At 52.6% G+C, this 112,251-nt stretch carries 122 protein-coding genes, 1 pseudogene, 1 riboswitch and 1 other annotated feature (2 of these 125 cut by a window edge); of the genes and pseudogenes, 55 read left to right on the forward strand and 68 right to left on the reverse strand.

All coding sequences use genetic code 11. From position 1 onward, the window contains the following. Nucleotides 1-200 carry the start of a response regulator transcription factor gene (locus KNP74_RS08695; RefSeq protein ID WP_214764046.1) on the reverse strand. It extends 493 nt beyond the left edge of the window, so 200 of the gene's 693 nt are visible here — the first part of the coding sequence; it begins with the start codon at nt 198-200; its stop codon lies off the left edge, out of view. Nucleotides 201-323: 123 nt separating this feature from the next. On the opposite strand from KNP74_RS08695, the gene KNP74_RS08700 reads away from it, so the two are divergent. Together KNP74_RS08700 and KNP74_RS08705 are read left to right on the forward strand one after the other, a co-directional pair. Then, the gene (locus tag KNP74_RS08700) at nt 324-1,145 is read left to right on the forward strand and encodes a Cof-type HAD-IIB family hydrolase (RefSeq protein WP_034780799.1); all 822 of its coding nucleotides are present in this window, start codon (nt 324-326) and stop codon (nt 1,143-1,145) included. Between the two features lie 36 nt (nt 1,146-1,181). Next, nucleotides 1,182-2,171 carry an alpha/beta hydrolase gene (locus KNP74_RS08705; protein ID WP_214764047.1) on the forward strand — a complete coding sequence of 330 codons (990 nt, stop codon included), beginning with the start codon at nt 1,182-1,184 and terminating at the stop codon, nt 2,169-2,171. A 40-nt stretch (nt 2,172-2,211) separates the two neighbouring features. Here KNP74_RS08705 and KNP74_RS08710 read toward each other — a convergent pair whose 3' ends face one another. The 4 genes from KNP74_RS08710 to KNP74_RS08725 form a co-directional block, all read right to left on the reverse strand. Further along, nucleotides 2,212-3,774 (reverse strand): aromatic amino acid hydroxylase, encoded by a 1,563-nt coding sequence (locus KNP74_RS08710; protein WP_214764048.1) that lies wholly within the window; start codon nt 3,772-3,774, stop codon nt 2,212-2,214. 53 nt (nt 3,775-3,827) lie between these two features. Next, nucleotides 3,828-4,024 (reverse strand) — a binding site (T-box leader). Between the two features lie 122 nt (nt 4,025-4,146). Further along, a complete protein-coding gene (locus KNP74_RS08715; RefSeq protein ID WP_214764050.1) occupies nt 4,147-4,824 on the reverse strand; it encodes a uracil-DNA glycosylase in 678 nt (225 codons plus the stop codon). Nucleotides 4,825-4,905: 81 nt separating this feature from the next. Next, a complete protein-coding gene (locus tag KNP74_RS08720; protein WP_214718468.1) occupies nt 4,906-5,541 on the reverse strand; it encodes an FMN-dependent NADH-azoreductase in 636 nt (211 codons plus the stop codon). A gap of 122 nt (nt 5,542-5,663) precedes the next feature. Beyond that, nucleotides 5,664-6,095: a MarR family winged helix-turn-helix transcriptional regulator gene (locus KNP74_RS08725; RefSeq protein ID WP_214764051.1), complete on the reverse strand. Its 432-nt coding sequence runs from the start codon at nt 6,093-6,095 to the stop codon at nt 5,664-5,666. Nucleotides 6,096-6,254: 159 nt separating this feature from the next. Between KNP74_RS08725 and KNP74_RS08730 the strand changes: the two genes are divergently transcribed. From KNP74_RS08730 to KNP74_RS08740, 3 genes are all read left to right on the forward strand, one after another. Next, on the forward strand, nt 6,255-6,629 hold the full coding sequence (locus tag KNP74_RS08730) for a hypothetical protein (protein ID WP_138860066.1): 375 nt from the start codon (nt 6,255-6,257) through the stop codon (nt 6,627-6,629). A 92-nt stretch (nt 6,630-6,721) separates the two neighbouring features. Beyond that, complete coding sequence (locus KNP74_RS08735; protein ID WP_138860067.1) at nt 6,722-7,609, forward strand: diacylglycerol/lipid kinase family protein; 888 nt, start codon at nt 6,722-6,724, stop codon at nt 7,607-7,609. Between the two features lie 56 nt (nt 7,610-7,665). Further along, complete coding sequence (locus KNP74_RS08740; RefSeq protein WP_214710676.1) at nt 7,666-8,190, forward strand: GNAT family N-acetyltransferase; 525 nt, start codon at nt 7,666-7,668, stop codon at nt 8,188-8,190. 34 nt (nt 8,191-8,224) lie between these two features. Here KNP74_RS08740 and cbpA read toward each other — a convergent pair whose 3' ends face one another. Continuing rightward, complete coding sequence (cbpA, locus tag KNP74_RS08745; RefSeq protein ID WP_214764052.1) at nt 8,225-8,860, reverse strand: cyclic di-AMP binding protein CbpA; 636 nt, start codon at nt 8,858-8,860, stop codon at nt 8,225-8,227. Between the two features lie 187 nt (nt 8,861-9,047). Between cbpA and pdxK the strand changes: the two genes are divergently transcribed. The 3 genes from pdxK to bshB2 are packed head-to-tail and all read left to right on the forward strand — an operon-like array spanning nt 9,048 to nt 10,947. Beyond that, the gene (pdxK, locus tag KNP74_RS08750; protein WP_138860070.1) at nt 9,048-9,872 is read left to right on the forward strand and encodes a pyridoxine/pyridoxal/pyridoxamine kinase; all 825 of its coding nucleotides are present in this window, start codon (nt 9,048-9,050) and stop codon (nt 9,870-9,872) included. A 53-nt stretch (nt 9,873-9,925) separates the two neighbouring features. Next, a complete protein-coding gene (locus tag KNP74_RS08755; RefSeq protein WP_034780768.1) occupies nt 9,926-10,297 on the forward strand; it encodes a YojF family protein in 372 nt (123 codons plus the stop codon). Then, entirely contained in the window at nt 10,294-10,947 is a 654-nt protein-coding gene (gene bshB2, locus KNP74_RS08760; RefSeq protein WP_034780767.1) for a bacillithiol biosynthesis deacetylase BshB2, read from the forward strand. The genes KNP74_RS08755 and bshB2 overlap by 4 nt, the downstream gene beginning before the upstream one ends. A 165-nt stretch (nt 10,948-11,112) precedes the next feature. On the opposite strand, the gene KNP74_RS08765 is transcribed toward bshB2, so the two are convergent. From KNP74_RS08765 to nhaC, 5 genes are all read right to left on the reverse strand, one after another. Next, nucleotides 11,113-11,946 carry an undecaprenyl-diphosphate phosphatase gene (locus KNP74_RS08765; protein ID WP_214764053.1) on the reverse strand — a complete coding sequence of 278 codons (834 nt, stop codon included), beginning with the start codon at nt 11,944-11,946 and terminating at the stop codon, nt 11,113-11,115. Between the two features lie 89 nt (nt 11,947-12,035). Then, nucleotides 12,036-13,157: an MFS transporter gene (locus KNP74_RS08770; protein ID WP_214764054.1), complete on the reverse strand. Its 1,122-nt coding sequence runs from the start codon at nt 13,155-13,157 to the stop codon at nt 12,036-12,038. Between the two features lie 128 nt (nt 13,158-13,285). Continuing rightward, nucleotides 13,286-13,798 carry a type 1 glutamine amidotransferase domain-containing protein gene (locus KNP74_RS08775; RefSeq protein WP_034780765.1) on the reverse strand — a complete coding sequence of 171 codons (513 nt, stop codon included), beginning with the start codon at nt 13,796-13,798 and terminating at the stop codon, nt 13,286-13,288. A 69-nt stretch (nt 13,799-13,867) separates the two neighbouring features. Then, entirely contained in the window at nt 13,868-14,458 is a 591-nt protein-coding gene (locus KNP74_RS08780; RefSeq protein ID WP_138860072.1) for a DNA-3-methyladenine glycosylase, read from the reverse strand. A gap of 80 nt (nt 14,459-14,538) precedes the next feature. After that, the gene (nhaC, locus tag KNP74_RS08785) at nt 14,539-15,915 is read right to left on the reverse strand and encodes a Na+/H+ antiporter NhaC (RefSeq protein ID WP_214764055.1); all 1,377 of its coding nucleotides are present in this window, start codon (nt 15,913-15,915) and stop codon (nt 14,539-14,541) included. Nucleotides 15,916-16,123: 208 nt separating this feature from the next. Between nhaC and queC the strand changes: the two genes are divergently transcribed. Genes queC through queF form a run of 4 tightly spaced genes read left to right on the forward strand, consistent with a single transcriptional unit; the run spans nt 16,124 to nt 18,415 of the window. After that, the gene (gene queC, locus KNP74_RS08790) at nt 16,124-16,768 is read left to right on the forward strand and encodes a 7-cyano-7-deazaguanine synthase QueC (RefSeq protein ID WP_034780758.1); all 645 of its coding nucleotides are present in this window, start codon (nt 16,124-16,126) and stop codon (nt 16,766-16,768) included. Beyond that, nucleotides 16,765-17,220, forward strand: coding sequence for a 6-carboxytetrahydropterin synthase QueD (queD, locus tag KNP74_RS08795; RefSeq protein ID WP_214764056.1), 456 nt, complete (start codon nt 16,765-16,767; stop codon nt 17,218-17,220). The genes queC and queD overlap by 4 nt, the downstream gene beginning before the upstream one ends. Beyond that, on the forward strand, nt 17,220-17,915 hold the full coding sequence (queE, locus tag KNP74_RS08800) for a 7-carboxy-7-deazaguanine synthase QueE (RefSeq protein WP_240731270.1): 696 nt from the start codon (nt 17,220-17,222) through the stop codon (nt 17,913-17,915). The genes queD and queE overlap by 1 nt, the downstream gene beginning before the upstream one ends. A gap of 11 nt (nt 17,916-17,926) precedes the next feature. Then, nucleotides 17,927-18,415 carry a preQ(1) synthase gene (gene queF / locus KNP74_RS08805; protein ID WP_021068099.1) on the forward strand — a complete coding sequence of 163 codons (489 nt, stop codon included), beginning with the start codon at nt 17,927-17,929 and terminating at the stop codon, nt 18,413-18,415. A gap of 28 nt (nt 18,416-18,443) precedes the next feature. On the opposite strand, the gene KNP74_RS08810 is transcribed toward queF, so the two are convergent. Next, nucleotides 18,444-19,100 (reverse strand): TVP38/TMEM64 family protein, encoded by a 657-nt coding sequence (locus KNP74_RS08810; protein WP_214764058.1) that lies wholly within the window; start codon nt 19,098-19,100, stop codon nt 18,444-18,446. Nucleotides 19,101-19,215: 115 nt separating this feature from the next. Here KNP74_RS08810 and KNP74_RS08815 point away from each other — a divergent pair, with 115 nt between their 5' ends. Then, a complete protein-coding gene (locus tag KNP74_RS08815; RefSeq protein ID WP_138860077.1) occupies nt 19,216-19,725 on the forward strand; it encodes a hypothetical protein in 510 nt (169 codons plus the stop codon). 32 nt (nt 19,726-19,757) lie between these two features. Here KNP74_RS08815 and KNP74_RS08820 read toward each other — a convergent pair whose 3' ends face one another. The 3 genes from KNP74_RS08820 to KNP74_RS08830 all read right to left on the reverse strand — a co-directional run bounded on the left by KNP74_RS08820 (nt 19,758) and on the right by KNP74_RS08830 (nt 21,615). Continuing rightward, on the reverse strand, nt 19,758-20,246 hold the full coding sequence (locus tag KNP74_RS08820) for a hypothetical protein (RefSeq protein WP_214764059.1): 489 nt from the start codon (nt 20,244-20,246) through the stop codon (nt 19,758-19,760). A 90-nt stretch (nt 20,247-20,336) separates the two neighbouring features. Continuing rightward, nucleotides 20,337-20,792, reverse strand: a complete 456-nt coding sequence (locus tag KNP74_RS08825) for a GNAT family N-acetyltransferase (protein ID WP_021068095.1) — start codon at nt 20,790-20,792, stop codon at nt 20,337-20,339. 58 nt (nt 20,793-20,850) lie between these two features. Further along, a complete protein-coding gene (locus KNP74_RS08830) occupies nt 20,851-21,615 on the reverse strand; it encodes a TrmH family RNA methyltransferase (protein ID WP_114164885.1) in 765 nt (254 codons plus the stop codon). A gap of 221 nt (nt 21,616-21,836) precedes the next feature. Here KNP74_RS08830 and KNP74_RS08835 point away from each other — a divergent pair, with 221 nt between their 5' ends. The 3 genes from KNP74_RS08835 (at nt 21,837) to KNP74_RS08845 (ending at nt 25,607) form a co-directional block, all read left to right on the forward strand. Continuing rightward, entirely contained in the window at nt 21,837-23,465 is a 1,629-nt protein-coding gene (locus tag KNP74_RS08835; RefSeq protein ID WP_214764061.1) for a PTS transporter subunit IIBC, read from the forward strand. 52 nt (nt 23,466-23,517) lie between these two features. Next, nucleotides 23,518-24,309, forward strand: coding sequence for an endonuclease/exonuclease/phosphatase family protein (locus tag KNP74_RS08840; protein ID WP_214764062.1), 792 nt, complete (start codon nt 23,518-23,520; stop codon nt 24,307-24,309). Nucleotides 24,310-24,425: 116 nt separating this feature from the next. Next, a complete protein-coding gene (locus KNP74_RS08845; RefSeq protein ID WP_251129617.1) occupies nt 24,426-25,607 on the forward strand; it encodes an MFS transporter in 1,182 nt (393 codons plus the stop codon). Nucleotides 25,608-25,641: 34 nt separating this feature from the next. Here KNP74_RS08845 and KNP74_RS14940 read toward each other — a convergent pair whose 3' ends face one another. Further along, a complete protein-coding gene (locus KNP74_RS14940) occupies nt 25,642-26,103 on the reverse strand; it encodes an alpha/beta hydrolase (RefSeq protein ID WP_256441356.1) in 462 nt (153 codons plus the stop codon). A 9-nt stretch (nt 26,104-26,112) separates the two neighbouring features. Continuing rightward, a complete protein-coding gene (locus tag KNP74_RS14945) occupies nt 26,113-26,346 on the reverse strand; it encodes a hypothetical protein (protein WP_251130134.1) in 234 nt (77 codons plus the stop codon). A 75-nt stretch (nt 26,347-26,421) separates the two neighbouring features. Here KNP74_RS14945 and KNP74_RS08855 point away from each other — a divergent pair, with 75 nt between their 5' ends. Next, entirely contained in the window at nt 26,422-27,687 is a 1,266-nt protein-coding gene (locus KNP74_RS08855) for a purine/pyrimidine permease (RefSeq protein WP_214764063.1), read from the forward strand. Between the two features lie 20 nt (nt 27,688-27,707). Here KNP74_RS08855 and KNP74_RS08860 read toward each other — a convergent pair whose 3' ends face one another. Genes KNP74_RS08860 through KNP74_RS08875 form a run of 4 tightly spaced genes read right to left on the reverse strand, consistent with a single transcriptional unit; the run spans nt 27,708 to nt 30,661 of the window. After that, nucleotides 27,708-28,100, reverse strand: a complete 393-nt coding sequence (locus KNP74_RS08860; protein WP_214764064.1) for an RDD family protein — start codon at nt 28,098-28,100, stop codon at nt 27,708-27,710. Then, entirely contained in the window at nt 28,097-28,744 is a 648-nt protein-coding gene (locus KNP74_RS08865) for an NAD(P)H-binding protein (protein ID WP_021068087.1), read from the reverse strand. Before KNP74_RS08865 ends, KNP74_RS08860 begins: the two co-directional genes overlap by 4 nt. 34 nt (nt 28,745-28,778) lie before the next feature. After that, nucleotides 28,779-30,083, reverse strand: a complete 1,305-nt coding sequence (locus KNP74_RS08870; RefSeq protein ID WP_214764065.1) for a nucleobase:cation symporter-2 family protein — start codon at nt 30,081-30,083, stop codon at nt 28,779-28,781. Continuing rightward, nucleotides 30,080-30,661, reverse strand: a complete 582-nt coding sequence (locus KNP74_RS08875; protein ID WP_034780728.1) for a xanthine phosphoribosyltransferase — start codon at nt 30,659-30,661, stop codon at nt 30,080-30,082. The genes KNP74_RS08870 and KNP74_RS08875 overlap by 4 nt, the downstream gene beginning before the upstream one ends. A 77-nt stretch (nt 30,662-30,738) precedes the next feature. Then, nucleotides 30,739-30,840: riboswitch (purine riboswitch) on the reverse strand. 131 nt (nt 30,841-30,971) lie between these two features. Here KNP74_RS08875 and KNP74_RS08880 point away from each other — a divergent pair. From KNP74_RS08880 to KNP74_RS08890, 3 genes are read left to right on the forward strand one after another with little or no spacing between them, the layout of a single operon-like run. Beyond that, entirely contained in the window at nt 30,972-31,580 is a 609-nt protein-coding gene (locus KNP74_RS08880) for an NAD(P)-dependent oxidoreductase (RefSeq protein WP_214764066.1), read from the forward strand. A gap of 60 nt (nt 31,581-31,640) precedes the next feature. Further along, nucleotides 31,641-33,194: an ABC-F family ATP-binding cassette domain-containing protein gene (locus KNP74_RS08885; protein WP_021068083.1), complete on the forward strand. Its 1,554-nt coding sequence runs from the start codon at nt 31,641-31,643 to the stop codon at nt 33,192-33,194. Nucleotides 33,195-33,215: 21 nt separating this feature from the next. Continuing rightward, on the forward strand, nt 33,216-34,340 hold the full coding sequence (locus KNP74_RS08890) for a DUF418 domain-containing protein (protein ID WP_138860089.1): 1,125 nt from the start codon (nt 33,216-33,218) through the stop codon (nt 34,338-34,340). Nucleotides 34,341-34,391: 51 nt separating this feature from the next. On the opposite strand, the gene KNP74_RS08895 is transcribed toward KNP74_RS08890, so the two are convergent. The 5 genes from KNP74_RS08895 to KNP74_RS08915 all read right to left on the reverse strand — a co-directional run bounded on the left by KNP74_RS08895 (nt 34,392) and on the right by KNP74_RS08915 (nt 37,203). Continuing rightward, nucleotides 34,392-35,321: a manganese-dependent inorganic pyrophosphatase gene (locus KNP74_RS08895; protein WP_214764068.1), complete on the reverse strand. Its 930-nt coding sequence runs from the start codon at nt 35,319-35,321 to the stop codon at nt 34,392-34,394. A 96-nt stretch (nt 35,322-35,417) separates the two neighbouring features. Further along, nucleotides 35,418-35,555 carry a hypothetical protein gene (locus tag KNP74_RS08900; RefSeq protein WP_214715087.1) on the reverse strand — a complete coding sequence of 46 codons (138 nt, stop codon included), beginning with the start codon at nt 35,553-35,555 and terminating at the stop codon, nt 35,418-35,420. Nucleotides 35,556-35,649: 94 nt separating this feature from the next. Then, nucleotides 35,650-35,931: a HesB/YadR/YfhF family protein gene (locus KNP74_RS08905; protein ID WP_214764070.1), complete on the reverse strand. Its 282-nt coding sequence runs from the start codon at nt 35,929-35,931 to the stop codon at nt 35,650-35,652. 67 nt (nt 35,932-35,998) lie between these two features. Continuing rightward, a complete protein-coding gene (locus KNP74_RS08910; RefSeq protein ID WP_214764071.1) occupies nt 35,999-36,958 on the reverse strand; it encodes a LacI family DNA-binding transcriptional regulator in 960 nt (319 codons plus the stop codon). Nucleotides 36,959-36,969: 11 nt separating this feature from the next. Next, nucleotides 36,970-37,203, reverse strand: coding sequence for a hypothetical protein (locus tag KNP74_RS08915; protein WP_214764072.1), 234 nt, complete (start codon nt 37,201-37,203; stop codon nt 36,970-36,972). 236 nt (nt 37,204-37,439) lie between these two features. On the opposite strand from KNP74_RS08915, the gene KNP74_RS08920 reads away from it, so the two are divergent. From KNP74_RS08920 to KNP74_RS08935, 4 genes are all read left to right on the forward strand, one after another. Then, nucleotides 37,440-38,729, forward strand: coding sequence for an NCS2 family permease (locus KNP74_RS08920; protein ID WP_214710179.1), 1,290 nt, complete (start codon nt 37,440-37,442; stop codon nt 38,727-38,729). Between the two features lie 238 nt (nt 38,730-38,967). Continuing rightward, the gene (locus KNP74_RS08925; protein WP_214764171.1) at nt 38,968-39,705 is read left to right on the forward strand and encodes a (Fe-S)-binding protein; all 738 of its coding nucleotides are present in this window, start codon (nt 38,968-38,970) and stop codon (nt 39,703-39,705) included. Between the two features lie 2 nt (nt 39,706-39,707). Next, nucleotides 39,708-41,111 (forward strand): LutB/LldF family L-lactate oxidation iron-sulfur protein, encoded by a 1,404-nt coding sequence (locus tag KNP74_RS08930; RefSeq protein ID WP_034780929.1) that lies wholly within the window; start codon nt 39,708-39,710, stop codon nt 41,109-41,111. After that, the gene (locus KNP74_RS08935) at nt 41,108-41,803 is read left to right on the forward strand and encodes a LutC/YkgG family protein (protein WP_138860096.1); all 696 of its coding nucleotides are present in this window, start codon (nt 41,108-41,110) and stop codon (nt 41,801-41,803) included. Before KNP74_RS08930 ends, KNP74_RS08935 begins: the two co-directional genes overlap by 4 nt. Before the next feature lie 58 nt (nt 41,804-41,861). Here the strand turns inward: KNP74_RS08935 and KNP74_RS08940 are convergent, their stop codons facing one another. Then, entirely contained in the window at nt 41,862-42,887 is a 1,026-nt protein-coding gene (locus tag KNP74_RS08940) for a DUF4097 family beta strand repeat-containing protein (protein ID WP_214764073.1), read from the reverse strand. Then, nucleotides 42,884-43,204: a PadR family transcriptional regulator gene (locus KNP74_RS08945; protein ID WP_034780699.1), complete on the reverse strand. Its 321-nt coding sequence runs from the start codon at nt 43,202-43,204 to the stop codon at nt 42,884-42,886. Before KNP74_RS08945 ends, KNP74_RS08940 begins: the two co-directional genes overlap by 4 nt. A gap of 191 nt (nt 43,205-43,395) precedes the next feature. Here KNP74_RS08945 and KNP74_RS08950 point away from each other — a divergent pair, with 191 nt between their 5' ends. Beyond that, a complete protein-coding gene (locus KNP74_RS08950; RefSeq protein ID WP_138860098.1) occupies nt 43,396-45,351 on the forward strand; it encodes a HAMP domain-containing sensor histidine kinase in 1,956 nt (651 codons plus the stop codon). Nucleotides 45,352-45,392: 41 nt separating this feature from the next. Here the strand turns inward: KNP74_RS08950 and KNP74_RS08955 are convergent, their stop codons facing one another. Continuing rightward, nucleotides 45,393-46,190: a glucose 1-dehydrogenase gene (locus tag KNP74_RS08955; RefSeq protein WP_034780694.1), complete on the reverse strand. Its 798-nt coding sequence runs from the start codon at nt 46,188-46,190 to the stop codon at nt 45,393-45,395. 203 nt (nt 46,191-46,393) lie between these two features. Here KNP74_RS08955 and KNP74_RS08960 point away from each other — a divergent pair, with 203 nt between their 5' ends. Together KNP74_RS08960 and KNP74_RS08965 are read left to right on the forward strand one after the other, a co-directional pair. Next, nucleotides 46,394-47,704 carry a hemolysin family protein gene (locus KNP74_RS08960; protein WP_052090261.1) on the forward strand — a complete coding sequence of 437 codons (1,311 nt, stop codon included), beginning with the start codon at nt 46,394-46,396 and terminating at the stop codon, nt 47,702-47,704. A gap of 192 nt (nt 47,705-47,896) precedes the next feature. Continuing rightward, a complete protein-coding gene (locus tag KNP74_RS08965) occupies nt 47,897-48,889 on the forward strand; it encodes a 5'-3' exonuclease (RefSeq protein WP_214764074.1) in 993 nt (330 codons plus the stop codon). Between the two features lie 14 nt (nt 48,890-48,903). Here the strand turns inward: KNP74_RS08965 and KNP74_RS08970 are convergent, their stop codons facing one another. Further along, nucleotides 48,904-49,704: a VOC family protein gene (locus KNP74_RS08970; protein WP_214764075.1), complete on the reverse strand. Its 801-nt coding sequence runs from the start codon at nt 49,702-49,704 to the stop codon at nt 48,904-48,906. A 106-nt stretch (nt 49,705-49,810) separates the two neighbouring features. On the opposite strand from KNP74_RS08970, the gene KNP74_RS08975 reads away from it, so the two are divergent. Further along, nucleotides 49,811-50,137, forward strand: a complete 327-nt coding sequence (locus KNP74_RS08975) for a winged helix-turn-helix transcriptional regulator (protein ID WP_034780682.1) — start codon at nt 49,811-49,813, stop codon at nt 50,135-50,137. A gap of 64 nt (nt 50,138-50,201) precedes the next feature. Beyond that, complete coding sequence (locus KNP74_RS08980; RefSeq protein ID WP_214764076.1) at nt 50,202-51,209, forward strand: S66 family peptidase; 1,008 nt, start codon at nt 50,202-50,204, stop codon at nt 51,207-51,209. 4 nt (nt 51,210-51,213) lie between these two features. Here the strand turns inward: KNP74_RS08980 and KNP74_RS08985 are convergent, their stop codons facing one another. Beyond that, nucleotides 51,214-52,404, reverse strand: coding sequence for a helix-turn-helix domain-containing protein (locus tag KNP74_RS08985; RefSeq protein ID WP_029596300.1), 1,191 nt, complete (start codon nt 52,402-52,404; stop codon nt 51,214-51,216). A gap of 110 nt (nt 52,405-52,514) precedes the next feature. Here KNP74_RS08985 and KNP74_RS08990 point away from each other — a divergent pair, with 110 nt between their 5' ends. Beyond that, the gene (locus tag KNP74_RS08990) at nt 52,515-53,861 is read left to right on the forward strand and encodes an MFS transporter (RefSeq protein WP_214764077.1); all 1,347 of its coding nucleotides are present in this window, start codon (nt 52,515-52,517) and stop codon (nt 53,859-53,861) included. On the opposite strand, the gene KNP74_RS08995 is transcribed toward KNP74_RS08990, so the two are convergent. The 4 genes from KNP74_RS08995 to KNP74_RS09010 all read right to left on the reverse strand — a co-directional run bounded on the left by KNP74_RS08995 (nt 53,794) and on the right by KNP74_RS09010 (nt 55,609). After that, on the reverse strand, nt 53,794-54,090 hold the full coding sequence (locus KNP74_RS08995; RefSeq protein ID WP_029596302.1) for a DUF3817 domain-containing protein: 297 nt from the start codon (nt 54,088-54,090) through the stop codon (nt 53,794-53,796). The genes KNP74_RS08990 and KNP74_RS08995 overlap by 68 nt on opposite strands. Before the next feature lie 82 nt (nt 54,091-54,172). Beyond that, on the reverse strand, nt 54,173-54,676 hold the full coding sequence (locus KNP74_RS09000; RefSeq protein ID WP_029596303.1) for a DoxX family protein: 504 nt from the start codon (nt 54,674-54,676) through the stop codon (nt 54,173-54,175). Nucleotides 54,677-54,868: 192 nt separating this feature from the next. Next, nucleotides 54,869-55,282 (reverse strand): pyridoxamine 5'-phosphate oxidase family protein, encoded by a 414-nt coding sequence (locus KNP74_RS09005; RefSeq protein ID WP_214764078.1) that lies wholly within the window; start codon nt 55,280-55,282, stop codon nt 54,869-54,871. Nucleotides 55,283-55,408: 126 nt separating this feature from the next. Continuing rightward, nucleotides 55,409-55,609 carry a cold-shock protein gene (locus tag KNP74_RS09010; RefSeq protein WP_016507985.1) on the reverse strand — a complete coding sequence of 67 codons (201 nt, stop codon included), beginning with the start codon at nt 55,607-55,609 and terminating at the stop codon, nt 55,409-55,411. A 267-nt stretch (nt 55,610-55,876) separates the two neighbouring features. Between KNP74_RS09010 and KNP74_RS09015 the strand changes: the two genes are divergently transcribed. Beyond that, entirely contained in the window at nt 55,877-57,475 is a 1,599-nt protein-coding gene (locus KNP74_RS09015) for a glycoside hydrolase family 55 protein (RefSeq protein WP_214764079.1), read from the forward strand. On the opposite strand, the gene KNP74_RS09020 is transcribed toward KNP74_RS09015, so the two are convergent. Both KNP74_RS09020 and KNP74_RS09025 read right to left on the reverse strand, forming a co-directional pair. Further along, nucleotides 57,439-57,945 carry a flavodoxin domain-containing protein gene (locus KNP74_RS09020; RefSeq protein ID WP_214709715.1) on the reverse strand — a complete coding sequence of 169 codons (507 nt, stop codon included), beginning with the start codon at nt 57,943-57,945 and terminating at the stop codon, nt 57,439-57,441. The two genes, KNP74_RS09015 and KNP74_RS09020, sit on opposite strands and share 37 nt — an antisense overlap. 104 nt (nt 57,946-58,049) lie before the next feature. Further along, nucleotides 58,050-59,699 (reverse strand): glycoside hydrolase family 13 protein, encoded by a 1,650-nt coding sequence (locus KNP74_RS09025; protein ID WP_214764080.1) that lies wholly within the window; start codon nt 59,697-59,699, stop codon nt 58,050-58,052. 114 nt (nt 59,700-59,813) lie between these two features. Here KNP74_RS09025 and KNP74_RS09030 point away from each other — a divergent pair, with 114 nt between their 5' ends. The 4 genes from KNP74_RS09030 to KNP74_RS09045 all read left to right on the forward strand — a co-directional run bounded on the left by KNP74_RS09030 (nt 59,814) and on the right by KNP74_RS09045 (nt 63,485). Next, nucleotides 59,814-60,593 carry a helix-turn-helix domain-containing protein gene (locus KNP74_RS09030; RefSeq protein ID WP_214764081.1) on the forward strand — a complete coding sequence of 260 codons (780 nt, stop codon included), beginning with the start codon at nt 59,814-59,816 and terminating at the stop codon, nt 60,591-60,593. Between the two features lie 97 nt (nt 60,594-60,690). Next, nucleotides 60,691-62,016 carry a globin family protein gene (locus tag KNP74_RS09035; protein WP_251130135.1) on the forward strand — a complete coding sequence of 442 codons (1,326 nt, stop codon included), beginning with the start codon at nt 60,691-60,693 and terminating at the stop codon, nt 62,014-62,016. A gap of 20 nt (nt 62,017-62,036) precedes the next feature. Continuing rightward, on the forward strand, nt 62,037-62,933 hold the full coding sequence (locus KNP74_RS09040) for a class F sortase (protein ID WP_214764083.1): 897 nt from the start codon (nt 62,037-62,039) through the stop codon (nt 62,931-62,933). 105 nt (nt 62,934-63,038) lie between these two features. After that, the gene (locus KNP74_RS09045) at nt 63,039-63,485 is read left to right on the forward strand and encodes a hypothetical protein (protein ID WP_214764084.1); all 447 of its coding nucleotides are present in this window, start codon (nt 63,039-63,041) and stop codon (nt 63,483-63,485) included. A gap of 50 nt (nt 63,486-63,535) precedes the next feature. On the opposite strand, the gene KNP74_RS09050 is transcribed toward KNP74_RS09045, so the two are convergent. The 3 genes from KNP74_RS09050 to KNP74_RS09060 all read right to left on the reverse strand — a co-directional run bounded on the left by KNP74_RS09050 (nt 63,536) and on the right by KNP74_RS09060 (nt 67,088). Continuing rightward, on the reverse strand, nt 63,536-64,243 hold the full coding sequence (locus KNP74_RS09050) for an ABC transporter ATP-binding protein (protein WP_138860111.1): 708 nt from the start codon (nt 64,241-64,243) through the stop codon (nt 63,536-63,538). Beyond that, complete coding sequence (locus KNP74_RS09055; RefSeq protein WP_138860112.1) at nt 64,243-65,880, reverse strand: ABC transporter permease; 1,638 nt, start codon at nt 65,878-65,880, stop codon at nt 64,243-64,245. Before KNP74_RS09055 ends, KNP74_RS09050 begins: the two co-directional genes overlap by 1 nt. A 137-nt stretch (nt 65,881-66,017) precedes the next feature. Further along, a complete protein-coding gene (locus KNP74_RS09060) occupies nt 66,018-67,088 on the reverse strand; it encodes a Fe(3+) ABC transporter substrate-binding protein (RefSeq protein WP_138860113.1) in 1,071 nt (356 codons plus the stop codon). Between the two features lie 228 nt (nt 67,089-67,316). On the opposite strand from KNP74_RS09060, the gene KNP74_RS09065 reads away from it, so the two are divergent. The 7 genes from KNP74_RS09065 to KNP74_RS09095 all read left to right on the forward strand — a co-directional run bounded on the left by KNP74_RS09065 (nt 67,317) and on the right by KNP74_RS09095 (nt 74,900). Further along, on the forward strand, nt 67,317-67,889 hold the full coding sequence (locus KNP74_RS09065; RefSeq protein WP_138860114.1) for a TetR/AcrR family transcriptional regulator: 573 nt from the start codon (nt 67,317-67,319) through the stop codon (nt 67,887-67,889). Nucleotides 67,890-67,913: 24 nt separating this feature from the next. Beyond that, nucleotides 67,914-71,057 (forward strand): efflux RND transporter permease subunit, encoded by a 3,144-nt coding sequence (locus KNP74_RS09070; RefSeq protein WP_214764085.1) that lies wholly within the window; start codon nt 67,914-67,916, stop codon nt 71,055-71,057. Between the two features lie 202 nt (nt 71,058-71,259). Next, a complete protein-coding gene (locus KNP74_RS09075; protein WP_034780640.1) occupies nt 71,260-71,616 on the forward strand; it encodes a CidA/LrgA family protein in 357 nt (118 codons plus the stop codon). After that, nucleotides 71,613-72,287, forward strand: coding sequence for an LrgB family protein (locus tag KNP74_RS09080; protein ID WP_138860118.1), 675 nt, complete (start codon nt 71,613-71,615; stop codon nt 72,285-72,287). The genes KNP74_RS09075 and KNP74_RS09080 overlap by 4 nt, the downstream gene beginning before the upstream one ends. A 147-nt stretch (nt 72,288-72,434) precedes the next feature. After that, on the forward strand, nt 72,435-73,673 hold the full coding sequence (gene pepT / locus KNP74_RS09085; RefSeq protein WP_138860119.1) for a peptidase T: 1,239 nt from the start codon (nt 72,435-72,437) through the stop codon (nt 73,671-73,673). Between the two features lie 55 nt (nt 73,674-73,728). Continuing rightward, on the forward strand, nt 73,729-74,175 hold the full coding sequence (locus tag KNP74_RS09090) for an OsmC family protein (protein ID WP_114164930.1): 447 nt from the start codon (nt 73,729-73,731) through the stop codon (nt 74,173-74,175). A 2-nt stretch (nt 74,176-74,177) separates the two neighbouring features. Beyond that, entirely contained in the window at nt 74,178-74,900 is a 723-nt protein-coding gene (locus KNP74_RS09095) for a DNA/RNA nuclease SfsA (RefSeq protein WP_214710715.1), read from the forward strand. Between the two features lie 23 nt (nt 74,901-74,923). On the opposite strand, the gene KNP74_RS09100 is transcribed toward KNP74_RS09095, so the two are convergent. Then, complete coding sequence (locus tag KNP74_RS09100) at nt 74,924-75,535, reverse strand: stage II sporulation protein M (protein WP_214764086.1); 612 nt, start codon at nt 75,533-75,535, stop codon at nt 74,924-74,926. A gap of 132 nt (nt 75,536-75,667) precedes the next feature. Here KNP74_RS09100 and KNP74_RS09105 point away from each other — a divergent pair, with 132 nt between their 5' ends. Further along, nucleotides 75,668-77,293: an ABC-F family ATP-binding cassette domain-containing protein gene (locus tag KNP74_RS09105; protein WP_034780623.1), complete on the forward strand. Its 1,626-nt coding sequence runs from the start codon at nt 75,668-75,670 to the stop codon at nt 77,291-77,293. Nucleotides 77,294-77,327: 34 nt separating this feature from the next. Here the strand turns inward: KNP74_RS09105 and KNP74_RS09110 are convergent, their stop codons facing one another. Further along, nucleotides 77,328-78,083, reverse strand: a complete 756-nt coding sequence (locus tag KNP74_RS09110) for a FixH family protein (RefSeq protein WP_214764087.1) — start codon at nt 78,081-78,083, stop codon at nt 77,328-77,330. 278 nt (nt 78,084-78,361) lie between these two features. Between KNP74_RS09110 and KNP74_RS09115 the strand changes: the two genes are divergently transcribed. Continuing rightward, nucleotides 78,362-79,555, forward strand: a complete 1,194-nt coding sequence (locus KNP74_RS09115; protein ID WP_214764088.1) for a LysM peptidoglycan-binding domain-containing protein — start codon at nt 78,362-78,364, stop codon at nt 79,553-79,555. A gap of 37 nt (nt 79,556-79,592) precedes the next feature. On the opposite strand, the gene KNP74_RS15130 is transcribed toward KNP74_RS09115, so the two are convergent. The 7 genes and pseudogenes from KNP74_RS15130 to KNP74_RS09145 form a co-directional block, all read right to left on the reverse strand. Then, complete coding sequence (locus KNP74_RS15130; protein ID WP_427376848.1) at nt 79,593-79,733, reverse strand: hypothetical protein; 141 nt, start codon at nt 79,731-79,733, stop codon at nt 79,593-79,595. A 73-nt stretch (nt 79,734-79,806) separates the two neighbouring features. Then, nucleotides 79,807-80,469, reverse strand: coding sequence for a ThiF family adenylyltransferase (locus KNP74_RS09120; protein WP_427376849.1), 663 nt, complete (start codon nt 80,467-80,469; stop codon nt 79,807-79,809). Next, nucleotides 80,466-80,741, reverse strand: a pseudogene (locus KNP74_RS09125) (cyclic pyranopterin monophosphate synthase MoaC); the annotation flags it as partial. The gene KNP74_RS09120 and the pseudogene KNP74_RS09125, both read right to left, overlap by 4 nt. 101 nt (nt 80,742-80,842) lie before the next feature. After that, nucleotides 80,843-81,550: an iron-sulfur cluster repair di-iron protein gene (gene ric, locus KNP74_RS09130; RefSeq protein ID WP_029596325.1), complete on the reverse strand. Its 708-nt coding sequence runs from the start codon at nt 81,548-81,550 to the stop codon at nt 80,843-80,845. Nucleotides 81,551-81,697: 147 nt separating this feature from the next. Then, entirely contained in the window at nt 81,698-82,978 is a 1,281-nt protein-coding gene (gene aceA, locus KNP74_RS09135) for an isocitrate lyase (RefSeq protein WP_371815320.1), read from the reverse strand. 66 nt (nt 82,979-83,044) lie between these two features. Further along, nucleotides 83,045-83,341 carry a hypothetical protein gene (locus tag KNP74_RS09140; protein ID WP_029596327.1) on the reverse strand — a complete coding sequence of 99 codons (297 nt, stop codon included), beginning with the start codon at nt 83,339-83,341 and terminating at the stop codon, nt 83,045-83,047. Beyond that, nucleotides 83,338-85,530, reverse strand: coding sequence for a malate synthase G (locus KNP74_RS09145; protein WP_251130136.1), 2,193 nt, complete (start codon nt 85,528-85,530; stop codon nt 83,338-83,340). The genes KNP74_RS09140 and KNP74_RS09145 overlap by 4 nt, the downstream gene beginning before the upstream one ends. Before the next feature lie 184 nt (nt 85,531-85,714). Between KNP74_RS09145 and KNP74_RS09150 the strand changes: the two genes are divergently transcribed. Both KNP74_RS09150 and KNP74_RS09155 read left to right on the forward strand, forming a co-directional pair. Further along, on the forward strand, nt 85,715-86,161 hold the full coding sequence (locus tag KNP74_RS09150) for a MarR family winged helix-turn-helix transcriptional regulator (RefSeq protein ID WP_029596329.1): 447 nt from the start codon (nt 85,715-85,717) through the stop codon (nt 86,159-86,161). After that, complete coding sequence (locus KNP74_RS09155) at nt 86,158-86,793, forward strand: nitroreductase family protein (protein ID WP_034780571.1); 636 nt, start codon at nt 86,158-86,160, stop codon at nt 86,791-86,793. Before KNP74_RS09150 ends, KNP74_RS09155 begins: the two co-directional genes overlap by 4 nt. Before the next feature lie 35 nt (nt 86,794-86,828). Here the strand turns inward: KNP74_RS09155 and KNP74_RS09160 are convergent, their stop codons facing one another. From KNP74_RS09160 to KNP74_RS09175, 4 genes are read right to left on the reverse strand one after another with little or no spacing between them, the layout of a single operon-like run. Continuing rightward, nucleotides 86,829-87,491, reverse strand: coding sequence for an NAD(P)H-dependent oxidoreductase (locus tag KNP74_RS09160; protein ID WP_138860127.1), 663 nt, complete (start codon nt 87,489-87,491; stop codon nt 86,829-86,831). A 17-nt stretch (nt 87,492-87,508) separates the two neighbouring features. Then, the gene (locus KNP74_RS09165; protein WP_029596332.1) at nt 87,509-88,120 is read right to left on the reverse strand and encodes a class I SAM-dependent methyltransferase; all 612 of its coding nucleotides are present in this window, start codon (nt 88,118-88,120) and stop codon (nt 87,509-87,511) included. Continuing rightward, on the reverse strand, nt 88,117-89,124 hold the full coding sequence (locus tag KNP74_RS09170) for an ABC transporter permease (protein WP_214764092.1): 1,008 nt from the start codon (nt 89,122-89,124) through the stop codon (nt 88,117-88,119). Before KNP74_RS09170 ends, KNP74_RS09165 begins: the two co-directional genes overlap by 4 nt. Beyond that, nucleotides 89,121-89,795 (reverse strand): ABC transporter ATP-binding protein, encoded by a 675-nt coding sequence (locus tag KNP74_RS09175; protein ID WP_214764093.1) that lies wholly within the window; start codon nt 89,793-89,795, stop codon nt 89,121-89,123. Before KNP74_RS09175 ends, KNP74_RS09170 begins: the two co-directional genes overlap by 4 nt. Nucleotides 89,796-89,907: 112 nt before the next feature. On the opposite strand from KNP74_RS09175, the gene KNP74_RS09180 reads away from it, so the two are divergent. Then, complete coding sequence (locus KNP74_RS09180; RefSeq protein WP_214764094.1) at nt 89,908-90,780, forward strand: ROK family protein; 873 nt, start codon at nt 89,908-89,910, stop codon at nt 90,778-90,780. Between the two features lie 39 nt (nt 90,781-90,819). On the opposite strand, the gene KNP74_RS09185 is transcribed toward KNP74_RS09180, so the two are convergent. Together KNP74_RS09185 and KNP74_RS09190 are read right to left on the reverse strand one after the other, a co-directional pair. After that, nucleotides 90,820-91,314 (reverse strand): hypothetical protein, encoded by a 495-nt coding sequence (locus KNP74_RS09185; RefSeq protein WP_214764095.1) that lies wholly within the window; start codon nt 91,312-91,314, stop codon nt 90,820-90,822. Continuing rightward, nucleotides 91,311-92,828, reverse strand: coding sequence for a sensor domain-containing diguanylate cyclase (locus KNP74_RS09190; RefSeq protein ID WP_214764096.1), 1,518 nt, complete (start codon nt 92,826-92,828; stop codon nt 91,311-91,313). The genes KNP74_RS09185 and KNP74_RS09190 overlap by 4 nt, the downstream gene beginning before the upstream one ends. Before the next feature lie 238 nt (nt 92,829-93,066). Between KNP74_RS09190 and KNP74_RS09195 the strand changes: the two genes are divergently transcribed. Next, on the forward strand, nt 93,067-93,501 hold the full coding sequence (locus tag KNP74_RS09195) for a DUF6188 family protein (protein ID WP_214718616.1): 435 nt from the start codon (nt 93,067-93,069) through the stop codon (nt 93,499-93,501). A 132-nt stretch (nt 93,502-93,633) separates the two neighbouring features. On the opposite strand, the gene KNP74_RS09200 is transcribed toward KNP74_RS09195, so the two are convergent. From KNP74_RS09200 to KNP74_RS09210, 3 genes are read right to left on the reverse strand one after another with little or no spacing between them, the layout of a single operon-like run. Then, nucleotides 93,634-94,377 carry an AAA family ATPase gene (locus tag KNP74_RS09200; RefSeq protein WP_131471691.1) on the reverse strand — a complete coding sequence of 248 codons (744 nt, stop codon included), beginning with the start codon at nt 94,375-94,377 and terminating at the stop codon, nt 93,634-93,636. Continuing rightward, nucleotides 94,368-95,645 carry a sensor histidine kinase gene (locus KNP74_RS09205; protein ID WP_214764097.1) on the reverse strand — a complete coding sequence of 426 codons (1,278 nt, stop codon included), beginning with the start codon at nt 95,643-95,645 and terminating at the stop codon, nt 94,368-94,370. The genes KNP74_RS09200 and KNP74_RS09205 overlap by 10 nt, the downstream gene beginning before the upstream one ends. Further along, complete coding sequence (locus KNP74_RS09210) at nt 95,642-96,292, reverse strand: response regulator transcription factor (protein WP_214764099.1); 651 nt, start codon at nt 96,290-96,292, stop codon at nt 95,642-95,644. The genes KNP74_RS09205 and KNP74_RS09210 overlap by 4 nt, the downstream gene beginning before the upstream one ends. Before the next feature lie 142 nt (nt 96,293-96,434). On the opposite strand from KNP74_RS09210, the gene KNP74_RS09215 reads away from it, so the two are divergent. Next, nucleotides 96,435-97,004, forward strand: coding sequence for a hypothetical protein (locus KNP74_RS09215; RefSeq protein ID WP_138860136.1), 570 nt, complete (start codon nt 96,435-96,437; stop codon nt 97,002-97,004). Nucleotides 97,005-97,032: 28 nt separating this feature from the next. Here KNP74_RS09215 and KNP74_RS09220 read toward each other — a convergent pair whose 3' ends face one another. Further along, nucleotides 97,033-97,740, reverse strand: coding sequence for a hypothetical protein (locus KNP74_RS09220; protein ID WP_214764100.1), 708 nt, complete (start codon nt 97,738-97,740; stop codon nt 97,033-97,035). A 90-nt stretch (nt 97,741-97,830) separates the two neighbouring features. After that, nucleotides 97,831-99,741, reverse strand: a complete 1,911-nt coding sequence (locus KNP74_RS09225; protein ID WP_214764101.1) for an endonuclease MutS2 — start codon at nt 99,739-99,741, stop codon at nt 97,831-97,833. A 479-nt stretch (nt 99,742-100,220) separates the two neighbouring features. Between KNP74_RS09225 and KNP74_RS09230 the strand changes: the two genes are divergently transcribed. Genes KNP74_RS09230 through nagE form a run of 3 tightly spaced genes read left to right on the forward strand, consistent with a single transcriptional unit; the run spans nt 100,221 to nt 103,043 of the window. Continuing rightward, nucleotides 100,221-100,691, forward strand: coding sequence for a PTS sugar transporter subunit IIA (locus KNP74_RS09230; protein ID WP_256441351.1), 471 nt, complete (start codon nt 100,221-100,223; stop codon nt 100,689-100,691). Between the two features lie 19 nt (nt 100,692-100,710). Beyond that, nucleotides 100,711-101,559 carry a PRD domain-containing protein gene (locus tag KNP74_RS09235; protein WP_214764103.1) on the forward strand — a complete coding sequence of 283 codons (849 nt, stop codon included), beginning with the start codon at nt 100,711-100,713 and terminating at the stop codon, nt 101,557-101,559. Then, complete coding sequence (gene nagE / locus KNP74_RS09240) at nt 101,556-103,043, forward strand: N-acetylglucosamine-specific PTS transporter subunit IIBC (protein WP_114164981.1); 1,488 nt, start codon at nt 101,556-101,558, stop codon at nt 103,041-103,043. Before KNP74_RS09235 ends, nagE begins: the two co-directional genes overlap by 4 nt. A 291-nt stretch (nt 103,044-103,334) precedes the next feature. Here nagE and htpX read toward each other — a convergent pair whose 3' ends face one another. Both htpX and KNP74_RS09250 read right to left on the reverse strand, forming a co-directional pair. Continuing rightward, nucleotides 103,335-104,216: a zinc metalloprotease HtpX gene (gene htpX / locus KNP74_RS09245; protein ID WP_167491887.1), complete on the reverse strand. Its 882-nt coding sequence runs from the start codon at nt 104,214-104,216 to the stop codon at nt 103,335-103,337. Nucleotides 104,217-104,237: 21 nt separating this feature from the next. Beyond that, nucleotides 104,238-104,786 carry a LemA family protein gene (locus KNP74_RS09250; protein ID WP_034780526.1) on the reverse strand — a complete coding sequence of 183 codons (549 nt, stop codon included), beginning with the start codon at nt 104,784-104,786 and terminating at the stop codon, nt 104,238-104,240. A gap of 138 nt (nt 104,787-104,924) precedes the next feature. Between KNP74_RS09250 and KNP74_RS09255 the strand changes: the two genes are divergently transcribed. Further along, the gene (locus tag KNP74_RS09255; protein ID WP_138860142.1) at nt 104,925-105,377 is read left to right on the forward strand and encodes an NUDIX hydrolase; all 453 of its coding nucleotides are present in this window, start codon (nt 104,925-104,927) and stop codon (nt 105,375-105,377) included. After that, entirely contained in the window at nt 105,368-106,552 is a 1,185-nt protein-coding gene (locus KNP74_RS09260; protein ID WP_214764104.1) for a M20 metallopeptidase family protein, read from the forward strand. Before KNP74_RS09255 ends, KNP74_RS09260 begins: the two co-directional genes overlap by 10 nt. Nucleotides 106,553-106,562: 10 nt before the next feature. Here the strand turns inward: KNP74_RS09260 and KNP74_RS09265 are convergent, their stop codons facing one another. The 5 genes from KNP74_RS09265 to KNP74_RS09285 all read right to left on the reverse strand — a co-directional run bounded on the left by KNP74_RS09265 (nt 106,563) and on the right by KNP74_RS09285 (nt 110,342). Next, entirely contained in the window at nt 106,563-107,864 is a 1,302-nt protein-coding gene (locus KNP74_RS09265; protein ID WP_371816328.1) for a hemolysin family protein, read from the reverse strand. A gap of 112 nt (nt 107,865-107,976) precedes the next feature. Beyond that, nucleotides 107,977-108,453 carry a DMT family transporter gene (locus tag KNP74_RS09270; RefSeq protein ID WP_214764107.1) on the reverse strand — a complete coding sequence of 159 codons (477 nt, stop codon included), beginning with the start codon at nt 108,451-108,453 and terminating at the stop codon, nt 107,977-107,979. An 11-nt stretch (nt 108,454-108,464) separates the two neighbouring features. Next, nucleotides 108,465-109,136, reverse strand: coding sequence for a Crp/Fnr family transcriptional regulator (locus tag KNP74_RS09275; protein WP_084592951.1), 672 nt, complete (start codon nt 109,134-109,136; stop codon nt 108,465-108,467). A gap of 11 nt (nt 109,137-109,147) precedes the next feature. Continuing rightward, nucleotides 109,148-109,573 (reverse strand): DMT family transporter, encoded by a 426-nt coding sequence (locus KNP74_RS09280; RefSeq protein WP_214764108.1) that lies wholly within the window; start codon nt 109,571-109,573, stop codon nt 109,148-109,150. 109 nt (nt 109,574-109,682) lie between these two features. Then, nucleotides 109,683-110,342 carry a type 1 glutamine amidotransferase domain-containing protein gene (locus KNP74_RS09285; RefSeq protein WP_214764109.1) on the reverse strand — a complete coding sequence of 220 codons (660 nt, stop codon included), beginning with the start codon at nt 110,340-110,342 and terminating at the stop codon, nt 109,683-109,685. A gap of 373 nt (nt 110,343-110,715) precedes the next feature. Between KNP74_RS09285 and KNP74_RS09290 the strand changes: the two genes are divergently transcribed. Then, complete coding sequence (locus KNP74_RS09290) at nt 110,716-111,822, forward strand: glycerol dehydrogenase (protein ID WP_214764110.1); 1,107 nt, start codon at nt 110,716-110,718, stop codon at nt 111,820-111,822. A gap of 17 nt (nt 111,823-111,839) precedes the next feature. Here KNP74_RS09290 and KNP74_RS09295 read toward each other — a convergent pair whose 3' ends face one another. Next, nucleotides 111,840-112,251: the 3' portion of a hypothetical protein gene (locus tag KNP74_RS09295; RefSeq protein WP_214764111.1), read on the reverse strand. 59 nt of this gene lie beyond the right edge of the window; only the last 412 of its 471 coding nucleotides appear in the window; its start codon lies off the right edge, out of view; it ends in the stop codon at nt 111,840-111,842.

Raw genomic sequence — 112,251 nt, forward strand, 5'->3', positions numbered from 1 at the left:
ATGGCCGCACATGCCTCAAAACCGTCCATCTCTGGCATCATCACATCCAATAACACGACATCGAACGGTTCACGATCAAACGCCGTGACCGCCTCGCGTCCGTTTGTCACCTCAAAGACGTCGAATCCGGCCCGCTTTAAATTAACGATGATAAAGCTGCGAATCGCATGCTCATCTTCGGCTACTAATATTCGATTCATCATTCCACCTCTTCTGAAATTCACTACTTCTTAATAGTTACGTTTTTGCGACAAGGTTGTCAATTGACCTCAAATCGTATTAGGATGGAGTCATTAGATTCTGAAGGAGGACTCCTTACCATTATGAGTTACAAGATGATTGTTTTAGATATGGACGATACGCTCCTCACGAGCGATCACACGATTTCCGCCAAGACGAAAGCTGCCTTGCTGGATGTACAAGAACGCGGACATAAAGTCGTGCTCGCGAGCGGTCGCCCGACATACGCGATGTGGGATGCCGCCCGAGAGCTCGAGCTCGCCAAATACGGTAGCTATATTCTCTCATTTAACGGTGCCTCAATCATCAACTGTGAGACAAATGAAGAAATCTTCTCAAGTACATTGCTTCCAGAGACGGTCGCCCATCTCCATGATATCAGTGTCCGGGAAGAAATCGCGATTCATACGTACATCGGTAACGAAATCGTAACCGATCAACCGAACCCGTATACCGATATCGAAGGTGAATTGACAGGGATGCCGGTCATCCATGTCGACGACTTCAAAGAAGCGGTCACGACGCCTGTCGTCAAGTGTCTCATGCTCGGTGATGGCGACACGCTTGCCCCGATTGAAACGAAACTGCAAGTCGAACTTGAAGGCAAACTCGCCGTCGCCCGTTCGAAACCGTTCTTCCTCGAATTTACGGAAGCGGGTGTGACGAAAGGGACGAGCCTCGCCTTCTTAGCGGAGCACGTCGGCATCGAGCAAGCCCACGTCATCGCTTGCGGAGACGGGAACAACGACTTGACGATGATTGAATGGGCCGGGCTTGGGGTCGCAATGGGTAACGCCAACACAACGGTCAAAGGCAAAGCCGACTTCATCACGAAATCAAACAATGAAGACGGGATCGCCCACGTTATCGAAACGTTCATGGGAACTGTCCTCGTCGATCGATAAACGGACAACTCAGGTTGAATTCAAGGAGGAATTACGATGAATAAAGGATTGAAACGGGCGGGACTCGGACTCGTCGGCACGGCTGTCGCCGGTGCCGCCTATGTATTCTTGTCCCCGAAACCGACCTCACGCCTCGTCAAAACCTCATTTGCCGGCGGGAACGAAGTGGCCATTAAAGGGTTCGAGGAAGTCGTACAAAAAACGTCGGTTCGTAAAGACATCGACTATCATTCGGCTTACGAGAACGGAACGTTCGACTTGATTCGCTACGAAGGTGAGAAGCAGATTGTCCCAACCATCTTTTGGGTGCACGGCGGTTCATTCGTCGGTGGCGATAAGGCCGACGTCTTCAAGTATGCGACGTCGATCGCAAGCAACGGCTACAACGTCGTCAGCGTCAATTATGCGCTCGCTCCAGACGTCACGTACCCCGTCCCGCTCCAACAACTTGAAGAGGCATACACGTATATCGCTGAAAACAATGACCGCTTTCGGCTCGATCTCGACCGCGTCTTCTTTGCGGGCGATTCGAACGGGGCCCAACTTGTGGCCCAATTCGTCGGAATCCAATTGAACGATGGCTACGCACCGTCTGCCGAAGTGAAGCAAATCGTCCCGAAATCGTCGATTCTCGGCACGGTTCTCATGTCGGGTCCGTACGATTTGAAACGGAGCATCGTCGAGTCATCGAAGACGGTCACCCGCTTCTTGTTCAAACGGATTGGTTGGGCTTACTTCGGAACATACAATTGGGAAGACTTGCCGGTCGTCGCGGAAGCGTCGCCGCTCGTGAATATCCCGGCCACATTCGTTCCGACGTTTATCACCGATGGCAACACCGGTTCGTTCGAAACGCAAGCGAAAGAATTTGCGACGATCCTCTCAGGTCGTGCGGACGTCACGAGCGTCTTTTATGACCGAAACGAGCACACACTCGGCCACGACTACCATTTTGAAATGGATAAGCCAGCCGCCAGTGCCACGTATCGCCGTTTAATCACGTTCTTGCGTGAAACGACGCGTTAACAAATAATCCCCGCCCATCATTGGGCGGGGATTATTTTTGTCAGTTGAGCAATGCGAGCGCGCGGCCAATCAACTCATGCCGCGACGGTGACGTCTCACGTAACGCGTGCAACCGTTCCGTCAACGCCTGTCGAAGCGCATCGGACTCGACGAGCTCCAAACATTCGATGTGGAGCAACCAAGCATCGGGATGATCGGCAAGAATCGTCGGCACGAGCTCATCAATCGACTCGCCTTGCTCCCGCATATTGCGAATTCGATTGAACATCGGGTCATCGTTCGTCCAAACACGGGCGTCACGTTCGATGCGGACCGGCTTCTCCAAGATGACGAGTTCTTCAATCTCGGTGCCTGGGAAGATCGATGGGAGCGTGTCTTGTCTCACTTCGAGTGTCTCCAGTTTAATCTGTCGTCCTTCGATGGTGACGACGACGTCTTCGAACTGTAACGCTTCCGTCGTCTCGCTGACGAGGCGTCCGTCCAGTCGAATCCCTGCCGTCGCCAATACGTCTTGAAGCGGTCCGTCGAGAACGAGTACGCCGTGGTTCTGTAAGTTCGTCAATTGACCGTGATTGACGTTCACACAGTCGTCCCACTGGACGAGCGCATGGGCTCCGGAGCGTGTCACGTGACGAATCACACCGACACGGTCCGTCCCGTCTTCAAGCCGGACAGTCGATTGACTGCCCGACGCGAGCGCTTTCTCGAGCGAGGCGATTCCACCTTGGTTGACCGCCATCCGTGACTCGAGTTCGTCTAGCGCGTCCTTCAACGCTTCAAAGTCCAGGATGACGAACAACTCGCGTTGCATATTCGTCACGTCCTGTTTCGTTTCGAGTGCGTGCTCTAAATTGAACGGATGTTTCGTGACGGCGTCAGTCAAACAATGACGGCTCTCCCCGACCGATGATAACAGTCCCGCCCCGTAGATGAGCGGGTTGTCCACCTCACCGATGAGACCAAACTCGACCGTCCACCAAAAGATGCGGGCGACTTGTTGTGCTTCAGAGAAGCCGATCACTTGGGCTTTGGCCGCATGAACAGCCGCTTCGGCTGCCGCGATCTCCTCGTCCGTCGAGTTCGCATTCTCCTTCACGACGGTCAATCGTTTCAGTGCTGCAAACGAGGCATGTTCTTCTCGATTCATGAATGCCCTCGCCCCGAGCTGACCGAACCGCTTCACAATCTGTGAAAATTCAGGATCCATTAACATCGGCGCATGGCCGGCCGCCTCGTGGATGATATCTGGTGCCGGACTGTACAAAATATTCTCGACTTTACGAATATCGGTCGCGACCGGCAACATCCCGTTGCCTTGGAAATCAAAGAAAGCGACGCCTGGGATGAGTCCATCGACCGCGACCGTCGACCAACCGGCCGCTCGCATCTCTTCGGTCATCTTTTCAACGTCAGGGAGACGCTCTGGCCCCATGCCCGTCTTTTTCAACCCTTCGATGTAGAACGGGTGGGCCTTCCCTTCAAGCGTGTGCAAGTTCAATCGCAAGACGAAGCGCCAGACAGCATGATCGGTCGGCGTGTACTCGTCGTAGAACTGTGGCGAAATATGAGGGGCCAAATGGCGTGGAATGATTTGTGTGAGCATGATGTTTCCTCCTTTGATTGACTGAACGTAAAAAAATCCCTATCGATTCACTCGATAGGGACGACGATGCCGCGGTACCACCCTGATTACTAGACGGACGTCTAGTCACTCTACTCCGATAACGGGGGACCGCTCAACACGTGAGAGCTCGCGAACTGTAATTCGATTCATCCTATGGGCGTGTTCACAGCACCACACGCTCTCTGGGCCAGGGAAGATGTCTCTACTTCGGTTCGGTCATCGCTTTTATGCTGTTATACAGTTATGCTTCTATGCACATGTGCTTTTAAGCGCTAAAGTATCTTATTGGTAGTAACGATAACAGACCGTTTGAATGTCGTCAACAAAAAAACAGTCCGCATGTGCAGACTGTCATAAACACCAATCGATTTCAGATTGTCCCCACTCGCTCAACTTCGCATTCACTTGCGAGAACGGCTTCGATCCGAAAAAGCCGCGATGCGACGAGAGCGGGCTCGGGTGGACCGAGGTCAAGACGGCGTGTTGCGGGCCAATCCATTTCTGTTTTTTCTTCGCGTCGTTCCCCCATAGGATGAACACGAGCGGCTCTTCCCGCTCTCCGAGTCGCTCGATGATGGAATCAGTGAACTGCTCCCATCCCTTCCCGCGATGTGACCCGGCCTTGCCTGCTTCGACCGTGAGCGCGGTGTTGAGCAACAGTACGCCTTGTCGGGCCCATTTCTCCAAATTGCCGCTAGTCGGGACCTTACAGCCGATATCGTCCTGCAATTCTTTAAAGATATTACGGAGTGACGGTGGAAGGCGGACGCCGTCTTGGACCGAGAAACTGAGTCCATGCGCTTGGTTCGGTCCGTGATAGGGATCTTGCCCGAGGATGACACATTTGACGTCCTTGAACTTCGTATAGACGAACGCGTTCCAAATATCTTCTCGCTCCGGATAGACGGTCGATGTCTCGTACGCTTCATCGACGAACGCTTTCAAGTTAGTAAAATAAGGCTCGGCCATCTCGGATGCGATGATGTCGCTCCAATCCCCAAGCAGGCGATTTGATAACTGTTCTCCCATGTGTTTCTCCCCTTTCCGTCTTATCATACCCGAATCGATGGCACACAAAAAGACGAGCCCGATTGGACTCGCCCTTGATCTTTATACTGTGACTGCGCCTGCGACTTCTTTCGCAAGTGCTTCGGCTTTCGCTTTTGCGTCAGCAACGATTTCTTCGATTTTGTCTGGGTATTGGTTCATGCCTTCAACTGGAAGTGTCGTCACTTCTGTCACGCCTACGAATGCGAGTGCTTGACGAAGGTATGCGTCTGCGAAGTTGAGGTCCGTACCCGTGTAGATACCACCAGTACCTTGGATGTGGATTGCTTGTTTGTTCTCGAGAAGACCGACTGGACCTTGCTCTGTGTAACGGAATGTTTTACCAGCCGTCAAGACGCTGTCGAGGAACATCTTCATGCGTGCTGGGAAGAAGAAGTTCCACATTGGCGTCGCGAACACATACATGTCAGCTTCCATGAACTTCTCGAGCATACCGTTCATTGTTGCGACTTTAGCCGCTTCGACATCAGTGAGTGCTTCGCCTGAAGCGAATTTGCCCCATGCGCTGAGGACGTCGCCGTCGATTTCTTGAACATCGACATCGTAAAGTTCAATCGCTTCGACTTCAAGTGCCGGGTTCTCGTTCGTGAGTGTCGTCATGAACGTTTCTGCGACTTGTTTGCTGTATGACAATTCAGTTGGTTTCGGGTTAGCCGATACGTATAATACCTTTTTCATAAATGGTTTCCTCCATAAGCATAATCTCTATTTTTGTAACAACAGTTAGAACTATATCATCTGTATATCTCACAGTCAATTAGTTTAACTTCAAGATAAATGATAAAAAAAACAGGCAGGCGTCATTTGCCTGCCGCGTTATAACCGACTCGCTTCAATAAATCGATTAACTGTTCCGTCTCTTGGTCGCTAAGTGGACCGTAGATGTCTTTAAAAATCTCGATATGCTCTGGATAGACGACGTCCATCAAGCGCTTGCCTTCTTCTGTCAACGAGGCGTATGTGACGCGCCGGTCAGACGGGCAAGCCACACGCTCGATTAAGCCACGTTTTTCAAGCTTATCGATCACGTACGTGACACTGCCGCTCGTAATCAAAATTTGGTCCCCGATTTGCTGGAGCGGGGTATCCCCTCGTTTATACAAGACCGATAAAACACCGAACTCTGTTGAATTCAATTGGTGGCGTCGTAAATCGTCCTTCACACGGTCACTGATCGCGTCCATCGCTCGTACCAAGACGATCCATGCCTTCAATTCGAGTGATTCAATCATGTCGGTTTCACCTCAATTCGTTCATCATTTACTTTTAGTATAGCAGGACATGAGCAGTATACGGTCGGAAAAACGCTTCGTCAAGAAACTTCTTCATTGTCGCTCCTGTCGGAAACGTATAGAATGGAATTATTGCGATTTTTAGAAAGGATGGACGGTATGCGCGAGTATTATGAAATTTCATTGACGATTAAAGAAGCTTATTTGGGAACGGTCATCGAGTTGTTGAACCGGGAAGGGATTGCCCCAGACTATGCGCTCGAAAAAGAAGGCGCGGTCTTTTTACTGTTCAACCACTTGCCATGGCCGAACGTCACACGGGAACCCCATGCGGTCGAACGTTTCTTATTGACATTGTCACGCGAGGACTATTTGTTCGTCAAAACAAAACGCAAGTCTCCCGTCCCTGACCATGAACCGGTCGCTTGCATGGGTGCGTTCGACTCACCGTTCCATGAACATTTGAAGATTGAACTCGCCGTCGACGAATCGGATGCGAGCCACCTTGATATGTCGGCGTTCCGCCATTACTGAACAACACGTCTGTGTTGTTTTTTTATGACTAGACCGACGCAGGGACGGGAATACATGACAATATCTGAATGTGAAAAGGGGAATGTGCTTTGATGGATACAGTCATGTTAATCGTCAACCCGTCATCTGGGAAAGAGTTAGGGAAAGAACACGCCGCGGCTGCGGAGGACGTGTTACGCGAGCGTTACGGCAACGTCGATGTCCGCTTCACGGAGAAGGCTGACGATGCCACCCATTTCGCGAAAGAAGCGGCCTCGAAACAATATAAAGCCGTCATCGCGATGGGCGGTGACGGGACACTGAACGAGGCCGTCACCGGTCTCGCCGAAGCCGACCATCGTCCCGATTTCGGCATCATCCCGCTCGGTACCGTCAACGACCTCGCCCGCGCGCTCGGTGTCCCGAGCGATCCCGAAGATGCCATCGAGGCGCTCAAGACGGCGCAACCGACACCGATGGATATCGGTAAATACGAGAACGGCTATTTCATGAATGTCATCGCGATCGGGCTCATCGCCGAGGCCGTCGACGAGGTCAGTGTCGAGGAGAAAACGAAATGGGGCCCGTTCGCCTACTTGATCGAAGGCATCAAAGCGTTCCGCGAACATAGTCCGTATGCGCTGTCGGTCCAAGCCGATGAGCACACGTTCGACGGAGACGCCTATTTGGTCGTCATCGCCCTCACGAACTCGGTCGGCGGGTTTGAGAACTTTGAACCGGACGCTGAGTTGAACGATGGCTTGCTTCATGTCTACTTATTTGAAAACCTCGGCTTCAAAGACGCGGTCCAACTCGCACCGGCCCTCTTCACCGGCAAGTTGAAAGAAACGGACAGCGTCACGTCGTTCACGACGAAACGCGTGCATGTCGACTCACCAGAATCGCTTCCGGTCAATGCTGACGGCGACACGGGCGGGCAGCTGCCGCTCACGTTCGAGGTGCTGCCAAGCCATCTCAACGTCTTGAAGCCGACTCAATAAAACGCGGACTTTTTCAGTTCGAGGGCGAATGCGTCTACCTGAAAGGAGGAGATTCGATGCCCATCTCGCTCGTCCCATTGCAGGAAGCGTCCGACGCCATCGTCGCGACATTCAATCGCTGGAATAACGACCCCGCCATCGTCCATTTGATTCGTCCCGTCCGCTCGGAGGAAGAACTCGCCGCCGAACATCACATGACGGTCGAGGACTTGACGGACCGCCTCCGGACCCATGACATCTTCCTCATCTACGCAGATGACGTGCTTGTCGGTGAGGTGAATATCATCTATGATGCCCCGCATCTGTACGACAACGAACGCGGAAGCGCCTGGCTCGGACTCGTGATTGGAGAGCCGACCGGTCGCGGGAGAGGTGTCGGCACAACGGCCCTGACCCTGTTAGAAGAACGATTGCGTGCACAAAATGTGCCTCGCATCGAGCTCGGTGTGTTTGGATTCAATGAAGCGGCTCATCACCTTTATCGAAAGGTCGGCTACACGGAAATTGCCCGCATCGAGGCGTTCACTTATTGGAACGGTCGATTTTGGCCAGATATCCGGATGGAAAAACGATTGGACTGAATAAGGCCTTCCTCGCATCGAGGAAGGCCTTTCGTCAGTTATTTAAATTCTCGACTTCGACGACGCGGAACCCTTTTTGTTCGAGTTTCGCGACGATTTTGTCTTTCTTCGGCTCGTCGCAATCAGGCGGCAACGTGATCAATACCCGGCGCAAGACTTTACTCTTGGCATCAAGCGTCATGAGACTGGCAATCGATGAGTATTTGCTGATGATTTTCGTAATCTTCTCAAGCGCCCCCGCTTGCTCACTGAGTGCGATTGTGACAACATAACTCCCCGTGTCACGACTCCATGCCTCTTCGAGCATACCGAGCATCTTCCCGTGCGGCAAAATCCCGTAGAATTCGTTGCTCTCATCTTTCAAGACCGCGATATACGGTAATTCTTTGATCGAGAAGAACACTTTGAAGAAACCGTCCGATTCATGGACGTACTTTTGCGTGTTCTTGATGAGCTCCATGACGTTGTCGTCTAGGCTCGCCCCACTCATCCCGTGGCGATAAATATGCATCTTATAGATATTACCGCGGAAAAACGTTCCCGTCTCATCGAGCACAGGGACACAGCGGTAGCCTGTCTTTTCGAGCGTTTCGAGCGCCTCGCGTAATGTCGCCTTTTCACTGATTGTGACGACATCTTTCTTCGGAATGCATAAGCTATGCACTAACATGCGGTTTTCCTCCTAGCCAATTGAAAGTGGTCTACACCCTATTCATTACTATTCCCCAAATATGATTGAAATCCTGCCATCAATTTTCGAAACTTATTCCGGCGCGAAAACGACCTCGGAATTTGTCGTAGCGTCAAAAAGTCGTTATAGTGAAACTATCCAAACAGACAAAGGGGATTGAACGACTATGACAATGAAAAAAGCGTTAACGATTGCTGGCTCGGATACGAGCGGCGGTGCAGGCATCCAGGCTGATTTGAAGACGATGGAAGAGCTCGGTGTTTACGGGATGACCGCACTCACGGTCATCGTGGCTCAAGACCCGCATAACGCGTGGCACCACGAAGTATTCCCGATCGACACGACGTTGATTGAGAAACAAATCGATACGGTCCTCGCCGGAATCGGTGTCGATGCCGTCAAGACAGGCATGCTCCCGACGCCAGAGATCATCGAACTCGCCGCTCGTAAAATTAAAGAATACGGCATCCAAAACGCGGTCGTTGACCCGGTCATGGCTTGTAAAGGTGCAGACGAGATTCTCAACCCGGACGTCGCGGTCGCGATGCGCAAACACCTCGTACCGGTCGCTAAAATCATCACACCGAACTTGTTCGAGGCGCGCATGCTCGCAGGTCTCGATAAAACACCTTCGACGATCGATGAAATCAAAGAAGCTGCTCGTTTGATCCATGAGCTCGGCGCTGAGATTGTCATCGTCAAAGTCGGCGGCAAGCTCGGGTTTGATACAGCATTCGACGTGCTTTACGACGGTAACGAGTATCGTCTCCTTGAGAGCGAGAAAATCGAGCCTGCCTTCACACATGGCGGCGGCTGCACGTTCTCGTCAGCGATCGCGGCCTCACTCGCGAACGGTCACTCGGTCGACGAGGCTATCCAAATCGGAAAAGAGTTTATCACTGAAGCGGTCCGTCACTCGTTCCGCCTCAACCAATACGTTGGCCCGACGAACCATACCGGTTACCGTAAAAAACTAGCAACACAATCTTAACGGGTGACCCGGGACGTATGTCTCGGGTCATCGTTTCCATTGGAGGGAACCGCGTGAAATCGATTCAACCTACAACTATCCAGACATACTTGGACGCGCATGTATCCATGCCGCTCTATGTCCACGTCGAGACGACGAACGGGGCGTATGCGACGCATAACGACCCTGACTTTCATAACGCCGGTATGTTCATCCGGAACGTCGTCATCGAATACAGCATCGGCCAAATCAAAGGCAACGGTCCATATCGGGTCGGCTTGAAGCTCGATCACGGTTGGCTTTACGTCGAAGGATTGACCGATTACGAACAGCATGGGGACCAGCTCCTGCTCGCCGGGCATGACCGTCTCGGACGTCTCGCCTGTGCCTTACACTTAGATATCAAACCGCTCCCGCAAGGAGCCTCGGAGGTGGAAAGCCAATGAATGGACCATTACTCGTTATTTTTCCGCATCCCGATGATGAAGCGTTCAGCTCGGCCGGGACGATTATCCAACACCATAAGAACGGCTTCCCGGTCACGTACGTCTGTCTGACACTCGGTGAGATGGGCCGCAACATGGGCTCGCCGATTTTCACAACACGGGAAGAGTTACCGAAGATTCGCAAGCATGAGCTCGAGGAAGCATGTGCCGTCATGGGCATCGACGACCTCCGCATGTGGGGACTCCGTGATAAGACCGTCGAGTTCGAAGACGAAGCGGAACTCGCTGGACGGTTCAGCGCGTTAATCGAAGAAGTGAAACCGGCCCGCGTCATTTCCTTCTACCCGGGCTACGCCGTCCATCCCGACCATGAGGCGACAGCACGAGCGGTCGTTCGAGCGCTCCAAGAGATGGATGAAGCGAGTCGTCCAGAGTTTTTAGGCGTCGCCTTTGACCATCGCACCGAAGCGGAACTCGGAAAACCGCACGTCCTCATCGAAGTCGGCGACGAGAGTGCCGCGAAACGCGAGGCGTTGCTCGCCCACCGCTCTCAGACGGAAGGATTGCTGCGGGCCATCGACAACGCAGAAAACGCCCACGTCATGGAGTTACTCCAACGTGAGCGCTTCTATCACTATCCGTTCTCATGATTCGTAAGCGAGACGTGTCATGTACAAGAGTGCACCGACAGCCCCGAGGCCGATCAACGTTCCCAATACGACAACGATATGTTCCATGTTCTCACCTCTACTTGGTTATACGAACTTGATGGATCATTGGTTTCAAAGCGCATGTGCTGACATGCGCTTTTTTTCTTAGAAGTACAAGAAGTAAATGACAGCCGCCAACGCGATGCGATATATGGCGAACGGCGTCAATTTGACTTTATTGATCAGCTTCAAGAAGAACTTGATCGACAACAGCGCGAATAAGAACGCGCTAATGAATCCGACGACGAAGACCGGGAGGGTCGCCATCGTGAAGTACTCCCATTTGCTGTAGAGCGAGAGCGCACTAGCACCGAACATAATCGGTACGGCCATGATGAACGTGAAGTCCGCCGCGGCCCGGTGACTCATCCCTAAGAGGACACCGCCCGAGATGGTCGACCCTGAGCGTGAAAAACCTGGCCAGAGCGAGAAACATTGAATCAAGCCGACACCGAGCGCTTGTTTATACGAAATCTCATCGAGCGTTGCTGTCGTTTGACGCTTCACGCCTGACAAATCCGCGGCAATCATGAAGAATGCTCCGATGACGAGTCCGATTAAGACGGTCTTGATCGAGAACAAGTTCTCATCGATATAGTCTTCAAACAATAGCCCGAGCACGCCTGCTGGGAGCAGACCGATGAAGATATGTAGCAAGTTCAGTTTCTTTGTCGGCCCGCTGCTGCGAATCGCGAGCAACTCCTTCGGATTCAACAACTCCTTGAACCGATTTCGAAATACGACGATAACCGCTAAAATCGAACCGAGCTGAATTACGATCTTAAATGTGTTCGCCACCTCTTGACCGAGGAAGCTACTCGAGTTGAGCCACAGGTCGTCCACAAGAATCATATGTCCCGTTGACGATACCGGAGCAAACTCTGTCAGTCCTTCGACGACGCCTAACAAAAAGCCAATAAATAATTCATACCATTCCATTGTTTATCTCCTACTCCAGTATTGTTTCTTATCATACACAAATTTATTCTCACCCGCCCTAGGTCTTGAGGCGTAAAAAAGAGGACGCTTCATGAAGCATCCTCTTTCCGCGCTATGACCGTGACAATCGCTTGATGCACACAAACGGTAATCCCGATGAACAAAAAGGCGGCAAAGAGCGTCACGCCTGCCCCGACGGCAAACACGAGCCCGAACAGGATGATGCCGCCATGCAGCAACATCGAGACGGATGACTCGGTCGTCGCCCGGATGACAGACGGGACACGGTGATGCAATGCCCCGAGATAGAGCGGTTCGACGATGCCGATAAGAAACGCCATGCCTGCCATCCAGACGAGTCCGACTTGTCCTGGGAAAAAGCCGAGAATGACAAAACCGAGACCGATGCCCCAACCGATTCCGTGCAACCAACGATCGACCGTCGTGATGTGTAACAGGACCGGGGCGAGCAGTTGCCCTGGTATTTGAATGAGCAACAGGACAGTCGAAATCATTCCGAACCAATAGATGGGAACTTCGACGTCACGGGCGTACAACTGCCAAAACTCATCGATGAAGTTGAACGCACCGATTGTCACGATGAACACCGACGACAAGGCAAGTAGCTGGTGGTCGTGCCACACGAAGCGAAAACCTGCCCCGATGTCCGCCCATGTCATTCGTTCCTCTGTCACGACTCGTCTCGGCTCGACAAGGCCAAGGCTACATGCTGTCGCGATAAACAAACTGACAGTCGACAGCACATAGTTCAGGAAGCGTGTGGCCAGCAAGGCGCCGCTGATCGCCGCGAGAACGGCTGCAACGATTCCGATGACATTCAACCGGCCGACCCAGCGCTCGAACGCCTCCGTCTTCCCATCCTGTTCAAGCGTCTCATAGAGCAGTGCATTCTCCGCTCCGCTCCGGAGCGCCGCCCCAATGCCTGACAAGGCGATGGCTAAGGCGAAACCGCCGAACGAAAAGGACACAAGTAACACGACAAAGGAACCCCACTCGAGTGCAGTCCCGATTTGCAACAGACGTCGGCGTTCCAAGCGATCGGCTAACACCCCGGTCGGCACTTCGAGGATGACGACGAGGACGGCATAGAGCATTTCGAGATAGACGACTTCTTGCATCGTGATCGTCCGCGACTCCCAAAACAGACGCTCAATCGTGTAGGCCGGGACGAGTGCCTCGAACCAACGCATCCATCCAAGCAACGTAACGTTTCGACCGACTTAGCTAGGTGAACGTGCTCGTTTCATCTAAATCTCCTCCTTATTCACCTATTCCCGATTGCACAAAAAAAGCCACGGAAAATTCCGTGGCCAGACGATTATTTGAGCAGATTAAGGATTTCGCGATTGAACGCCGGGATGTCGTCCGGTTGACGGCTTGTCACCAGCTGTTCTTGGCAGACGACGACTTCTTTGTCCGCATACTTCGCACCGGCATACTCCATGTCGACTTTAATCGACTTATAACCGGTTGCATCGCGGCCTTCGAGCGTCTTCGCCGTAATCAACAGTTGTGGGCCGTGACAGATAGCGAACACAGGTTTCTTCGCGTCCATGAACGCTTTCGCGAATTGAACGAATCGCTCGTCTTCACGTAACAAGTCGGGTGAGAACCCACCTGGTAACAGCAACGCGTCGAAGTCTTCCGGCGACACGTCATCGATCGCTTTGTCGATCGTGACTTTCGACTCACCTTGTTTGCCTTCAACCGTGTTACCGGCTTTCTTTTCAATCGTGACAACTTCGTGCCCCGCTTCCACCAATGCGTCGCGTGGACCCGTGAACTCTACGTCTTCAAACATATCTGTGATTAGCGTTGCTACTTTTGCCATATTGAAAACACTCCCTCATTATTTTTATTCACATAAGGAGTGTTCCACGCCTAACCGGCCCATAAACATTCAACGAAACTTCGAGACGTACGGATTAGCTCGTTCGAAGAAGCGGTACGGGTAATCGCGTGCTTCGCCCGTATTCGGGATCCCTACGCGTGGACCGGCCTCGATTTCCGGGATGGCACTCCCTTCAACGATATAAAGCGGCTCATGTTGGAGCGAATGTCCGTATAGGTCCATCGTGATGCCAAGCGCTTTCGTCAGCTTTCCAGGTCCATTCGTCTGGTCGAATCGCTTGATGCCGGGACGATTCGCCTCAATGATGCCCTGTCCTTCAATCGGCTCGATGGCCCGAATGAGGACGGCTTCCGGCGTGCCGACCGGACCGCTCACGACATTGAGCAGCGTGTGTGTATGCATCTGATACGTATAGACGTGTCCAGGTAACCCGAACATCACCTCGGTCCGATTCGTCCGTCTGCCGCCGAAACTGTGGGCCGCCCGGTCGATGGCACCGAGATAAGCTTCCGTCTCGACGATCTTTCCGACGATTTGACCGTCGAGATGATCATGGACGAGATAGTGACCAAGTAACGAACGGGCCAATTCGAGCGTCGGTTGCTCATAAAATGATGGATCGAGTCGTTTCATCGTCATCCCTCCTCGGTCTCATTTTCTCAAATGAAGACGGGAAGATACAAAAAAGATGCCCTGAACGATTCAGGACATCTGTTAAATTATGATGCGATCCGCATCGCCTCACGTTGCTTTCCCAATTTCACGTATCCGAGAATGATCGAGAAGATCGGGCTGAGCCAGAGGAAGAAGGCGAACGGTGCGTATTCAAGTACCGGTACCCCGAGCGTGGCCGCGAAGAATGCACCCGACACGCCCCATGGGATGAGCGGGTTGATCACCGTCCCGCCGTCTTCAAGAGCACGTGACAAGTAACGGGGATCGATGCCGCGATCGATGAACCCTTGCTTGAACGCCTGACCTGGAAGCAAGATCGACAAGTACTGCTCACCCGCGAGCAAGTTGACACCAATCGAGCTGAGGACGACCGACAAGACCGAGCTGCCTGGTGACTTCAACCGTTCGAGCAATGCGTCGACGATCGCTTGGAACACACCAAGTTCACGGAGCAATCCACCGAACGCAAGTGCGATCAAGACGAGGCTGACCGACCAGAGCATCGATTCGAGACCGCCACGGTCAAGTACGGCCGCAATCGTCTCATTCTCGACGCCCGATTTGAAGCCGGCCTGCATGACGCCGAACCAGTTCGTGACGTTCCAGTTGCCTTGGACAAATCCAGCCGTCAACACACCGGCGAACATGCCGACGAGCATCGTCGGCAAGACCGGCATCCGGCGGAAGGCGAGAACGGCAACAAGGATCGGCGCGAGCAAAGTCAGCCATGATAAGTTGAACCGCCCGGCGAGCGCCGCCTGTGCCTCAGCGATTTGTGTCGTATCCGCCGCTTGCCCGCTCCGACCGAGGATTGTGAACAAAACAAGGGTGATGAGGAAAGCCGGAACGGTCGTCCCCATCATGAAACGGATATGGTCGAACAGTTTGACACCGGCCACGGCCGGCGCGAAGTTCGTCGTATCTGACAACGGGCTCATTTTGTCGCCGAATAATGCACCTGAGACGATTGCCCCTGCGGCAAGCGCCGGAGAAATCCCGAGCGCCATCCCGATACCGAACAAGGCGACCCCGACCGTACCGACCGTCGTAAAGGCACTGCCCGTGAACGACGAGACAATCATTGTGATGAACAAGACGCTCGGCAAGAACCATTGCGCTGAGATTGTATCTAAACCGATGGAGAGGATCGTCGCCACCGTACCAGACATCTGCCATACACCAATCAACATCCCGATCAACAGTAAAATCAAGACCGGCATGATGGCTTCACGGATCCCGCTGATCATCGCGGCTTCGATTCGTTTAAAATCACGCGTGCGATAATACGCGTAACCCCCTATTAATACCATTGTGCCAAAGATCGCCATGTGTGGCGTCGCTTTGGCCAAAAACATCAGTGCGAGCAGGGAAATACCGCTCATCAGCACGACGAATACAGCCTCTTTTCCTTTCATCTGCATCGACGTCCCCTCCTTTCAGTTCCATTATTTTCTACCTAACCGCTTAAACGCTTTTATGCGCGAAAGTGTTTCAGTGATGTTCTTTACTATACCTGCTTCTCATTTCCCTGTCAAACGTCTTTTTATGGTAAAGTAAACGCTCGAGGGTGACCTCCGGAGTTCGTAACCTCCTCCGACATCAAAACTAGCGAAAAAGGAAGTGTGCACGTTGCAACACGAAAAAGCATTGGTCGTCTTTAGCGGCGGTCAAGATTCAACCACCTGCCTATTTTGGGCAAAACAACAATTCTCTCATGTGGAAGCGGTGACGTTCGCCTACGGGCAACGCCATGACGCGGAAATCGAGGTCGCGAAAGAGATTGCGGCCGAACTCGATGTCCCGCACCACATCCTCGACTTGTCCTTACTCGGACAACTCACCTCTAACGCGTTGACGAGACACGATCTCGACATCGACAATGCGGACGTCCCAAACACGTTCGTCGATGGACGCAATCACTTATTCTTATCCTTTGCGGCCGTCATGGCCAAACAGCTCGGTATGCATCACATCGTCACCGGCGTATGTGAGACCGATTTCTCAGGTTATCCGGATTGCCGGGACCAGTTCGTCAAATCCTTGAACGTGACGCTCAACTTGGCGATGGACTATCCGTTCGTCATCGACACACCGCTCATGTGGCTCGACAAAAAGCAGACGTGGGAACTCGCGGACCGACTCGGTGCGTTCGATTACGTCAAAGAACGGACGCTCACGTGCTATAACGGCATCCTCGGATCAGGTTGTGGCGAATGTCCGGCGTGCGTGCTCCGTCAAAACGGCCTCGCCGCTTATGAGGAGGTGCGCGTATGAAGAACGCCCCATTCCTCGACCCGACGAGTGTCGAAGCCAAACAAGACGGCTCGCTCATCTATTGTCCGCACCGCGTCCAAATTGTCAAAGAAGTGACGTTCGACGCCGCGCATCATTTGTTCGATTACGACGGTAAATGCCGAGCGCTGCACGGACATACGTATAAATTGCAAATGGGCATCAGCGGTTTTCTCGATAACCGCGGCATGACGCTCGATTTTGGCGATTTAAAAGCCATCTTTAAAGAAGAACTCGAACCATACCTCGACCATCGTTATTTGAATGAGTCGTTACCTTATATGAATACGACTGCCGAAAACATGTGCTACTGGATTTTCGAGCAGCTCGCCAAACACTTGCCTGACGAGCGCGACGTCCGCGTCGAATTCGTCAAACTGTACGAGACGCCGACATCGTACGCCGAGTTCCGCCGCGAATGGTTGGTGGACTGATGAAAATCCCTGTCCTCGAAGTGTTCGGCCCGACGTTTCAAGGGGAAGGCCGCGCCATCGGACAAAAGACGATGTTCGTCCGGACCGCCGGTTGCGATTATCGCTGTTCGTGGTGCGACTCCGCCTTCACGTGGGACGGCTCGGAGAAACCCGACATGCTGACAGCCGACGAAGTGATCGAACGGCTCGACGCGCTCGGCGTGTACGACTATGTCACCATCTCGGGCGGCAATCCGCTCCTCATCGCCGCGATGAAAGACTTGGTGATGAAACTGAAGGCGCGCGACGTCAAACTCGCCGTCGAGACGCAAGGCAGCCGCTATCAGGACTGGCTCGCTGACATCGACGACGTGACGCTCAGCCCGAAACCACCATCTTCCGGCATGACGACCGACTGGGAGAAACTCGACGCCATCGTCGAACGGCTGCGCCCCGAACAGATGACGTTCAAAGTCGCCGTCTTCGACGAGATTGACCTCGCCTATGCGAAATCGGTACAGACGCGCTACACCCCGGACGTCATGTACTTATCGGCCGGCAATCCCGAGCCCGGTGCGGACGGTGACATCACCGACGCCCAGCTCCGTCGTTTGAAAGAACTGTGGGAGGACGTCGCCCGCGACCCGTCATGGCAAAGCGTCCGTGTCCTGCCGCAACTGCACACATTACTGTACGCCAACGAACGTGGCGTCTAAGGAGAATACTTATGAGACCAGAAGACTTACAAGACTTGTCGCTCCTCGGACAGAAGAGCGTCCCATACATTTTTGAATACGCACCGGACGTCCTCGAGGCGTTCCCGAACCGTCACCCGGAGAACGACTACTTCGTGAAGTTCAACGCACCGGAGTTCACGTCGCTCTGCCCGATCACGAACCAACCGGACTTCGCGACGATTTATATCTCATATATCCCGGACGAGAAGCTCGTCGAGTCAAAATCGCTCAAGCTGTATTTGTTCAGCTTCCGCAACCACGGGGACTTCCATGAGAACTGCATCAACGTCATCGGAAAAGACCTCGTCAAGTTGATGGAGCCACGCTATCTCGAAGTGTGGGGCAAGTTCACGCCACGCGGCGGCATCTCGATCGATCCGTACTACAACTACGGCAAACCGGGCACGAAATACGAAAGAATGGCTGAACATCGCTTGTTCAATCACGACCTGTATCCTGAGACGGTCGACAACCGTTAACCAATAAGTAGGCGCTCAACGGGAGCGCCTACTTATTTTTATAGCGATTAACTTGTCGTTTAATCGGTTCCCGGAACACCGTCGCGACGAGCGTCAGGACGACCAAGACGACGAGGGCGAGGATGATTAACTTAAAGTCTCCGCTCGCGAGGCTACTACCGAGGAAATTGTTGGCGAACGCACCTGGAATCATCCCGACCGTGGTCGCGAAGACATAACCCGGGAGTCTCACTTTCGCGAGCCCTGAGGCGTAACTGACCAAGTCAAAGTTGACGAGCGGGATCAAGCGTAAAATCAAGACGTAGAAGAACCCGTCTTCTTCAATCTTATGCTGCACCTTCTCATAGTTGCTCGTCTCGAAATGGTGGAGAAAGCGGTCACCGAAGCGAATCGCGATATAGTAAGCGACGAGCGCGCTGAGCGTGGCCCCGATGACCGTATAGACGACACCAGGCAGCGTCCCGAACGCCAATCCACCGGCGACGGACAAGACCGACGTCGGAAATAAAATCAACGGGCGAACGGTGAACAGTAAAATATAGACGAGCGGGGCGAGCCACCCGAATTGAACGATATAATCGCGAATCTCACCCGGTCGCAAGTCGATCCACTGATAAAGGAACGTCGCGGTACCGAAGACGAGCAAGACGATGGCAATGATCCATTGCGTTTTCCACTTGTTCATCGGTCGACCTCCTCTCTTTCTTCCATCATATCGCCTCACCTCGAAAAAGTAACGCCTTCCTTTTTTTAGGAATCGCAGTATGGTACGGTTAAAAAAAGCAGAAGGAGGAATCCCTATGTACTTGGCAGATGCCATCAAGTTGAAACACCTGCTTCTGAAGCAGATTGATAAGTTGCTCGAAGAAGTCGAACGTGTCGCATTCATCGAACTCGAGAAAGATGAGCCGCTCCCGACGATCCAGTCCCGTTCCCTCGAGGATATCGAAGTTGAGCTCGAGGCGATCCGGACCGATTTACGCCGTCTTGATCGTCTCGTCTGTGAGGCGAACCTGCATACCGTCATCGAGACGAATGACGGACCGCTCCCACTCGTCGAAGCGATGGAGTTCGCCGTTCAATTACGAGCTCAGGCTCGGATGTATCAAGATTTGGCCGAGCGGCCGAAACGCGAGTTCCAAACGGGTTACGGGGAAGGGACGAGCGTCATCAAGCATGCGCTCTATGACCCGGAACTGTATCGGTTGAAAGCACGCGACGTCGAGAAACGGGCCAACCGCATCGCCAGCGCCATCGAGGCGGCCAATCATCGGACCGAAATCGAGTTTGACGCAAGTCGTTATATGTAACAAAAAACGCGTCGGGACGTTCCGACGCGTTTTTACATGTGATGGTTATGGTGGTCATGATGGTGCGAGCTCGAACGGCGTCGCGGTGCCGGCTCGTCGGCGAACTTCTCCCCGTCCAATATGCCGAGCCGTTTGTATTGACGGTCAATCCGCTCTTTCGTCTCGTCGTGCACGTGTGGCGACTCCATCACCAAATGATAGCTGCCGAGCGCGACCCGGAACGGTTCCATCTGTGTCCGTTCGACCGGGAACGACGTCACGTCACGTAAGTAGTCAGCGAGCCGGTTTGCCGATTCGTCACTCGGATGGTCGGCCAAGTCTGAAGCGAACTGTTGCATGTCTTTTAACAGACTGTTCGTCTTCACTTGATTGCGGATGCCTGCCATCACGGCGAACACAATCAGCGCGATAATACTAATAATCACAATCGGAAAGATACTGAACATCCCCTCGAAAAACGAGTCCCCCATCCCCGTCGAATCTATGTAAACCTCTTCTCCAAATGCAAACGTATGGACCATGATGTCTCCCCCTTTTTTCTATAATACGGATGCGTCCCCATTTGGTTTCATCTACACGAAAAAACCGTGGCATGCGCCACGGCTTTGCGGTCAGTTCAATTGTTTCTCCATCATGATGCGAGGTTCGTTATCCTCTGTGTACGCCCCCATGATGTCGTAGCCACACAACAGGTTCAAGATGATGACCCCTTTGTTCGTATTGCGTGCCTTCGTTCGAATCGAATGGAACCCTTGCGCCTTCACCCATTCGAGTTGCGTGTCCATCAGCTTGCGGCCGATGCCATGCTTTTGAAACTCAGGGTGGACGCCGCCGGCCCAGCTATAGAAGCGATACGGCTCGGCCTCGTAACCGATTTTGAAGCCGACCAGGCGCTCATCTGAAAATGCGAGCAACACGAGCGGATTCGCATGACGATACAGCCGTTCTTTAAAACGCAGTTGATCGATGTCCCCGTAAAGCGTGCGGTACAGGTTAAAAAATTCCTCTTCGTAGTCTTTGAAATTCGTCGTCACATCTTTCACGATAAATGAACTGGTCGTACTCATCTTTCCATCCCCTTTCAGTATATGGACAAGTTGTTCGTACGCCTGTACCTTTCGCCGTTTACTCAGTTTTTCCTGTCTCACGCGCAAAAGCGGTCAAACCTTTTTGCTTATACACACCGAGCGACCGCTTCGGAAGGCTCTTTACCATCCAATTTTTTAAGATGCGCTGCTTGTCTTCCACCTTCAGTCCATATCCGTCCGTCACGACATGGCGCGCCCGCGTCGTCACATCGTACAACGAGATGGCGGCAGCGACAGAGATGTTCAAACTTTGGACGTATCCTTGCATCGGAATCAAGTAATTGCCGTCTGCCTTGGCGAGCGCTCGTTCCGATACGCCGTGATGTTCGTTCCCGAACAAGAGCACGGTCGGTTTTGACACATCGATGTCCTCAAGTGGGACCGCCTCTTCACTGAGTGCCGTCGCGAGCACTTGGTAACCGTCCGCCTTCAACCGATCGATCGCGTCCTCGATCGAAGGATGTTCGACCACGTCGACCCAGCGATCGGCGCTTTTGGCGATAATCGAGTTCGGCTTGAACTTGGCCCGTCCCTCGACGACGTGCAACGTCTGGACACCGAACGCGTCCGCCGAACGGAGCACGGCCGACTGATTGTGCGGGTCATCGACCCCTTCCGTCAAAATCGTGATATGGTTCGTCCGTAACTCTAGCACTTCCTGCATACGCTTGACGCGGTCGGGCATCAACATGCTGTACAGCAGTCGATCCTCTTCTAATAATAGGCCCGACTGCAACAATTCATCGAGTAATGCCGCTTGCTCTTCTTTTGATAATGCCGATGTTGTCTGTCTCCATCCCATCGTTCTCGCCCCTTTCAACCTTTAGTATTGTAGCGAGATTCGTTCCGACTGACAAGCTAGGTGAGAAACGAGTCGAATATCCTCTCGTTATGAAAATCCATGAAAATTAGGAAAACGGTTGCACAAAGCTATGCAATCGATTACAATTATCTATGCAAGCGATTGCATTGATAGTCGCCATAGACAGATAAAAAGTTCCGTACAGGAAGGAAGCGTATAGAATGAAACAACTCATCTCGTTTGATTTTTGGCAAAAACTCGGTAAGGCCTTAATGGTCGTCATCGCCGTTATGCCAGCTGCAGGTCTCATGATCTCGATCGGTAAATTGATCGGTATGTCTGCCGGAGACGTCAGCATCTTGCTCACGACGGCTCGCATCATTGAAGATCTAGGTTGGGGAATTATCGTTAACCTGCATATCTTATTCGCAGTCGCGATCGGGGGATCGTGGGCAAAAGATAAGGCTGGCGGTGCATTCGCAGCATTGATCGCGTTCATTTTGATCAACCGCGTCACCGGAGCAATCTTCGGCGTCAATGGTGCAATGCTCCAAGACCCAGAAGCGACAGTCCAGTCTCTCTTCGGAGCTGACCTTGTCGTCGCAGACTATTTCACATCCGTACTTGGTTCACCAGCCCTTAATATGGGCGTGTTTGTCGGGATCATTGCCGGTTTCCTAGGCGGTGCACTCTATAATCGTTTCTATAACTTTAACAAACTTCCAAACGCTCTCTCGTTCTTCAACGGGAAACGTTTTGTCCCATTCGTCGTCATTCTCGGATCAGTCGTGGCAGCACTCGCCCTATCGATTATTTGGCCGACGATTCAAGGTGCGCTTAATAGTTTTGGCGAATGGATCGCCACATCGCGTGATACAGCACCGGTACTCGCCCCGTTCATCTACGGTGCGCTCGAACGTCTCCTCTTGCCGTTCGGACTCCACCATATGCTCACTGTGCCGATGAACTACACGGAACTCGGTGGGACATACACGATTTTAACAGGTGCGACAGCTGGTTCGGTCGTTGCAGGTCAAGACCCACTTTGGTTGGCTTGGGTAACCGATCTCGTCAACTTACGCGCCGCTGGTGACACAGCTGCTTACAACGCATTGATCGCTGACGTCGTACCGGCCCGCTTTAAAGTCGGTCAAGTCATCTTGTCATTCGCTTCATTGATCGGTGCTGCTTATGCGATGTACCGTAATGTCGATGCTGACAAAAAGGCACAGTACAAACCGATGTTCTTATCGGCTGGTCTCGCTGTCTTCTTGACAGGGGTTACAGAACCGATCGAGTTCATGTTCATGTTCGTCGCTCCAGTCCTTTACGTCGTCTACGCGCTTATGGCCGGTGCCGCTTTCGCTTTGGCGGATGTCATCGACCTTCGTGTCCACGCATTCGGTGCGATTGAATTGCTCACACGCATCCCGATGATTGTGAAAGCAGGATTGCTCCAAGACTTGATCAACTTCTTCCTCGTCTCGGCTGCCTTCTTCTTCTTGAACTTCGGTGTGTTCAACTTCTTCATCAAGAAGATGAACCTTCCGACGCCTGGCCGTAACGGGAACTACATGGAAGAAACAACAGAGAAGTCGAATGTGACCGGCAACGAGCAGGTCATGGGGATTATCGCTCTACTCGGTGGGGAACAGAACATCGAAGACGTCGATGCCTGCATGACGCGTCTCCGTGTCACAGTCAAAGACATGTCGCTCGTCTCAGAAGAGAGCGAATGGAAAAAGAACGGCGCCATGGGTCTCATCTTGAAAGACCGCGGTGTCCAAGCAATCTACGGCCCGAAAGCCGACGTATTGAAGTCTGATATTCAAGACGTCATCGGTGCATAATCAACAGGCCAGCTCGTACGAGTTGGCCTGTTTTTTCTAAAGGAGGACTATCGTGAATATTTTAACGCTGAACTGTCACGCCTGGTTAGAGGACCGTCAACAAGAGAAAATCGACTCGATCGTTGAACGGATTGCGAGCAAGGAATATGACATCATCGCACTCCAAGAAGTGAATCAACATAAAGAGGCCCCACTCATCGACGGCTTGATTCGAGAGAACAACTTCGCCTATGTGCTCGTCGAGCGTTTGAAAGAGCAAGGCGTCGATTACTACATGACGTGGGACTTCGCCCATTATGGATACGACATCTACGAGGAGGGCGTCGCGATTTTATCGCGCACTCCGTTCGTGTCGACCGAATCGTTCTTCGTCTCCCAGACGACCGACCCGAACGATTACAAATCTCGGAAAATCGTCAAGGCGGTCGTGGACGGCATGGACGCGCCGACGGCGATTTACTCCTGTCACCTCGGTTGGTGGCATGATGCCGATGAACCGGTGCGCAATCAGCTCGATGAACTGTTGCGCCGCGTCGAGGACGACGACCGCGCCTTGCTGCTCGGTGACTTCAATAACGACGCCTTCATCCGTGGCGAAGGGTACGACTACTTGATTGAGCACGGTCTCCAAGATTTGTTCCATTTGGCGACCGAGCGTGAAGGCGATGCGACCGTCCAAGGCAAGATTGCCGGCTGGGACGAGAACAAGCAGGCGCTTCGCATCGACTTGATGCTGACGAACGCCCCGATCCACGTCTCACGCCATGCCGTCGTCTTTGACGGCGAGAACGGTCCGATCGTCTCTGATCATGCCGGTGTTGAAGCAACGGCATTTTGGCGGTAAATGGCACCCTTTTCTTTTCCTCACGGAAGGGAAAAGGGTTTTGCTTTGCGTGGAAATCCTGTATGGTTGAAAACGACTGAAGTCTAACAACCTTGAACGAAAGAAGTGATTTTATTTTGACGACTACCCCATCGCTCAGTCGGACCGACTGGACGCTTATCTTATCGCTCGCCTTGCTCACGTTCGTGCTCGGCACGAGTGAATTTGTCATCGTCGGGATTTTACCCGATATCGCCGATGGCTTATCGATTTCGATTGCCACGGCCGGAACGCTCGTCTCGGCGTTCGCGATCACCTTCGCCATCGGGACCCCGCTGACGATGTCACTGACGAGCCATTTGCCGAAACGAAAACTGATGCTTACACTCACCGCTGCGTTCATCGTCTTTAACTTGTTCAGCAGCCTCGCTCCGACGTACGGGATATTGCTCGTGCTCCGGATGATGACCGCCGTCGTGACCGGCGTGCTCATCTCGCTCGCCATGCTCGTCGCCAGTGAATCGGTGCCAACCGGGAAGCGCGGCATCGCTGTCTCATTCATCTTCGGCGGTTTCACGATGGCGAACGTTTTCGGCGTCCCGCTCGGTACGTTCATCGGTCAACGCGCCGGATGGGAAACGACATTCTTGTTGACGACCGCTTTAGGCGTCGTCGCATTTCTCGCCGTCTACCGTGTCGTGCCGAGCCATTTAACGAGCGTCAAAACGTCGATTGCCGATCAATTGCGGCTCTTGACGAACCCGCGGATTTTAATCGCATTCTTCATCCCGGCGTTCGGCTTCGGCGCGACGTACGTCGTCTATACGTATCTCGTTCCGATTTTGAAAAGTGTACTCGGCGTCCCGGTCGCCTGGATTAGCCCAATCCTGTTTGCCTACGGGTTCATCTCCATCTTCAGCAATATGGCAGCCGGGAAAATCGCCAGCCATAATCCGATCGGACGGCTCCGGTTCGTCTTCCTCATCCAAGCGCTCGTGTTGGCGGCCTTGTATGTGACGACGTCGAGCGTGACGCTCGGTCTGATCAATATCGCGCTCATGTCATTCATGGCGATTCTACTGACGACATCGACGCAAATCTACTTGATCGACTTGGCTGAGAAGTTCAATCCGGACGCCAAAGGCCTGGCTTCATCGCTCATGCCGGTCGCAAGCAACGTCGGCATCGGGATGGGCTCGGCGCTCGGTGGTCTTGTCTACGCGAACGCACCCGTCATGACGCTCGCCCTCGTCGCCGGCGCCGTCGCGCTCGTGACCGCCTTATTGACCGCGGTCAGTCATCAGCTCGACCAACGTTAAAACAGCGTGCCCCATGATGTGGGCACGCTGTTTTTTAGAGCCACTCGATAATTTGGTCAATCGTCTCGTCGAGTTGCTCTTTGGCGCTGAGCGGGCTATCGTTATCTCCGTCCTGCGGGCCATACATCCCGAAGTTGGCGTGATTGCCGTCTTTGATTTGATGGAAGACGGCGTCATCCGGGACGTTGTCACGGCTCGCCTCGATATCAGCCGGTGTGGCCAGACCGTCACGTTCACCGGAAACCGACAAGACACGCAGATTGCTATCCGCCATTGTACTAATCGGATACGAGGCGAGGAAGATGACCCCCTCGACTTGCTCCTCGTGTTCGAGCGCATAACCGGACGCCGCCGAACCGCCGAGTGAATGACCGCCGACGACCCAACGTTCGATGTCTGGATGGGCGGCGATAATCGTCTCCGTAGCATCAATATCTGCTATCCCGAGATTCAAGCACAACGATGGGATGGCGACGAAGCCACCTTCCTCTGCCAGTCTGGTACCCTAGTAAGCGTACGCCTCTTTCTCGACTTTCGCTCCAGGATACAGGATGAACCCAACCTCGCTGTCTGTCTGCCCGAACTCGAGACGATTGTCCACTTCCGTCGCCTCAGCCGCGTAACCGAGCGCCTCTTCCGTCGGTCCGTACGTCAGTTGCGTCCACACGAGGAAGCCGATGATGGCGACCAAGATGACTCCTAATAGGCCGAGGCCAATCCACTTCAGTTTTTTCTTCATTATATACCTCCATTTGCATCAACTTCCCCGTCACGGTACACTAGTATTAAAAAAGGGAAATACCAGGGGGACACCATGACCAAAAGTTCTATAACCACGACGATTCAGTGGTTTATTTTTATTTTAGCTACAAACATTGTACCACCGCTCTCAATCGCCGCCTTATTTGAACTGTCGCCAGGCGAGACGATGACGTTCATCTCACGTTCACTGTTCGTCTTCGCACTCTTCAGCATTATCCAGACGCTGCTCGGCCACCGCCTGCCAATCTTAGAAGGACCAGCCGGGATTTGGTGGGGCGTGTTCACACTCTATGCCTCCATCGGTCCAGCACTTTATGGGAGCGGACAAGAGACCCTCCAAGCGCTCGGTTTCATGTTGTTCTTAAGTGGTGTGCTCGGTGTGGTCATGACTGTCACCGGCCTGTTGCGACGGATGCTGTCGTTGTTTACCCCGCAAGTCCTCGGGGTCTATATGATTTTGCTCGTGTTGCAATTGTCCGGTGCCGTCATCAAAGGCGGCTTCGGTGTGACCGAGGACGGCATCAACACAATCCAAGCCGTGGCGACGGTCGGCCTCGTCTTATTCGCGCTCACGCTCGAGCGGAGCCGGTTCAAGCAGTACGGCCTCGTCATGACGCTCATCGTAGGGTTTTGGCTATTCAACATGCTCGGTCTCGGGAACCCGATTGTCCGTTCTGAGTCATTTTTCCTCGTCCCTGAACTATTCCCGTTTGGTATGTGGGTATGGGATTGGAATTTGCTCCCGACTGCGTTCGTCATCACGCTCCTGCTCATGACGAACGTCCTTGCCAATATCAAATTGATTGAGCGCATCGTCAGCTCGCGCGAGAAGCGTCAAATCGAAGGGAACGTCCCCGCGTCAGGCGTTGTCAGCGGCATCAGCCAAATGGTGGCGGGCATGTTTGGGACACCGGGACCGGTCGCCATCTCTGGGACAGCCGGCTTCCTGTCTTCGACTGAAAGTGTGCATCGCATGCCACACCTCATCGCCCATGCTTTGATGATGGTGCTCGCCCTCGTCGGTCCGTTCGTCTCGCTGATCGCAAGTATCCCAGCCGCTGTCGGATACGCCATCGTCACCCCACTCATCGCGACGATGATCATCATCGGAATCAACGAGGCGGCGTTCGAATTGAACCAAAAGACGGCCTCACTCACTGTCGGTCTCCCGCTCGTGATTGGGGCCGGGGCGATGTTGCTCCCACCTGGGGCAATGAACGATTTGCCGCCGCTCTTGGCGACCGTGTTCTCGAACGGACTCGTCCTCGGAACGATCGTCGCCTTGACGACGGCCATTCTCAGCCGCATCAAAGACTAAAAAAAACTGACCTCGAGAGGTCAGTTTTTTTCGGTTACGTGCATATGGAACGCTGCGTCGTGCGGCAAGACGGCACCGTCTTCGGCCTCGAAGTGCGCGCGGTCTTTGACGTAGGCGACAATCGAGATTGTGTCGCGGTGAAGCGCCCGTTTGAACGCTTGCTCGGCCGTCACCGGTGTCCCATCGTCATTTTTCAACTCGAGACCCATCAGCTTATAGCCGAGCGTCTGTCCGCCACGGCGCATCTGACATGCCTCGAGCGCGTAGGCGATGAGTGTCGGCGTGATGACGACGTGGACGAACTCGCTCTTCACTTTCTTGCGGACGAGCTGCTCGACACCAAAACTTAGCAATCCGGCAATGACACCGTCAATCAAGACGGCTTTGGTCCGTTTCTTCGTTAATGGGTTCATTGGCTCATCCTCTGCATCATGCCAGACGTCAATACTTCGATGCCTTGTCCTTCTTCCGCGGCCATAATCAACGCGCGCGCCACATGGAGCGCTTGAATCGGTGCAGCATCTGGTAATTTATCGAGCAATAGTGGTTGGAGCGGACGGCTGACGACCTCGGCTGCTTTCTCGCCGAGACGGAACTCCTCGCGATCTCCGAGCAAGAGCGACGGACGGGCGATAATCAAGTGTTCGAAGCCAAACACTTTGAGCCCGTTCTCGAGCTCCCCTTTCACCCGGTTGTAGAAGAAAGGTGACCGAAGTGACGCGCCTTGCGCCGAGACGACGGCGTAACGTGTCGCCCCGTGTCGTTTCGCGACACGTGCCACTTCAAGCGGCAAGTCGAGATCGACATGTTTGAACGCCTGACGTGAACCGGCGACGGCAATCGTCGTCCCAAGTGCGCAGTAGACATCATCAATGTGCGGCAACGCCTCGTCCATTCCTTCGAACCCGACGACTTCATGCAGTTTCGGATGACTCCATCGTTTCGAGCGGCGGACGATTATCCAGACTTGATCATACCGTTCTTGTTCGAGCAACTGTTCGACGAGTTCGCGTCCAATCAAACCGGTGGCGCCAACGACAAGTGCAGTTTTCCCCATGCTTGTTCCCCCTAGTTACGTAGTTCCTTTCAGTCTAGCTGACTTGCCGGTTCTCGGCAACGACCTCGACCGGACGGAACCGGTCGACGAGTCGGAAGAACCCGTTCAACAACAAGGCGGTGAACGATCCTGCGACGATGGCGCTGTCCGTGAACAACTGAACCGCCTCAGGCATGTTCGCGACGATGGCCGGGTTGGCCGTGATACCGAGACCGACCCCGATCGACAAGGCGATTGTAATCAAGTTCTCATTTTTCGCAAAATCGACTTGGCTCAAGATTCGAATCCCTGAAGCGGCGACCGTACCGAACATGACGAGCATCGCCCCACCGAGCACCGGTTTCGGGATCAATGTCGTGAACGTCGCGACTTTCGGCAAGAAGCCGAGCAAAATCAACAGACCGCTCGTCCAGAAGATGACGCGACGTGATTTGACGCCTGACAATTGGACGAGACCGACGTTTTGACTGAACGTCGTGTACGGGAAGCTGTTGAAAATCCCTCCGAGAATCGTTGCCACACCCTCGGCCCGATACCCTTTCGTCAACTCGTTCGAGCCAATCGGTTTTTTCGTGATATCACTCAATGCTAAGAAGACACCGGTCGATTCAATCATCGAGATGATGGCCACGAGCGTCATGACGAGGATGGCCGAGACGTCAAACGTCGGCATCCCGAAGTAGAACGGTTGTACCATTTGGAACCAACCGGCCTCACGGACCGGACTGAAATCGACGAGACCGAGGAACGCGGCGATCCCTGTACCGATCAAGACCGCAAACAAGACAGCGGCCGCGCGCGTGAACACGGTACCGATTCGGTTCAAGACGAGAATCAAACCGATGGTCAAGCCACCGAGCGCCAAGTTTTGCATCGAAGCGAAGCCAGGCTCACCTGGCATCCCACCGCCGATATCATTGACAGCGACTGGGATGAGCGAGAGACCGATAATCGTCACGACCGAGCCGAGCACGACCGGCGGGAAGAAGCGAGCCAGTTTCCCGACAAAGCCTGAAATTAAGATGACAATGATTCCGCTCGCGATGAGTGCCCCATAGATGGCGGTGATACCGCTCGAACTACCGATGGCAATCATCGGACCGACCGCGGTGAACGTACAACCAAGTACGACTGGCAGACCAACACCAGTGAAACGAGTCGTCCATACTTGCAACAGCGTGGCTACACCGCACATGAACAAATCGATTGCGACGAGGTAAGCGAGTTCAGTCGGTCCGAGACCGATGGCACCGCCGACGATGAGCGGGACGATCGCCGCGCCCGTGTACATGGCAAGTAAGTGTTGGAATCCGAGACTGGCTGTCTTGAACGTGTTCATCGGACTACCTCCATGAAGGAAATCTCACCTGCTTCAAGCTTGGCGATCCGAGCGAGTGACTCGACCTGATAGCCTCGCTCGAGCAACTTGTCCCGTCCCGGCTGGAATGATTTCTCGATGACGATCCCGACACCGGCGACGACCGCACCGGCCGATTCGACGAGTTGCGTCAAACCGAGTGCCGCTTCCCCGTTAGCGAGGAAATCGTCGATGACGAGCACGCGCTCCCCAGGTTGGACGAAGCGTCGGCTCAAACTGATGCGGTTCGTCTCTTGTTTCGTGAACGAATAGACGTCCGCTTCAACGAGATCGTCTTGGAGCGTGAGTGATTTACGTTTACGGGCGAAAACGAACGGGATGTTCATCTCAAGCGCCGTCATCATGGCCGGAGCGATTCCACTCGATTCCAATGTGACGATGCGGTCAATTCCCGCGTCACGGAACCGGTCTGCGAACTCGCGTCCGATGGCTTGCATTAAGACAGGATCGACTTGATGGTTCAAGAAGGCATCGACTTTCAATACGTGTTCGGACAACGCTTGTCCTTCATCTCTGATTTTGTCTTCTAACTGCTTCATTGTTTTCCCTCCAATAAAAAAATGCGATTCGTCACCCCAACCCGGGGACGACGAACCGCATGGAAACAAAACGAATGCACACGACAAGCGTCACCCGTAGTCGAACCATTTACGGTGGTTCGGTAGAGACTTGTGAGCCATATTCTCACGGATATACGAGTGCGAATCTTTTATTTATATAAGATAGGACTTATTCTAGACGATATTTTATAAATTGCAACCCGTTTTGGAAAAGACGGCTAAAAGTTCGATTTTTCTGAAACTGCTGTATACTAAAGATACTGGAAAAACGAGAGGAGCTACGTCCATTATGAAGCTATTCGTATTAGGGGCCACAGGCCGGACCGGTCATCAGTTTGTCGACCAGGCCATCGAGCACGGCCACCATGTGACCGCCTTCGTGCGGGAACAAAAAAAATTGATTCCGACACCGCAACTTGAAATCATCGAAGGCGACGTCACAGACAGCGCCGCTTTGACAGACGCCCTCGCTGGTCATGACGCCGTCATCAGCTGTCTCGGGACTGACTTGAGCGATCCCGACTTCTTGGCCCGCGTCACCGATGCGCTCGTCCCGGCACTGAAAGCAAACGCCATCAGTCGAGTCGTCTATCTCGCCTCGGCCGGAATCGACAAAGAGATTCCAGGTATCGCCGGCACGGTCGTCACGTTCATGCTTCGGAAACCGCTCCGTGATCACCGGGCCGCGGTCGATTTATGGCGCAACTCGTCGTTCGATTACACGATTGTGCGGCCGATGCAATTGACGGACGGTCCTCGGACGTCAGCGTATCGCACGTCCATCGACAGCATTCCAGACAACGGGAAACAGATTTCACGGGCCGATGTCGCCCAGTTCATGCTGAACGCCGTTGAAGACCAACTCTTCATCCGCCAATCGGTCGGACTGGCGTACTAATTTTTTTGAATCCATGCTACAATATCGGATAGTCAACTTTGAAGGGAACGAATAAGAAATATGAGTATATTAACAGTACAAAACTTGAGCCACGGTTTCGGTGACCGCGCCATTTTAAATGACGTGTCTTTCCGTCTATTGAAAGGCGAACACATCGGCCTCATCGGAGCGAACGGTGAAGGAAAATCTACGTTCATGAACATCATCACGCGTAAGCTCCAGCCGGACGAAGGCAAAATCGAATGGGCGAAAAACGTCCGTGTCGGTTACCTTGACCAGCACGCTGTCCTCGAACGTGGGATGACGATTCGGGACGTGTTAAAAAGCGCGTTCCAATACTTGATTGACACCGAAACACGAATCGGTGAGCTCTATATGGAAATGGGCGATGCGACACCTGAACAGATGGACGACATGCTCGCCGAAGTCGGCGAACTGCAGGAAATGCTCGATTCGAACGACTTCTATATCATCGACGCGAAAGTCGAAGAAGTCGCACGCGGTCTCGGTATTTTAGATGTCGGACTCGACCGTGACGTCACGGACCTCTCAGGTGGTCAGCGGACGAAAGTATTGCTCGCGAAATTGCTTCTCGAGAAGCCGGACATCCTCCTCCTCGATGAGCCGACCAACTATTTGGACGAGGCCCACATCGAGTGGTTGAAGCGTTATCTCCAGAACTACGACAACGCCTTCATCTTGATTTCGCACGATATTCCGTTCTTAAACAGCGTCATCAACTTGGTCTACCATATGGAGAACCAAGACTTGTCACGCTATGTCGGGGACTACGACAAGTTCATGGAAGTGTACGAGATGAAACGCTCGCAGCTTGAATCGGCTTATAAACGCCAGCAGGCTGAAATCGCCGACTTGAAAGACTTCGTCGCCCGCAACAAGGCACGCGTCTCGACGCGGAACATGGCGATGTCACGCCAGAAGAAACTCGATAAAATGGACGTCATCGAATTGAGTGCGGAACGTCCAAAACCAGAATTCCGGTTCTTGCAGGCACGCACGTCAGGTCGTCTCATCTTTGACGCCAAAAATCTCGTCATCGGTTATGACGAGCCGCTCTCACGCCCGCTCGACCTCCAAATGGAGCGCGGTCAGAAGATCGCCCTCGTCGGTGCGAACGGGATCGGGAAAACGACGCTGTTGAAGAGTCTTCTTGGCATGATCAACCCGCTTGAAGGAACCGTCGAACGCGGTGAGTTCTTGGAGATCGGGTACTTCGAACAAGAAGCGGCCGTCAGCAACAACACGTGTATCGAAGAGATTTGGAGCGAATTCCCGTCCCTCAACCAGCAACAAGTCCGCGCCATGCTCGCGAAATGCGGTCTCATGACGAAGCATATCGAGAGTAAAATCGCGGTCCTCAGTGGTGGAGAGAAGGCGAAGGTCCGTCTCTGTAAGCTCCAAAACAACGAATCGAACTTGCTCCTCCTCGATGAGCCGACGAACCACTTGGACGTCGATGCGAAGGAAGAGTTGAAGCGCGCGTTGAAGGAATATAAAGGCAGTATCCTACTCATCAGCCACGAACCGGAGTTCTATCAAGACATCGTCACCGACGTCTGGAACTGTGAATCGTGGACGACGAAAGTATTCTAATCCGTGTAGAGGAAGTGGCGTATGGCTGGCCCGATTCAAGTAAACGAACGCATCGTTCTGTATGACATCATTCGAGGGTTTGCCCTGTGTGGCATCTTCCTCGTCAATATCCCCACGATGCTCGGGAGCGACTGGATTTCCGGTGGCGCCGACTATACGGGGAGCGATTTACTCGTCCGGACGCTGTTCGATTTGTTCGTCCAGACAAAGTTTTATACGATCTTCTCGCTCTTGTTCGGGATCGGCTTCTCGATTTTCCTTGAGCGCTCGTATGCGCGTGGGGACTCGGTCGGCCGCTACATCCGGCGCATCGCCATCTTGTTCCTATTCGGACTCGTTCACCTGGCCATCTGGTCGGGTGACATCTTACATACGTATGCGATGTGGGGCTTGTTGCTCCCTCTGTTTTATGGGCTGAGCAATCGCGCGATTTTGACATGGGCGTGGAGTTTGTTGATCGGGAGCTTTTTACTGTTCTATGTCTCATCCATGTACTTAGAGGTATGGCTCGGATTTAGGTTTGTTGGTGACCCCTTTCCGGCCGTCTTTAATTCCGGATTCGGTCCATGGTTCGACTATCGTTTAGACGAAGAGATTTTTGACATGTTCCAAAACTCCTTTTTTGTCGGAGTTGAAATTCTAAGCCTGTTCTTGTTCGGCCTGTATATTGGACGCGAACGGAAACTCCTCACGTGGAGCATCCGCGGATTGACGCGCACGGCCATCATCTGTGCGTTAGTCGCCCTTCCGTTCTTCGCAGTCATTGTTTGGCATCACTACGGTGGCGGTGCAGCCTATACCGCGACGAATTCTGCGGCCGTCCTCGTCTCTGGCAAACTGCTCGCGACGGCGTACGTCTGTCTGTTCACGATCGCCGTCCGTAACGGACGCGCATTCCGTCCGCTACAGGCGCTTGGCCGTATGGCGCTGACGAACTATTTGACGCACACGCTCGTCGTCGTCCTGCCGGTCATCGCCCTCGGCTACTACGGTCGCCTGTCGTTGACGGAAGGATTGTTCTTAAGTATCGCGATTTTGATTGCCCAAGCGTTCTTCTCAATGTGGTGGCTGAAATCGCATCGATACGGTCCGTTCGAGAAATTATGGCGCATCGGAACGTATGGACGACAAAAACAAGCATCTTAACCGCAAAAAAGGCTCGGAGCAGATTGATCTGCTTCGAGCCTTTCTCGTTTCTTAGTTCGTCGCCGCTGCTGTGAGCACAGGCACAATTTGTTTTTTACGTGAGACGACGCCAGGAAGTGTCGCGAGACCCTCCACCAATTTGACGTTGAACGCCTGTTCGAATAGATCAGTCTTCTTACCCACAACGAGTGCCTCTGAATCGTTCGTCAAGATGTTCGTGATGGCGAAGACAAACAAATCGAGTTCTTTGTCTAACATCTTCACGGCCATTGCCGCTTCGACTTCAGCTTTACGGCTCAATACATCGTTCGCGTCGACCGTGTTCACTTGAGCAATCTCGATGCGGTAGTCGCCCATCGCAAACTCTTTCGCGTCGAGCGAGATGAGTTCTGGGATCGTCTTTTGGCTAAGGTCCGCTCCGGCTTTCAACATCTCAAGACCGTATGTCTCGATGTCTGTACCTGAGATCGCTGCGAGTTCTTTTGCCGCTTTGATGTCCTCGTCCGTGCATGTCGGTGACTTGAACAAGAGCGAGTCCGAGATGATCGCCGATAGCATCAATCCTGCCATGTCAGGCGCGATTTCGACACCGTGCTCTTTATAGAGTTTGAGCAAAATCGTCGCCGTGCATCCGACCGGCTCCGCCCGATAGTAGAGGGCATCCGCTGTTTGGAAGTTGGCGATACGGTGGTGATCGACGACTTCGAGGATGCGTACGTCCGCGATGTCTTCCGCGCTTTGTTGGAACTCGTTATGGTCGACCAAGATGACCGAGTTCACTTCGTCCGAGACGCGTTCCACGAGGCGTGGTGCTTTGACGCGGAAGTGGTCGAGCGCATATTGCGTCTCCCCGTTCACTTCACCAAGGCGGATCGCCTCGGCGTCCATCCCTAACTTTTTCTTGAGCTCCGCGTAAGCGAGCGCCGAACAAATCGTATCCGTATCTGGATTTTTATGTCCGAAGACTAGTACTGTACTCATCATACATTCTCCTCACTATGATAGTTTTCCCTTATCCATTATACCGTCTATACTCATTCTTTCAATTCCCAAACAAAAAGAGCCACCAGGGGCTCTTTACGCTTGTTCGTCTTCGTCCGTCTTTTCGAGGTCCGAATGATCCCCTTTTGAATCTTCTTCGTGCGAGATATCCGGTTGGTCTCGTTTCAACTTCTCTTGTTCTTCTTGTTCACGCTTTTTATCTTGTTCTGACATCTGTCTCATCCTTTCGGTTTTGTCATGTCGTAGACTGTTCCCCGAGCTGGATGGCTTCAAACGGATGTATTCTTTCTGTTAACAAACTGTGATGTCACGCTTGAACGAAGACGACCTCGTCGCCACGAATCTCGACGTTGACGTCTTGTCCTTGGAACAACCATTCATCCTGTTCAGCCACGACGAAGCGAATCCCGTCCGCTTCCGTTTCGACCGCCGCGTTGTCGATATCTTCTATGATGACCCCCACTGAGAAACCGTGCGTCAAATCGGTCGAACCCCCATATTTAGCGAATAAACGCACCGTCTGGCCTGCCTCGACCTCCATCTCATCTTTAAAAAATTGGAGTGCTTCTTCTGTCACGTTAATCTTCATCTGTCATCCTCCTCTCGACTTCTGTCTCCATTCTAATCGTTTCAGAAAAGACGAGCGAGGAAGTTGCCTAGAGTGTCGTCCCCGGCAAATACGTGACCGTTAAACTGTTTGTGACCGAAGCTGCACCGTTCATTTCATCAAACGTCACGTCGAACAGCGTCCGGCCGATGTCTTCATTTGGCGAGTGCATCGTCGACAGACCGAATGCCTGACCAATCGGATGACCATCGAAGCCGAGGATAGCGACTTCATCGGGGATGCTGACACCGCGACGGCGTAATTCCCCTAAAAAACCGAGCGCCACATAATCTGACGAGAAAAAGAGCGCTCGAGGACGCTCTTGTTGACGCAGAAACGCATCGGCCAGTCCGATCCCGTCCTCGCTCGTCAAGTAACCGGTCCAAACCCATCGCTCACGCGCAAGTTCGACTTCATCGAAGTACGCCTGCTGACGCGCGATCGAGCTTGTACTGTCTTGTCTTGACAACACGATGCCGATTTCGGCATATCCCGCTTGCGCCAACACGCGCAAACCGGCGACGAACGCGGTGTAATGATCGACGTGGACCGAAGAAATCGTCTGCGGCGCCCCGACGGTCGCGACCGCGATCGGACCAAATTTTCGATACGTTTCCATCTCATCGAATGACATCGTATGGGATAACAGGATCGCCCCATCGACTTCACGGTGCTTCAATAGATCAAGCGCTTGCCGTTCTTGGTCGAGTTGATACTCTGTCTGCCACATGACGAGTCGATAATCTCTTTGGAGGGCAGCTTTCGCGAGCCCGTTGACGAACAGTCCATAATACGGATGATCCAAATACGGCAACACGACGACGAAACGTTGCGTGCGACCGGTCGATAACGTCAGCGCCTGCTGATTCCGTAAATAGCCAAGCTCGGCCATCGCCCGTCGCACCCGCTCCCGCTTCTCTTTCGACACATACGGATGCTCGTTGAGCACGCGCGACACCGTCGTCACGGATACGTCCGCGTATTTCGCGATATCTCGGATGTTCGCCATTCCGCTTCACCTCAATCTGTCAGTCTTTGCATATAGTGTACCCAGTCTGACTCCTGACTGTCACCTTTCGCAATCACTTGCTTTCGGATGGCTTGGACGAGGCGGAACCGTTCTTCGACGGGTAGATGAAGAAACTCGTCTTGAAAACGGGCGCACAACATTCTTCCGAGCGGCGTATACAACTGATTGATGACGAGTTCGTAGACGATCCCACTACACCATGTTTTCCACGTTATCGGATTCATGAGCTTTCCCTCCTTTGACTTAACCGTACAGTCTGAAACGCGTTTCAGAGCAAGTACTATTTTTATTTCATCTATTTCCGAACATTCAACGCTTACATGAGGATATTTAAAGTTTTTTCGCTCAAAATCATTGACGACAGCCAGCTCATTTTGTATAGTCATCAAGTTGATAACGTTAGTTCAACGATTGTCGGACATTATTGTTCGGAAATTACTAATTATAGGGAGTCCTACTCATGAACTTATTTCAATTGAAACAACATGGTACGAACGTTAAACAAGAAGTGATGGCAGGCATCACAACGTTCGTGACGATGGCTTATATCTCTGTCGTCAACCCGGCAATTCTGTCAGATGCCGGCATCCCGTTCGCCCAGGCATTCACGGCGACCATCATCGCCATCTTGATCGGTACCGGGCTCATGGCGTTCTACGCCAACCTTCCGATTGCCGTCGCCCCAGGGATGGGACTGAACGCATTCTTCGCGTATACGCTCGTCGCCCAGCAACAGATCACGCCGTCCGCCGCGCTCGGCGTCGTCTTCGTCTCATCGGTCTTCTTCTTGATTTTGTCGCTGTCACCGATTCGGACGAAACTGATTCAAGCCATCCCGGCCTCGCTCAAGCACGCCATCACGACCGGTATTGGTTTGTTCATCGCCTCGCTCGGATTGAAGTTGTCAGGACTCATCGTCGCCGATGAAGCAAACCTCGTTCGCCTCGGGGACTTGTCGTCGCCAAGCGTCCTGCTCGTCCTCGGCGGTTTGATCGTCTCGGCCCTCTTGTTCTCACGGAACGTGCCGGGCTCACTCCTCATCGGGATGGTGCTCACAGGCATCGCGGCCACCTTCATGGGTCTCTTGAAGATTGAAGGCGTGACGGCGATGCCGACATTGCCGGAAGGACTTATGGTCAATCCGCTCACGGCGTTCTCGGACGTCATCCAGTACGGTTTGTTCGGTGCCGTCTTGTCGTTCTTCCTCGTCACGTTGTTCGATACGACCGGAACACTCGTCGGTGTCGGAAAACAGGCCAACCTGTTGAAAGAAGATGGGACGATCGAAAACGGGCACCGCGCCTTGTTCGCCGATTCGCTCGCGACGATGGGCGGCTCGCTCGTCGGGACGAGCCCGTCGACGGCTTATATCGAGTCGGCCGCCGGTGTCGCCCAAGGCGGACGGACCGGTCTTACGACAGCGGTCGTGGCCGCCATGTTCGGACTGACATTGTTCTTCAGCCCGCTCATCGGTGCCATCTCTGGTGTTGCCGCCATCACGGCACCGGCCCTCATCATCGTCGGTGCGCTCATGTTGACGAACGTCCGTTACATCGACTGGACAGACTTCAGCGAATACTTCCCGGCGTTCATGACGATTCTCATCATGCCGCTCTCAGGCAGTATCGAACGCGGGATCGCCTTCGGTTTCATCCTGTATCCGATTTTTAAAGCGATGAACAAAGAAACAGTCCACCCGCTCATCTACTTGTTCGGCGCGCTATTCATCCTGGAAATGTTTTTCTTATAAGTTAGATTCGAGCCCTCGTCGACCGATGAGGGTTTTTCTGTTATCGGGCAGGGTAATGCTGTTTTATAGCAGTCATCTTCTGAATATTGATTCATTATCATTTAGTTCTCAATTAGACAAGATTTGACATTTTTTTGTGAGAATCGTTCCATTTTTCTGTTTTGAACTCGTTTGTTATGGAATAATAACTGTGAAACCGTTTTCGATTTTGACTAAGAACAGGAAAGAAGGAATGGACATGCCTAACGTGGCGCTGTTCGTCACTTGTCTCTCCGATACGTTGTTCCCATCGGTAGGACAAGCGACGGTCGAACTATTAGAACATCTAGGTTGTGACGTCAGTTTCCCATTTGAACAAACGTGTTGCGGGCAGCCCGCTTACAATAGCGGCTACCATGAAGAGACGAAAAAGATTGCGAAACATATGATTGAGACGTTCGAGAAGGCGGATGCTGAGTATATCGTCGGTCCGTCTGGATCTTGTGTCATGATGATGCGCGACTATCCACATTTATTTAAAGATGATCCCGTTTGGAAGGCGCGGGCCGAGGCTCATGCGGCGAAGACGTTCGAGTTGACGCAGTTCATCGTTGACGTGCTCGAAGTGACGGACGTCGGGGCCAAGTTCCCAGCCAAGGCAACGTATCATGCGTCTTGTCATATGACGCGCCTCCTCGGAATCGAGGCGGCACCGGGCCAACTCCTTAAAAATGTCGACGGATTGACGATGCTCCCGCTCGACAATGTCCACAACTGTTGTGGCTTCGGGGGGACGTTCTCCGTCAAGATGCCAGACGTCTCGGTGCAGATGGTCGATGAGAAAGTCGAGTCGATCTTGAACTCGGGAGCCGAAGTGTTGATTGGGGCTGACGCTTCATGTCTGATGAACATCGGGGGACGTTTGCATAAACAAGGTCATCCGATCAAAGTGATGCATATCGCGGAAGTGTTGAACGAAGGGGTGAAACAAGCATGAGTATGGGGATTCGGTTAGATGAGAAGTTTCAGGATCGACGTAAAGACGGAATCGACAATCCGTTCATGCGTCAGGCCGTCAGTTCGGCGCAAAACCGTCTGCGTGACGGTCGTTTAAACGCGGCAGGTGAACTCGGGGATTGGGAAGCGTTCCGGGACCATTCGGAAGAGATTCGCCAACACGTACTCGAACATCTCGACTATTACTTATATCAATTGAGCGAGAACATCTCGAAACGAGGCGGCAACGTCTTCTTCGCCGAGACGCCGGAAGAAGCAAACCGTTATATCCGGGAAGTTGTACGCGCCAAAAACGCCAAACATGTCGTCAAATCGAAGTCGATGGTGACAGAAGAAATCGGGCTGAACGAGGCGCTCCATGAGGAAGGTTGCACGGTCGTCGAGTCCGACCTCGGGGAATGGATCCTTCAACTCGATAATGATCCGCCGTCGCATATCGTCGCCCCGGCCCTCCATAAAGACCGGAACGCCGTCCATGAGACGTTCACGGCCCACGGCTACGAAGGGACGAACGACCCGACCGAGCTCGGGCGCTATGCACGCCGTGAGTTACGAAAAGACTTTTTGAAAGCGGAGGTCGGCATCACCGGCTGTAACTTCGCCATCGCCGAGAGCGGTGCCGTCGGACTCGTCACGAACGAAGGGAACGGCCGCATGGTGACGTCGCTTCCGGACACTGTCATTTCCGTCATGGGGATGGAACGGATCGTCCCGTCGTACGAGGAGTTCGAAGTACTCGTCAATATGTTGTGCCGGAGCGCCGTCGGTCAACGACTCACCTCGTACATCACGACGTTCGCTGGCACGCGCGATCACGGCGAAGTCGATGGACCTGAGGAGTTCCATCTCGTCATCGTCGACAACAAACGTTCCGGCATCCTCGGCACACAGTTCCAATCTGTCCTTCAATGCATCCGTTGTGCGGCCTGTATCAACGTCTGTCCCGTGTACCGCCACATCGGTGGTCATGCCTACGGCTCGATTTATCCGGGTCCGATCGGCGCCGTGCTCGCCCCGCTCCTCGACGGCTACGAGAATTATAAAGAGTTGCCGTATGCCTCGAGTCTATGCGGTGCCTGTACGGAAGCCTGCCCGGTCAAGATTCCGCTCCACGAGCTATTGATCGAACATCGCCGTGTCATCGTCGAAGAGAAAAAACAGTCACCGTTCGTCGAGCGCATCGCCATGAAAGGCTTTGCGGTCACGTCGTCGAGCCCGTTCTTGTTCGAAGCGGCCGAACACATCGCGCCGTTCGCATCGTCCCCATTCACGAAAGCGGGACAAATCGAGAAAGGCTTGCCGGCCTGGACGGATTCGAAAGACTTGCCGCAACCCGCCAAGCAGACGGTACGGGATTGGTTCAAGAAACGGGGGAATGTAGAATGAATCCAGGAACGATCACCAATCGCGAAGACTTTCTAAAACGAATCGCCGGACAGCTCGGACGTGACGTCGACTTGACGCCGCCGAAACGCGTGTATAAGCACCGCCCGCAAGACGAGGTGCTGAAAGACGCCTCTGACGAGGAACTGCTCGAGACGTTCCGGATGGTCGCGACACGCATCCATACTGACGTCGTCGAATGCGAGTCGGCTAACCTCGATGATACACTCCGTCTCTTGATTGAACGGTATGATGGGCAGAGCATCATCGCGGAACGTGACGACCGAATCCAGGCATGGGCGCCCCAAACGAGCGAATCGTTCGACTGGTGGGATGCGGAGCGGCCAGAAGACAGCCGTGCCCTCGCCGTGAAGGCCGATATCGGTATCACGATTGCCGACCAGGCCCTCGCCGAGAGTGCGACGATCGTCCAGTACGCGGCTCCAGGGAAGTCACGCACAATCAGCTTGTTGCCGCGCGACCATATTGCCATCATCCCGAAATCGGTGCTCGTGCCGCGGATGACACAGGCAGCCAAAAAATTAGCCGAACTTGACCGCACCGGTGACCTCGCCTCGCCAAACGGTGTCAACTTCATCTCCGGCCCATCGAACTCAGCCGATATCGAGATGAATTTGATTGTCGGCGTCCACGGACCTGTCCGTGTCGCCTACTTGCTCGTCCATGACTTATAAGGAAAAAGACTCGCCGCGTGATGAAGCCATTCACGTAGCGAGTCTTTTTGTGTTCAGTTTATTCGACCGTGATACTCCCGTTTGAGCTCGTCAGTTTGACTTCAACCGCTCCGTCCCCGAACGTCCGCTCGTTCGCCCGATCTCCGAACAGCTCGACTTTGCCGTTTCTCGTCTTAGCCCGAATGACGGCGTCACGCGGATCTTGCTTCAGACGCATATCGATGCGGCCATTGTTCGTCTTCAGACGGATTGGATGCTCAATCACATCAATCACACAGTCGATGCGGCCATTCGAGGTTTTCCCCTCAATCGCTCCTGTCACGTCGTTAATATCGAGGCGACCGTTCGACGATTGAATTTCGAGGCGGTCGACGTTCGAGGCGCCCACTTCCACACTACCGTTCGATGATTGCGCGTCAAGGATCTGTCCTGTTATCGACGTCAAACTGACTTTTCCGTTCGAGGAACGGAATGAGGCACGATCGGCGCGAACTGTGTGGGCCGTGATGCTCCCATTCTCACTCTCGACGTCGACCGACGTGGCGTCAACATTGCTCATATTGCACGAGCCGAGACGGTTTTTGATCATGACTTTTTCATACGCATGGCGCGGCAGCTCGACGTGTAACACCGGTGCTTTCGTGACGATCCAGGAAAATAGGTTCGACAGACCGAAACGACGTTCTGACTCAATTCGGATTTCGAGCGTGTCCCCAACGATATCCATCGTCACCCCGTGATCCCGTTCCGTCTCGAGCGTCGCGTAGGCAAAGCCGTCATCAGATGGGACGACTTTGACGTGTGCTTGCAGGACGTTGATCGAGACGTTTCGGAACGCCACGTTCGGACTTTTCACAATAGCCAGTTCCTTTCGCTCTGCAGTGAGTGGCTCGACCGTGCCGAGCAACTCGCTCGCGAGTGCGCTTGGTGTCCCGAGCTCTTCGACCATTGCCGCATCACTTTTCCCGTCGAGTCGTCCGCTCGCAAAGTACTCCGACACATCCCGTAAAACATCAACCCGATCGATGACGCTCATTCCCATCAGTAACCGTTCGAGTTCCAATAAATACTGTTCTTCTGTCATTTGTCCGTTCCCCCTTCGATCAATTCGTTGACGCCGGTCGTGAACGTCTCCCATTCTGCGCGTAGTTCCGCCAAATGAGCTTTCCCCTGCTCCGTGATGGCGTAGTACTTTCGCGGTGGTCCTTCTGCCGATTCTTTTAAATACGTCGTGAAGTACCCGTCTGACGTAAGCCGCCTTAAAAGCGGGTAGACGGCTCCTTCTGAGATGGCGACTTTTGCCGAAATGGCTTGCACGAGCTCATACCCGTAGCGGTCATGCGTCTCGACGAGCGCGAGCACACATAAATTGAGTACGCCTTTCTTGAACTGAGGGTTCATTTATTCGCCTCCTCTATTATACATTAAACAATAGCTTATCATTCACTATTATTCAATAGATAATAGTTAAATTTCCGCTTATTTCTTGATTGGTGGAAACAACTGGTTCAAATCTGTACAATGAAGGAACAACACTCGCAGGATATTTGTCACAGTAGGAACGTACGCAGTTCCAGGAAGGACCGGTCTTTATGAAAGCATGGATTGACCAGCGGATCGGAAGACAGTTTTTATTCGTCTTCTATTTATTCATCGGACTGATCCTCCTTACCTCACTCGCCGTGTACATGTATACGGAAAACCGAATCGAACAGACGACGTCATCGCTCGAAAACATTAGCGAACGGCGCACAAATGCGACCGAGCTATTCGAGACGTGGCAGTCGATGCAATATGAAATGCGTGGCTATGTCATCCTCGGCGACGAGGCGATGCTCACTCGCGTCAAAGACAAACAAGAATTGATCGAAACCCAGACCGCTTGGTTCGAGACGAACGCGGTCACTGAAAAAGAAAAGACATATGCAAGTGATGCTCGGACGCTCTTCTCTGCTTATCAGCAACGCGTCATGCCTAGCCTTGAGCGTTACGTTGTCGCCAAACGCGAAGGAACGATCACTGAACCGTTCTTGAAAATGCCGACGCTCGGTAAAGTAAATCCGCAAGCGGAACCACCTGCCGATCGCAAATTCAAGATCAATTCGAAAAGTGCCGCTGACATGAGCGCGAGCATCGTCGACATGGAGACCGTATTCACGGAGTATCGCAACTCATTGAATGAAGAAGAGAATCTGCTACGGGAACAACTGGCCACACATACGAAGTGGGCCCAAGTGTTATGGCTCCTCTCTCTCTTAGCGGTCTTGCTCGTCCTCTTCATCGCCGCCCGTCCTTACGTCCAACGACTGACCGGTCAACTTCATGAGTTGATCATCAACAGTGAACGTTTGGCGGACGAACGGATCATCCCGATCCCGGCGGCTGTGTCGTCACGAAACGAGGTTGGACAATTGACGAACTCCTTCCGTCAAATGGCCTCTTCGCTCGCGACTCAACGCAATCAAGTCGAGGAAGAACGTGAGAAGACGGCGCGGCTCCTTCACTCGATTCGTGATGCGGTCATTTATGTGGAGCATACGACGCATGAAAAATTCGCTAACCAGGCCCTCTTTATCATGTTCAATCAAGCCGTCACGAAACGGAACGAGATGGACCTGTATCGCTTGGATGTTGATTTAGAAGAACTCGGCCTCCAAGTCGATCAAAAAGACTCGTTCTTCTCGTTCATGCGCCGTGCGTTTGACGGTGAGAGCATGGAGGAAAGCGTGACATTCTCGATGAATCAAGAAGAACGATTCATCCAAATGTATGCGGAGAAAATCCACTTGCGCGGTACCCGTCATGGCACGATGCTCGTCTTCCGGGATGTGACGCAAGAGACCGAGGTCGATCGATTGAAGACAGAGCTCGTCTCGACCGTGTCGCACGAACTGCGCACACCGCTCACGAGCATCATCGGCTTCACCGAGCTGCTTCGCTATCGGACGATGGCCGCGGAGCGCACCGATCAATATTTAGGGATGATTCACCAAGAGACGCTACGTCTCGAGGACTTGATTTCAAACTTATTGGACGTGCAACGGATGGAGTCCGGCAAACAGACGTACCATAGCCAACCGGAGAGCCTGCATGACATCTTGAAAGAGACGATTGCCGTCCACCAAGGCGCGAGCGAACATCATCAGCTCGCCCTCGAATGTGACACAAATCTCTATGTATATGGTGACCGCGATCGGCTCAGTCAGCTGTTCACGAACTTGCTCCACAATGCGATCAAGTACTCGCCGGATGGCGGGAAAGTGGCCGTCTGCGTTACAAATGATAAATCAGACGTCATCGAGATTTCCATTCAAGACACAGGCATCGGGATTCCGATGGCGGCATTGCCGAAACTGTTCGACAAGTTTTATCGCGTCGACAATTCGGCCAGCCGTAAAATCGGTGGCACGGGCCTCGGCCTCGCCATCTGTAAAGAGATTGCTGAAGGACACGGCGGCTCGATTCGAGTCGATTCGAGCGTCGGCCATGGCTCGACGTTCACGATTATCTTGCCAAAGTATAGTATGGAAGACCAGATGAGCAGCTAACGAACAAGGGAGGACTCGTGTAAAGCGAGTCCTCCCTTTCGTCATTGTACTTTATTTTCAGGTCCGAAAGCCGGGTACAGCGATAGACCGCCATCCGCGAAAATCGTCGCGCCTGTGACGTACGACGACTCGTCAGAAGCAAGCCAGGCCGCCACGGCCGCAATCTGTTCAGGACGCCCGATCTCATGCGTCGGGATAAGTGCCTCAAGTCCTTTTTTCTCTTCCGGGTCTTGCATTGTCTCTTCGTTGATCGGTGTGTCGATCGCGCCCGGCGCGATGCCGTTGACACGGATCTTGTTCGGTGCGTACTCGAGCGCGACCGATTTCGTGAACATCTTGACGCCACCCTTACTCGCTGCGTAATGGGTATAACCAGGACGCGGAATCACTTCGTGCACCGACGACATGTTGATGATGTTCCCTTGGATTTTGTGCTCCACAAAATATTTGAGAGCGGCCCGCACACCAAGGAACGTTCCAGTCAAGTTCGTGTCGATGATTTTCTTCCAGTTGTCGAGTTCCATCTCATGCGTTTTTGCTTCGACCTGCACCCCTGCATTATTGACGAAGATGTCCATCTTCCCGAACTCGGACACGGCCGTTTCAATCATCTTCTCGGCGAGTCCTTCTTCCGCGACGTCACCTTTCACCGCGACTGCCTTGCCGCCAGCCTCTTCGATTCCTTGAATCACTTTCTTCATCTCGTCTTCACTGCTGCGATAGTTCAGGACGACATGGACCCCTTCTTTTGCGTAACGCTCTGCAATCGCTCGACCGAGTCCTTTCGAACTGCCGGTGATGACTGCGACTTTGCCTTTCAGTTCTGGATAGTTAGCCATATCAATTCCTCCTTCGTCTCTTCTCGATTTGTAGTTCCCTCATTCCCCTCTTCGTGAAACCTTTTAGGCTGTTTTTTGAATATTTGTGGCAAATCTACTATACTGAAACAAACTATTCGTTTTCAGGGATTCTCCTGAACGACATACAACTTATTCTAATGGAGGTGACTCCCCGATTTTTGGGGGAATTTTTGGACAGTCCCATGTTATTCAGCTTATTGATCGTCGCCCTGCTCATTTTCATGACCGCCTTTTTTGTGGCGGCTGAATTCTCGATTGTTAAAGTGCGCGGCGCCCGTCTTGACCAACTCGTGCTCGAGGGAAACAAACGGGCCTCTGTCGCCAAAAAGGTGATTGAAAACCTTGATGACTCGCTATCGGCTTCACAGTTCGGTATCACGCTCGCCGCACTCGGTCTCGGTTGGATCGGTGCGGATCAAATCGAAGGGATGATTCAACCGCTTGTCGACCGCTTGAACGTATCGACATCGCTCGCTACCGTCCTATCCTTTTTGATTGCCTTCTTACTGATTGCCTTCTTGCACGTCGTCATCGGGGAACTGGTCCCGAAAACACTGGCCGTGCACGAAGCCGAGCGCTTGACACTGCTCGTCGCCCGACCGCTTTACTTCTTCACGAAATTATTGTATCCGTTCATCCACGTGCTAAACGGCACAGCCCGGCTGACACTTCGCTTGTTCGGCGTACAGACGACGGCACAGGAGACGGCGCACTCGGAAGAAGAACTCAAAATCATCATGACCGAGAGTTTCCGCAGTGGAGAAATTAACGAGAATGAGCTCGCCTACGTTCAAAATATCTTCTCTTTCGACGAACGTGTCGCCAAAGACGCGATGGTCCCACGGATGAACATGGTGACCATCGACGAAGAAGACTCGATTGAGACGATTATCGCTACCGTCCAAGAGCACCAATATACGCGCTATCCGGTCACCCGTGATGGTGACCGCGATGATGTGCTTGGCTTTATTAACGCCAAGCAGCTATTCACCGCTCAACTCGTCAAGAGCGACGCCCCGTTCGAATCGTTCATCCATCAACTCCCGCTCGTGACGGAGTTCACGCCGCTTCAAGAGGCGATGGTGAAAATGCAGAACGCGCGGACGATGATGTGTCTCGTCATCGACGAGTATGGGGGTACGGCGGGACTTCTCACGATTGAAGATATCCTCGAGGAAATCGTTGGGGAGATTCGTGATGAATTCGACCGTGACGAGCAAGCTGAGATCACAGAAGTCACACCCGGGCATTATCGCCTGTCCGGTCTCGTCTTGACGCAAGAGATCGAAGAACGGTTCGGCATCGAAATCGAGGATGATGTCGATACGATCGGCGGCTTCGTCTTATCACAAAAAGCGAATGCACGTACTGGAGAACGCTTCGTCTTACCGGGCGAACATGAGCTGATTGTTCGTGAAATCGACAATCACCGCATCGTTTTCGTCGATTTGATTTTGGCTCATAAAGACGAGATTCAACCTGAACTCGACTGACCTATTAGACCGCTCTCCCCGAAAAATCGGGGAGGGCTTTTCGTAGACGGTCCGAACTGTCGCTATATTTTCAGACCTTGTCGTGATATACTGCACATATGTTGCTTATTTGAGTGCGTGTCACTCATTGACACAACATCACCGAACAGTTCATGAATGTTCGGTCCAACAACTACAGAAAGAAGGTTACGCATGGAACGTAAACTATTTTTAATTGACGGAAACTCCATGCTGGCCAGTGCCTATTATGGTGCCGCCGCGAGCCGAACGAAAAAAGGACGCGAGGTATCTAAAAACGATCGGAGTGCCGTCATCGGTATGACCGGCCTCATCCGGACGATTCTACGTAGACATCGTCCGACTCATTTTGTCGTCGTGTGGGACGTCTCACGTGAAACATTATGGCGCCGCGAGCTTTATCCAGGCTATAAACGCCGTCGCCGCCAGACACCACCCGAGTTGAAAGCTCAAATGGAACTCATGCGCCAATTGCTTGAAGATAGCGGGATTCCGCAATATCAAGTCGAAGGCTATGAAGGAGAAGATTTGATCGCTCATATCGCTCGGAAGTTTAGCTGTAGCGCTCCTGTCGTCATCATGACGAAAGACAAGGACTTGCTTCAGCTCGTGAGCCCACGCATCACCGTTTGGCTTCAAACGCAAGAGTTGCAACAAATGCAGGCTCGTTGCGACATCAAAGACAATCGCCCGCTCCCGCTCAAGCGACATCTCGAGATTCGTCCTGAGGAGATTGCGGCGTTGTACGAAGGATTGAAGCCAAAACAGCTCTCAGCAGTCAAAGCATTGACAGGAGACCGTTCAGACGGGATCCCGCCTGTGGCCGGATTGGACGAAAGCCAATCGGTCCAGTTGATCAAACGCTTTGGTTCGCTTGATAAGCTCTATACGGCGCTAAGCGTCAAAGGCGACAAACGACAATTAATCAATGAAACGATCGCGGCACTGACGTCAGAAGAAGTGCCCCGTAACTTGAGACGCACACGTAAAAAGGCCGAGCGCAACATGGAGCTCGTCCGTCTCGATGTCACGGTGCCAGAACTCGATCACTTGAAACTCGCTCATCTTGAGCTCAGTATCAATTCAAAACGTGTCGAACAAGCGTATCAAAAACGCGGCATTCGCCTCTCGTTTGATTCGAGTCAAAAGAAAATTTCAGCACGCTAAAAAAGCGCGGACAATTAGTCCACGCTTTTTATATTTACCTTGATGCCATCATCGTCGGTGAGCGACCATTCCGGTGTCGTCCCGCCAAGCGCGCGGTTCGTCTCTGCGTCGACCAAAAGCGTCCACGCCTCCAGACCAGCCTCTTGTCCCATCGCCTGGCTCGGCCGGGCCCAGACGTTCGTCCCGATATGGTGATGATACCCGTCGGCAGCTAAAAATAAGGCGCCTGGATACGAATCGGTCGTCACCGTGAAACCGAGACGATCTTGATAGAATAATTTTGCCGCTTCTAAGGAACGTACTTTGAAGTGGACATGCCCCATCGTCGTCCCGTTCGGAAGGCCCGTGAACGGACGGTCGGCCGCCGCCTCGAGCATCGATTCATATTCAACCGGATCCGTCGACATCTTCACATGACCGTTCGCTTCATATTCCCACTGCTCTCGGGGACGATCCGCGTAGAGCTCGATGCCGTTGCCTTCCGGGTCGCTCAAATAAAACGCCTCGCTGACCAAATGATCACCTTGGCCGACTTCAATCCGTTGCTCAATCAAATGACGAAGAATCCGTCCGAGTTCGACACGGTCCGGCAATAAAATGGCCATATGGAACAAGCCGGCTGCTCGTGGATTCAGACGAACACCCTTCACTTCATGTAAGACGACAAGTGCCATTTCATGCGTTCCGAGCGTGACGCGATTCTCTGTCGTCTCGAGCACATCCATTCCGATGACGCGCTCATAATACGTTTTCATCGTTTCTAAATCATTGACGCGCAGCGTGACAGCGCCGAGTTGTATGTTTGTTAATTTCATAGTTGATCACCTCTGTCCTCAGTATACTCGCTAAGTAGGATCGACAGAAGACGGCACAAAAAGGTGGTATAGTTACCTAAAGGATACTTAGAGAGGAGTGAGACAGATGCCACTGATTTCAAGCTGTGAGGTCGATACCGCACTCGAGATGATCACGGGAAAATGGAAACCATCGATTTTACTCGCACTCATCAACGAAGACACGTTGCGGTTCAGCGAATTGAAACGTTCCCTTCCGAACATCAGTCAAAAGATTTTGACGGCCCAGCTCCGCGACTTAGAAGAGCAGGACCTCATCATCCGGACCGTCTATCCGGAGGTGCCGCCTCGTGTCGACTATCGCTTGAGCGAGTATGGGAAGACGCTCATCCCGGTGCTCGAGACGATGAACGCTTGGGGCATTCAACACGCCGAACGCATGCGCAACAAATAAATTGTCCACATGTGGATAACCCATTTCCGTAACATCATCTATCACTTATCCACAGGAGGCTCACATGATTCGTTATCCACAGTTAACCGGTCATCACTTCGGTGTGACGGCCCCTTCATCGGGTGTTCCTACTGAACTGCACAAGTTGCTCCACGAGGCCGAAGCCACATTCACTCGCCATGGCTTCACGCTTCAATTTGAACCATCGGTCTGGACGCAAGACAAAGCGAAATCGGCACCGGCAGAAGTCCGGGCCGATGAGTTGACGCGCTTGTTCCATGACGAGGCCATTGACCTGATTATTCCGCCATGGGGCGGCGTCTTATTGATCGAGCTATTAGACACCATCGACTGGGATGCGCTCCCGCCGAAATGGATGCTCGGATATTCGGACGTCAGCTTATTTTTATTCGTGTACACGCTCAAGACCGGCATCGCCTCGGCCCACGGCACAAACCTCGTCGACCTGCGCGGCGAAGAATGGGACGCGACGAGCTCGCGTTGGCTCGACGTCGTATCGACGAAAGAAGGCAAGACGGTCATCCAGCTCGCCTCGGAACAGTTCCAAAAAGAGTGGCAGCATGAGAACCCGAGCCCTCATGTGTATCACTTGACCGAGCCGACCGAATGGAAATCACTCGGTGGGACGGAAGCGACCGGACGACTGATCGGCGGCTGTATCGACGTCTTGTTGCATACGATCGGCACACCGTATGGCGACGTCGCTACGTTCCAACAGACCCATTTGAACGGGGAACCGATTCTTTGGTATTTCGAGAACTCCGAGCTCGATGTACCGGCACTCAAACGGACCCTGCTTCAAATGAAGTGGGCCGGTTGGTTCGATCATACGTCTGGCATTCTGTTCGGACGCAGTGCGGCCCAACAGCCCGTCCAAGGCTACACGGCAGAGGACGTGTATACGGAACTACAGGCATTGCTCGACGTTCCTGTCATCTACGACATCGACTGCGGACACGTCCCGCCGCAAATGACACTGATCAACGGTGCCCATGCCTCGATTCAAGTCGAGAACGGCAAAGGGACACTCATCCAAACGTTCAAGGGCTGACGCGTCAGCCCTTGATTTTTTTGATGAGCGACATCAGATGGCTGCGGAAACGACCTTCCGGGAACAGACCCACTTCTCGTTCGATCAACGGGACCCATTCATCCCCACACCCGTGACTCGTTCCAATTAATAACCCTTCGAAATAAATCGCTTGATCGACAAATCCATGCTTCGACCATTGATCATGATGCTCCAACAGTTTCAAAAACGATTGCCGGGCTGCCTCTGTCTCACCGGTCAAGGCGAAATAGACACCTTTACTCATCTCGAACGCCGCGATGAATTCTGTATTTCCGTCTAGCAGTTGGTTCATGACCACAATCTGTTGATGGAGCAGCTCCGTCTTCCGATATTCAATCGCATAGAGCGCTTCCGTCATCGCCAAGCGTATTTTCATCGTCACGTCGTCCGTGAAATTCGTGTATTGTTTCGCTTTTTGCAGCGCATCGACAATCGCCGCTTCATCTTTCAAATAGAGGGCACAAATCGCAATCGTTCGATACACATCGTCGACCCGATAATACATTTTCGTTCGTTTCATATAATCGAGCGTGTCCTCGAGACGACGAATCGCGCCCGGTAAATCGTCGTCATACAACATATTTCGGAACACCATCAACATGCTGAATTCGACGCGGGTCTTCGTCTTCATGCTTCTCGAATCAATCAATTCAATCGTATCGATCCGTTCAATTGCCTCATCAAACCGATTCCACATAAGCAGATAAAACGCTTGGCTGATGCGGGCCATAATCAATTCTTCTTTCTCCTCGAGCCGCTCAAACACCGCGATTGCCCGATCATACCACTCCAACAGTTGTTGTTGATTCCCACTATAAAATACACTGTCCGCGAGTAACGTGTACGCCTTCCCTTGCCATACCGAGTTCATCTCAACGTCCACGTAAGGGAGGAGCGCCTTCTGAACGGCCTCGTCTTCCCATGAGTGGAGACCTCCTTGCGTATATTCAATCTCCTCGACGATTTTCTGTAAGTCCTCCTCGCGAGGATCGACGAGCAATGACTGTACCGACACGTCGAGTCGTTTCGCGATTTCACGAAGGCTGCGCATCGACGTCTCTGCTTTGCCGTTCTCAATCATACTGAGCATCGATTTCGTGATGATGCCTTCAGCGAGCTGGCTTTGCGTCAGTTTTTTTTCTTTGCGTAACGCTTTAATCCGTTGTCCAATCATAGAGCACCTCTTAAAAGTTAAATTTAATTGAACTTATTGTATACAAATCGAGTGTCATCGTTTACTATAAAGTTAAATCAGATTGAACTTAACTGTAAAGGAGAATCGATATGACGACCACTTCATCAAACTTGTATGTATTATTGCTCGGAAAATTCATGTCGTTGTTTGCATCCAGTCTCTTCACGTTCGTCGCGGGACTGACGGTTCTGACGACGTCCGGTTCGGGACTACAGTTCGCACTCGTCTTGCTTGCCGGCACAGTGCCACGTGTCTTATTATCTCCGTTTGCTGGGGCGTTTGCCGACAAACTGGATCGCAAACGCGTGATTATCACGATGGAGTCAGTGAACGCCTTATTATTTTTGGCTGCTGGCATCGCGAGTCTCGTCTGGACGTTCGGCGTCCCTGCTTTCTTGATTATCACATGTCTGCTCTCTGTCGTCTCGACTTTCTTATCGGTCACGTTGTCGAGCTCGATTCCGCTCTTGTTTGACGAAGACGGGCTCCAACGCGCAAACTCGCTCATTCAAAGCACCATTTCCATCTCTAGCATCAGCACGCCATTGCTCGCCGGGGCACTGTTCACTTTGCTGCCCGTCTCGGCATTTTTGTTCAGTTCGTCGCTCTTGTTTGTCATCGCCGCCTTTCTCGCCTCTCGTCTCCACTTTAAAACGTATGACCATGTCCCCACCGAGCAATCGACTTGGAACGAGGTCCAATCTGGCTTCCACTACTTGAAACGCCAGCGCGTACTTTGGACGTTGACCCTTTTAGCAGCATTGCTCAATTTCTTCTTCGTTGCCGCAGAAGTACTATTCCCGATTGCCGCCCTACAAGAAGTCGGCGTCAGTCCGCTCCAGTTCGGCTTTTTAGAAAGCATGTTCGCCGTCGGCTTTTTAGTCGCCTCGCTCGCCCATGCGTTACCGGTCTTTCAAATCAAGCATCGGCTAGCCACGACCCGAACCGCGCTAATCATTATCAGTTGCCTCTTTATCGGACCGGCCGTCCCGCTCTATTTTGACTTCTCAGTCACACCAGCTATCGTCTTCTTCGCTGGTTTCGCCTTATTAAGCGGATTCTTCATCATCCGCGTCAATATCCCCATCCAGCTCTATTTACAGACGAACACGGAACCAAGTTATCTCGGTCGCGTGATCGGTGTTCTCGAATCCCTCGCCATGGGCATCACACCGTTCGGATTCATCGTGTTTGGCCTATTGAGCGAATGGATGCCGGTCGCTTCACTCTATACGATTTGTATGCTCTGCCTGCTCACCATTACGTTGTTCGCGATGTATCGGATCCGTCACGACATCGCTGCCGAAAAAAGCAAATGTGTCAGCGAAAGCAGAAAGTGCGTGAACACAAAAAGACATCGAACGTTTTTCAGTTCGATGTCTTTTCTGTTGATGGAAGGACGCGTTTCTCTAACAAGAACGGTCCGAGTGGGATGACCGACGCCATGACGGCGAGGACCAACACTTTGAAGCCCCAGTTGAAACGCCATGCCATATAGACGGCTGCCGCCACGTAAGCGACGAACAGGAAACCATGGGCGGCGCCGACGATACTGACAGCGAGCGGCATGCCCGCCAAATACTTGAGCGGCATCGCGATGAGCAACAAGAGTAAGAAAGACACTCCTTCTGTGTATCCGAGCCATTTAAAATGTGTCGCGTTCATATTCGTTCTCCTTTTCAATCGATGCTACGTTCATCGTAGCCGAAAGTGGTGAGGTTTGTCACAGGAGAACGTCATAAAGTCGTTACGCTATTTGACGATTTGGTGAACGATGCATGACTTTTGTTTCCACGAACTTGCGAAGGAACAATCCATCGACGCCAAGTTTACCAGCATTGTAGCCTGCGACGAGAATGAGGACTGATACGATTAACATCGTCGGGTTCGTGCTGACCGTACCTGAGAGCAAGAACGCCATGTTCATGACGAGACCGAAGAAGGCTGCGCTACGTGTGAGGGCACCCACTAAGAGTCCAAGACCGACTAGGAATTCACCGTATGGGATCAACACATCGAACAAGGCTGCGTTCGGGATGGCGAAGTTTTCAAGGAATGCTGCCCACCAACCGGCAACGGCTGGGTGATCACCCGTGGCGAGAGAAGCTGCGTTTTGAAGATATCCTTCTGAACCAAATCCGCCTGTGATTTTGCCCCAACCTGCTGTGAGCCAGTGATAGCCGAGCCAGACGCGAAGGACTGTCAAAATACCGGTGGCGACGTTGTGGTTCTGCCAAAATTTTGTGAACATGATAATTCCTCCTTAGAATGAGTGAATGATGACTTATATGTGATTACATTCACAATATACCATCCATGTTCATCTTTTCACATAGGTTAGGACAAAAGTTCACGTTTCGTTCATATGTGCGTCACAGGTCAGTCACTTTTTGGAAATTAGTCAATTCGAAAAGGACGTCCGCGAGGGACGTCCTTGTTTGAGTTACAACTTCACCTCTTGAGGTGGCTGTCCTTTTTTATTCATCACGCGCATCGATTGTGGCGCGATTTTTAAGATGACGAGTTTTGGATCATCCGGACCTTCGAACCAACCTTCGAGTTTCTCGTTCCATACCTTTTCTTTCATCGATTCATCGTCAGATACACTCGTCTCGCCTAAAATCTCGAGGTACGTATCCCCGACGCCGTCCCCGTCATAGCCAATCAAAATATGTGTATACGGATTATTTTTCAGTTCATCCACTTTATCCGTTTCTTTCGAAGTTGCGGTGTAGAGCGTCAAGTCATCATGGAAAAATGTCATATAACGGCTGTGCGGCTTCCCTTTATAAACCGTTGCCATTGTCCCTACGTTACTATGATCTAAAATCTGTTTTGCCGTTTGCATTGCATCCATTCTGAAAAACCTCCTTGTGGTAGTCACTCGTATATTGATTCCCCCGGGGCAAGTGATTAAACACGCGGACAACAAAAAACCTGCTCGCCGAAGCGAGCAGGTTATAAAATTCCTTAGAAAGGAAGATTAGATTTTTTCAACGTTAGAAGCTTGTGGTCCACGAGCTCCGTCAGTGATTTCGAAAGTTACTGCTTGGCCTTCTTCAAGTGTCTTGAAGCCGTCGCCTTGGATTGCTGAGAAGTGTACGAATACGTCGTCTCCGCCTTCCATTTCGATGAAGCCGTAACCTTTTTCTGAGTTAAACCATTTTACTTTACCTGTGTTCATAATGAACCCTCCTGAAATAAACGCTGTGCGTTCTAGTAGTGCCTTACTAGAAAAAACTGACCAATAAAAAATCACAAACCTCTAGGATTATCTTAAACGAAAAATAATCCAAAGCGTTTTGTGAATTATGTTTCCAGCTATTCTTAATTAAGCACATATAGAATATACCATGGATAAATGCTTCTGTCTACTAAATACTTCGGTTTGCTAAAAATACTTCTAAAACGGGTACATCCAATTGTAGTGAACGCTAGGAGGATGAACCATATGACAGCATACATTGACCGTTCGAACATTGCCGCCACGATCGCCCAGCATTCGAATTGGGCACTTGATAAGTTACTGACGGAAACACTCGATTGGCATGAGGCGACTCGACGTACGGCCTATCCCGATCAAGCAAAAACTTATCTCTCCCATTTGCCAATGACGGAGCGTATCGTTCCAGTGACGAGTTCGTTGCCGCTTGAAATAGTAGAAGGAATCGTCCGCCCGGTGTGGATGCGTCGGCTCGACGCCGAGCACTTGAACTTGAGGCAAATGACGCGTCAGCACGTCGACGTCACCGATTATGGCGCCATCGGGGATGGGCAGACGGATTGCACCCTCGCTTTCCGGCTCGCCCTTAGGTCGAACCGCCACGTCCACGTGCCGGCCGGCGTATATATCGTCCGCGGCATCCGTATCCCGTCGAACTGTGTGCTTGAAGGGGCAAGCCAGCAGGAAACGATCATCAAGCTCTCGGACCGGGCCCCGAAACATCGACGATTACTTCGAAATGCGACTCCCTTCGCCGGCAACCACCATATCGAAGTCGCACATTTGACGCTCGACTGGAACGTGGAGCGCCTCGGTGACGTCGACCGGACGTCGAGTGGCGATACCGCTTCGAGCGCGTTGACGTTCGCGCACGTCAAATTCGGTTGGATCCATCACGTCACGGCGAAAAACGCGGGACTGCATGCCTTTGATATCACTGCACCCCACTATCATTACTTGGGAGACGGATTACGCGCCAAAAAAGGTAGCCGCTACGTGTGGCTCGATCATTGCGAGGCGACGAATTACGGCGACGATGGCATCACGACCCACCATAGTGACGCCATCTATATCACGAACTGCTATTGTCATCATCCACACGGACGCACCCATGCCCATGGATTCTCGAACTCGAACGGAATCGAGATTGATGACGGGTCACGCCATGTCACACTCGTCAACAATATGAGCGAGGGTTGCTTCGGGGGCGTCGAAGTGAAGGCGCACGGGACGTCTTCAGCCGCTCACGACGTCCACATATTCGGACACTTCTCATATCACGATAATCGCTCGTTCAACTTCCGGCACATCAGCCACCACTTGGCTGATGATCCGCAGTCGAAGACGGCACGCTTCCTTTCAGGGACGAACCTCGTCTCGATGGAGCCGGTCCGTTCCAGTCTTTATAAGAAGTCTTCTGCGCGTAGCCTTGTCATATCAGCGTATCAAGACGTGTTCATTCACGGGTTCACGGCGATTGGGAATCCTGAATATGACTATCGTGGAAATCCGGCGCTCGCCGTTCAATACAAGTCTCGGAACGTCCGCTTGAAACGGATTGCGGCGAGCGGGTTTACTTCGGGACGGGCCGACATCGAACTGTTCGGCGGCGATAACCGGACCGATCACGTCACAATCGAGGACGTCATTTGCCGTAACTCGGCCCCGGTCGCGTTGAAAGTCGGCGGGCAACTGACGAACGTCATGCTCCGTCGGATTGAAGGCGAACAAAAAAGTGGAGATGTACTCATCTCCACGAGTAGCCCGATCGAGGCCCATGATTTATTCGCTTATGGGTTTTCCGATCGCGTACGCAATGACGCTTGAGCCGACTCGACGAGTTCATCGAGCATCGCCTCATCTAAATTGAGTGAACTCACCGTCTGTTTCGCCATCATGCGGACGATGGCTTTGTCGAGAAAGCCCATTCGTTCGAAATCATAGCCGTTGCCGACGACTTCGACGAAATAAGCATGTGCCCGCAACACTTCTCGATAAGCATCCTCGAGTTCTCGTTGCCGTTCGGCCGCAGTCGGCGTACCGGCACATAAATAGAGGCCGAGCGGTCGTTTGAGCAGTTGGGTTTCGTTCCTGTGCAGCCAAGCCGTCATCTCGTCTTGAATTTTGCCCATCCGGATCGAGCTGCCGACAATCACATGGTCGACCGTCTCCCACTCGACATCCGGCTGCTCGACTACATTTTGGATGTGAACGTCTCCCGGAAGCCGTTCGGCCAACAAATGGGCAACTTTCTCACTCGTCCCGTAGCGGGTCGAATAAGCGATTAACGTATTCATCGCGTTTCCCCCTTTTCGTTCAGACTCTACTATCCTTATTCCCGAAACGGGGCATCTTTACTAACGACACAACAAAAACTCGCCACGGAGGCGAGTTTTTTTCGTCACACTTTATACACTTGCGCTTCATACGGACGAAGCGTGAACGGTTCGATCGGTTCCATGTTCCCGATGACACGTTCTGTCACGTCATACGGGAGTTCGCGTGTCACCGTCTCATCCGAGAAGTTGCAGAGCACGAGCCACGTCTCCCCTTCGAACGTTCGAGTGAAGGCGTATACCGCTTCATCGTCTGGGAGTAACAGTTCATACTTCCCGTAGACAACGATCGGATTTTGTTTCCGGAGCTGAATCAACTGGCGATAGTAATGGAACAGCGAGTCTGGATCACGCCGCGCCGCTTCCGCGTTCACGGTCGTATAGTTCGGGTTGACCCCAATCCAAGGTGTTCCGGACGTGAATCCGCCTTGCGCCTCGGCCGACCACTGGACCGGTGTCCGCGAGTTGTCGCGCCCACGTGCGTGAATACCGCGGAAAATCTCATCATGCGTCAATAAGCCATTCGTCGTGTAATCCCGATACGCGTTGAGTGTCTCGATGTCACGGTACTCATCAATCGAGTCGAACGCCACGTTCGTCATCCCGAACTCTTCACCTTGATAGATGTATGGCGTCCCTTTCAGCATGTGCAGGAGCGTCGCCAGCATCTTGCCAGAGACGACACGATACTCGTCCGAGTCGTTCCCGAACCGTGAAATGGCTCGCGGTTGGTCATGGTTGCTCCAGTAGAGACTGTTCCAGCCATCTTCTTCAAGACCTTCTTGCCAACGCGAGAAGATTGTCTTCAAGTCCGTCAACTTCCAGTCCGTCGGATTCCATTTGCCGAAACTGCCGTTGCCGACGTCGACGTGTTCGAAATGGAACACCATGTTCAACTCGTCACGGTCTGTTCCTGTATAAAGCTTCGCCTCGTCGACGCTGACGCCCGGCATCTCACCAACCGTGATCGTATCGTATTTCGACAGGACCTCACGATTCATCTCCTGCATGAACTCATGGATGCGCGGCCCATTGAAGAAGAACGGTGTGCCGTCCCCGTAACCTGTCCCCCGCGTCTCGCCGTCTGGATAACTCGGATCTTTCGAAATCATGTTGATGACATCCATTCGGAAACCGTCGACCCCTTTGTCGAGCCAGTACGTCATCAAATCGTATACTTCACGGCGCAACGTCTCTGACTCCCAGTTCAAGTCTGGTTGCTTTTTGCTGAACAGATGCAAGTAGTATTCGTCGCTTGCCTCATCGTATTGCCAGGCACTCCCTCCGAAGAAAGCACCCCAGTTCGTCGGTGGCTGACCGTTCTCGCCTTTTTTCCAAATGTAGTAGTCCCGATATGGGCTGTCTTTTGAGGAGCGCGACTCCATGAACCATTGGTGTTCGTCCGACGAGTGGTTGACGACGAGGTCCATCATAATTTTGATGCCGTGACGATGCGCTTCTTCGAGCATCGCATCAAAATCGTCCATCGTTCCGAACTCATCCATGATGGCCCGGTAATCGCGGATGTCGTATCCGTTGTCGTCGTTCGGTGAATCGTACACCGGCGATAGCCAGATGACATCGATGCCGAGTTCCGCCAAATACGACATCTTCTCGGTGATTCCAGGGATGTCCCCAATCCCGTCACCGTTCGAGTCATTAAAGCTGCGCGGGTAAATTTGATAGACGACCGCTTCTTTCCACCATTGTTTCATGTTTCATCCTCCTCATACGTTCTGTCGATTTCATCGTACCCGCTCCTCGCCTTGATTTCTATCCATGATATGATGAGAATATGCACGATTTTGCTATTAAGAAAGGATGATTCGATGGAAATTGGCTTTTGTGGCTATTCGTATCATACAACGACCTACACTTTTCCTTCCCCTAATCGATTGGAGACGTATTTGATTCGCTTGCAGACTGAAGGCACGGCACGAATCGTCGTCAATGGAGAGACGTATACGGTACGGCCTGGCGATTTGTTGCTCGTCAAACCTGGTGACGAGTACGAACTGCATGTCGACACCCCGGCGAGCGGAGATTATCATCTCTTCTGCAACGGTTCATCACTTGATACGTGGTGGACTGCGACGAATCGTTCCCGCATCACGTCCATCTCGATCGACCCTCGCCTGTTGTCACTCTGGCAACACATCACCGAAGAGGCACGACGCCCGACGACTGAACAAAGTCCGGCCTTGATTGAAACGCTGATTGAAGCCTTGCTTCTCATGCTCGACCGTTCCGTCCAAGAAGTGCAAGCGAACGTGCGGCCACCGGTCGTGTCACGCATGATGCGTTATATAGAAGGAAACGTCACGAGCGACTTCAAAGTGGCGGACGTCGCCGACGCGGTCGGGCTCAGTGTATCGCGGACCGTCCACTTGTTCAAAGAAGTGACCGGTATGACGATTGTCGCCTATGCCCAATCGATTCGACTCCAGCTCGCCGAAGAACAGATGCAGTATACGCAACACTCTCTCGAACGGATCGCCGAGCTGTCCGGATTCCGCTCCTATCCATATTTTCATCGAATCTTTAAACGAAAATATGGCGTCGCACCAGGGGTTTATCGCACACTTCAACAAAAAAACGAAAAAAAATAAAAAAAGAGTGATCCATTTTTTGAACCGCTCCGTTAGATGGGTGTAAACAACGACAACCACTCAAAAAAAGGAGCGATTACCCATGAAGAAGAAAACAATGAACAAGATTGTAGCACCGGCACTCGCACTCGGCTTACTCGTCCCATTGAATGCACAGGCAGCGGATCACGCGCCGACAGCAAGCACACCAGCAGGTGACTTACGAGCCACGCTCGATCAATTACTGTCTGAGCATTACGTCTTAGCCGTCACATCGATGATGAAAGCTTATGATGGAGCACCAGACGCTGAAGTCGCGATGAAGGCACTCGATCAAAACGCACTCGACATGACACCGGCCATCGCTTCAATTTACGGAGATGAAGGCGCAGCCCAGTTCGAAGACATCTTCGCTGGTCACAACGACTACTCAGCTGACTTCGTTGAAGCGGCTAAATCAGAAGACAAAGAGCTTCGCGCTGACGCTGAAGCTGAGGTCGACGAATTCGTCGAAGAGTTCTCAACATTCCTTGATGCAGCAACAGAAGGTAACTTACCAAAAGACGCAGCCGCTGACGTACTCGAGCTTCACGAAGACCAAGTTCTCTCAGTATTCGACAACTATGTCGCAGGTGACTACGAGTCGGCATACATGACGTACCGTGAAGGGTACAAGCTCATGTTCGACATCAGTAAAGCCCTCTCAGGCGCAATCGTCACACAGATGCCTGACAAGTTTGAAACTGCTGCTGACACACCGGCCGTCGAGCTTCGTTCAACATTGAACAGCCTTGCTGGTGAACACTTCGCCCTCGCAGCAATCGGCATGCAAAAAGGCTACGATCAAGCAGAAGACTTCGACTACGTGAGCTGGGCTGAAGATCAGAACACACTCGATTTCAAAGCAGCCATCGGTTCAGTCTATGGTGACGAAGGTGCGGCCCAATTCGAAAAAGTATGGAACGGGAACCACATCACAGCCCAAGGTGACATCGTTGCCGCTACACTCGAAGGCGACGAAGCTAAAATTGAAGAAGCACGCATGAAGCTCGACCAGTTCGCTGTCGATTTCAGCACATTCCTCGATGCAGCGACAGAAGGTAACTTGCCACAAGAAGCTGGCCAAGAAGCCATCAAACAACATGAGGCCCTCGTGCTTCAAACGTTCGATCAGTATGTAGCTGGTGATGCGGATGCCGCTTGGATGTCATTCCGTGAAGGATACGCGTTCATGTTCGGTGTTGGTGAGACACTCGGTAACGCGATCGTGACACAAATGCCTGACAAGTTCGCTGAAACAACAATGCCTGAAGAGATGCCTGAAACAGGTCTCGGTGGTGCACAAGAACAATCAATGAACACGCTCTACGCTGGCCTTGCTGTACTTGGCGGAATCTTACTCGCCTTCGTAACGCTTCGCAACCGTAAAGTGTCTGAACAATAATTCAATAAGGAGGGAGCCCCATGAACAAGCGCCATTTGTTTCTGGCGCTCTCTCTCTTTTGTTTTGGCTTCTGGACGTGGACGAGCGCCCAAGAATCGTCGTCACCACCTGTAGAAGAAAAACAAATAGAGGAGAGCCCAGATTTATCGGCTGAATTCTCACTTCTACAGGAAGAGGTGAAGAAGCTCCGATTAGCCGAGGAAGAGGAAAGTGCCAAGGCCGCGACACCCGTCCAACTTCAAATTCCTAAAATCAAGGTCGACACCGCAATCGAACAGGTCGGTGTACTCGACAACGGACAGATGGGCGTCCCAAAAGACGAGAACCAAGTCGGTTGGTTCGAGCCCGGCGTCAAGCCAGGCAGTAAAGGGAATGCCGTCATCGCCGGACATGTGGACAGTAAGACCGGCCCCGCCGTCTTCTATGAACTCGATCAGCTGAAGACAGGCGATGACGTGACAATTATCGACGAGAATGGCAACACGTTGACGTTTCGTGTCACAAAAACAGAGAGTTACGATACGAAAAACGCACCAATCGAAGACATCTTCGGAGCGACCTCGAGTCGACATTTGAACTTGATCACGTGTTCCGGTACGTTCGGTGACGGCGGTTATGATGAGCGCTTCGTCGTCTATACCGAACTTGTCGATACCAAGATCAATACCGAAGTCGAACTTGATGCACCGACGAGCGTCGAACTCCGCGGGAACTTATTGACGTGGCACGCCGTCCGTGACGACGCCGTCATTGGCTATCGCGTCTACGAAGTGGCCGATGGTGAAACGACACATATCGAAAGTATACCGTCGCACGCCCGGAAGAGCATCGAGGTCACGAACGAGCAGGCAGCTTATTATGTGACAGCGATCGATCAACTCGGGAACGAGTCGAAGCCGTCTCAGACAGTGAAGTAGACATAAAAGGCCCTTGGATAAAAAATCTAAGGGCCTTTTTTCTGTTTTCCATATATAGTGAATGTAGCAAATAATACATCGATTTAAGATAAGGAGTTTCAAGTCATGAGGACTCAACTTTCAAAACCTTTTGCAAATCAGTTGAAGAGAAGAATTCGCACCATTTGGGGTGTGAACGATTCGCATTATTGGTATCCTCTTTCCACCTCTCGTCGACTCGATGTGATTGCATTCGATAGCGATTACATTGAAGATGTTGATCAAAAAATCGAAGAAATCCGCCAATGGATATGGGACCAAGGGACGGAGCTAATATTTGAACTGCATGAGGACGGTACGCTATGGCAAATCGACACCGCTTCATTAGATCCTTGTTATGATGGTCGGTATTTAGAACGTTATTGGTTTGACCAAAAAATGAACTGGATTATTTATGCGTCTCATGAAAGTACGATTAGCTTCGGAGGGACTGGATTAATCACATCACTCCAATTCCACTGGTCGGATTGGCAGGAGCATCTGTCTGCTTTAGACAATCTATTCTTTAAGTAATGAATTTCACAAAAAAACGCACCCATTTTTGATGAATGAGTGCGCAGTACTTATACAAAGCAAGGAATCTGCGGATTGAACGTCTTGTTGTTCTCCGTCATAACCTGCTTTTTAATTTTGCCTTCTCCGAGATAGACGATACGGTCGGCGAGCGCCTCCGCATCCTCTTCATCGTGGGTAACGAAGATGGTCGTCGTTCCCGTCTGTTTGAGGAGGCGGCGCAAATCGTCCCGAATGCGATGTTGGAGCGACGTGTCCAAGTTGCTGAACGGCTCATCCAAGATGAGGAGCGATGGTTTCGGTGCCAACGCACGCGCGAGCGCGACACGCTGTTGCTGACCACCACTGAGCTCATACGGATAGCGATGACGGAACTCGGACAAGTTCACGAGCGTCAGCATCTCTTCGACACGCTCGTTCCGCTCTTTCCGGCTCAATTTATGCAGACCGAAGCGGATGTTCTTCTCAACGGTCATATGCGGGAAGAGCGCATAGTCTTGGAACACCATCCCGACACCACGCTGTTCAGGCGGCATGAACTGGCAATCGTCGCAACAGACACAATCGTTGACGACGACGACGCCTTGATTCGGCATCTCAAGTCCTGCGATGAGGCGTAAAATCGTACTCTTCCCAGAACCGCTGTCACCGAGAAGCGAGACGATTTCACCTTTCGTGATCGAGATTGAGAATCCTTTAATCGTCTCGGCTTGCGCACCTTTATAGCTGAAGTGTAAATCGTTGATTTGAACAAACATTAGTCGGCCTCCTTATCAAGCACCTTATGGAACACAAAGATCAACAGTCCGCTCATGAGCACGATGACGATTGAGGCGAGCGCGGCCTCATGTATCTTCTCGTCACTGACATATTTGAACGCCTGTGTGGCGAGCGTCGAAAAATTGAACGGCTGTAAAAACAGCGTCAGCGGCAATTCTTTCATAATATCGATAAAGACGAGGATGAACGCGCTCATGATCGCCCCTTTAATCATCGGGATGTCGACTCGGAAGAACGTCTGCACCGTTCCCCAGCCGAGCATGCGCGACGCTTCCGTGAACGATTTGCCGACTTTCTCAAATCCGCTCTCGATCGAGTTATAGCCGATGGCGAGGAAGCGGATGACGTAGGCGAAGATGAGCATGATGAGCGTCGTCCTGAACACGAACGTCTGGCCTAAATCCAAGGCGAGCGCCACGTTCAGCACCCACTCATCAAGCAGCAAGAACAACGTGATGACGGCGATGGCGATGGCCGCTCCCGGAATCGAATAACCGAGCGTCGTCACTTTCGAGATGACGCGTGTCATGTTCGACGGGAACAGGCGCGTGTAGTTGGCGATGATGAGCGCGAACACGAGAATGATCACGGTCGCAATGAACGCCACGCTCACCGTGTTCCAGACGAGGCGGAAAAACTCGGCCGTGAACACTTGTTCGAACGTCAATACCGTCCAAGCGACGAGCTGCACGAACGGGATGAGGAACGCGACGGCGAAGATGGTCGCCACATAGCCGAATACGGCGTAGCGGTGCCACCCGTTCAATTGTCTCGGTTTGAGCGGCTTCACTTTCGTCGTCGCATAGCTGAACTGCTTCCGACCTCGGACGAGACGTTCCATCGTCAAGATGGCGATGACGAGAATCATGAGCGTCCCGGCGAGTTTCAGCGCCGAGGACGTATCTTTCATCCCGAACCACGTACTGAAGATGGCCGTGCTGAACGTTTGAATCCCGAAGTATTTGACGACCCCATAGTCGTTCAATACTTCCATCAACACGAGGCTGACCCCGCCGATGATGGCGACACGCGAAATCGGGATGACGACGGTGAAGAAGATATCCCATGAGCCGCGGCCGAGGATGCGGGCGTTCTCAATCATCGAGGACGATTGGTTGTGCAAGAAGGCCCGCGTGATCGTGTAAATGTATGGATACAAGAACAGCGTGAAGATGAACACCGTTCCTTGAATCGTCATGATGTTGAAATACGTCTGGTCGACGGTGATGCCGAACTCATTGCGTAGCGTCGTCTGGATGACGCCCGTATAGTTCAAAATCCCGTGATACGTGTATCCCCCGATATAAGGCGGGATGGCGAGCGGTAAGATGAGCGCCCATTTGAAGAACTTACGGAACGGGAAGTCGTATACCGTGACGAACCAAGCTAAGCTCGTCCCGATAATCGTCGTCAGCAGGCCGGTCGCAAGCATGATGAACAGGGTATTGCGTACGTAAGTCGGCAACAAATACTCGCGGATGTGTTGCCAGTTGTCATTGACCGGTGCGAATAGTTCGACCAAGACGACGACACCTGGCAGGACGATGAACAAGAGCGCGATAAAGCTGAGGATGGCCCATCCATTCAGTTGTCGTTTCAGCGCGTACCAGTTCATGTCGTACAACTCCCGTTCTTCTTTCGTTCAGTCACTTCCTGTCCCATCATATCAGGTTCAACGCTCTCGTTGTACCGCTAGCGTGTCGAGAAACGCAAAAATCTTCGGCCTGAACGTCTGTTCAAGCCGAAGTCTTCTTATTTCCAGCCCGCTTCGTTGAAGACGCGGATGGCTTCTTGCTGGTTTTCACCGAGGACAGACAAGTTGATGTCCTGCTCTTTGAACTCACCCCATGATTTAAGGAGTTCGTTCGGTTCAACCGATTCATTTACTGGATACTCGTAGTTTACGCTCGCGAACTGCTCTTGTGCCGACGGATCAGACATGAACTCCATGAGCTTCTTCGCGTTCTCCGAGTTCTTCGAGGCTTTCGTCATCGCGATTCCTGAGATGTTCACGTGTGTCCCCGTCGTATCTTGGTTCGGGAAGAAGACGCCAAGTTGTTCAGCGACTTTCTTCTCTTCCGCATCTTCCGAATTCAACATGAGACCCATGTAGTAGGTGTTCATAATGGCGACATCACCTTCACCGGCCACGACTGCTTTCGCTTGGTCACGGTCGTTCCCTTGTGGGTCGCGTGCAAAGTTGTTGACCATGCCTTTCGCCCACTCTTTTGCCTGGTCGACACCGTTCACTTCGATGAATGAGGCGAGGAGCGAGATGTTGTACATGTTCTCAGACGGACGGACGAGTACTTTGCCGTTCCACTGTTCTTCTGTGAGTGCTTCATACGTTGACAAGTCTTCTGGTTTCACGCGGTCTTTCGCATAGACGATGACACGCGCCCGTTTCGTGAGACCGAACCATTCTTTATCTGTGTCACGATATTTCTCTGGGACGTTCGACTCAAGCACGTCGCTATCGACCGCTTGCAGGTGTCCCGCTTCTTTCGCTTGATACAAGTTCCCTGCATCCGCTGTGATGAAGAGATCGGCTTCCGTGTTATCGCCTTCTGTGTTCAAACGCTCGAGCAACTCATCGCTCTTCCCTTCGACGACGTTGACTTTCACGCCTGTCTCTTCTTCGAACTGCTTGTAAAGCTCTTTATCGACATCATAGTGACGGCTCGAGTAAACATTAACGACTTTTGACTCTTCTGCTGTCTCGTTGTCGCTTGAAGTCGTCGTTTCTTCTGTGCTGGCGCAAGCCGCAAGAAGCGATGTTGTGAGCGCAGCCGAAAGGCCAAGTGCCATGTACTTTTTGTTCATTTCATAATCCCCCACTTATTCATCTCTATTATTGGTAATGATAATTACTCTCAGTTACTATCATCACTGATAATCATTCTCACGTCAACCTTTTTTTGAAATCGTTTACCGTAGTTATACGTATATAACTTAACAGTTTTGACCTTATCATTTCTTGACTTTAAAACGACTAGCCCTCTATAGTGAAAGAGAACAAACCGTCTGGTCGGTACAGAAAGGAGGCATGACATGACAAACCGATCAATGATCACGAAACAGAAATTGTTGGATGCCGCGACGGATATCATCATGGAGCATGGTGTGCATCATCTTACATTAGATGAAGTCGCCAAGACGGCTGGCGTCTCGAAAGGTGGTCTCCTGTATCATTATCCATCCAAAGAAGCGCTGTTGACCGCCATCGTCGAACGGCTCCAAACCGAGCAAAACGAGTTGTACGAGTCGCTTCAAGCGGACGGCAACGGTCCTGTCGAAGCGTTCGTCCGCCTATTTGACGAGACGAAACTCCATCCCGAGCGTTCACCGATTCAAATCGACGCCGAGAAGATGATTGCCTTCTTGACGCTGTTCGCTGTCGACCAAGAGTACGCCGAACGGTGGAAGCATGACCTCGACACGTTCTTCGCAGCGTTTCAACAGACGAGCGACCCCGTCGAGACGATGATCATCCGTTATGCACTCGAAGGCATGATGATGTCCGAGCACTTCAACGTCGGCGTCGCCCCCCCTGCCTTGAAGCACGACATTATCGCTCGCTTGATCGAGCGAGCCCGGCATATCGATGCGGGTAAAACAGACTAAACCATCAGAGGAGAAATGAACCCCATGCAGAAAATCACGTCCTTCTCCGTCAACAACAAGTTCGCAGTCTGGTTGATGACGATCATCTTGACAGCCGCCGGAATTTTCGCCGGCTTGACGATGAAACTAGAAACATTGCCTGACATCACGACACCGACCGTCTCGGTGACGACGATTTATCCAGGAGCCTCACCTGAACAAGTGCTCGATGAAGTGAGCACCGTGCTCGAAGAGCGCTTGAAGAGCTTGAACGGTGTCGAACAAGTTCGTTCGTCTTCGTTCCAGAACGCTTCAAACATTCAAATTGATTACGACTTCAGCACCGACATGGAAGAGGCTGAACAACTCGTCAAAGACGCGCTCAGCAACGTCGAGTTGCCTGAAGCCGTTCAAGACCCGCAAGTGTCGCGTCTCAGCTTTGACGCGTTCCCGGTCATCGGGGCAGCCGTCTCGGATGAGAGTCTCGATTTGGCTGAATTGACGAAATTGGTTGAAGATGAGTTACAACCAGCGCTTGAAGGTGTCGAAGGCGCTCAGACCGTGCAAATCGCCGGACAAGAGATTCGTCGCGTCGAGCTTCAGTTCGACGAGGAGGCACTTGCCGAATACAACTTGACGGAAGACACGGTCAAACAGTTGATTCAAGCGAACGATGCCCGCATCGCGCTCGGCTTGTATGAACTCGGTGATACGGAACAAGCCGTCGTCATCGACGGGAAGTCAGAGACGCTCGAGGCGTTCCGCGACCTCCAAATCCCGTACTCACCCGCACAAACGGAACAGCCGGTGCCAGGTGCGCCAACAGAACTTCCGACTGGCGAGACTCCACAAGTCCCGACTGAAGTGCCAGGTGCCGTGCCACCAGCCAACATCCCGACGACTGTCCCGACCGTCGCCTTGAGCGAACTCGCGACGATTGAAGACCGCGGGATCGAGGAATCGATTTCACGGTCGAACGGGGAACGTTCCATCGGGATTCAAGTGACGAAAACACAAGATGCGAACACCGTCGACGTCGTCAACGCCGTCAAAGACGTGCTCGCCGACTTCGAAGCCGACTATGACACGGCCAAAGTATCGGTCACGCTCGACCAAGGTCAACCGATTGAAGAATCGGTCGAGACGATGGTCTCGAAAGCGTTGCTCGGTGGCTTGTTCGCCATCTTGATCATTCTCGTGTTCCTTCGTAACTTCCGCTCGACGATTATTGCGGTCATCTCGATTCCGCTCTCGCTCCTTATGGCATTGATCGTCTTGAAACAGCTCGACATCACGCTTAACATCATGACGCTCGGCGCGATGACCGTCGCCATCGGACGCGTCGTCGACGACTCCATCGTCGTCATTGAGAACATTTACCGCCGCCTCACCCGTCCGAACGAAACGTTGCGAGGCAAAGAACTGATTATCGCCTCGACGAAAGAAGTGTTCATTCCGATCGCGTCGTCGACGATCGTCACAATCGCTGTCTTCTTGCCGCTCGGGTTCGTCACTGGCTTCGTCGGTGAGCTGTTCTTACCGTTCGCCTTGACCGTCGTCTTCGCCTTGCTCGCGTCATTACTCGTCGCGATCACGGTCGTACCGATGATGGCCGACTCGTTCTTTAAGAACCGCGATAAATTGAAACCAGAAGAAGGACCAGGGAAGCTCGCGCAATGGTATCGTGGTGTCCTCAACTGGTCGCTCAACCATAAACTCGTCGTCTTCGGTCTCGCGACAGCACTCTTAATCGGAAGTTTCGCCCTCGTCCCAGCCATCGGGGTCAACTTCTTGAACCAAGAGTCGGAGAAGACGCTTTACGTCACGTTCGACCCAGAACCGGGCCAAACACTTGACGATTCGATTGCGGCAGCTGAAATCGCCGAAACTTATTTCATGGAAGAGCAAGCAGACGCGACCGACGTCCAATTCACGGTCGGTGGCGAGAACCCGCTCAACCCGGGGAACAACAAACAAGGGATTTTCATCGTCCAGTATGACCCGGACACAGAAGATTTCGCTGACGTCAAAATCGCTGACGTCGAACGCTTGAACGAACTCGCTACAGGCGGGGAATGGAAAGAGCAAGACTTCGCCGGCGGCGCCGGCACGAGTGGCGTGACGTACAACGTCTATGCCAACTCGCTCGAAGATCTAGAAGCCATCGTCCCGACATTCATCGAGACGATTGAAGAAGAGACGGATTACGTCCGTCAAGCGACGTCCGATCTTCGCGAATCTTACGTGCAGTACACGTTCAACGTCGACCAGCAAGCTACTGCTGAGGCAGGCGTCTCGGCCGCTCAGCTCGCCCAGACGATTGGACAGTTCCAAGCGCAAGAAAGCCCGCTTTCGACCGTGACGATCGATGACAAGCAACTCGATGTCATCATCCCGACAGAACAAGTCACGTACGACAGCATCGAAGAGTTGCAAGAACAAGAAGTGACGACGCCGTTCGGCCCTCGGCCAATCTCGGACTTCATCGAAGTCGAGGAAGGTACGACACCGGATACGCTCGTCCAACGCGACGGGAAGCTCCTCGCTCGCGTCAACGTCGAGCTCAGCACGGACAAAGCGACGGAAGCTTCGGCTGCTATCGAAGAACGTGTGTCTGACATCGAGCTCCCGACTGGTGTCTCGTATGACGTCGGTGGGGTCACTGAACAGATTCAAGAATCGTTCACCCAGCTCGGTCTCGCCATGCTCGCGGCCGTCGCCATCGTCTACTTGGTGCTTGTTATCACGTTCGGTGGTGCTGTCACGCCGTTCGTCGTCCTATTCTCGCTCCCTTACGCGATTATCGGGGGACTTGTCGCTCTCCTCATTACAGGCGAGACGATCTCGGTATCTGCCTTGATTGGAGCGCTCATGTTGATTGGGATCGTTGTCACGAACGCCATCGTCTTGATTGACCGTGTTATTCATAAAGAAGAAGCTGGTCTCTCGACGCGTGATGCCTTGCTCGAGGCAGCCGGTACGCGCCTCCGTCCAATCCTCATGACGGCACTCGCGACGATTGGTGCCCTCGCACCGCTCGCGCTCGGTCTTGAAGGTGGCGCTTTGATTTCGAAAGGTCTCGGTGTGACCGTCATCGGTGGATTGACAAGTTCAACGCTATTGACGCTCCTCATCGTTCCAATCGTGTATGAGTTCTTCGCACGGTTCCGTAAGAAAAAAGAAGCGTAATTCAAAAGAGAGTCGCCCGCACAGGGTCGACTCTCTTTTCGATTCGGTCATTTTTGATGTGTTCCACACCTCTTTCCGTACTTTTATAAAACCTCTTTGGAGAGAAGAACTTCACTTTTTGATGATTGCCTAACCTTGACCTGTACAAATAAATCTGAGAAAATTCTTACGTTTTGAACGTATTCGCGAAGGGATGGTATACATGCAACTCTTTATCAAATGGATGATCGGCCTTTCGCTCTTATTCGGGTTAAGCGCGCTCGGCAATTGGATCGTCGCCACTTTAGAATGGAAAGTGCCTGGGAACGTCGTCGGGATGATGCTGTTGTTGATATTACTTATGACAAAAATCATCCGAGTCGAATGGATCGAGGACAGTGCCGGCTTCCTCACGAAACATCTCGCTTTCTTCTTCATCCCGATTGCGGTCGGTCTCATGTCTTATAGTAATCTATTAAAAGCAGAAGGGATCCCGCTCTTTCTCGCCTTGATGATCAGTCTAAGTGTGGGGCTCATCGTGACCGCCATCATCTCCGGAAGACGAGGTGAAGCGTCATGACATTATTTTGGGTACTCGTCACAGTTGGTGTCTATCTCATCAGCCGAAAACTATCATTTAAATGGGCGTCTCCGTTCACGAACGTCGTCTTCTTGAGCACAACTATTTTGATTGTGATCCTCCTTCTCTTTGAACAACCGTACGACGTGTATGAACCGGCCAAAGATTTGATCACGATTTTACTCGGCCCGGCGACCGTCGCCCTCGGTCTGCCGTTGTACCGCAACTTGCCGACGCTACTCGCACGCGCGAGACGTGCCCTCAGTGCAATCGTTGCCGGTACCGTCTCGACGATTATCGTCGCAGTCATGATTGGAACGGCGCTCAAACTGACGGACCAAGTGCTCATCGGGCTAGCGGTCAAATCCGTCACTGCTCCGATTGCACTCGAACTGGCAAAACAGCTCCAAGGAGACGCGGCGCTTGCTGCCTCCATCACTGTCGCCTGTGGCATACTCGGTGCCATGTTCGGTCCGCTAATGTTGTCGCTTTTCAAAGTGACTGATCCGTTCACGCGAGGACTCGCACTCGGAACGATCAGCCACGGCATCGGCACGGCTCAAGCCGCGACAGAACATCCGCTCTCAGGGGCCACCGGGGGCGCGGCGATGGGCCTGTCCGCCATCTTCACGTCGTTTTTGTTGCCGTTTCTCCTGCCGTTCCTTCTTTAAAAAAGGCCAGCACCCTTGTTTCATACAAATTGAGTAAAAGTAGAGGCCTTAGCGCCTCTCTTTTTATTTTCAAACAATTTCGATACTTCTCAAAACCGGCTCTCATGCTACACTAAACGAGAACAGATTGATTAGAGGAGGCAGACCATGCAATCGAAATTAATTGAACGTTTAATCACGTATGCAAAAATTGATACACAGTCCGACTTCACGAGTGAGACGACACCGTCGACGGCGAAACAATGGGATTTGATTCGCCATCTCGAGGCTGAGTTAAAAGCGATTGGACTCGAGGACGTCGAGACGGATGACTATGGCTACTTGTTCGCCACCCTTCCGAGTAACGTCGACCATGACGTACCGACGATCGGCCTGCTCGCCCACGTCGATACGGCGACCGACTTCACCGGGACGAACGTCAACCCGCAACTCGTCGCACATTACGAGGGCGGCGATATCGTCTTGAACGAGGCGCTCCAAGTCATCTTGTCGCCGCGTGACTTCCCGGAGCTCGATGGCTACGTTGGACATACACTCATCACGACAGACGGCACGACGCTGCTCGGTGCCGACGACAAAGCCGGCATGGCCGAGATCGTCACCGCGGTCGAATACTTATTGGCCCATCCGGAAATCCCGCATGGCCCGGTGCGAATCGCCTTCACACCGGACGAAGAGATTGGCCGCGGACCACATAAGTTCGACGTCGCCCGCTTCAACGCCGATTTCGCCTATACGATGGACGGCGGCCCGCTCGGTGAACTGCAATACGAGAGCTTCAACGCTGCCGGCGCCACGGTCACGTTCCATGGGACGAACGTGCACCCGGGCAGTGCCAAAAACAAGATGGTCAACTCGATGAAGTTGGCGATGGCGTTCCACAACCGCCTTCCGGCTGATGAAGCCCCAGAGCATACGAGCGACTATGAAGGCTTCTTCCATCTGAACGGCTTCTCTGGCGACGTGGAGACGACGACGCTGCAATACATCATCCGCGACCACGACCGCACGAAGTTCGAGGCGCGCAAAGCGTTGCTTGAAAAGCTCGTCGTCGAATGGAAACAGAAGTACGGCGAAGCACGCGTTGACTTAAAAATGGACGACCAATATTACAACATGGCCGAGAAAATCGAGCCGGTGAAACACATCGTCGACACCGTCGCCGACGTCATGCGCGAACTTGGCATCGAACCGAAAATCGAACCGATTCGCGGTGGGACGGACGGTTCGCAACTGTCGTATATGGGACTCCCGACCCCGAACATCTTCACGGGCGGCGAGAACTATCACGGCAAGTTCGAGTACGTCTCCGTCAACAACATGGAAAAAGCGACCCACGTCATCATCCAGACGCTCCGTACGTTCGCTGAACGCGCGCGAGCATAACACATGCGCCTCCAATCGTTCTCTTCTAGAATAGAGACATTGGAGGCGATTTTTTATGAAGCATACGTTTCAAATGAACCTCGACTGGACCGGCGGACGCAACGACGTCGGAACGATCGAGGCCGAACGGTTAAAGACACAGATATCGATTCCCCCGGAAATGGACGGACCGGGCATCGGGACGAACCCGGATGAGATGTTGCTCGGTGCTGCGGCGACCTGCTATATCATCACACTTGCGGCTATGCTCGGGCGAAGCGAACTGCCTCATCAAGGCATCACGATTGACGCCGAAGGCATCGTCGACGTGACGAACGGTGTCTTCACGTATGAGACGATTCGCTACACGACACGAATCAACGTTCCAAAAACGGCCACAGATCGCGATATCACGCTCGTCGAACGAATCGCCAAAAAAGCGAAGGATGGCTGTATGATTTCACGCGCCTTGGCCGGCAACGTCGCGTTCGAACTCGACACGACGGTCACGCGCGTCGTCTGACGATGTATCGCTTTGTATCTCCCCTGCAGGAAGGGGTCATCCTGAAACGCCGCAATCGGTTCGTGATGGACGTATTGCTCGGCGACACTGTCGTCGCCTGCCACTGTCCGGTCACCGGTCGCATTGGCGACCTCGTCTTCGACGGGGTGCCTTGCCTCGTCTCAGCGACGGACGACCCGCGACGGAACACCGCCTTCACAGTGGAGGCCATCTCGATCGACGCGGACCGACAATGGATTGGAATTCATCAAGGCCGCGTCAACGATTTCGTCGAACATTGGTTGCGGACGAACGTGATTTCAGCTTTTCCTTCTCCGAAACATGTGGAACGAGAGAAAGTCGTCGATGCGTCACGAATCGACTTTAAAGTCGATGGCACTTATATCGAAGTGAAAGCACCTCTAGCCGAGTTGTTCGTAACGCCTCTCCCCCGCTTTGAACGGCGTGCGGTGACGAGACCGATCGAGACCGAACGGTTGATTCGACATCTCGAGACACTCATTGCGACGTTGCCGAAAACGGGTCGGGCCGTCTTGCTGTATGTTTTCTTATATGATGCGCCCATCTTCACCGGCAACCCGAATCGGAAACACGACTTACGAATTCGGCAGCTGATTCGCGACGCAATCGCGGACGGACTTGAAATCTGGCAAGTGAATGGCGATGTGTCTACGGAAGGGATTCGTTTAACCCACTGTGTCGAGACGACGCCTCATTTCAAGTAAAAAAGCCATCAGCGATGGCTTTTTTACTGTAATAACAGTGGGGTCACGTACGCCTCGATGATCGCAGAGATGACGAGGAGCGGTACCGCGACGACGAGGAATGTCTTCACGCCTGCCACGAACAACGCCTTGAACGTGACGTCGGTCTTTTTCCCGCGTAGTTTTTTCCAGATGTAACGGTTGAGCGACAACCCCATCGCCGCTCCGAGCAAGATGGCCGAGATTTCGGTGATACCGTGGGGCAAGATGCCGAGCACGATGACCCGGATCACGGATTCGCCGGCAACCCCAACGAGCATGGCGACCAGGCCGATGACCGCGGCGTTGATGACGACGAACATATACGGGATGAAGAGCGGGATCATCCCGAGCAGGAAAGCGAGCAACGTGACGCGCGTATTGTTCACGAATAGGGCGATCATCGTCTCGCGTGCGCTCGAATCGAACGTCAATCCTTGCGATTCAAATGATTCGCCGAGCTGAGCTAAAATTTCATCCACTTGTTCAGGGGCGATGACGGCCCTGAATAGAAAATACGACCCGATGCTCGTCACGAGGAAGATGACCCAGAGCCGGAAGAAATCTCGGCTGTAGTAGTTTGACCACGCTTCTTTCAGCGAGAGCGTTGTTTTCATGGCTGATTCCCCCTTTTTTCTCTATACGAATCAGGCTGCTGTTTGTTTCATTTTTACCCACGACTGCGCGTTTTCAAAAAACGTGATACAATACACGTCGTAAACTAATCAGAAAAACGAGGGATCCTATACATGATTACAGTAAATAACGTAAGTCTCCAATTCGGTGGACGCAAGTTGTTCGAAGACGTGAACATCAAGTTCACACCAGGCAACTGCTACGGCTTGATCGGCGCGAACGGTGCCGGGAAGTCGACATTCTTAAAAATTCTTGCCGGCGAGCAAGAAACGACGACAGGTGACGTCAGCTTCTCACCTGGCGAACGCCTCGCCGTCCTCAAGCAGGACCATTATGCGTACGAAGATCAAGCGGTACTCGAGACGGTCATCATGGGCCACGAGCGTTTGTATCAAGTCATGAAAGAGAAAGACGCCATCTATATGAAGGAAGATTTCTCTGACGAAGATGGTATGCGCGCTGCTGAACTCGAAGGCGAATTCGCTGAGATGAACGGTTGGGAAGCCGAATCAGAAGCTGCCATGGTCCTTCAAGGACTAGGGATCACGGATGCATCACACCACAAGCTCATGAGCGAGCTCACAGGTGGCGAGAAAGTCAAAGTCCTCCTTGCTCAAGCATTGTTTGGCAAACCTGACATTCTTCTCCTCGATGAGCCGACGAACGGTCTTGACCTCAAAGCGATCCAATGGCTTGAAGAGTTCTTGATCAACTTCGAGAATACCGTCATCGTCGTATCCCACGACCGTCACTTCTTGAACAAAGTCTGTACGCACATGGCCGACCTTGATTTCGGGAAGATTCAATTGTACGTCGGGAACTACGACTTCTGGTACGAGTCGAGCCAACTCGCTTCGCGTATGGCCAACGACCAGAACAAGAAAAAAGAAGAGAAAATCAAAGAACTTCAAAACTTCATCGCCCGTTTCAGCTCGAACGCCTCGAAGGCGCGTCAAGCGACGTCGCGTAAGAAGTTGCTCGATAAAATCACGCTCGACGATATCCGTCCATCATCACGTCGCTATCCGTTCGTCGGTTTCTCAATGGAACGTGAAATCGGGAACGACGTGCTCTACGTCGACAACGTCTCGAAGACGATTGATGGCGTCAAAGTACTCGACAACGTCACGTTCTCACTCAACAAGACGGACAAAGTCGCATTCGTCGGCCGTTCGGACGTTGCCATTACGACTCTCTTCAAAATCATCATGGGCGAGATGGAACCGGACACGGGTACGGTCAAATGGGGCGTGACGACGACACAGTCGTACTTCCCGAAAGACAACTCGGAATACTTCGAAGGCTCGGATAAGAGCATCTTGGATTGGTTACGCCAGTTCTCACCAGCCGACGAGTCGGATACGTTCCTTCGCGGTTTCCTCGGTCGTATGCTCTTCTCAGGCGAAGAAGTCATGAAGAAAGCATCTGTCCTCTCAGGGGGAGAGAAAGTGCGTTGCATGCTCTCGAAAATGATGCTCTCGAACTCGAACGTCCTCGTCCTCGACGATCCGACGAACCACTTGGATCTCGAGTCGATCACAGCGCTCAACAACGGTCTCGAAACGTTCAAAGGCGTACTCCTCTTCAGCTCGCATGACCATCAGCTCATCTCGACGATTGCCACGCGCATCATCGAAGTGACGCCGAACGGGATTGTCGACAAAGAAGCGACGTACGACGAGTTCCTCGAGAACGAATCGCTTCAACAGCAAGTCGAGTCACTCTATCAGAACGCATAAGAAAAAAACGATCGGCCGCGGCCGATCGTTTTTTTTATTTGACCTCGACCGTCTCCATGATGTGTTCATGGATGTCGTGTCCTTTCGTCACATGGACTTGAACGTTGTATATGCCTGACTCTTTGAATGTATGCTCACCTGCATAGCTTCCGCCTTCCGTTTCATCAAGCTTCACCCACTCGTGCTTGTCCGCTCCGTCTTTGAACACTTCGAGTTGGACGTCCGCACCCGTCAACGCCTCATGCTCAATTTCGACGTTGACTGTGAACGGTTGGACTTCATTGGCGACAGCTTGAGTCGGATCAAGGACAATGTCTGCTCCCGCGTGGTTGTGATGGTCTTGCTCAGCTTCAGCCTCAGCCTCGGCCGCCGTCTCCGGATGGCCGACCGTAACGTTAGTCGTCGGCATCGTATGCATCGAACGGGCCGTCACATGGACTTGCACCGTGTAAACTGCTTCTTCGACAAACGTCGTCTCCGCCTCGTAGACTCCATCTTCTGTGAGCGACGCTTTCGTCATCTCACTCTCTTCCTTGGCGCCATTTTTCCAGACCTCGAACTTAATCTCGTCGGCATCATCGACCGCTTCACCGTCTTGTGTGACGCGAACCGCCAACGTGACCGTCTCGTCTTTGTCCGCCGTGGCCGGAACGTTTAATTCTGCTTCTACCGGTTCCATCGACTGCACCGTCTCCGTACCACTGGCCGTTTCATCGGCTCCGCACGCCCCAAGGACGAACAGACCGACGAGACCAAATGCCACCCCGAACCGTTTCATTGATTTGCTCATGTTGAATCCCCCTATTCAATCGCTTACATTCTTCACACATTGTTCATGATAGCACCCTTTTTTAGGAAATGTGTGAGGATTGTGTGATATTTGACACGTTTGTCACTCATAAAATGAACACAAATATTAAGAGTCATTATCCAAAAATTCCTTTCCCTATTTTTAGGGTTAGACGATGTTTACCATCAAAAGGGGGTATATAAAATATATACACAGCTCAATATATGGAAAGCCTTAACATCAAGATACATACACCCAAGAATGGAGGCGAAACCAAAATGAAGAGCAAGTTTGTACGTGTGTTGATGGCCTTGTTGATCATGTTGGCACCGTTAGTCGCTTATCCAAAATCGGCTGACGCCGCCGCTTCGAAATTCATCACGAGCGTGAACACGACGAGTAAAGTTGTCGCGTTGACGTTCGATGACGGGGCGGATGGTACGAATACGAATAAGATTTTGGACATACTTGCCAAGAACAACGTCAAAGCCACTTTCTTTTTGACTGGATCAGGCGCCAATAACCATCCTCAATACATTAAAAACATCGCAGCTAAAGGTCACCAACTCGGTAACCATTCATATACCCATCCAGACTTCACAAAGTTGACCGCCACGCAAATGAAATCAGAACTTGATCGGACGGAAGCGCTCATTAAATCGCTTACTGGCAAAACGACAAAACCAATCTTCCGGGCACCGTTCGGCGCCGTCAATAGCGCCGTGTTGAGCGGAGTCGGCGCTGCCGGCTACGGTTATACGATTCAATGGAACATCGATACCGTGGACTGGAAAGGAGTCACTGCTAGCCAAATCAATACGAAAGTACAGGCGAACATCAAATCAGGCTCAATCGTCTTGATGCACACCGGTGCCGGCGCTCCAGGTACACCACTCGCCTTGCCGACGATGATTGCCCAGTTGAAAGCGAAAGGCTACAAGTTCGTCACCGTCTCGCAATTGCTCGCTTACCAAAACACATCTACCAGCAAAACGTATACCGTCAAATCAGGCGATACCCTTTATAGCATCGCCCGAGCTTACAACGTCACAGTCGCTGCGCTCGCTGGGGCCAACAAAATTACAAACTACAGTCTCATCTATGTCGGACAAGTGCTCGTCATCCCGGGTACCACTGTAACTCCTCCACCTACGACGACCGTCAAGTATACGGTTAAATCGGGTGACACGCTCTATAAGATCGCCACTTTGTACAAAACGACCGTCGCTAAGATTGCAGCCGCCAACAATATTACGAACGTCAACTCCATCTATGTCGGACAAGTACTGATCATCCCAGGTACAACCGTCACACCACCGACGACTACGGTGAAATACACGGTAAAATCAGGGGATACGCTCTACAAGATTGCGACGATGTATAACACGACTGTCGCTAAGATTGCAGCCGCCAACAATATTACGAACGTCAGCTTGATTAGCGTCGGGCAAGTGCTTACAATCCCACGCTAACCAAAAAAGTGTCCTCCGCTTTTCGGGGGACACTTTTTTATGCGCCAAGACACTCATCGACCATCGCGATTGCGACGTTCGCGTCATCGATTCCATGGACGAGCACACGACCGTCTTTAAATAAAAGCATCCGATGATTCCGCCATCGCCATTCTAATGTGAACGGTGTCTGTTTCACAGCGATGTCCGCACGCTCGAGTTGATGTGCGATTGGTTCAAGCCCTTCGATGGACCGACGGACTTGGACGACGTCACGCCCACAGAGGAGTGCTGTCTGTTGCCGATTCGGGACGAGGCTCGGATAGTCGTGAATTTGACAAGAAGGACAAGACACATCGACGAGACGTGCGACATCTAGTCGCTGTCGCGCACGTTTGCCCGGCTAGCGGCAAATGACGCATGAGACAACGAAGACACGGCGCTTCTCCCGGCATCACCGTGTAGTTCATGCCGTATGCCCCGACGCAAGAGGCAAACAAGAACGGAATGCCACGCTCGAGTGCGAAATCGTTCAATAGAAGACGCGTCTCGACGTTATCGGTTGCGTCCAAGATGAGATCAACGGACGGCAAAGGCCGAAGCCAATCCCACGAGACATCGGCGATTTGAGCGTCCAACTCAACGTCTGAGTTGATGGCCCGCAGGCGTTCGAGCGCTGCGACCGCTTTCGGCGTCTCGGAATGTGCGTCCTGTTCCGTATAGAGCGTCTGTCGTTGTAAGTTCGTCACCTCGACATAGTCGCGGTCGACGAGGATGAGCGAGACGCCGGCCCGAACAAGTTGATCGCTAACGGCCGCCCCGAGCGCGCCGAGACCGACGACGAGCACGCATTTTTCCATCAGACGTTCTTGGCCCTCCACCCCGATGCCGTGGAACCGGGCCTGCCGCGCGTAACGTTCTGGGACAGGTGTCATCGGATGTAGTCCCCTGACTTCCCGCCTTGTTTCTCGAGCAAGTACGTCGGTCCGATGACGATGCCTTTATCGACTGCTTTCGTCATATCGTACACGGTCAAGGCGGCGACCATTGCTGCTGTCAACGCCTCCATTTCGACACCGGTATCGCCTTTCGTCTTCACAAACGACTCGATGATGAGCTGTGTCCCGTCCCATTCGAACGTCAAATCGACTTTTTTCAAGGCGACCGTCACCCCTACGATGACTCCACTCACCCGTTTCATGACTAATCACTCCTTTGCCTCCCCTTTATCGTAGCGCTTGATTTGCCTCCCATCTGTATCAAACGTCACAAAAAGACACCCCCACGTAAGTAGAGGTGTGCCACTGCTTAAGCGAACGTGCGCGCCCGCGGGAATAAAATGTTGTTTTCGAGATGAATGTGTTCAAATGTATCCGATTCGAGCGCTTCTAACCGTTGATAGACAAGACGATACGTCCCACACGCTCCTTCAGGCGGCGTATAGTCGTTCGTGATTTGACGCAACTCTTTTAAAATGTCACCGGCTGCCGCGTGTTCTGACTCGAGCGAGGCCAAGATGTCATCAAGCTCCCGTCTCGTTTCAGCTGTCGGTGCCGTCTCGTGACGAAGCAACGTCGGGAAGTCTTCTGTCTCTTCTTTGACGATATGTTGTTCAAGTTCCACTTTCAATTGATTGAACAGTTGATGAATGCGTCCGAGGTGCGGATGGTTTTGTCCGTGAACCCGGAACACTTTTGTCACATATGGTGTGAGCTGTGGCAATTCGTCCGTCAAAAACTGGTGATGCTTATAAATGATGTGCTCAATCAATTCCGATGAAGAAGCAGCATCCCAATCGATGCTCTTCTCGTTCATCTCTTGCTTGCGTTGATAGAGCGCATTGACTTCTTCTAAAATGTCTTCCGTCGACCGTTTCGATTTGTCAGTCGCTTCAGCGAGTGGCCGGTTGCCGCCACAACAAAAATCGATTCGGTTCCGTTTGAAAATGTCTGCCGCTTGCGGGCATTGTTTGACGATTTCAGATACGTGCGTATCGCCCGTGAATGTCTGTGTCATCTGTCATAACCTCCATATTCATTTTGACATGTTCAGCGTAGCAAGAGTTTGACGACAAAAATGTGAAATACGTCACATTTAAGTGAACAGGATGCACGCGTTCTGAATTTGGACACAAAAAAAGCCCCTCTTGTGGAGGGGCGACGCTTAATAGGACGGCGCTTCAAATTGTTCTGCCTCGGTCGATCCGGTGAGCGCCGTCGTTGACGACTGGCCTCCCGAGATGACGAGAGACACCTCATCGAAATACCCGGTCCCGACCTCACGTTGGTGACGTGTCGCCGTATAACCGTGCTGTTCTGCACTGAATTCGGCCTGTTGCAGTTCCGAGTAGGCGGCCATCCCGCGGTCTTTATACCCGCGTGCGAGTTCGAACATTCCGAAGTTGAGCGAGTGGAAGCCAGCGAGTGTCACGAATTGGAACTTGTATCCCATCGCACCAATCTCTTGTTGGAACGTTGCGATCTCGTCATCCGACAACTTCTTCTTCCAATTGAATGACGGCGAACAGTTGTAAGCGAGAAGTTTGCCCGGATACTTCGCATGAATCGCATCCGCGAATTGACGCGCTTCGTCCAAATCAGGCTCGGACGTCTCGCACCAAACGAGGTCGGCGTACGGTGCATAGGCGAGACCGCGTGCGATCGCCTGTTCGATTCCTGCCTCGGTCCGATAAAACCCTTCTGGCGTCCGGTCGCCGACGATGAACGGATGATCGATCGGGTCGATGTCGCTCGTAATCAAGTTCGCGGCGTGGGCGTCGGTCCGGGCGACGATAATCGTCGAAACACCCATGACGTCTGCCGCGAGACGTGCGGCAATCAAGTTTTTCACGGCCGTCTGTGTCGGTAGCAACACTTTGCCGCCGAGGTGACCGCACTTCTTCTCTGAAGAGAGTTGATCCTCCAAGTGGACGCCGGCTGCACCCGCCTCAATCATCGCCTTTGTCAACTCGAACACGTTGAGCACACCGCCGAAACCGGCTTCCATGTCAGCGACGATCGGGGCGAACCAATGCGTATCGCCTTTCCCTTCCGCCGTTTGAATTTGATCGGCCCGTTGAAGCGCCTGGTTAATCCGTTTGACGACGCTCGGCACCGAGTTAGCCGGGTACAGGCTTTGGTCAGGGTACATGTGACCCGACAAGTTCGCATCGGCGGCGACTTGCCATCCGCTCAAATAGATGGCTTCGAGGCCCGCCTTCACTTGTTGGATGGCCTGGTTCCCCGTCAACGCCCCGAGCGCGTGGACGTAGTCCCGCTCGTGGAGTAACTCCCATAACCGTTCCGCTCCTTTTGTCGCGAGCGTATGCTCGATTAGTACCGATCCCCGAAGTCTCATCACGTCTTCGACCCCATATGGACGTTCGACCCCGTTAAACCGTTCCGACTGTAACATATTCTCTAGCTGCATTTGTTGTTCGTTCATATCCATTCCTCCTGTATTATATTAACTTATATATTTACTATTTGTTATATAACAGATAATGCGGGTTTAATCCAAGTATGCACAGCATTCGAGCGCCGCTTTGAATGACGAGTGCTCCATGCCGCAGCAACGACAGACGTTTTCTTCGTCACGATCTTCTGGTTTCCGGAATATGACGACTTCTTCGACCGGCTCTCTCATGATTTGGAGCGATCCGTCGGCCCGGTCGAGCACGAGGCGCATCAAATCGTTCCCATAGACGAACGCCGTGTTAGCGAGCGCCGCTGTCGATTCCCCCGAGACGATCCGACGGACGACCCAACGTTCAATCAACTGTTCGCTTTCGATTTTTTTCGTTGTCATGATGATGCTCCTCCTTTTAAGTTTGGTTCTAATGTCACTTGTTGTAAAAACTGTCGGCGGCGCCGGTGCAAAATGGGTTCCGTATATCCGTTCGGCGACTCGTCGCCTTCGAACACTAACTCTTTCGCCGCTTGATAGGCGATAGAGTGGTCTACATCTGGCGTCATCGGACGATAGTGCGGATCTTCCGCGTTTTGCGCGTCGACGACCTCGGCCATCCGGTAAAGCGTCGCTTCGACTTGTTCACGGCTACAGACTCCATGGTATAGCCAGTTGGCGACATGTTGACTCGAAATACGAAGCGTTGCTCGGTCTTCCATCAACCCGACGTGATGAATATCTGGCACTTTGGAGCAACCGACACCTTGCTCGACCCAACGGACGACATATCCGAGCAACCCTTGCAGGTTGTTCTCGAGCTCCTCGTTCACTTCCTCATCTGTATAGAGACGCGTGGCGAGTGGTACCTCGAGCAGACGCCCTCGCTCAGTTGCTGGATCAAACGAACGATTCACCAACTCACGCTGAACGTCAAACGCATCGACTTGATGGTAATGCAGCGCATGAAGCGTGGCCGCCGTCGGGGACGGCACCCAAGCCGTCGTCGCCCCGGACCGGACGTGATTGCTTTTTTCACGCATCATGTCGCGCATCCGATCGGGCATCGCCCACATCCCTTTCCCGATTTGCCCGCGTTGATGGAATCCTGCGTCAAGCCCGATCTGGACATTCAGACGTTCATAAGCATCGAGCCACTCCGATGTCTTCATCTCGCCTTTCTTGCGCATCGGTCCGAGCGTGAGCGAGGAGTGAATCTCATCACCCGTCCGGTCGAGGAATCCGGTATTGATGAAGACGATGCGTTCCTTCACTTGCTCGATACAGTTCTTCAAATTAAGCGACGTGCGTCGCTCCTCGTCCATCACGCCGACTTTGAGCGTGTGACGCGGTAACTCGAGTACATCTTCAATCGCATCGAACAAGTCGTTCGTGAACGCGACTTCCTTAGATCCATGCATCTTCGGTTTGACGATATAGATGGAGCGTTCGCGGGAATTTCGTCTGGCATCAAGATGGCGGCTCGCGATGAGCGCAGTGAAAATCCCGTCCAAGATCCCTTCCGGTACTTCACGCCCTTCCGCGTCGAGCATCAAGTCTGTCGTCATCAAGTGCCCGACGTTTCGAATAAAGAGGAGCGATCGGCCCGGAAGCGTGACTTCACGCCCGTCTTTCCCGACATACTTCCGGTCAGGGTTCAACTTCCGAGTGAGCGGCCGGCCTCCTTTCGTGAATGTTGCTTCGAGCGTCCCGTCCATCAGGCCGAGCCAGTTCGCGTAAAGGTGGACCTTGTCTTCCGCCCGAACAGCGGCAACCGAGTCTTCACAGTCGACGATGGCAGACAAGGCGGACTCGAGTTCGATGTCAATGAGCCCTGCTCGATCGACCCGTCCGATTGGGTGGTCCCGGTCAAACTGCAACTCGGCGTGAATCCCGTTATGGACGAGCAAGAGCTTATTCGGATCACTCGTTTCCCCGACATAACCGACGAGACAATCGTCTTGAAACGCGATGCGGTTCCCTTCGATGATGGCGTATGGCCTGCCCTCTGACACGAGATAGCCGTTCGCTTCTTCGTGCGAGCCCTCCCGGAGCGGAAATGTATCGTCGAGAAACTGTTTGGCGTAGGCGATGACCGCTTCACCTCGGACTGGATTATAACCACTCGACTTCGTTTTCCCGTCCTCTTCGTCGATGACGTCCGTTCCGTACAAGGCGTCATACAGACTTCCCCAGCGGGCGTTCGCCGCGTTCAATGCATAGCGTGCATTGTCGAGCGGAACGACGAGCTGCGGTCCGGCTTGCCTTGTAATCTCTGAATCGACACCCGTAACGTCGATGTTGAAATCGGGGACGGCTGCTTCGATGTAATCGATGGACCGAAGGAAACGCTCGTAGTCTTCCATGTCAAATGCTTGCTTGTGCTCGCTGTACCATTCCTGTAATAGTCGCTCATACGACTCACGTTCGTGAAGCAGTGACTCATTCCGAGGAATGAACTTATCGAGTAGGCGCCCGACCCCAGGCCAAAATTGTCGGTGTTCCTCTTCGTCAGGCAATATACGAGCCGAGATGAAGTCGAGCAACGTTTCATGTACGTGATAAGTACCTACTTGTTTGTAATGTTCCAAGCCGTCACATCCTTCCATTCAATTGTTATATATCAGTTGACTTTAATATAGACTATTATATAACAGTTTGACAACAGTTTTTTTGAAACTTTTTATTTGCGATCTATTTCAAAACCGATTAGTATACATTGTGTGACCTATCAATGATTGATTCATCAATTAGTTTTTTGAAGGAGGATACCCGATGCGCGACGCCTGTTCGCTCAGCGATGAGATTCTCTACCACGTCATCACCGTACAAAAAGAACTGGCCCAACTGTTCGATACGGAAATGGACGGGCTCAGCTCGACCCGCTTCGATATTTTGAGCAACTTGCATCACGTCGGCCCTTTGCGTCAGCGTGAACTGCAACAACGGGTCGGCGTCGATCATGCCGCCATCACGCGTCATTTGAAACAGCTCGAGACACAGGGCTTGATCACGCGCGAACGCTGCCTCCAAGACAATCGGGTCATCTTTGTCGATTTGACCGATGTCGGTCGGGAGCGGATTGCACATTGGACCGAGCAAAAGAAGTGCTTATCGGACCGTCTTTTTGTAAACATGAAGGTAGAGGAGCAACGACAGTTACTCGAACTTTTAAATACGTTACAAACCAACATTCAACATGAAAGGAAGACCCTTATATGAACACGACAACACAGAAAGACTTTATGGAAATCCTCAAAGGACGCCGCTCGATTCGCGTCTATGATGAGAACGTCAAAATCTCAAAAGAAGAGATGACACAAATCCTGGAGGAAGCAACGACGGCACCGTCATCACTCAACCTGCAACCGTGGCGCTTCGTCGTCATCGATAGCGCAGAAGGTAAAGACACACTCCTTCCGCTCGCAAGCTTCAACAAACGCCAAGTCGAGACGTCATCAGCCGTTATCGCCATCTTTGCCGACTACCAGATGGCCGATTACACACAGGAGATCTTTGATACGGCCGTCGAGCGTGGCCTCATGCCACCAGAAGTCCGCGACCGTCAAGTTGACATGATCAAAGGCATCTTCAAAGACGCACCGAAAGAGTCTGTCAAAGACAGCATCTTGCTCGACTCGGGTCTCGTCGCGATGCAACTCATGCTCGTCGCCCGTGCCCACGGCTACGACACAAACCCGATCGGTGGTTATGACAAAGCGAACATCGCGGAAGCGTTCGGCCTCGAGAAAGAGCGCTACCTTCCGGTCATGCTCCTCTCAATCGGAAAAGCCGCGGAAGACGGTTACCAATCGGTCCGCTTCCCAATCGATCGCATCACCGACTGGAAATAAGCAAAAGCTCAAGCGCCTCGGCGCTTGAGCTTTTTTTATCCGATGTATTTGACGACCTCGTTGAAATCGCGACGTGTCTTCGGCGCGAAATCACGGGCCCGATGTCCGAACGCGACCATGACTGAGAGCGACCAGGCACCTCGTTCCATGACGCCTTCCGAAATCAATAATTCGTCAATCTCCGCTTGATTGAACCCTTCGATCGGACATGAGTCGACGCCGATCTGTGCGGCGGCCGTCATCATGTTGCCGAGCGGGATATACGTCTGGCGTTTGATCCATTCTTGGAACACACGCTCGTCGTCCAACAGTCGATAATCTTGTTCTTGGAACTCACGGACCCGTTTCACCCGAAGGGCGTACTCGTCCTCGGTCCGTCCTTGGACGTCCGTGACGATGTGACGGATGTAGTCCGAGTCGTAGCGCATCGCTTCAGGCGTCCGCGCCAAGATCAACACGAAATGGCTCGCCGTTAACGCCTGTCCTTGGGCACCCCACGCGTGGTCTTTGATCTTCCGGAGCAAGTCTTCGCGACGAACGACGACGAACTGCCAAGGCTCAAAACCGAACGAACTTGGTGACAGGCGGCCTGTCTCCAAGATGAATTCGAAATCTTCCTCATCAATTTTGCGGTCCGCGTCGAACTCTTTCGTCGCTTGACGCCAACGATACGCATCTAAAATATCTTCTTTCTTCACGATGATCCACTCCCCATTTACCAAGATGACTCCATCATATCAAAACGATAAATAAGAAAGCGCTCATGGAGATTCTTTAACGGCAAGCGAACGTCCTGTACGTAGCGGAAAGGCGTCTCGTCATTCAAAAAATGTAAGTACTCATCGGCCGGATAATAGAGGATGAGGTCGACCGGACGCTGTGCGCGCTCGACCGACTCGATGATGTTCGCAACGACCTGCCGGAACACGTTCACCGAGAACGGGTTGAAGAAATAAAAGCGGTTCGCCTCAGCCGGCACCTCAAACTGTTCGGCGTAGCCGCGGACGAGCTGGACACTGCCGCGCGTCCGGTGTTTCTTGGCGTAGTTCATCCAATTCTCAAGTGCCGCTTCGTGGAAGCCGCCATCCATTTCGATGCCAATGGCCCGAACTCGGAACGTATAGGCGAGATAAAACGGGAGGCGCCCTTTCCCCGAGCCGAAGTCGACGACCGTGTCCGTGGCCGCGAGCGGATAGGCGTCACGCAACAAGTCGAGCGCCTCATAAGGAGTCGGTTCATAGCGGTGGTATTCGGCCGAGGCCGGGAACCCTTGTTGCGGTTTCGCCGTCTCGATTTGGAGCAATCGTTCATAGTCTTGTTCAGTCATGAATGTGTCCTTTCTTGGATGGCACGGAAAAACGGATGCCGCTCCATCTCTTGTTTGAACGCCTGTCGTTCTTGCCACATCACATAGCCGACGTAGAGCGGAATGAGCAACTTGAACCAACTCGGTACGAGGAGCATCCCCGTGACGGCAAGCGGGATGAGACGCAGCCATAAGTTCCGATGACGCGGCGTCCGTATATAAAGTAAGATGGCCGTCGTGCGCCGGGCGGTCCCAAACCGATTCGGTCTAGGTCGATAGAGCGGACGCTTGCGCCGGCTCGGCTTCTCGATGGCGCCCGACGTCGATAATAATGCCCGGTCAAAGGCGGTACGCAACGCCTCACTACGTTCGAGTTCTTGGCTAAGATATGGGTGGCGTGACAGCCACCCTTCTCCGACATACATCGCAAATGCAACAAGACCACTGCCGAGTACGGCCGACCATAAAGGTGAGTCGATGAGGAGCGCATACATACAAACGAACGTCACACACGTGACCGTAACTCGTAACATCCAATGGCTGTGCCGGACCGTCAACTGATAACGGATCCACGTATGAATCCCGGTCAAAAACAGGAGGCTGATTCCGAATGCGAATATAGAGGCAACGGACCAACCGTCAAGCCAAAGCACGGGCATGAACGCCGACAAAACAAAGAGGAGCATTGCACCGAGTTTGAGGGCTTGATAGAGCAACGAATCGTGCTTCAATTTATCAATTAAAGAACGTTTGGCCACCAGCGTCACGTCCGCCCGTTCGACCCAGACGAAAAACGGATTTCTAAGGAGGACGATTCCAATTCCAAGCGCCCAAACGAACATCGGCACCTGACTCACCCACTCGATTTCGCCTTGCCAAAGCAATCGGTATTGATACCCGAGAAAGATGGTGAACGGAATGACGCCGTATAGAACGACTGTCCAATCCAAGATGAGCCGCCACGTCTCCCACTGTTTGGTCACATGGGTGCGGACACGTCTAACGAACAGCTGATGTTCATTCATCGCATGACCACATCTTCCATCATATCGAACAGCGACTCGCCTCCGGTTTGCAGGCTGAGACGCAACTCTTCTTTTGTCCCGCCCGCGAGCATGCGTCCGTCATCGATCCAGACGAAGCGGTCGCATAACCGCTCTGCCGTATCGAGGACGTGGGTGACGAGAAGCACCCCGGTACCTTGACGACGTTCCGCTTCAAGTAAACGAAGCAACTGGATCGTCGTCGTCGCATCGAGTCCAACGAACGGTTCGTCGACAAGGAGAAACTTCGCTTCTTGGATGAGCGCCAAGAGGATCATCGCTTTTTGCTTCATCCCTTTTGAGAACGAGGCGATATAGTCGTGGCGAACCGTCTCGAGCCGAAACAACCGGATCAGTTCTTCCGTCCGCTCACGATTATCAACGTCCGTCAATTCCAACACGAGAGCGATATGTTCCTCGAGCGTCAAATAATCATAGTACACCGGTTGCTCGGGGATATAGGCGTAGCGGTCAATTTGCACCGTTCCACGCATCCACGGGATCGTTCCGGTGAGACAGGCGAGCGTCGTACTCTTCCCGGCCCCGTTCGATCCAATCATCCCGACGATTTCGCCCGGGCGGACCTCGAACCGGATGGCCTCGATGACCGCCTCACCGCGTTCATACCCGGCTTGTTCAATGTGAACGTTCATGAGAGAGAACCTCCCGATTTACGAATATGTTTTTTACTATGTTTATCATAACACGCAAAAAAAATGTGTCATAATATCCCTTGTCATCCTCCACATAAAGGAGTAGAACAGCATGCAACATTATTTAGCCATCGATATCGGTGGAACCAGTATCAAATACGGAGTCGTCCGATCCGATGGCACCCTACTGTCAAACAAACACGTCCCAACCCCTGCGACGTGGGACGGCTTGCTCGAACAAGTCGATGTGATCTTTAACGAAACGACCGCCGAAGCCCGCTTCGACGGTATCGGCTTCAGTGCGCCCGGCGCCGTCGATTCGACGACCGGCGTGATTCATGGAATCAGTGCACTTCCCTACATTCATGATCGTCCTTTCTTACAGGCGTTCAAAGAGCGGTACGACTTGCCTGTCACTGTCTTGAACGATGCCAACGCGGCAGCGCTCGCAGAAGGATGGACCGGTGCCGCGGCGTCGGTGACGAGCTACGCGATGGTCGTCATCGGGACGGGCGTTGGCGGAGCATTCGTCGACCATGATCAGGTGATGATCGGATCCCACTTCCATGGCGGTAAGTTCGGATATTGGATTCTCGACCCGTCTCTTCCCCACCCAGATGGGACATGGAGTAAAATCGGTGCCACGGCCGCTCTTGTCCATCGATGCAGTGAGCAACTCGGACGTCCCCTTACCGGAAAAGATGTGTTCGCGCTTCAAAGCGACCCAATCATCCAGGCGGAACTAGAGCGCTTCTGTCGCTGGAACGCGATTGGCATCTACAACCTCCAATTCGGGCTCGACCCGGAGCGTATTTTAATCGGTGGCGGCATCAGTCGTCGCCCGGAAGTTCGGGACGGCATCAAGCGACACTTGGACGCGCTTTGCGACGCGTTCGGAACGTTCCGCATCGACGTCGAGACGTGTGCCCACTTCAACGAGGCCAACTTGATCGGTGCCGCACGATTTCACATGTTGGCGCAGTGAAAAAAGGGGTTCCGCCACGAGTCTGTGATGGAAACCCTTTTATTGTGCCAGGCGGTCTTCATGAATGTGATGGTACACCTCGTCTCGAATCGCTGCGAGCGTACGCTCATGAACGATCATGTGTGCCCGAATCGTTCGGTTGACGTGTTCATTAACCTTGCCGGCCTCCAAGTGTCGATCCAACACGGGAAGGCTGAAATCGTCAATCGGCAAATAGGCGATAGGAATCACGGCGGACCCTGATTTCACCGAGACTTGCACGCCGTTCACTTCTGGAAAGAAATACGACTCATAATACGGTTCGACGGCCAGCTCTTCTTTCATCGCATCCCGCACTTCGGGAATCGTTGTCGGCAAGGCGATGAAATACACCATTTGGTCGAACGAGAATGAGACGTCTTTCAACGAGATGTCCAGTGCCTCTGCGTGTCGGTTGGCCACACTACCCGTCACAAACCGATAACTTGGACGGCTCGTAAACAAGATGGTCGCGATAAAGGCGACGGTCATGATCATGACACTGAATTCAGTCATAGCGGTACCCCTTCCCAGCGGCAGACTTGGTTTTTCCCTCGTGATTTGGCCGCATACAACGCTTGATCGGCGCACTCAATCAACTGTTCGCGTGACTGTTCGTGAAGCGTGTGCTTCGAAGCGACACCGAAGCTCAGCGTTAACTGACCACCTGGTTGTCGCTCCCCGTACATGAAGTTGGTGCCGAGCACGGCCGCACGAATCGTCTCCGCGACGTGGGACGCCTCGACTTCGTCGAACTGCGGCAAGAGAACGACAAACTCTTCGCCACCGAACCGATACGCCATCTGTTCATCCGGCACGCTTCGTCGAATGACACTCGCGAGCCGCGTGAGTAACTCGTTTCCAGCCAAGTGACCGTTTGTGTCGTTGAAATGCTTGAAATGGTCAATATCCATCACAATCAGTGACAGCTCGTCCGTTTCGCACTCCCGGAACAAGACATCCAAATCTTGTTCGAACGAACGATGGTTTTTGAGACGCGTCAACCCGTCACGAAGCGCCAACGTCTCGATGCGCTGGTACAACATCGTCTGATGGAGCGCAAGCGAGGCTTGTTCCGCAATCGGTCGGACACTGTCAATCTTTTGAGGGGTGATTGGTTTTTTATTGACGACATTGTCGATGACGAGAAGTCCGTATGGAATTCCTTGATGATGGAGCGGGAAAATTGTGCACTCGTCCATCTGTAAGTCGGTATGTAACATGCGCAGCACCGGATCGTCGGTGATGCTCGCATACACGTGGAGCGGCCGTCCCGAGTCGAGCGTCTGTTTGAACAGGTGGTCTCCATGAAACGGGATCGTCATTTTCCGAATCCGTTCATTCAACTGCTCATCGTGTGACGAGTCCGTCTCTTTCTCATCAATCAGTCCTTGGAGATCATAATGTTGTCGGGTGATTTCTTCCCAAATGTGAAACCCGTCTTCCGGATTCATCGGCCCCGTGCCCATGACTCCGTAAATGCTATCTTTTTCCAAATCAGCGAAAAAGATGATCGATCGGTTAAAGCCGAGTCCGTGCCCTGCCGTCACCGATGTCAAAATCGTTTGCAGCAATCGGTCCGGGTCGAGCGTGTCTTGCATCGTAAAACTGACTTCCCGGAACACGTTCAATTGACGGGAACTCGCCGTCAGCATCCGCAACCGGCCTGATCGTTCTCGCTTCAACTGGTTGATGTAACCAAAGAGCAGCGCGGCTCCTAGGCCAAAAAAGACATAACTGAGCAACAGCGGAAGGGATAATGTCCCGGATTGACTGTATACTAAAAGCCAGCTGACCATGATTGCAACAGTCATGCCTTTCCAGTGAAAACAGACGAGCCCTGTCATAATCAATAACAGCACTGACCAATGTAAATCATAAAAATCGAACAACACCCCGTGCCAAATCACGACAAGGCTGCTCGTCCCGGCGAGCAGCCAGCGATTCAAGGCGGGGGTCGTCATCAACCGAAGGACGTTGAGGACGATGGTGATTAGGATGATGCCGCCAATCAATAGACCATAAACCATGGTTACCCCTCGTTTCATCGAGTCATCTATACTTTTGATTATAAATCGAATCATCGAACGCGGGACCGGATTTGTCCAATCACTGACCAAACTTTTAACTTACTTGAAGTATTTTCCATAAGTTGTCGAACTCGCTTGTTTCTTCTCATATGAGTGATTTCACATAATCCTTTCATTTACTTTAGCGATGTAACGTGGAATGATGGAATTAACTAACCCATTTAAGCGAGGTGGAAGCGTGACCCGTACCGAACATCTTGAAGCAACACGGATTTTACAGCATTTGTTTAACGCGTCTTCCTTCGTCGGAATCGACTTCGGTTCCGGCCCCAATCATCATCTACTCTACTTCAGCCGAGACGGCAACGAGTCGTGGCTCTCGATTGAAGGACCTTGGTACGTCCATTCATCGGGACCGTCGTTCAACGAAGATGAACAACTCCATCACCTCGTCGAACTCCGACGTGAACGCGTCCGTTCCATCCTGTTATCTGAAGACAATCCCCATCTTGAACTGACATTTGAATCTGGAGCCGTCCTGTTCGTGAACGGCTATCACGAACAGTATGAAAGTTGGCAGGCCGGAGACGCCCGTCCGCTCGGAGGCGAACACTTCTTACTCGTCGCCATGCCTCAAGGGGACTTGGCCGTCTTTGCAGAGGAAGACGTCTGATGGCAGCCTGGACGGAGATTCTCACGTATATGTTGATTGCCGGTGGTGTCAGTCTCGCCATCATCGTCTTGCGCAAAGTCACGAAGTCATAAGAAAAGAGCGGCCGCGTCCGCTCTTTTCTTATTTCACCGTCTAATCCTCGAACAGGATGCGTTGCATCCGTTCCGGTGCCGCTAGAAAGTCGCGCATGACACGAACGTGCTCGAGTTCATCGAACGTCGTCGGACGGAGTCCCGTCTCGACTTGGAGGATGTCGGCGTCCGGATACGACATGAGGATTGGTGAATGGGTCGCGATGATGAATTGACTGCCCGATTGCACGAGTTCATGCATGCGTGCGAGCATCGTCAATTGCCGCATCGGCGACAAGGCGGCCTCGGGCTCATCTAAAATATACAGTCCGCCGTCTCGGAATCGATGGAGCATGAGCGACAAAAACGCCTCCCCGTGCGACTGCTCATGGAGCGATCGACCGCCGTAGGACGCATAAAACCGTTCCGGGTCGGGCGACGTTCGCGCGATCTCATCCACATAGCTCGACAGTTGATATGCCGTCTCGGCCCGGAGGAAAAATCCGTCTTTCGGCCGGTACGCGCCCCGAATCGGACGGAGCGCCTCGAACAACGGGCTATGCGTTGCCTCGGTCTCAAAACGGAACGTCGTCGCCCCACCTTCCGGATTGAATCCGGCGGCGATGGCCATCCCTTCGACCAACGTCGATTTTCCACTCCCATTCTCACCAACCAAGAACGTGACCGGCTTCGTCAGCGTCAATTCATCAAATCCATCAAAAATCGGTAGCGAGAACGGGTACCCTGGCTTTTCAATCCGATCTCGCTCTAAGCGGACACCCCGCAAAAATAAATTTAGTCCCATTCGATCCAAAACAACGCCCCCTCTCCCTCTCTCGATTCGACTCCGTAAACGAGTCCTTGAGCCTCGAGCAACAGCTTGTTGATGGCCAGACCAAGTCCGTGACCGTTCGAACGGTCCCCTTTCACATACATATCCCAGATGTTGGCGCGCATCGTCTCGGCAATGCCCGGCCCTTTGTCTTCGATTTCAAGCCGTCGCTCGGAGAGCCTGATCGTGATCACACCTCCTAGTGGACTGGCGTGATACGCGTTCTGAAGAAAGTTCGACAGCACACGCTCCATCGCCAATCGGTCCGCCTGGACGACCGCGTCCTCGACGAGTTCAAGTGTGACCGTCACTTCCTTATGACGGAACCATTCATCCATCCGCGAGACAGTCTCTTTGATCAATGCATCCAAACAAACGGATTCGAGCGAAAGTGTCACGTTGCCCGCGGATAGTTTGGAGTATTCGAGCATCTGACTGACGAGCCGATCGATCCGATCGACTTCCTCGGTTAAACTGCGACCCGTCGCCGCCACATCTTCTTGTTTGACGACACCGAGTTCAAGCATTTCGGCCTCGTTCCGGACAATGGCAAGCGGGGTCCGGACATCGTGCGTAACCCCTGAGATGAATGTATTTTGCATCCGTTCTTTCTCTTCGAGTGATGTGTTCATCTGACGGACCGCTTCCGTCAAATCGCCAATCTCGTCGTCGGTGACAGGCGGCAGTGTGATGTCATGCCGGCCCAACATGATGGCTGCGGTCGCCTGCTTCAACTCGACGAGCGGGGACGTCAAACGCCGCCCCATCCAATACGTCACACCGACGGCGACGATGAGCGCGAGCAAGAACCCGCTCCCGAGAATGACGTAGATTTGACGAAACTGCGGATTCGACAGCGGGACGGGTGCGTACGTCACGATTTGCACATCCCCCTCTTCCCGAAGGAACGTCAATAACCGCGCCCCGTTCACACTGACCTCATCTCGTTCAGAAAGTGAGTCTGGATCGAGGGCTGGCGACATATGTCGACGCATCCTGCCCCCACGATCAAGATTGACCGCTTCCCCGTCTTGAAACACGAGAACATCGAGTTGACCCGGTATGCTGCGTCCATCCACAAGCGCCTCATACACGATGTCCGCTTCACGCTCGAGTTGGTCATAGCTCTCCGTCTCCGCGAAACGCCCAATCAAGAGTGATGTCAGACCAAATGTGAGCACCGCCATGACGACGAGAGGGAGGATCGCGGTCCAGAGCAACTTCTTCATTAACCGGCTCATCGGACTTCCTCCAATCGATAACCGACGCGATGCACCGTCTTCAAGTACCGCTTCATCGTCGGCAATTTGTCACGCAACTGTTTGACGTGCGTGTCGACCGTGCGCGTGTCCCCGGCGAACGTATAATCCCACACCTCGTCAAGTAGGCGGTTGCGATCGAGCGCTTCTCCACTATGTTTCAAGAAGAAGAGGAGCAACTCGTATTCTTTATTGGTCATCCGAATCGCTTGGCCGTGATCGGTCACCGTACGGGATCGTGCGTCCACCATCATGTCGCCGAACGAGATCTCGTCCGTCTGTTTGACGAGACGTTTCAGGCGAATTTCGAGTTCTTTTAACACGATCGGTTTGACCAAATAATCGTCGGCCCCGAGCTCGAGGCCGAACACACGGTCATCCGCCTCTCCTCGTGCCGTCGCCAAGATGATGACCGGTCGCGGCTTGAGCGTCTTCAATTTCGGGATGAGCGTCCAACCTTCCCCGTCCGGCAGACGAACATCGAGCAGGACCGCATCGAACGGTTGCTCGAGCTGCCGCTTCGCTTCGGCGAGTGTGCCGACCACACTGACGTGAAACCCCGCGTACGTTAAAAAGCGGGCGAGCCCGTCCGCTAATTTCGGTTCATCTTCGACTACGAGTACGTTCATCTTTATCGCCTCCACCCCCATTATATCGCATCGCGAAACGAACCCATCATTTCCCAAAGACAATTTGCAGAAACCTTGCAATTCCCTCACAACTTTTGATCACCCACGTCCTACACTTGAGGTAGTAAAGGAGGAGATTGACATGAAGACATCTAAATTAGCCATCGCCCTGGCCGGCCTACTTGCCGTCTCAGGAACCGGCGTCTACGCCGCCACGAACGACACGACAACGACCGACGGAACGGAAACGACGACCCAATGCGAACGCGGGGAACGAGGCGAGCGGGGCATGTTCGGTGACCGGGCAGCCGGTCAGGCCGCTTTGCTCGAGGCGCTCGGGTTGACCGAAGCCGACGTGGAAGCAGCGCGCGAAGAAGGACAATCGCTTCCTGAACTCGCGGAAGAAACAGGGATCACCATTGAACAGTTCATCGAGGCGATGATCACTTCTCATGAAGCGAAACTTGAGGCAGCCGTCGAATCCGGTGACTTGACGCAAGATGAGGCCGACGCGATTCTCGCCGACCACGAAGAACGTTTTGCTGACGTCACGAGTTACGACGACTTGGGTGACATGCGTGGCTTTGGCGGTGGACGTCACGGAGGTGGGCATGGCCCACATCACGATGGTCAATTCGGTGGACCGAACCAAGATGAGGACACACCTGCGACTGATAATAACGTAGACAATCAGAGTACCAATTCACTGTAAGCAAAAAGGCAACCGCGAGGTTGCCTTTTCATATGGCCAATAACAGTAAAGCGTACCCGATGAGCCCGACAGCGAACGCGCGAAAGCTGCTGTCCCGTTCTTCTGGTAGCTCTTCTTTCATGACGTTCAAGATGATCCCCCCGGCCAAGAACGCGACAATCATCGACAGCGTCACTTCATGGAGCGCTGAAAAAGCGCCGACTCCCCACCCGGCAAGTACGGCCAACGACAACCACAATCGCCCTCGCCTGTCGTACGACTCCTGATGGTGATGCCTCAGCCCCTGGTCGACCGTAATGAAATGAATCCCCAATGCGACAAAGTAGAGTGTCATTGCCCATGCCGTATCGAACTCGCTCTCCGCGAGCACATAGCCGATGCTGAAGTTGTAGACGATGAACAACGCCATGTGAATCCAAAACACGTTGCCGTTGCCGCGTCTCTTCATTTGCGTGGCCAACCGTTCCAAGCCATAAAACACTGCCAGACCGAGCATGCTGACGACGAGGATGTGATTCTCGATCGAGGCGAACAGTCCGCTCTCGAGATGTCCTTCGAGTTCTTGTTGATAGTCGTTCAATTCAGGCAAGAGATGAAGAAACACATAGGCGACGGCGACACCGCCGGCGAGTGACAGAAACCGGCTCCGCGGCGTCTCGCGCACGTGAATCAACTGTCCTGAAAAGTAGTGAATCAAGGCAAATCCGATGGCGAACAATAAACTTAACCAAAACATCCAGTCACCTCCGACACGTTACCCGAAAGCCGAACTGTACGTGATGACTCCCGGTCCTTGTTCCTTACCCGAGTGTCTTCCCGGATACACTCATTTGCTTCGTTCGGCACGTTGCCGCGCCCGAATCTCTTTCTCGACGCGACGGAGCGCCTTCTTGGAACCGCGGGCAAAGTCGTGGGCTTCTTTCCGGTCCCGGTAATCGACGAACAATGTCTCCAGGTCATAACCAGCTGGATATAAGTCGAGCGCCTTCGCCTCACGCCGGATCCGGCGGAGCGGATGGTCGCTGAACGTGCCGTCGACATACACGGTGACTTGACGCAACGATTCGTCCATCGCGTAGACGAGACCGACTTGATTCGTCTCGAGCAGGCGGACCCGGTCGCCTTTATATAGAACTTGATCTGGTTCGACGACTGGTCGGACGACGTCTTGCGTCAGCCGTGACGGATCGAGGAGCGACTGGTCGTACGTCTTGTCATGCATATAACGCGATGCCTGCTTTAAGATTTTCTCGGGCAGCTTCATTTTCCGGGCAATGAATAACGCGTTGCTGTCGCCGGACTGCCCGATCAATAACCGATATTTCGGTTCGAGCGTGTCCGGGTCGAACTGCATGGCCGCGTTCATGAAATCGGGATGCGACTCCGAATATGCCTTGATTTCGCCGTAATGGGTCGAGGCGACGACGAGACAGCCGCGTTGGTACGCCTCTTCTAAAATCGCGATGGCGAGGGCCGCCCCTTCGTTCGGTTCGGTCCCGCTCCCAATCTCATCGAATAGGAGCAACGACCGTTTCCCGGCCTTCTGCATGATGCTCGCCACATTATTCATGTGGGCCGAGAACGTGCTGAGCGCCGACCCCATATCCTGGTTATCCCCGATGTCGACGAACACGTCGTCAAACGTCGAGATGTCTGTGTCCGGATGCGCCGGGATATGGAGTCCGCTCATCGTCATCAAACTGAGCAGACCGATCGTCTTCAAGACGACCGTCTTCCCGCCGGCGTTCGGTCCGGTGATGATGAGTCCACGGTACGTCTCTCCGAGCGAGAAATCGAGCGGGACCGCCCGTTCGAGGAGTGGATGGCGAACTTGTTTCAAACGAATTTTCCCGACCCCGTTCACGCGCGGGGCGATGCCGTCAATCGTTTGACTATACTTCCCTTTCGCGAACACCATGTCGTATTGGGCGATGACGTCGAGCGTCGCTTCAATCGTTGGTAACGCTTCCGCCACCATACCGGTGAGCGTGGCGAGCACTTGATAGATTTCGACCGCTTCCTCCGTCCGTTTGACGACGAGTTCCGCGTTCAGCTTCGCCACCGCCTCCGGTTCGATGAAGACGGTCGTGCCGCGGCTCGACGTGTCGACGATCGCCCCGGCGACTTTATGTTTATACGACGCTTTGATTGGGATCGTGAATCGGTCTTGTTTCTTCGTCACAAAGCCGTCTTGAATCGCTTCCCGGTTCGCGGCGCTCTTCAAGAACTTATTCAATCGCTCTTCAATCCGTCCTTCAAGAATGTCGATTTGTTTGCGGACCCGTTTCAACTCTTTGGACGCCTCGTCGACGACCCGTCCTCCGCGAATCGACTGGATAATGTCTTCCTCGATACTGCGCCACTCGCTCATCTCGCCCGCATACTGTGAGAGAAGTGGTGCAAAGAACGCCTGCTCGGCCATGAACCGCTTCAGTTTTCGGGCACCCCGGAAAAATTCGGCGACGGCTTCGAGTTCGCTCGCCTCGAGTTGGATGCCCCGGCTGATTTTTCCGATGAGCGGTTCCATATCGGATACGCCGATAAACGGGACGTGTGACGTCGCGTCGAGAATCGCGCGTGCTTCCGACGTCTCTTGGAGCCGTTTGTTCACCGTTTGCAGATGGCTCGTCGGACGCTGGCTTCGTAACAAGTTTCGCCCGAATCCGCTGATGCAGTATCGTTCGACGTGTTGAATCAAGTCGTTATATTGTAATTTGTCTAATGTTTGTTCATTCATGATGGAAGTCTCCTTAAAAATGGGATGGAGATACCGCGCAAACAAAAAGCGTCGGCCGATGACGACCAACGCAAAAAGACAGACCGGTGTCTGGCAGTTTATGAAGGGCGGTATCTGTAACAGAACATGAAGGCATGACAAAAACACGCGTCATCCAACATTTTTCAGTTCGTTAGGCAGATACGACCTCACTCATTAACATGCAACACCTTTCTCATTCAGTTTCGCCCTTACTATACACCAGATTTTCGAAGAAGTAAAATTTCTAGAGAACGCTTACAAATTAGTTCTTGATATCTATACATCGGCGTGCTATCTTGAGGGTGACGAAACGAATAATGATCACATGTGACTGATTCGATCAGGCATGGGGTAAGACGAAAGGCTCACGCCACCCGTCTATACTCCATGCCTGTTTTGTTTTTTCACAATCATTTTTCAAGCGAAAGGATGAATCGAACATGTTATTGAATAAGTGGATGAAGAGACATACACTGACACTTTACGCACCCATGGAAGGAGACATCATTCCACTTGAGGAAGTGACCGACCCCGTCTTTAGCGAGAAGATGATGGGCGACGGGATTGCCATCATGCCGACGGACGGAACGGTCGTCGCACCGGTAGATGGAACCATCATTCAGGTCGCACCGACGAAGCACGCGATTGGTATCCGTTCGGGAGACGGAGCTGAAATTTTGATTCATGTCGGACTGGATACGGTCGAGCTTGCGGGAAGCCCGTTCGACGTTCACGTCAAAGTCGGTGACACGATCACGACCGGACAGCCACTGTTGACGGCCGACTTGGAACAAATCCAGCGAGCCGGTAAAGACACGGTCACTCCGATGGTCATCACAAACGGGAGCACGTTAGAGCACCCGTATTCGTTCCATGCAGGAGGCCCATCGCTTCCTGGGAAGACCGTCGTCGCTCAAGCGGAACAATGACTCCTCGTTAGGAGGACACATGTTAAAAATTAAAAAGATTTTAAACAACAACGCGGTCATCGTCTCGGACGAGGGCGAAGAGAAGATCGCCATCGGACCAGGCGTCGCGTTCAAGAAGGCACGCAACGATATCGTCAATCCGCATAAAGTTGAAAAACTGTTCGTCATGTCGGAGAACGATAAGTTTCAACAATTGCTGACGCGGATTCCAATCGAGCACTTCACGATTTCCGAAGAAATCATAACGTATGCGGAAAAGCGGCTCGAGACGACGTTCAACGAACACATCCATATCGTCCTCACCGATCACATCTCGTTCGCCATCGAACGCGAGCAGGAAGGGATATCGCTTCGGAACAAACTGTTGAACGAGATTAAGATTTTATATCGCAACGAGTACGAGATCGGACTATGGGCGCTTCACCTCATCGAGGATAAACTCGGCGTCAAGATGCCGAAAGATGAGGCGGCTTTTATCGCGCTCCACATCCATACACTAAAAGTGAAGGGAGGTGATTTACGCAAGACGGTCAAACAGACGACAATCGTACGTGACATGATTCAATCGATTTCGAGACGACTCGATCTATCTATAGAAGAAGATGACTTATCCTATCAACGCTTATTAACTCATTTACGATTCGTCATGGATCGGGTCAACCATTACGATCACCATACGATCGACGAAGATATGCTTCTCATGATTCAAACGAAGTTCTCGTCGGCCTATGCATGTGCGTCTGACGTCGCAAACGAAATGGAAGACTTATACGGCATCGTCTTGCCCGAATCAGAGCTTGGTTACATCACGCTCCACATTCAACGCCTGCAAGATCAACACCATCAAAAAGGAGGACATTCACAATGATGAACTTTTTACAACGTCTCGGACGTTCCCTCATGTTGCCGGTTGCCGTACTTCCTGCAGCTGCCATTCTCATGGGGATCGGTTACTGGATCGACCCGGTCGGCTGGGGTTCTGAAAACATCGCCGCCGCATTCTTGATCAAAGCCGGTTCAGCGATCATCGATAACATTCCAATTCTCTTCGCAGTCGGGGTCGCCCTCGGGATGGCGAAAAACCGTGACGGCTCAGCCGCTCTAAGCGGACTTGTCGCCTTCCTCACGGTCACGACACTCTTGTCTTCGGCAACTGTCGCCTTGTTCCAAGGTGTCGACGTCGAAGCCGTCAACCCAGCGTTCGGTAAGATTGCCAACGCGTTCGTCGGTATCTTGTCAGGTATCGTCGCTGCTCAAATGTACAACCGCTTCAGTCATGTGAAGCTACCAGATGCACTCGCCTTCTTTAGTGGGAAGCGTCTCGTGCCAATCATGACGGCATTCTCGATGATCCTCGTCTCGGTCGCCCTTTACTTCGTCTGGCCGGTCGTGTACACAGGACTCGTCGGCTTCGGGGAAACCATCTCGAAAATGGGTGCAATCGGGGCAGGCCTTTACGGCTTCTTCAACCGTCTGTTAATCCCAACTGGTCTTCACCACGCCTTGAACTCGGTATTCTGGTTCGATGTGGCCGGCATTAACGATATCGGTAACTTCTGGTCAGGTGAAGGTGTGAAAGGGATCACGGGTCGTTATCAAGCCGGATTCTTCCCGATTATGATGTTCGGTCTTCCGGCAGCAGCCCTCGCTATGTACCATACCGCGAAAACAAAACGTAAAAAACAAGCGGCCTCGCTCCTTCTCGCCGCAGCGTTCGCATCGTTCTTCACAGGTGTCACGGAACCGCTCGAATTCTCGTTCATGTTCCTCGCACCAGTTCTCTACCTCGTCCACGCGGTCTTGACAGGGGTTTCCCTCTTCATCGCGGCGACGTTCCAATGGACGGCCGGATTCGGCTTCAGCGCCGGTCTTGTCGACTTTGTCCTCAGCTCACGGTTACCGCTCGCGAACCAACCGTACATGTTGCTCGTTCAAGGTCTCGTCTTCGGTGCCATCTACTACGTCATCTTCCGCTTCATGATCGTCAAGCTCAACTTGGCCACACCTGGCCGCGAGTCAGACGAAGCGGTTGACGCGGTCGCAACGGAAACGACTCCTGAAGGCGAAACGAAGACAGCTCCAGTCGCTGCCGGCGGTCAATATTCAGCGATGGCAGCGATGATTTACGATGGTCTCGGCGGCGATCAAAACGTCACGGGCATCGAATCGTGTGTCACACGTCTCCGCGTCGATGTGAAAGACATGGATACGGTCGACCAAGCCCAAATCAAGAAAGCAGGCATCCCTGGTATCAAGGTTGTCAGCCCGAACCACATCCAAGTCATCGTCGGAACGAACGTCCAATTCGTCCTCGAAGAGATTGAAAAACTCCGGAGCCATCGCGCCGGGTAACTGACGAAAGCCACCTCGCGCGCGAGGTGGCTTTTTACTGCCTTTGCTCCTATGTTAAGTTCAGCTCTTCTTTTTGACTGACATCAACATGAGCGAAACCGTGACTGAGTAAATCAATAAGAAGATGACAATGCCTAACTCAAGTGCCGACTCAAACATGAAGTCCCCTCCAATCCGTCCTCTTTTTACTATCATTCCCATTCAAAATCAATACAAACTGGATATGTGAAATAGGCTGATCCGATTCACGTACAAAGGCCCTCTTCCTAAAAAGAGGACCTTCGTTATGCACTACATACTTCTCAGTCTGGCAATCCGTTCAGACGGGTTCGGGTGCGTGGAGAACAGACCGCTCAGCTTTTTCTTGAGCGGGTCTGAAAAGTAGAGCGACGCCGAGGCACGTGAGGCTTCCTTCACCGGTGTCTGGATATTGGCGATTTTCTCGAGCGCCGACGCGAGCGCATCCGGATTACGTGTCAATTCGGCCCCGCTCGCGTCCGCCAAAAACTCACGATTTCGCGAGATGGCCAAGTTAACGAGCGTGGCGATGAGCGGTGCGAGAACCAACAACACGAGCCCGACAATCATAAAAATCGGGTTTTGGTTGTTGTCGCGGCGGCCGCCAACACTCCGGAAGAACAGCATCCGCGACCCGATATCGCTCATGATGGCGATGACCGAGACAAGGGCGAGCGTCACTGTCGCCAGTCGTACATCGTAATTTTTGATATGGGCGACTTCATGGGCGATGACACCCTCGACTTCTTCTCGCGTCAACTGGTCGAGCAGTCCAGTTGTCACGGCGACGGCTGCCTTTTCTGGTTTCAGCCCGGTCGCGAATGCGTTCGGGGACGCATCGTTAATGATGAAGATGCGCGGCATCGGGACGCGCGCAACCATCGCCATGTTCTCGACAGTGTGCCAGAGAAACCGATGCTGGTCGACCGATGTGATCTCTTGGGCATGGTTCATCTTCATGACGATGTTCGTGCTCGACATGATGACGATGCCGATATAAAACAGCGAGAATACCGGCGTGAAGATGAGTCCCGGGAGCGGGTCGCCATAATTCAAATACGAGATGACCACCCCGACTCCTAAGACGAGCAGGACAAATCCGGCCACGATGAACACGGTCTTGATTTTATTTTTACGAATCTGTTCATATAAAATCATCGTCGCCACTCCAATCCATTAGAATGAGACACGCACGTTTTCACGTTCTTCTTCACGCGCTTCGAGCATGTCGCGTTTTTCGAAGTTGTGAACAGAGGCGATGATGTTCGTCGGGACCGATTCGACTTTCGTGTTATATTTCATGACCGTATTGTTATACAACTGTCGTGAGTAGGCGACTTTATTTTCGGTCTGCGTCAGTTCTTCCTGGAGCATCTTGAAGTTCTCGTTCGCTTTCAAGTCTGGATATGCCTCACGGAGAGCGAACAAGTTTTTCAGCGCACCGCTCAATTGATCGTTCACTTCCATCTGTTCTTGACGGCTCGTCTTCGACCCGAGCTGATTCCGGAGCTCGACGACTTTCGCGAGCGTCTCTTGCTCGTGCTTGGCATAGCCCTTCACCGTTTCGACCAAGTTCGGAATCAAATCGTAACGCCGTTTCAACTGGACATCAATCTGCGCCCACGCCTCGTCGACCCAGTTTCGATACTTGACGAGTCCGTTGTACATCGAGAAATAGATGAACGCCAAGACAACGATGATACCGATTGCGATAATCCAACCCATTTCGACACCTCATTTCATGATTTTCTCCTGTATTAATTCCCTTTTGTCGTATACCATAAGCATAACTTAGGGAATATGTAGAAAATGATTCATATATGCTGTGGGTTTTCTCACGAATTCATACAAAGGAGTGTCATCATGTCCGTTCCTACCATCGTTGTTGCCGTGAAAGCGGTGATTGTGCAAGACGACCACATGCTCATCATCAAACGAGCTGATGATGACGAGGTCAATCCCGGCACGTGGGAACTCGTCGGAGGCAAACTCGACTTTGGCGAGTCGCTCGAACACGCTCTTGAACGGGAAGTGTTCGAAGAGGCCGGTTTGCATGTGGCGGTCCAGCAATTGTTGTACGCCACGACGTTTTTGACCGCCCCGGATCGTCAAGTCGTCATCATGACGTACTTAGCTCACCCGGTCGCGACGACCGTCACCCTCTCCGAGGAGCACAGTGATGCCAGATGGGTGACGGCTGACGAAGCGCAAACCTTATTACATCGTCCGATTCTCGACGATTTGAATTCACACGACGTATGGACCTTGCTTCAACCAAAAATGATCAACGGACAGGAGTGTAAATCATGCTTGTGACTGACCTCGATTCACGCTTGACTGAGCTATACGACGAGATGGTGACGCTCCGCCGCCACTTCCATCAACATCCCGAACTTTCATTCGAAGAACGAGAGACACCTCAGACGATTGCAGCTTATTTGCGCGACCTCGGCCTCGATGTGCGCGAACATGTCGGTGGCAACGGTGTTGTCGCACGCATTCATGGCGGCGAAGGCCCGACCATCGCGTTTCGGGCCGACTTTGACGCCTTGCCAATCCAAGATTTAAAGGACGTCCCGTACCGCTCGAAAGTGAATGGCTCGATGCACGCTTGCGGTCATGATGCGCATACGGCGACGTTGCTCGTCCTTGCGAAAGCACTCACGGAAATCGACCTTCCGGGAGATGTCGTCCTCATTCACCAGTTCGCGGAAGAACTCGCGCCAGGTGGGGCCAAACCGATGATCGAAGATGGATGTCTTGACGGTGTCGATTATATTTACGGCTCTCATATTTGGACCCCGCTTCCATACGGGACGATTGGTGTGAAGACGGGACCGATCATGGCCGCGGCTGATCGCTTCGAACTGACCGTCAAAGGCAAAGGTGGTCACGGGGCCATCCCGCAACACACGGTCGATGCCGTCATGGTCGGAACGAATATCGTCAGCCAGTTGCAACAAGTCATCAGTCGTCGCATCGACCCGCTCGAACCGGCCGTCTTAACTGTCGGCACGTTCGTTGCCGGTCAGGCATTCAACGTCATCGCCGATGAAGCGAAGCTGTCTGGCACGGTACGGACGTTCACACCGGAGACGCAAACACGCATCATCGCCGAGATGGAGCGGACTATCACCCATATCTGTTCGGCGAGCGAAGCGCACTACGAGCTCGACTATATCCGGGGCTACCCCGCCGTGATCAACCATCCCATCGAGACCGATCACGTCCGTCGCAGCGCCGCTCGCGTCGTTGGCACCGATGGCGTCATCGAAATGTCCCCGCTCATGGTCGGAGAAGATTTTGCCTATTATATGCAACACGTACCGGGCAGCTTCTTCTTCACCGGAGCCGGTAACCCGGAAGTCGGTGCCGTCTTCCCTCACCATCATCCCCGCTTCGATGTGGACGAACGGGCGATGCTTCATACCGCCCGCGTCCTCATGCAGGCGGCATTCGAGACATGGAACGCGCCTAAAAAAGAAGACTGACGCCGCGGCGTCAGTCTTCTTTTTTTTGTTCAGGCAACATCGATACGAGCACTTGGTCAACACGTTTGCCGTCCATATCGACGACCTCGAATCGAAGACCATATGCTTCGACAACGTCTCCCCGTTTTGGGAAATCGCCGAGCGCATAAATAACAAGTCCGGCAAGAGTATGATACGAGTTACGCCCTTCATCAAAACGATTGTCTCGAATTCCGAACGTCCGCTTCAAATCCTCAATCCCGAGCAAACCATCGGCCAAGTAGGAACCGTCTTCACGGCGCACGATTTCCGGTGTTTCTTCTTCAATCATCACTTCGCCGACGATTTCTTCTAGAATATCGAACAATGTGACCATCCCGAGGAATCCGCCGTACTCATCGAGCACGAAGGCGATTTCGACGCCATTCTTCTGCATCATCTGCAACACTTGGCTCGCTTCTCGCTGTTTTGGGACGATGAGTGGTTGTTTGATTCGCTTCAAAATTTGTGAGGGCTCCCGAAGCGTCGATAATGTCAAAATGTCACGGACATCGATATAACCGACGAACTCGTCGAGCGTATCGCGCCCGACCGGGAGTTTATTGTGTTTACTCTCATAAATCGATTTCTTGATATCGTCCATATCGTCTTCAAGGTCGACCCATTCCAGCGTCGTCCGCGGTTGCATCAATTCATAAATCAGCTGGTCATGGAACGCAAACACACGCTCGACCTGCTGCACTTCCTCGTGTGCGAATGCCCCTTGCTGGGCTCCTTCGAACAAGAGTTGCTTAATTTCGAGCTCGGTCTCACCACTCGATTGCTCCGCTTTCAAGCCAAGCAATTTGAAAAGGAAAAGTGTCGACTTCGACAAAATCCAAATAAACGGTCGCATCACTTTACTAAATAAGTCGAGTGCCGGAATGATCGCCATCGTGACTTTTTCCGGAGCCACGAGCGCAATCCGTTTCGGCACGAGCTCACCGATGATGAGCGACAAATACGTGATAATCGTGACGACGACGACGTAACCGACGGTCGGTGCGTACTGGGGACTCATGCCAAGATTGGCGAACACATCGGCGAGCGGCGCCGAGAAACGCGCACCCCCATAAGCCCCGTTGATAATCCCGATCAACGTGATTCCGACTTGGACAGTCGATAACAGGTCGGTCGGATCTTTTGAATACTTGAGTGCGATTTCGGCACTGCGTTTACCACGGCTCGCCTCGACTTCAAGTTTGGCCGGTTTGGACGAGATCAGTGCGATTTCCGTCATCGCGAAAATCCCGTTCAACACAATCAAGAATAAAACGATCAGTAAATCGATCACTATGGAAGAATCCACTGTTTTCATCACCTCTGCGTATATTTCGTACTACAATCTCATCATATCAGAAATTTGTTATTCACCTGTACCCGTTTCACTCAAGAAAAAAGCCCCTTCAACGTGAAGTGGCTTCGGATGCGCCTTCCTGATGCAGGGCCGCCGCTTGAGATTGTTTGAAGACGATGACGCCTAAGAGCAACACCATCAACCCGATGACCTGCCCTGGGGACAGTGACAACTGTTGCATCCCGAACGCTCCCATTAGGTCGACGGCGAGCGCCCATATCAACTGAGATACGAGAATGATGGACACCGATAGCGTCGGTCCGAGCAATTGAATGCTTCGCATCACACAGAAGACGACACCGACCCCGAGCAACCCACCGAGCGCGTATATCGGCGAGATTTCGAATACGCCGTGAACATTACCACCGAACAAAGCGAGTGGGACGAGCGATCCAAGCAAGCCGACAATGAAGACGAGCACCGTTGTCGCCCATGCCCCTAGATGGGCGTTCATTTTGGCATTGACTGCAGCTTGTACACTAATAAATGCGCCGGCTACCGCCGAACAGATGATTCCTACTATCATGAGTTGCCTCCTTATTCGTACAACATGCCATTGGCACGTTCTTTTAATCGAGTCGCATCTAAAATCGTTACTTTTGTCCGCGTCTTTTCGACGAGCCCTTCATCCGCGAACGATTGTAACGTCCGATTCAAATGACGATAACTCGTCCCGAGCCATTCCGCCACTTCTTTTCGTTTCAACTGACTCATCTCGTCTTGGAACAAGTCGTTCCCTGATTCGCTGAGCGAGACGAGATATCCCGCCAATCGTTCTTCGAGTGTCGACATGAGATGGTTCGACGAGGCATTCGCCTCGATGAACAGTTTCTCAGATACGCCGCGCAGAAGATGCTCCGTGAACTCGATCGTTCGGTTATGCGTGCGGAGCACATCAAACGGCACGCGCAGACAGGTTACTGCCCCGACCGCCTCGACCGTGTGGAGTACGTTGCGTCCGCTGGCGTATTCGATATCCCCAATCAATGTTGGGGCCATCTTTAAACGGAGCAAGCGCAACTTGCCTTCCTCGCTCAACGTATAGATTTTGACACGCCCTTCTAACACGACGAAGAGAGACTCGATCGGGTTATCGTTCGTGCAGAGCATCGCTCCGGACGGATACGTCACAATCGTCGATGCCTCTAATGTTTGTTCCGAGAACAGGTGGGCCCACCCGAGTCGTTCTAGTGCTGCCTCTACTTTCATCCGTCTCCCCCTTACGTGAACGTGTAAATGCCAATCCCGGCGACCATCAAGGCAAGTCCTGTGAGCTGACCTTGGTTGAGCGGTTTCCGTTTCACACCAAACCATCCGTTCACATCAATCAAAAACGCCCCGATCAATTGGGCGACGAGCAAGACGCAGATCGCCCAAGTCACACCGAGCTGTTGAATAGCGGTCAGTTCTCCGAAAACGACAAACACCCCGAACAGACCGCCCAAGCTATAGTACCAAGGTACGCGCCGAAACGCCGTCATGTCTGCATCCCGCTTGAACGCATAAATGAGAAGAGCAAGTACAAGACCAACGAGGTGAACGACCGTGACCGACATCCAAGCACCGACCGCGTAGCCGAGCTTGGCATTAAAGATCCCTTGCAATGCGATGAACGTGCCCGAAAACACGGCAAATAACAGACCCATCCGATTTCCTCCTATCTCCTCGTCTGACTTTACGTGAGATGAGAAGGCTTGAAAAGGACATATGTCCGAAAAAAAGACAACTTAGGAGTAACCTAAGCTGTCTGTGGGATTATCCGAGCAATTTGACGATTTCTGCCCCGACTTGTTCTGAAGATTGCGGATTTTGTCCGGTAACGAGGCGTTCATCGACCGTTACGTTGACAGCCCAGTTGTCTGCGCCCTCAAATTTTCCACCGCGCTCGCGCATCGCCGATTCAAGGAGGAAAGGTACCGCTGAGTCAAGCTGCATCTCGCGTTCCTCGGCATCCGTGAATCCTGTCACGCGCTTGTCTTTGACGAGCGGATCGCCGTTGCTCAAATTAACGTTGACGAGTCCAATCGGTCCATGACAGACGGCCGCGACGACGTTTCCGCCTTCATACGTATCACGGATGACACGCTGTAACGTTTCACTGTTCGGGAAATCAACGACCGTGCCATGTCCGCCTGGAAGGAAGACTGCGTCATACGTGTCATCGGCCACTTGATCGAGTCGCGCCGTATCTTTCAACAGGTGTTTCGTGTCCAACACCTCTTGCGGCAAATCGCCTTCTAGGCTGTTCGCATCGATTGGCACGTCTCCACCTTCGATGCTCGCTACTGTGACTTTATAACCTTGTTTCTCGAATTGAAGATACGGTGCAGCAAACTCCTCAAGCCAAAGCCCTGTCGCGTGACCGTTCTCCAGTTGATTCGCAGAAGTCGTGACAATCAGTACATGTTTAGACATTGCAAATTCCTCCTTCTAAATTAAGCATACGAAAGAGTTGTTCCCGCTGTGAGTTCATTCAAACCTTGTAACCCTTAACGCTACTCTTTTTTTGACCAGGTCCTATTTTTAGAACGGCAGAAATCCATCCACCATCTATACTGGTCTCATCAGCTGGTAGGAGGGAACGACCGTGATGAAGCATGTACTCGACTGGGGATTTCTTGCCGTCGTCGCTTTGATAGTGTTACTCGTGATTATTGGCGGGTTGTGAAGAAAGCCCAAAGCAGTTTCACCGAGATGTCACATGTAGGACTGTTTGAAGGAGGGGCTGTATCGGGAACAAACCTACTGTTGTCCTGTCGTCACTGTTACTTTAGAAAGGATGTTGACTATGGCAGAACGCGTATTTATCAGTCCGGCCAAGTACGTGCAAGGCAAGAATACAATCGATCGAATCGGGGACCATGTCGGTCACTTCGGGTCACAGGCGTTGCTCATCGCCGATGACATCGTCTGGCGCTTGATTGGGGAGCGGGTGACCGATTCACTTAAAGCGAGCGGCGTCAACGCAGAAAAGGCCGATTTCGTCGGTGAGGCCTCCCGTCACGAGATTGAACGGATTGCCAAAACGGCCGCAGAGAGCCATACCGCAGTCGTCATCGGGATGGGCGGCGGGAAAACGCTCGATACGGCCAAAGCCGTCGCTGACGAACTGGACGCCCGCATCGTGATCGTGCCGACCATCGCTTCGACGGATGCGCCGACGAGTGCCCTCTCTGTCATCTATACGGATGAAGGAAACTTTGAGACGTATCGGTTCTATAAAAAGAATCCAGATTTGGTTCTCGTCGACACGAAACTGATTGCTGAAGCCCCGGCTCGTTTCCTCGCCTCAGGAATTGCCGACGCGCTCGCGACATGGGTCGAAGTCCGGAGCGTCCTCGCCTTCGGTGGCAAAACGATGGCGGGTGGTGTCCCGACGATTGCGGCGGAAGCCATCGCCAAACGCTGCGAAGAGGTGCTATTCGATTACGGAATCCCTGCTTATGAATCGGTGAAGGCCAAAGTCGTCACTCCGGCACTCGAGTCCGTCGTCGAGGCGAACACACTTCTAAGTGGTCTCGGTTTTGAAAGCGGCGGGCTCGCAGCGGCCCACGCCATTCATAACGGCTTCACCGCCCTCCACGGAGACATCCACCATTTGACGCACGGGGAAAAAGTCGCGTTCGGCACACTCGTCCAACTTGCGCTCGAAGGCCGAACGCAGGAAGAGTTCGACCGCTACGTCGCCTTGTATATGGCGCTCGAGTTGCCGGTCACACTCGAAGACGTGAAGTTGAAAGACGCTTCCCGTGAAGACATCCTAAAAGTCGGTCAAGCGGCAACGGCGGAAGGTGAGACGATTCATAGTGGATTCGATGTGACCGCTGAACAAGTGGCCGATGCCATCATCGCGGCCGACCGGTACGCTCGTCTCTATCAAAACAAATTGCAGTGAACAAGAACGAGGAACGGCTAGTTGAGCCGTTCCTCGTTCGTTTGTTTTCGCGTGACGAAGGAAAACGCTATCCCGATTGCCATGCAACTGACCGTCAAGACGAAAAACGTCAATTGGTTCGCATAAATGATGTTCGTGAACTGGTTCCATCCTGAGGCGTACGCCGCATTCTCAGAAGCACGGATTCCAGCCCGGAGCGAAGCCGCTTGACCGGCGTTGATATATAGACCGATCCCCGCCATCACGAGGCTCCCGGCTAAAAGACCGACTCGTCCCAGGCGATGAACCGATTCGACCGCACGCCGAGCAAGCCGAATCGTAATCCAGATGAACAACAGGACGAACGCCCAACCGATGAGCAAGACGAGCACGTAGGGATTCCCTTCACCCGCCGTTTCTGTATAGGCGGCAGTCATCGTCTCGCCGAGT

Source organism: Exiguobacterium sp. s141, assembly GCF_018618085.1.
Lineage (GTDB): Bacteria > Bacillota > Bacilli > Exiguobacteriales > Exiguobacteriaceae > Exiguobacterium > Exiguobacterium mexicanum_A.

Bases quoted from the DNA above. Each gene is read 5' to 3' on its own strand.
- KNP74_RS09045 (WP_214764084.1), top strand. From the start codon at position 63,039: ATGAGGACTCAACTTTCAAAACCTTTTGCAAATCAGTTGAAGAGAAGA.
- KNP74_RS09275 (WP_084592951.1), bottom strand. From the start codon at position 109,136: ATGAAAGTAGAGGCAGCACTAGAACGACTCGGGTGGGCCCACCTGTTC.
- KNP74_RS08950 (WP_138860098.1), top strand. From the start codon at position 43,396: ATGAAAGCATGGATTGACCAGCGGATCGGAAGACAGTTTTTATTCGTC.
- KNP74_RS08920 (WP_214710179.1), top strand. From the start codon at position 37,440: ATGAACTTATTTCAATTGAAACAACATGGTACGAACGTTAAACAAGAA.
- KNP74_RS09165 (WP_029596332.1), bottom strand. From the start codon at position 88,120: ATGACTGAACAAGACTATGAACGATTGCTCCAAATCGAGACGGCGAAA.
- KNP74_RS09260 (WP_214764104.1), top strand. From the start codon at position 105,368: ATGCTTGTGACTGACCTCGATTCACGCTTGACTGAGCTATACGACGAG.
- pdxK (WP_138860070.1), top strand. From the start codon at position 9,048: ATGACAATGAAAAAAGCGTTAACGATTGCTGGCTCGGATACGAGCGGC.
- KNP74_RS08965 (WP_214764074.1), top strand. From the start codon at position 47,897: ATGGAACGTAAACTATTTTTAATTGACGGAAACTCCATGCTGGCCAGT.
- KNP74_RS08720 (WP_214718468.1), bottom strand. From the start codon at position 5,541: ATGAAAAAGGTATTATACGTATCGGCTAACCCGAAACCAACTGAATTG.
- KNP74_RS08825 (WP_021068095.1), bottom strand. From the start codon at position 20,792: ATGAGTACGACCAGTTCATTTATCGTGAAAGATGTGACGACGAATTTC.
- KNP74_RS09040 (WP_214764083.1), top strand. From the start codon at position 62,037: ATGAACAAGCGCCATTTGTTTCTGGCGCTCTCTCTCTTTTGTTTTGGC.
- KNP74_RS09030 (WP_214764081.1), top strand. From the start codon at position 59,814: ATGGAAATTGGCTTTTGTGGCTATTCGTATCATACAACGACCTACACT.
- KNP74_RS09115 (WP_214764088.1), top strand. From the start codon at position 78,362: ATGAAGAGCAAGTTTGTACGTGTGTTGATGGCCTTGTTGATCATGTTG.
- KNP74_RS08820 (WP_214764059.1), bottom strand. From the start codon at position 20,246: ATGGTCCATACGTTTGCATTTGGAGAAGAGGTTTACATAGATTCGACG.
- KNP74_RS09060 (WP_138860113.1), bottom strand. From the start codon at position 67,088: ATGAACAAAAAGTACATGGCACTTGGCCTTTCGGCTGCGCTCACAACA.
- KNP74_RS08765 (WP_214764053.1), bottom strand. From the start codon at position 11,946: ATGGAATGGTATGAATTATTTATTGGCTTTTTGTTAGGCGTCGTCGAA.
- KNP74_RS09090 (WP_114164930.1), top strand. From the start codon at position 73,729: ATGAAGCATACGTTTCAAATGAACCTCGACTGGACCGGCGGACGCAAC.
- KNP74_RS09205 (WP_214764097.1), bottom strand. From the start codon at position 95,645: ATGAGCCGGTTAATGAAGAAGTTGCTCTGGACCGCGATCCTCCCTCTC.
- queE (WP_240731270.1), top strand. From the start codon at position 17,220: ATGAAAATCCCTGTCCTCGAAGTGTTCGGCCCGACGTTTCAAGGGGAA.
- KNP74_RS08700 (WP_034780799.1), top strand. From the start codon at position 324: ATGAGTTACAAGATGATTGTTTTAGATATGGACGATACGCTCCTCACG.
- KNP74_RS08775 (WP_034780765.1), bottom strand. From the start codon at position 13,798: ATGGCAAAAGTAGCAACGCTAATCACAGATATGTTTGAAGACGTAGAG.
- KNP74_RS08740 (WP_214710676.1), top strand. From the start codon at position 7,666: ATGCCCATCTCGCTCGTCCCATTGCAGGAAGCGTCCGACGCCATCGTC.
- KNP74_RS08915 (WP_214764072.1), bottom strand. From the start codon at position 37,203: ATGAATCCGATAACGTGGAAAACATGGTGTAGTGGGATCGTCTACGAA.
- KNP74_RS08715 (WP_214764050.1), bottom strand. From the start codon at position 4,824: ATGGGAGAACAGTTATCAAATCGCCTGCTTGGGGATTGGAGCGACATC.
- KNP74_RS09140 (WP_029596327.1), bottom strand. From the start codon at position 83,341: ATGACAACGAAAAAAATCGAAAGCGAACAGTTGATTGAACGTTGGGTC.
- KNP74_RS09010 (WP_016507985.1), bottom strand. From the start codon at position 55,609: ATGAACACAGGTAAAGTAAAATGGTTTAACTCAGAAAAAGGTTACGGC.
- KNP74_RS09105 (WP_034780623.1), top strand. From the start codon at position 75,668: ATGATTACAGTAAATAACGTAAGTCTCCAATTCGGTGGACGCAAGTTG.
- KNP74_RS09255 (WP_138860142.1), top strand. From the start codon at position 104,925: ATGTCCGTTCCTACCATCGTTGTTGCCGTGAAAGCGGTGATTGTGCAA.
- KNP74_RS08985 (WP_029596300.1), bottom strand. From the start codon at position 52,404: ATGATTGGACAACGGATTAAAGCGTTACGCAAAGAAAAAAAACTGACG.
- nagE (WP_114164981.1), top strand. From the start codon at position 101,556: ATGATGAACTTTTTACAACGTCTCGGACGTTCCCTCATGTTGCCGGTT.
- KNP74_RS09150 (WP_029596329.1), top strand. From the start codon at position 85,715: ATGCGCGACGCCTGTTCGCTCAGCGATGAGATTCTCTACCACGTCATC.
- nhaC (WP_214764055.1), bottom strand. From the start codon at position 15,915: ATGCAGATGAAAGGAAAAGAGGCTGTATTCGTCGTGCTGATGAGCGGT.
- KNP74_RS08830 (WP_114164885.1), bottom strand. From the start codon at position 21,615: ATGGGATGGAGACAGACAACATCGGCATTATCAAAAGAAGAGCAAGCG.
- KNP74_RS08730 (WP_138860066.1), top strand. From the start codon at position 6,255: ATGCGCGAGTATTATGAAATTTCATTGACGATTAAAGAAGCTTATTTG.
- KNP74_RS08925 (WP_214764171.1), top strand. From the start codon at position 38,968: ATGCCTAACGTGGCGCTGTTCGTCACTTGTCTCTCCGATACGTTGTTC.
- KNP74_RS08945 (WP_034780699.1), bottom strand. From the start codon at position 43,204: ATGAACCCTCAGTTCAAGAAAGGCGTACTCAATTTATGTGTGCTCGCG.
- KNP74_RS09065 (WP_138860114.1), top strand. From the start codon at position 67,317: ATGACAAACCGATCAATGATCACGAAACAGAAATTGTTGGATGCCGCG.
- KNP74_RS08970 (WP_214764075.1), bottom strand. From the start codon at position 49,704: ATGAAATTAACAAACATACAACTCGGCGCTGTCACGCTGCGCGTCAAT.
- KNP74_RS08910 (WP_214764071.1), bottom strand. From the start codon at position 36,958: ATGGCGAACATCCGAGATATCGCGAAATACGCGGACGTATCCGTGACG.
- KNP74_RS09020 (WP_214709715.1), bottom strand. From the start codon at position 57,945: ATGAATACGTTAATCGCTTATTCGACCCGCTACGGGACGAGTGAGAAA.
- KNP74_RS09200 (WP_131471691.1), bottom strand. From the start codon at position 94,377: ATGGGACTAAATTTATTTTTGCGGGGTGTCCGCTTAGAGCGAGATCGG.
- KNP74_RS09100 (WP_214764086.1), bottom strand. From the start codon at position 75,535: ATGAAAACAACGCTCTCGCTGAAAGAAGCGTGGTCAAACTACTACAGC.
- KNP74_RS09225 (WP_214764101.1), bottom strand. From the start codon at position 99,741: ATGAATGAACAAACATTAGACAAATTACAATATAACGACTTGATTCAA.
- KNP74_RS08810 (WP_214764058.1), bottom strand. From the start codon at position 19,100: ATGAACAAGTGGAAAACGCAATGGATCATTGCCATCGTCTTGCTCGTC.
- KNP74_RS09290 (WP_214764110.1), top strand. From the start codon at position 110,716: ATGGCAGAACGCGTATTTATCAGTCCGGCCAAGTACGTGCAAGGCAAG.
- KNP74_RS08855 (WP_214764063.1), top strand. From the start codon at position 26,422: ATGACCAAAAGTTCTATAACCACGACGATTCAGTGGTTTATTTTTATT.
- KNP74_RS09175 (WP_214764093.1), bottom strand. From the start codon at position 89,795: ATGAACGTTCACATTGAACAAGCCGGGTATGAACGCGGTGAGGCGGTC.
- pepT (WP_138860119.1), top strand. From the start codon at position 72,435: ATGCAATCGAAATTAATTGAACGTTTAATCACGTATGCAAAAATTGAT.
- KNP74_RS09180 (WP_214764094.1), top strand. From the start codon at position 89,908: ATGCAACATTATTTAGCCATCGATATCGGTGGAACCAGTATCAAATAC.
- queF (WP_021068099.1), top strand. From the start codon at position 17,927: ATGAGACCAGAAGACTTACAAGACTTGTCGCTCCTCGGACAGAAGAGC.
- KNP74_RS08885 (WP_021068083.1), top strand. From the start codon at position 31,641: ATGAGTATATTAACAGTACAAAACTTGAGCCACGGTTTCGGTGACCGC.
- KNP74_RS09055 (WP_138860112.1), bottom strand. From the start codon at position 65,880: ATGAACTGGTACGCGCTGAAACGACAACTGAATGGATGGGCCATCCTC.
- KNP74_RS08990 (WP_214764077.1), top strand. From the start codon at position 52,515: ATGACGACCACTTCATCAAACTTGTATGTATTATTGCTCGGAAAATTC.
- cbpA (WP_214764052.1), bottom strand. From the start codon at position 8,860: ATGTTAGTGCATAGCTTATGCATTCCGAAGAAAGATGTCGTCACAATC.
- KNP74_RS08905 (WP_214764070.1), bottom strand. From the start codon at position 35,931: ATGAAGATTAACGTGACAGAAGAAGCACTCCAATTTTTTAAAGATGAG.
- KNP74_RS08960 (WP_052090261.1), top strand. From the start codon at position 46,394: ATGTTATTCAGCTTATTGATCGTCGCCCTGCTCATTTTCATGACCGCC.
- KNP74_RS08940 (WP_214764073.1), bottom strand. From the start codon at position 42,887: ATGACAGAAGAACAGTATTTATTGGAACTCGAACGGTTACTGATGGGA.
- KNP74_RS08980 (WP_214764076.1), top strand. From the start codon at position 50,202: ATGATTCGTTATCCACAGTTAACCGGTCATCACTTCGGTGTGACGGCC.
- KNP74_RS09025 (WP_214764080.1), bottom strand. From the start codon at position 59,699: ATGAAACAATGGTGGAAAGAAGCGGTCGTCTATCAAATTTACCCGCGC.
- KNP74_RS09015 (WP_214764079.1), top strand. From the start codon at position 55,877: ATGACAGCATACATTGACCGTTCGAACATTGCCGCCACGATCGCCCAG.
- KNP74_RS08710 (WP_214764048.1), bottom strand. From the start codon at position 3,774: ATGCTCACACAAATCATTCCACGCCATTTGGCCCCTCATATTTCGCCA.
- KNP74_RS08955 (WP_034780694.1), bottom strand. From the start codon at position 46,190: ATGGCTAACTATCCAGAACTGAAAGGCAAAGTCGCAGTCATCACCGGC.
- aceA (WP_371815320.1), bottom strand. From the start codon at position 82,978: ATGAACGAACAACAAATGCAGCTAGAGAATATGTTACAGTCGGAACGG.
- KNP74_RS09110 (WP_214764087.1), bottom strand. From the start codon at position 78,083: ATGAGCAAATCAATGAAACGGTTCGGGGTGGCATTTGGTCTCGTCGGT.
- KNP74_RS09235 (WP_214764103.1), top strand. From the start codon at position 100,711: ATGTTAAAAATTAAAAAGATTTTAAACAACAACGCGGTCATCGTCTCG.
- KNP74_RS09270 (WP_214764107.1), bottom strand. From the start codon at position 108,453: ATGATAGTAGGAATCATCTGTTCGGCGGTAGCCGGCGCATTTATTAGT.
- KNP74_RS09210 (WP_214764099.1), bottom strand. From the start codon at position 96,292: ATGAACGTACTCGTAGTCGAAGATGAACCGAAATTAGCGGACGGGCTC.
- KNP74_RS08890 (WP_138860089.1), top strand. From the start codon at position 33,216: ATGGCTGGCCCGATTCAAGTAAACGAACGCATCGTTCTGTATGACATC.
- KNP74_RS09005 (WP_214764078.1), bottom strand. From the start codon at position 55,282: ATGGATGCAATGCAAACGGCAAAACAGATTTTAGATCATAGTAACGTA.
- KNP74_RS09190 (WP_214764096.1), bottom strand. From the start codon at position 92,828: ATGGTTTATGGTCTATTGATTGGCGGCATCATCCTAATCACCATCGTC.
- KNP74_RS08735 (WP_138860067.1), top strand. From the start codon at position 6,722: ATGGATACAGTCATGTTAATCGTCAACCCGTCATCTGGGAAAGAGTTA.
- KNP74_RS08815 (WP_138860077.1), top strand. From the start codon at position 19,216: ATGTACTTGGCAGATGCCATCAAGTTGAAACACCTGCTTCTGAAGCAG.
- KNP74_RS09185 (WP_214764095.1), bottom strand. From the start codon at position 91,314: ATGACTGAATTCAGTGTCATGATCATGACCGTCGCCTTTATCGCGACC.
- KNP74_RS14945 (WP_251130134.1), bottom strand. From the start codon at position 26,346: ATGAAGAAAAAACTGAAGTGGATTGGCCTCGGCCTATTAGGAGTCATC.
- KNP74_RS09035 (WP_251130135.1), top strand. From the start codon at position 60,691: ATGAACAAGATTGTAGCACCGGCACTCGCACTCGGCTTACTCGTCCCA.
- KNP74_RS08930 (WP_034780929.1), top strand. From the start codon at position 39,708: ATGGGGATTCGGTTAGATGAGAAGTTTCAGGATCGACGTAAAGACGGA.
- KNP74_RS08860 (WP_214764064.1), bottom strand. From the start codon at position 28,100: ATGAACCCATTAACGAAGAAACGGACCAAAGCCGTCTTGATTGACGGT.
- KNP74_RS08935 (WP_138860096.1), top strand. From the start codon at position 41,108: ATGAATCCAGGAACGATCACCAATCGCGAAGACTTTCTAAAACGAATC.
- KNP74_RS09120 (WP_427376849.1), bottom strand. From the start codon at position 80,469: ATGACACCTGTCCCAGAACGTTACGCGCGGCAGGCCCGGTTCCACGGC.
- KNP74_RS08770 (WP_214764054.1), bottom strand. From the start codon at position 13,157: ATGCGTTGGTTCGAGGCACTCGTCCCGGCCTACACGATTGAGCGTCTG.
- KNP74_RS09080 (WP_138860118.1), top strand. From the start codon at position 71,613: ATGACATTATTTTGGGTACTCGTCACAGTTGGTGTCTATCTCATCAGC.
- queD (WP_214764056.1), top strand. From the start codon at position 16,765: ATGAAGAACGCCCCATTCCTCGACCCGACGAGTGTCGAAGCCAAACAA.
- KNP74_RS09215 (WP_138860136.1), top strand. From the start codon at position 96,435: ATGAAGACATCTAAATTAGCCATCGCCCTGGCCGGCCTACTTGCCGTC.
- KNP74_RS09070 (WP_214764085.1), top strand. From the start codon at position 67,914: ATGCAGAAAATCACGTCCTTCTCCGTCAACAACAAGTTCGCAGTCTGG.
- KNP74_RS08870 (WP_214764065.1), bottom strand. From the start codon at position 30,083: ATGAACACGTTCAAGACAGCCAGTCTCGGATTCCAACACTTACTTGCC.
- ric (WP_029596325.1), bottom strand. From the start codon at position 81,550: ATGACACAGACATTCACGGGCGATACGCACGTATCTGAAATCGTCAAA.
- KNP74_RS09000 (WP_029596303.1), bottom strand. From the start codon at position 54,676: ATGTTCACAAAATTTTGGCAGAACCACAACGTCGCCACCGGTATTTTG.
- KNP74_RS08835 (WP_214764061.1), top strand. From the start codon at position 21,837: ATGAAACAACTCATCTCGTTTGATTTTTGGCAAAAACTCGGTAAGGCC.
- KNP74_RS08880 (WP_214764066.1), top strand. From the start codon at position 30,972: ATGAAGCTATTCGTATTAGGGGCCACAGGCCGGACCGGTCATCAGTTT.
- KNP74_RS09285 (WP_214764109.1), bottom strand. From the start codon at position 110,342: ATGTCTAAACATGTACTGATTGTCACGACTTCTGCGAATCAACTGGAG.
- KNP74_RS09220 (WP_214764100.1), bottom strand. From the start codon at position 97,740: ATGTTTTGGTTAAGTTTATTGTTCGCCATCGGATTTGCCTTGATTCAC.
- bshB2 (WP_034780767.1), top strand. From the start codon at position 10,294: ATGAATGGACCATTACTCGTTATTTTTCCGCATCCCGATGATGAAGCG.
- KNP74_RS08995 (WP_029596302.1), bottom strand. From the start codon at position 54,090: ATGAACGCGACACATTTTAAATGGCTCGGATACACAGAAGGAGTGTCT.
- KNP74_RS09050 (WP_138860111.1), bottom strand. From the start codon at position 64,243: ATGTTTGTTCAAATCAACGATTTACACTTCAGCTATAAAGGTGCGCAA.
- KNP74_RS08780 (WP_138860072.1), bottom strand. From the start codon at position 14,458: ATGACGATGAAACGACTCGATCCATCATTTTATGAGCAACCGACGCTC.
- KNP74_RS09230 (WP_256441351.1), top strand. From the start codon at position 100,221: ATGAAGAGACATACACTGACACTTTACGCACCCATGGAAGGAGACATC.
- KNP74_RS08900 (WP_214715087.1), bottom strand. From the start codon at position 35,555: ATGTCAGAACAAGATAAAAAGCGTGAACAAGAAGAACAAGAGAAGTTG.
- KNP74_RS08705 (WP_214764047.1), top strand. From the start codon at position 1,182: ATGAATAAAGGATTGAAACGGGCGGGACTCGGACTCGTCGGCACGGCT.
- KNP74_RS08725 (WP_214764051.1), bottom strand. From the start codon at position 6,095: ATGATTGAATCACTCGAATTGAAGGCATGGATCGTCTTGGTACGAGCG.
- KNP74_RS08975 (WP_034780682.1), top strand. From the start codon at position 49,811: ATGCCACTGATTTCAAGCTGTGAGGTCGATACCGCACTCGAGATGATC.
- KNP74_RS09155 (WP_034780571.1), top strand. From the start codon at position 86,158: ATGAACACGACAACACAGAAAGACTTTATGGAAATCCTCAAAGGACGC.
- KNP74_RS09250 (WP_034780526.1), bottom strand. From the start codon at position 104,786: ATGGGTTGGATTATCGCAATCGGTATCATCGTTGTCTTGGCGTTCATC.
- KNP74_RS08865 (WP_021068087.1), bottom strand. From the start codon at position 28,744: ATGGGGAAAACTGCACTTGTCGTTGGCGCCACCGGTTTGATTGGACGC.
- KNP74_RS09280 (WP_214764108.1), bottom strand. From the start codon at position 109,573: ATGGGTCTGTTATTTGCCGTGTTTTCGGGCACGTTCATCGCATTGCAA.
- KNP74_RS08895 (WP_214764068.1), bottom strand. From the start codon at position 35,321: ATGAGTACAGTACTAGTCTTCGGACATAAAAATCCAGATACGGATACG.
- KNP74_RS09095 (WP_214710715.1), top strand. From the start codon at position 74,178: ATGTATCGCTTTGTATCTCCCCTGCAGGAAGGGGTCATCCTGAAACGC.
- KNP74_RS09075 (WP_034780640.1), top strand. From the start codon at position 71,260: ATGCAACTCTTTATCAAATGGATGATCGGCCTTTCGCTCTTATTCGGG.
- KNP74_RS08875 (WP_034780728.1), bottom strand. From the start codon at position 30,661: ATGAAGCAGTTAGAAGACAAAATCAGAGATGAAGGACAAGCGTTGTCC.
- KNP74_RS09170 (WP_214764092.1), bottom strand. From the start codon at position 89,124: ATGAATGAACATCAGCTGTTCGTTAGACGTGTCCGCACCCATGTGACC.